The organism is Vibrio sp. B1ASS3, assembly GCF_905175355.1.
Classification (GTDB): domain Bacteria; phylum Pseudomonadota; class Gammaproteobacteria; order Enterobacterales; family Vibrionaceae; genus Vibrio; species Vibrio owensii.
In genome coordinates, this window is sequence record NZ_HG992743.1 from 1,268,774 (window position 1) to 1,384,116 (window position 115,343).

General features: G+C 45.4%; 81 protein-coding genes and 1 pseudogene (2 of these 82 running past the window's edge). 31 read left to right on the forward strand and 51 right to left on the reverse strand.

The window, feature by feature from the left end:
• A protein-coding gene (locus tag KJB05_RS24100) for a tandem large repeat (protein WP_213053115.1) crosses the window boundary here: on the reverse strand, nucleotides 1–7,248 show its 5' portion. 2,619 nt of this gene lie to the left of the window's left edge; the window shows 7,248 of its 9,867 coding nt (coding positions 1–7,248); its start codon is at nucleotides 7,246–7,248; its stop codon lies beyond the left edge, outside the window.
• A gap of 291 nt (nucleotides 7,249–7,539) precedes the next feature.
• On the opposite strand from KJB05_RS24100, the gene KJB05_RS24105 reads away from it, so the two are divergent.
• From KJB05_RS24105 to cqsA, 3 genes are all read left to right on the forward strand, one after another.
• On the forward strand, nucleotides 7,540–8,526 hold the full coding sequence (locus KJB05_RS24105) for a peptidoglycan DD-metalloendopeptidase family protein (RefSeq protein ID WP_208446295.1): 987 nt from the start codon (nucleotides 7,540–7,542) through the stop codon (nucleotides 8,524–8,526).
• Nucleotides 8,527–8,847: 321 nt separating this feature from the next.
• Complete coding sequence (ylqF, locus tag KJB05_RS24110) at nucleotides 8,848–9,792, forward strand: ribosome biogenesis GTPase YlqF (protein WP_009704187.1); 945 nt, start codon at nucleotides 8,848–8,850, stop codon at nucleotides 9,790–9,792.
• Nucleotides 9,793–10,083: 291 nt separating this feature from the next.
• The gene (gene cqsA / locus KJB05_RS24115; protein WP_078609696.1) at nucleotides 10,084–11,385 is read left to right on the forward strand and encodes an alpha-hydroxyketone-type quorum-sensing autoinducer synthase; all 1,302 of its coding nucleotides are present in this window, start codon (nucleotides 10,084–10,086) and stop codon (nucleotides 11,383–11,385) included.
• Nucleotides 11,386–11,541: 156 nt separating this feature from the next.
• Here cqsA and KJB05_RS24120 read toward each other — a convergent pair whose 3' ends face one another.
• Nucleotides 11,542–13,587 carry a hybrid sensor histidine kinase/response regulator gene (locus KJB05_RS24120; RefSeq protein ID WP_032801937.1) on the reverse strand — a complete coding sequence of 682 codons (2,046 nt, stop codon included), beginning with the start codon at nucleotides 13,585–13,587 and terminating at the stop codon, nucleotides 11,542–11,544.
• A gap of 322 nt (nucleotides 13,588–13,909) precedes the next feature.
• Between KJB05_RS24120 and KJB05_RS24125 the strand changes: the two genes are divergently transcribed.
• A complete protein-coding gene (locus KJB05_RS24125) occupies nucleotides 13,910–14,497 on the forward strand; it encodes an HAD family phosphatase (protein WP_208446296.1) in 588 nt (195 codons plus the stop codon).
• Between the two features lie 46 nt (nucleotides 14,498–14,543).
• A protein-coding gene (locus KJB05_RS24130; protein ID WP_208446524.1) for an IS3 family transposase occupies nucleotides 14,544–16,078 on the forward strand; the annotation gives its coding sequence in 2 pieces (ribosomal slippage) (nucleotides 14,544–15,006 and nucleotides 15,006–16,078; 1,536 coding nt in all).
• Between the two features lie 149 nt (nucleotides 16,079–16,227).
• Here KJB05_RS24130 and KJB05_RS24135 read toward each other — a convergent pair.
• Nucleotides 16,228–16,776 carry a GNAT family N-acetyltransferase gene (locus tag KJB05_RS24135; protein ID WP_208446303.1) on the reverse strand — a complete coding sequence of 183 codons (549 nt, stop codon included), beginning with the start codon at nucleotides 16,774–16,776 and terminating at the stop codon, nucleotides 16,228–16,230.
• Between the two features lie 293 nt (nucleotides 16,777–17,069).
• On the opposite strand from KJB05_RS24135, the gene KJB05_RS24140 reads away from it, so the two are divergent.
• From KJB05_RS24140 to KJB05_RS24155, 4 genes and pseudogenes are all read left to right on the forward strand, one after another.
• Nucleotides 17,070–18,194, forward strand: coding sequence for a fatty acid desaturase (locus KJB05_RS24140; protein ID WP_208446302.1), 1,125 nt, complete (start codon nucleotides 17,070–17,072; stop codon nucleotides 18,192–18,194).
• 375 nt (nucleotides 18,195–18,569) lie between these two features.
• Complete coding sequence (gene dcuC, locus KJB05_RS24145; protein WP_122070662.1) at nucleotides 18,570–19,937, forward strand: anaerobic C4-dicarboxylate transporter DcuC; 1,368 nt, start codon at nucleotides 18,570–18,572, stop codon at nucleotides 19,935–19,937.
• A 227-nt stretch (nucleotides 19,938–20,164) separates the two neighbouring features.
• Entirely contained in the window at nucleotides 20,165–20,755 is a 591-nt protein-coding gene (locus tag KJB05_RS24150; RefSeq protein WP_208446301.1) for a LemA family protein, read from the forward strand.
• Nucleotides 20,755–22,637: pseudogene (locus KJB05_RS24155) on the forward strand (M48 family metallopeptidase). The gene KJB05_RS24150 and the pseudogene KJB05_RS24155 overlap by 1 nt, the downstream one beginning before the upstream one ends.
• Nucleotides 22,638–22,696: 59 nt before the next feature.
• Here the strand turns inward: KJB05_RS24155 and KJB05_RS24160 are convergent.
• On the reverse strand, nucleotides 22,697–23,053 hold the full coding sequence (locus KJB05_RS24160) for a hypothetical protein (RefSeq protein ID WP_009704179.1): 357 nt from the start codon (nucleotides 23,051–23,053) through the stop codon (nucleotides 22,697–22,699).
• A gap of 576 nt (nucleotides 23,054–23,629) precedes the next feature.
• Here KJB05_RS24160 and KJB05_RS24165 point away from each other — a divergent pair.
• Nucleotides 23,630–24,862: an OFA family MFS transporter gene (locus tag KJB05_RS24165; protein ID WP_009704178.1), complete on the forward strand. Its 1,233-nt coding sequence runs from the start codon at nucleotides 23,630–23,632 to the stop codon at nucleotides 24,860–24,862.
• A gap of 95 nt (nucleotides 24,863–24,957) precedes the next feature.
• Nucleotides 24,958–26,574 carry a VRR-NUC domain-containing protein gene (locus tag KJB05_RS24170; protein WP_208446300.1) on the forward strand — a complete coding sequence of 539 codons (1,617 nt, stop codon included), beginning with the start codon at nucleotides 24,958–24,960 and terminating at the stop codon, nucleotides 26,572–26,574.
• 7 nt (nucleotides 26,575–26,581) lie between these two features.
• On the opposite strand, the gene KJB05_RS24175 is transcribed toward KJB05_RS24170, so the two are convergent.
• Nucleotides 26,582–27,655 (reverse strand): HEAT repeat domain-containing protein, encoded by a 1,074-nt coding sequence (locus KJB05_RS24175; RefSeq protein ID WP_038897160.1) that lies wholly within the window; start codon nucleotides 27,653–27,655, stop codon nucleotides 26,582–26,584.
• A 10-nt stretch (nucleotides 27,656–27,665) separates the two neighbouring features.
• A complete protein-coding gene (locus KJB05_RS24180; RefSeq protein ID WP_208446299.1) occupies nucleotides 27,666–28,988 on the reverse strand; it encodes an anaerobic sulfatase maturase in 1,323 nt (440 codons plus the stop codon).
• A gap of 176 nt (nucleotides 28,989–29,164) precedes the next feature.
• Here KJB05_RS24180 and KJB05_RS24185 point away from each other — a divergent pair, with 176 nt between their 5' ends.
• From KJB05_RS24185 to KJB05_RS24205, 5 genes are all read left to right on the forward strand, one after another.
• Entirely contained in the window at nucleotides 29,165–29,953 is a 789-nt protein-coding gene (locus KJB05_RS24185) for an SUMF1/EgtB/PvdO family nonheme iron enzyme (protein ID WP_208446298.1), read from the forward strand.
• A gap of 172 nt (nucleotides 29,954–30,125) precedes the next feature.
• Nucleotides 30,126–31,106, forward strand: a complete 981-nt coding sequence (locus tag KJB05_RS24190) for an HAD family hydrolase (RefSeq protein WP_208446297.1) — start codon at nucleotides 30,126–30,128, stop codon at nucleotides 31,104–31,106.
• 119 nt (nucleotides 31,107–31,225) lie between these two features.
• Nucleotides 31,226–32,563, forward strand: a complete 1,338-nt coding sequence (locus KJB05_RS24195) for an IS4 family transposase (protein WP_213053116.1) — start codon at nucleotides 31,226–31,228, stop codon at nucleotides 32,561–32,563.
• Between the two features lie 122 nt (nucleotides 32,564–32,685).
• Entirely contained in the window at nucleotides 32,686–33,333 is a 648-nt protein-coding gene (locus tag KJB05_RS24200) for an AcfA family outer membrane beta-barrel protein (RefSeq protein WP_005437726.1), read from the forward strand.
• Nucleotides 33,334–33,350: 17 nt separating this feature from the next.
• Nucleotides 33,351–33,686: a NirD/YgiW/YdeI family stress tolerance protein gene (locus tag KJB05_RS24205; protein ID WP_005437727.1), complete on the forward strand. Its 336-nt coding sequence runs from the start codon at nucleotides 33,351–33,353 to the stop codon at nucleotides 33,684–33,686.
• A gap of 65 nt (nucleotides 33,687–33,751) precedes the next feature.
• Here the strand turns inward: KJB05_RS24205 and yegS are convergent, their stop codons facing one another.
• From yegS to KJB05_RS24305, 20 genes are all read right to left on the reverse strand, one after another.
• On the reverse strand, nucleotides 33,752–34,654 hold the full coding sequence (gene yegS / locus KJB05_RS24210; RefSeq protein WP_208446118.1) for a lipid kinase YegS: 903 nt from the start codon (nucleotides 34,652–34,654) through the stop codon (nucleotides 33,752–33,754).
• Between the two features lie 12 nt (nucleotides 34,655–34,666).
• Nucleotides 34,667–35,569, reverse strand: a complete 903-nt coding sequence (locus KJB05_RS24215; RefSeq protein WP_005437729.1) for a LysR family transcriptional regulator — start codon at nucleotides 35,567–35,569, stop codon at nucleotides 34,667–34,669.
• A 139-nt stretch (nucleotides 35,570–35,708) separates the two neighbouring features.
• The gene (locus KJB05_RS24220; RefSeq protein WP_208446119.1) at nucleotides 35,709–36,134 is read right to left on the reverse strand and encodes a bifunctional diaminohydroxyphosphoribosylaminopyrimidine deaminase/5-amino-6-(5-phosphoribosylamino)uracil reductase RibD; all 426 of its coding nucleotides are present in this window, start codon (nucleotides 36,132–36,134) and stop codon (nucleotides 35,709–35,711) included.
• 207 nt (nucleotides 36,135–36,341) lie between these two features.
• Entirely contained in the window at nucleotides 36,342–36,779 is a 438-nt protein-coding gene (locus KJB05_RS24225; protein WP_005431788.1) for a F0F1 ATP synthase subunit epsilon, read from the reverse strand.
• Nucleotides 36,780–36,794: 15 nt separating this feature from the next.
• Nucleotides 36,795–38,180, reverse strand: coding sequence for a F0F1 ATP synthase subunit beta (atpD, locus tag KJB05_RS24230; RefSeq protein ID WP_208446117.1), 1,386 nt, complete (start codon nucleotides 38,178–38,180; stop codon nucleotides 36,795–36,797).
• 23 nt (nucleotides 38,181–38,203) lie between these two features.
• On the reverse strand, nucleotides 38,204–39,064 hold the full coding sequence (gene atpG, locus KJB05_RS24235) for a F0F1 ATP synthase subunit gamma (protein ID WP_005431811.1): 861 nt from the start codon (nucleotides 39,062–39,064) through the stop codon (nucleotides 38,204–38,206).
• A gap of 21 nt (nucleotides 39,065–39,085) precedes the next feature.
• Complete coding sequence (gene atpA, locus KJB05_RS24240) at nucleotides 39,086–40,624, reverse strand: F0F1 ATP synthase subunit alpha (RefSeq protein WP_005437731.1); 1,539 nt, start codon at nucleotides 40,622–40,624, stop codon at nucleotides 39,086–39,088.
• A gap of 12 nt (nucleotides 40,625–40,636) precedes the next feature.
• Nucleotides 40,637–41,179, reverse strand: a complete 543-nt coding sequence (locus KJB05_RS24245) for a F0F1 ATP synthase subunit delta (RefSeq protein WP_081232655.1) — start codon at nucleotides 41,177–41,179, stop codon at nucleotides 40,637–40,639.
• Nucleotides 41,180–41,187: 8 nt separating this feature from the next.
• Nucleotides 41,188–41,658, reverse strand: a complete 471-nt coding sequence (locus tag KJB05_RS24250) for a F0F1 ATP synthase subunit B (RefSeq protein ID WP_005431830.1) — start codon at nucleotides 41,656–41,658, stop codon at nucleotides 41,188–41,190.
• 43 nt (nucleotides 41,659–41,701) lie between these two features.
• Nucleotides 41,702–41,938: a F0F1 ATP synthase subunit C gene (gene atpE / locus KJB05_RS24255; protein WP_004727739.1), complete on the reverse strand. Its 237-nt coding sequence runs from the start codon at nucleotides 41,936–41,938 to the stop codon at nucleotides 41,702–41,704.
• A 49-nt stretch (nucleotides 41,939–41,987) separates the two neighbouring features.
• Complete coding sequence (gene atpB, locus KJB05_RS24260; RefSeq protein WP_005533315.1) at nucleotides 41,988–42,755, reverse strand: F0F1 ATP synthase subunit A; 768 nt, start codon at nucleotides 42,753–42,755, stop codon at nucleotides 41,988–41,990.
• Nucleotides 42,756–43,154 carry an ATP synthase subunit I gene (locus tag KJB05_RS24265; RefSeq protein WP_208446116.1) on the reverse strand — a complete coding sequence of 133 codons (399 nt, stop codon included), beginning with the start codon at nucleotides 43,152–43,154 and terminating at the stop codon, nucleotides 42,756–42,758.
• A 607-nt stretch (nucleotides 43,155–43,761) separates the two neighbouring features.
• Nucleotides 43,762–45,069 (reverse strand): BatD family protein, encoded by a 1,308-nt coding sequence (locus KJB05_RS24270; RefSeq protein WP_208446115.1) that lies wholly within the window; start codon nucleotides 45,067–45,069, stop codon nucleotides 43,762–43,764.
• Entirely contained in the window at nucleotides 45,066–46,817 is a 1,752-nt protein-coding gene (locus tag KJB05_RS24275; RefSeq protein ID WP_208446114.1) for a VWA domain-containing protein, read from the reverse strand. Before KJB05_RS24275 ends, KJB05_RS24270 begins: the two co-directional genes overlap by 4 nt.
• A complete protein-coding gene (locus KJB05_RS24280; protein WP_208446113.1) occupies nucleotides 46,810–47,898 on the reverse strand; it encodes a VWA domain-containing protein in 1,089 nt (362 codons plus the stop codon). Before KJB05_RS24280 ends, KJB05_RS24275 begins: the two co-directional genes overlap by 8 nt.
• Nucleotides 47,891–48,442 carry a DUF4381 domain-containing protein gene (locus KJB05_RS24285; protein WP_208446112.1) on the reverse strand — a complete coding sequence of 184 codons (552 nt, stop codon included), beginning with the start codon at nucleotides 48,440–48,442 and terminating at the stop codon, nucleotides 47,891–47,893. The genes KJB05_RS24280 and KJB05_RS24285 overlap by 8 nt, the downstream gene beginning before the upstream one ends.
• On the reverse strand, nucleotides 48,443–49,405 hold the full coding sequence (locus KJB05_RS24290) for a DUF58 domain-containing protein (protein WP_038896274.1): 963 nt from the start codon (nucleotides 49,403–49,405) through the stop codon (nucleotides 48,443–48,445).
• 12 nt (nucleotides 49,406–49,417) lie between these two features.
• On the reverse strand, nucleotides 49,418–50,401 hold the full coding sequence (locus tag KJB05_RS24295) for a MoxR family ATPase (protein ID WP_038896273.1): 984 nt from the start codon (nucleotides 50,399–50,401) through the stop codon (nucleotides 49,418–49,420).
• A 65-nt stretch (nucleotides 50,402–50,466) separates the two neighbouring features.
• Nucleotides 50,467–51,783 carry an anaerobic sulfatase maturase gene (locus tag KJB05_RS24300; RefSeq protein ID WP_208446111.1) on the reverse strand — a complete coding sequence of 439 codons (1,317 nt, stop codon included), beginning with the start codon at nucleotides 51,781–51,783 and terminating at the stop codon, nucleotides 50,467–50,469.
• Nucleotides 51,784–51,878: 95 nt separating this feature from the next.
• Nucleotides 51,879–53,396: an arylsulfatase gene (locus tag KJB05_RS24305; RefSeq protein ID WP_045414723.1), complete on the reverse strand. Its 1,518-nt coding sequence runs from the start codon at nucleotides 53,394–53,396 to the stop codon at nucleotides 51,879–51,881.
• 127 nt (nucleotides 53,397–53,523) lie between these two features.
• On the opposite strand from KJB05_RS24305, the gene KJB05_RS24310 reads away from it, so the two are divergent.
• Nucleotides 53,524–54,393: a LysR family transcriptional regulator gene (locus KJB05_RS24310; protein ID WP_199458359.1), complete on the forward strand. Its 870-nt coding sequence runs from the start codon at nucleotides 53,524–53,526 to the stop codon at nucleotides 54,391–54,393.
• Here KJB05_RS24310 and KJB05_RS24315 read toward each other — a convergent pair.
• Together KJB05_RS24315 and KJB05_RS24320 are read right to left on the reverse strand one after the other, a co-directional pair.
• Nucleotides 54,380–56,734, reverse strand: coding sequence for a multiheme c-type cytochrome (locus tag KJB05_RS24315; protein WP_208446110.1), 2,355 nt, complete (start codon nucleotides 56,732–56,734; stop codon nucleotides 54,380–54,382). The two genes, KJB05_RS24310 and KJB05_RS24315, sit on opposite strands and share 14 nt — an antisense overlap.
• Before the next feature lie 142 nt (nucleotides 56,735–56,876).
• Nucleotides 56,877–58,424, reverse strand: coding sequence for an arylsulfatase (locus KJB05_RS24320; RefSeq protein WP_208446109.1), 1,548 nt, complete (start codon nucleotides 58,422–58,424; stop codon nucleotides 56,877–56,879).
• Nucleotides 58,425–58,757: 333 nt separating this feature from the next.
• On the opposite strand from KJB05_RS24320, the gene KJB05_RS24325 reads away from it, so the two are divergent.
• On the forward strand, nucleotides 58,758–59,951 hold the full coding sequence (locus tag KJB05_RS24325; protein ID WP_213053102.1) for an ISL3 family transposase: 1,194 nt from the start codon (nucleotides 58,758–58,760) through the stop codon (nucleotides 59,949–59,951).
• A gap of 48 nt (nucleotides 59,952–59,999) precedes the next feature.
• On the opposite strand, the gene KJB05_RS24330 is transcribed toward KJB05_RS24325, so the two are convergent.
• On the reverse strand, nucleotides 60,000–61,547 hold the full coding sequence (locus tag KJB05_RS24330; RefSeq protein WP_020196647.1) for an arylsulfatase: 1,548 nt from the start codon (nucleotides 61,545–61,547) through the stop codon (nucleotides 60,000–60,002).
• A gap of 345 nt (nucleotides 61,548–61,892) precedes the next feature.
• On the opposite strand from KJB05_RS24330, the gene KJB05_RS24335 reads away from it, so the two are divergent.
• The 3 genes from KJB05_RS24335 to KJB05_RS24345 all read left to right on the forward strand — a co-directional run bounded on the left by KJB05_RS24335 (nucleotide 61,893) and on the right by KJB05_RS24345 (nucleotide 66,167).
• Complete coding sequence (locus KJB05_RS24335; protein WP_005437756.1) at nucleotides 61,893–63,458, forward strand: arylsulfatase; 1,566 nt, start codon at nucleotides 61,893–61,895, stop codon at nucleotides 63,456–63,458.
• A gap of 141 nt (nucleotides 63,459–63,599) precedes the next feature.
• On the forward strand, nucleotides 63,600–65,957 hold the full coding sequence (locus KJB05_RS24340) for a fatty acid cis/trans isomerase (protein ID WP_208445163.1): 2,358 nt from the start codon (nucleotides 63,600–63,602) through the stop codon (nucleotides 65,955–65,957).
• A gap of 18 nt (nucleotides 65,958–65,975) precedes the next feature.
• Nucleotides 65,976–66,167: a hypothetical protein gene (locus KJB05_RS24345; RefSeq protein ID WP_005447215.1), complete on the forward strand. Its 192-nt coding sequence runs from the start codon at nucleotides 65,976–65,978 to the stop codon at nucleotides 66,165–66,167.
• Nucleotides 66,168–66,233: 66 nt separating this feature from the next.
• On the opposite strand, the gene torS is transcribed toward KJB05_RS24345, so the two are convergent.
• Complete coding sequence (torS, locus tag KJB05_RS24350; RefSeq protein WP_208445162.1) at nucleotides 66,234–69,197, reverse strand: TMAO reductase system sensor histidine kinase/response regulator TorS; 2,964 nt, start codon at nucleotides 69,195–69,197, stop codon at nucleotides 66,234–66,236.
• A gap of 43 nt (nucleotides 69,198–69,240) precedes the next feature.
• Between torS and torT the strand changes: the two genes are divergently transcribed.
• Both torT and KJB05_RS24360 read left to right on the forward strand, forming a co-directional pair.
• Nucleotides 69,241–70,290: a TMAO reductase system periplasmic protein TorT gene (gene torT / locus KJB05_RS24355; RefSeq protein WP_279612145.1), complete on the forward strand. Its 1,050-nt coding sequence runs from the start codon at nucleotides 69,241–69,243 to the stop codon at nucleotides 70,288–70,290.
• Nucleotides 70,291–70,353: 63 nt separating this feature from the next.
• Nucleotides 70,354–70,809, forward strand: coding sequence for a methylglyoxal synthase (locus KJB05_RS24360; protein ID WP_005437764.1), 456 nt, complete (start codon nucleotides 70,354–70,356; stop codon nucleotides 70,807–70,809).
• 79 nt (nucleotides 70,810–70,888) lie between these two features.
• On the opposite strand, the gene helD is transcribed toward KJB05_RS24360, so the two are convergent.
• Entirely contained in the window at nucleotides 70,889–72,958 is a 2,070-nt protein-coding gene (gene helD / locus KJB05_RS24365; protein ID WP_208445160.1) for a DNA helicase IV, read from the reverse strand.
• Between the two features lie 292 nt (nucleotides 72,959–73,250).
• Between helD and yccS the strand changes: the two genes are divergently transcribed.
• The 3 genes from yccS to KJB05_RS24380 all read left to right on the forward strand — a co-directional run bounded on the left by yccS (nucleotide 73,251) and on the right by KJB05_RS24380 (nucleotide 76,190).
• A complete protein-coding gene (gene yccS, locus KJB05_RS24370) occupies nucleotides 73,251–75,404 on the forward strand; it encodes a YccS family putative transporter (RefSeq protein ID WP_208445159.1) in 2,154 nt (717 codons plus the stop codon).
• A gap of 243 nt (nucleotides 75,405–75,647) precedes the next feature.
• Nucleotides 75,648–75,809: a hypothetical protein gene (locus KJB05_RS24375; protein ID WP_162998341.1), complete on the forward strand. Its 162-nt coding sequence runs from the start codon at nucleotides 75,648–75,650 to the stop codon at nucleotides 75,807–75,809.
• Between the two features lie 114 nt (nucleotides 75,810–75,923).
• Nucleotides 75,924–76,190, forward strand: a complete 267-nt coding sequence (locus KJB05_RS24380; protein WP_208445158.1) for a hypothetical protein — start codon at nucleotides 75,924–75,926, stop codon at nucleotides 76,188–76,190.
• Between the two features lie 98 nt (nucleotides 76,191–76,288).
• On the opposite strand, the gene KJB05_RS24385 is transcribed toward KJB05_RS24380, so the two are convergent.
• A complete protein-coding gene (locus KJB05_RS24385) occupies nucleotides 76,289–92,344 on the reverse strand; it encodes a retention module-containing protein (protein ID WP_208445157.1) in 16,056 nt (5,351 codons plus the stop codon).
• 281 nt (nucleotides 92,345–92,625) lie between these two features.
• Nucleotides 92,626–92,889, reverse strand: coding sequence for a hypothetical protein (locus KJB05_RS24390; protein ID WP_009704152.1), 264 nt, complete (start codon nucleotides 92,887–92,889; stop codon nucleotides 92,626–92,628).
• A gap of 322 nt (nucleotides 92,890–93,211) precedes the next feature.
• Between KJB05_RS24390 and KJB05_RS24395 the strand changes: the two genes are divergently transcribed.
• Nucleotides 93,212–93,460 carry a YgjV family protein gene (locus KJB05_RS24395; protein WP_005431786.1) on the forward strand — a complete coding sequence of 83 codons (249 nt, stop codon included), beginning with the start codon at nucleotides 93,212–93,214 and terminating at the stop codon, nucleotides 93,458–93,460.
• 80 nt (nucleotides 93,461–93,540) lie between these two features.
• Here KJB05_RS24395 and KJB05_RS24400 read toward each other — a convergent pair whose 3' ends face one another.
• A complete protein-coding gene (locus tag KJB05_RS24400) occupies nucleotides 93,541–93,822 on the reverse strand; it encodes a DUF2218 domain-containing protein (protein ID WP_208445156.1) in 282 nt (93 codons plus the stop codon).
• A gap of 81 nt (nucleotides 93,823–93,903) precedes the next feature.
• A complete protein-coding gene (locus tag KJB05_RS24405) occupies nucleotides 93,904–95,910 on the reverse strand; it encodes a TonB-dependent siderophore receptor (protein WP_208445155.1) in 2,007 nt (668 codons plus the stop codon).
• A 116-nt stretch (nucleotides 95,911–96,026) separates the two neighbouring features.
• Here KJB05_RS24405 and KJB05_RS24410 point away from each other — a divergent pair, with 116 nt between their 5' ends.
• Together KJB05_RS24410 and cueR are read left to right on the forward strand one after the other, a co-directional pair.
• Nucleotides 96,027–96,998, forward strand: a complete 972-nt coding sequence (locus tag KJB05_RS24410) for an AraC family transcriptional regulator (RefSeq protein ID WP_208445154.1) — start codon at nucleotides 96,027–96,029, stop codon at nucleotides 96,996–96,998.
• Nucleotides 96,999–97,107: 109 nt separating this feature from the next.
• Nucleotides 97,108–97,494 carry a Cu(I)-responsive transcriptional regulator gene (cueR, locus tag KJB05_RS24415; RefSeq protein ID WP_005437780.1) on the forward strand — a complete coding sequence of 129 codons (387 nt, stop codon included), beginning with the start codon at nucleotides 97,108–97,110 and terminating at the stop codon, nucleotides 97,492–97,494.
• A 45-nt stretch (nucleotides 97,495–97,539) separates the two neighbouring features.
• Here cueR and vctC read toward each other — a convergent pair whose 3' ends face one another.
• From vctC to KJB05_RS24435, 4 genes are read right to left on the reverse strand one after another with little or no spacing between them, the layout of a single operon-like run.
• A complete protein-coding gene (gene vctC / locus KJB05_RS24420; RefSeq protein ID WP_039989758.1) occupies nucleotides 97,540–98,295 on the reverse strand; it encodes an iron chelate ABC transporter ATP-binding protein VctC in 756 nt (251 codons plus the stop codon).
• A gap of 2 nt (nucleotides 98,296–98,297) precedes the next feature.
• A complete protein-coding gene (gene vctG / locus KJB05_RS24425; RefSeq protein ID WP_208445153.1) occupies nucleotides 98,298–99,248 on the reverse strand; it encodes an iron chelate uptake ABC transporter family permease subunit in 951 nt (316 codons plus the stop codon).
• The gene (gene vctD, locus KJB05_RS24430; RefSeq protein ID WP_038867975.1) at nucleotides 99,241–100,176 is read right to left on the reverse strand and encodes an iron chelate uptake ABC transporter permease subunit VctD; all 936 of its coding nucleotides are present in this window, start codon (nucleotides 100,174–100,176) and stop codon (nucleotides 99,241–99,243) included. Before vctD ends, vctG begins: the two co-directional genes overlap by 8 nt.
• 20 nt (nucleotides 100,177–100,196) lie before the next feature.
• The gene (locus tag KJB05_RS24435; protein ID WP_009704145.1) at nucleotides 100,197–101,105 is read right to left on the reverse strand and encodes a siderophore ABC transporter substrate-binding protein; all 909 of its coding nucleotides are present in this window, start codon (nucleotides 101,103–101,105) and stop codon (nucleotides 100,197–100,199) included.
• 246 nt (nucleotides 101,106–101,351) lie between these two features.
• Here KJB05_RS24435 and KJB05_RS24440 point away from each other — a divergent pair, with 246 nt between their 5' ends.
• Nucleotides 101,352–101,516, forward strand: a complete 165-nt coding sequence (locus KJB05_RS24440) for a DUF3012 domain-containing protein (protein ID WP_078609721.1) — start codon at nucleotides 101,352–101,354, stop codon at nucleotides 101,514–101,516.
• Nucleotides 101,517–101,592: 76 nt separating this feature from the next.
• Here KJB05_RS24440 and KJB05_RS24445 read toward each other — a convergent pair whose 3' ends face one another.
• The 9 genes from KJB05_RS24445 to rbsD all read right to left on the reverse strand — a co-directional run bounded on the left by KJB05_RS24445 (nucleotide 101,593) and on the right by rbsD (nucleotide 110,329).
• On the reverse strand, nucleotides 101,593–102,273 hold the full coding sequence (locus KJB05_RS24445; RefSeq protein ID WP_208445152.1) for a Crp/Fnr family transcriptional regulator: 681 nt from the start codon (nucleotides 102,271–102,273) through the stop codon (nucleotides 101,593–101,595).
• 122 nt (nucleotides 102,274–102,395) lie between these two features.
• Complete coding sequence (locus KJB05_RS24450; RefSeq protein ID WP_208445151.1) at nucleotides 102,396–103,127, reverse strand: nucleoside phosphorylase; 732 nt, start codon at nucleotides 103,125–103,127, stop codon at nucleotides 102,396–102,398.
• A 4-nt stretch (nucleotides 103,128–103,131) separates the two neighbouring features.
• Nucleotides 103,132–103,869: a nicotinamide riboside transporter PnuC gene (gene pnuC / locus KJB05_RS24455; RefSeq protein WP_208445150.1), complete on the reverse strand. Its 738-nt coding sequence runs from the start codon at nucleotides 103,867–103,869 to the stop codon at nucleotides 103,132–103,134.
• Between the two features lie 501 nt (nucleotides 103,870–104,370).
• Nucleotides 104,371–105,384 (reverse strand): substrate-binding domain-containing protein, encoded by a 1,014-nt coding sequence (locus KJB05_RS24460; protein ID WP_208445149.1) that lies wholly within the window; start codon nucleotides 105,382–105,384, stop codon nucleotides 104,371–104,373.
• A gap of 15 nt (nucleotides 105,385–105,399) precedes the next feature.
• Nucleotides 105,400–106,317, reverse strand: coding sequence for a ribokinase (gene rbsK, locus KJB05_RS24465; RefSeq protein ID WP_208445148.1), 918 nt, complete (start codon nucleotides 106,315–106,317; stop codon nucleotides 105,400–105,402).
• A 204-nt stretch (nucleotides 106,318–106,521) separates the two neighbouring features.
• On the reverse strand, nucleotides 106,522–107,400 hold the full coding sequence (gene rbsB / locus KJB05_RS24470; RefSeq protein ID WP_009704137.1) for a ribose ABC transporter substrate-binding protein RbsB: 879 nt from the start codon (nucleotides 107,398–107,400) through the stop codon (nucleotides 106,522–106,524).
• Nucleotides 107,401–107,492: 92 nt separating this feature from the next.
• Nucleotides 107,493–108,383: a ribose ABC transporter permease gene (locus KJB05_RS24475; RefSeq protein WP_208445147.1), complete on the reverse strand. Its 891-nt coding sequence runs from the start codon at nucleotides 108,381–108,383 to the stop codon at nucleotides 107,493–107,495.
• On the reverse strand, nucleotides 108,380–109,885 hold the full coding sequence (gene rbsA / locus KJB05_RS24480; protein WP_208445146.1) for a ribose ABC transporter ATP-binding protein RbsA: 1,506 nt from the start codon (nucleotides 109,883–109,885) through the stop codon (nucleotides 108,380–108,382). Before rbsA ends, KJB05_RS24475 begins: the two co-directional genes overlap by 4 nt.
• Before the next feature lie 24 nt (nucleotides 109,886–109,909).
• Entirely contained in the window at nucleotides 109,910–110,329 is a 420-nt protein-coding gene (rbsD, locus tag KJB05_RS24485; protein ID WP_208445145.1) for a D-ribose pyranase, read from the reverse strand.
• A 505-nt stretch (nucleotides 110,330–110,834) separates the two neighbouring features.
• Between rbsD and KJB05_RS24490 the strand changes: the two genes are divergently transcribed.
• Nucleotides 110,835–113,171 (forward strand): GGDEF and EAL domain-containing protein, encoded by a 2,337-nt coding sequence (locus tag KJB05_RS24490; protein WP_208445144.1) that lies wholly within the window; start codon nucleotides 110,835–110,837, stop codon nucleotides 113,169–113,171.
• A 114-nt stretch (nucleotides 113,172–113,285) separates the two neighbouring features.
• On the opposite strand, the gene KJB05_RS24495 is transcribed toward KJB05_RS24490, so the two are convergent.
• From KJB05_RS24495 to KJB05_RS24505, 3 genes are all read right to left on the reverse strand, one after another.
• The gene (locus KJB05_RS24495; protein WP_009704133.1) at nucleotides 113,286–114,041 is read right to left on the reverse strand and encodes a 5'-methylthioadenosine/adenosylhomocysteine nucleosidase; all 756 of its coding nucleotides are present in this window, start codon (nucleotides 114,039–114,041) and stop codon (nucleotides 113,286–113,288) included.
• A 357-nt stretch (nucleotides 114,042–114,398) separates the two neighbouring features.
• Nucleotides 114,399–115,097, reverse strand: coding sequence for an aspartate/glutamate racemase family protein (locus KJB05_RS24500; RefSeq protein WP_208445143.1), 699 nt, complete (start codon nucleotides 115,095–115,097; stop codon nucleotides 114,399–114,401).
• An 8-nt stretch (nucleotides 115,098–115,105) separates the two neighbouring features.
• On the reverse strand, nucleotides 115,106–115,343 hold the final stretch of the coding sequence (locus KJB05_RS24505; protein ID WP_009704131.1) for an NUDIX hydrolase. The gene runs 380 nt beyond the window's last position; 238 of the gene's 618 nt are visible here — the last part of the coding sequence; its start codon lies off the right edge, out of view — the gene reads right to left on this strand; it ends in the stop codon at nucleotides 115,106–115,108.

Genomic DNA, 115,343 nt, shown 5'->3' on the forward strand with positions numbered 1-115,343 from the left:
CGTAAGTGGGACTTCGACGCCACCAGCCAAAGGTGTGCTTGCTGTAGTCGATATTGTTAGCTCAGGGACTGTTGCTGCTTCTACTTTGTATGTTGTCGTTTTTTCCGTTTGATTGCTGACTGCATCAGACGCGATTACTTTTATCGTGTAATCTCCTGGCGATAATAAGTAGTGGAACACATAAGGGTCGCCATCGTTAGTAGGTTCAGTGATTGACTGTGGCCCTACTGGTAGACCCGAACCATTATCAGCCGTTGATGTTACCGAACTTAAGTTTTTATCAGTCACATCAGCAGTTACATCCAACTTATATTTATCATCCGTCGGCGTCATAGAAACTTGATCCGCAGTGATACCAGTGATAACCGGTAACTCATGATCAACAACAGATTCGATACCTTTGGCATCATAAGTCTTATTAAAAAGCTTAAAGTCTGTAACAGCACGTCCCATTGAGTCAGTGACTGTCACTTTGTATATGTATTCAGCTTGGTCATCAATTGCAAAATCCATGGTACCAGTCGCGCTTGACGACGCGACTCTTCCCTCAAAATTAAGCTTATCTCCGGATGTTGGAACCATATCAATGGAATAATGAGTTGCCTTGACATGCTCCCCCTCTGTAGACGTAATCGTGAACGATTGACTTTCTTTAGTGAATGCTAGCTTGCCTCCCAGCAAGCTAGTCATGTCATTAAATGAGAGGGTAATAGTCGGCACTGTCAGATCAATATCGAGTGTCTGGTTTTCACTCCAACCCACTTTATCCGTAGCTTGAATGCTAACTCGAAGCTGACTTAACCCTTCTAATTCAGTTTTCGGAAGTTCAAAATAGAGATGCGAGTTATCCACACCTGCGTCTTTGTTGAAAACATGACTCGGGTTCGTTGTTGTATATTTGACAGTAGCGATACCGCTGCCTTCATCTCTGATAGAAAACAGAAATCTAACCAAACTAGGGTCTGTAGGTGATTCACTGACAGTAACATCGCTATCAATTATTGGTTTGCTGTTATCAACCATCACGTCAACTTTGGCTGAACTTGAATCCTCCCATACATCAAGCGCTTGAATGGACGGACTGATCACCTGACCATCTAAAGTGTCACTAAGAGGCGCTTTAAACGTAGAGCACGAGTAATCATCTCCGCAGTCATTAAATCGTGAGAAATTATTAGGGTTATCTTTTAAGCTATATGACTGACCATCCACTGTGGCAATGAGATTTTCTAGGATTGAGTTATTCCCAACCTTCACTTTGAAGTCCATTGAAAGTTCTGAACCTCGGATAATACTATCGTTCTCAGGGTTCGTTATTTCGATCTGAACTGAACCAGGTGGCGGCAACAACAACTCTAACGCATGATCAGGAGCTGCATTACCTGCTCTATCGGAAAGGTTCTTGATAGTATAAAGATGCTTTGATACCCCTGAAGCGATAATGTCTGAATAAAGCTCAGTATAAGTGCACGTAGTGAGATCTGCACTAGTACTACAACTTTTCGGCTCAAACATTAGGTTGAACTTGCTTCTTACCAGTACAGGACGCTTAGTTAGCTCAGTGTTCACTCCGGATAAATTATCTTTAAAGTTCATAGTGATACTTAAGATTTTGTTTCCATCAGCATCGAAACCAACGTTGTTGCTATCAAGCTGGTAGGTATCTTCCTGAGCGGTTGGCGCCTCAATATCCATCATGCTGAAGCTGAATTTACTGACGGTCTCTGTATCATTCTGACCAACAGTTCTGGTGATTAGAACAACAGGGTTTACGGACATATTCACATCTGTCGTTACATCGCACTTGTAGCTTTCTTGCGGATTGCTGATCACACCAGAATACGCATTACTTGAGCCATCATCAGGGACTTCCGTCGACGTATAGTTTTCTCTGACCCAGCATTCAAGAGTTTTCGCCTTAACGTCACCAACTGGATTAAAGACTACACTCAGAGTCTTGCCAGAAATATGAGCTTGGAAGTTCTCAGGTTGAGCAACTGATAGCACCACACCTTCACGTTGAACGTTTATGGTTTCGGATCTTTCAGTTACAGGGCGATCTCCGGTGTTGTATAAAACATTGTTGTATACTTTAAATTTCAACTCGTAGCTACCGTCATTAGAAAGCTCGGCAGAAGTTAGCCTGCCTTTCCATTTTCCAGACTCCTCTTCGCTGAATTGTATACTGTTTGTTGTATCACCGTATTTATAAGTAGCTTCTACTTGAGGAATGCCACTTGCGTCCTCAGCATCGATGGTAATGATCACCGAATCATTACGTGTAATTAATCCATTTGTAATCTCTGTCCCATCTTCATAAGAAAACGACACACTCTTTATGGTAGGCAGCTTATTTTGAACCCTAATTTCATAGTCTATTTCCGTGGTATTTCCACGAACATCAGCACCCTTCAGTCTTATAATTCTAGTGGAGCTATCACCGTCATTTTGTCCGCCTAAGTTGACCTTCATATCCTCTTCGACTTGAGTATCGGGATTAGAAGGTGTGTCGATAAAACTATTGAATTTCAGGGTATCTTTGTTTACCCCTTCAGTAGATGGCGCACCTGTTTCATTCAAGTCTTGAGCATAAAGAGTAAAGACATAATCACCACGATAGTAACTTTCAGGCTTAAACCCATTCAGTTGTAAGTCAGGTCCTTCCCGATCCAAGATTATGCTTCTTGCCTCTGTATCGGAATAAAAGCCATATTCATCTATCGCTTTAACAAATAGATCAGCTCTATTGTTCTCATCGATCGTAATATTGCCACTTTGAGTACTATTGATCTCAATATCGAAAGGCTGAGAAGGGTCTTTAGGTTCAATTGAGCGTATCGCTTCACTGCTTCCAACCTGCCAAACTTCTACTTTGCTCACTTTTGAATCATCTTTCACAGAAGTTAAGCTAACTTTAAAGTTCGGACCTAACACTCCACTCTTGCCAGAGTTGCTGTCAACCACCCAAGGAGTAGCAAGCTCAATCTCAGGGCCTTTATTATCTACTTGAAAAATGAACTCACCAGTTGCTTCAGCTTTAGGATACGCGCTGTCAATCGCCTTGACATAGAACGTATTTGTATCTTCATATCTAAATGCGTCGGCGACTAGACGTACCTCTACATTAGGTTGGGTACCAAATAGATAGGGCTCTTCACTCTCAACTGGTTCAGTTTCATAATGCTGCAACGTAAAACGCTTACCAAACTGAGTTTTCATATCCACTTGTACTTCACTCAGTGGACTTAAGTCACCGGCGTCAATATCAGGAACCCACGCTGAGTTCCCTCCCAACCGTTGGTCAATTACCCCACCGTTTACTGCAGGTGCTTCCGAGTCAATTAGTATGTCGAATTTAGGCACATTCACAGTTTGCTGGTTAACTAGGTTTCCTAGGTTATCTTCAGCATTAACATTGACTTTCCAGTTACCATCGCCAGGATAGATAACTTTGCCTTGGCTCTCACAAAGTACTCCTGTACAAAGTTTTACAACAAATGCATCTTGTTGATTGCTAGCGAATTGCTCGCTCGAATATTCAACGGTCGCGTTGTTCGAATAGTTCACAAATGACAAGCTTCTTTTGTCTAATTGGTCACCAACTACATCTTCGACTTTGAAGGTTAATTCATGCACAGAATTCGCGTTCAAGTAAACATCTTCCCCGATAGGGTTTTTATCTGGACCTATAGGAGGAATGTAACTCGCTTTCGGATAGTCGTTATCGACGAACAAGCGTTCAACAAGAGGCTCGGCCTCAGTATATCCATTGCCTTTGGTATCGAATGCCGCTGTCTCTAGCGCAAACTCGATGATATCGGTGAGATCTGTTGATTCTGTATTCAGGGTAAAGAAGTACTCTTTTCTAAATTTATTACTATCGCCAGATTCTTGTGGTTTAAGTTCCAATGGAATTTCAGTATTAGGGTCTCCCATTGCATACCACATACTTTGGAATTTCGGGGCTTGGTCACCTTCCTCTACAACCCCAGATGGATCTTCTAACACTACTCTAGATACCACTTCACCCGCAATATAGCGCTTGTTGCCAACCATTGTTTCACGGCCAGTCTCTATTGTTAGTGTTTGTTTCGGAGGATAAATATCAATACTACCGCCACCACTATCAAAGATATTGTCTTCGCCAAGTTTAGGATTAGCCGTAGAAATATCATCGGCATAAAGCTGAGCAATATTATCTGGGATGCCGTATTTTTCAGTCATGATATCGTAGTAAGACTGAGCAAGGTCTTTGCGGTAGGTATCAGAGTCGAACTCGTAATCATCCAATTTGATTTGATTCCCACCAGCGCCAATTCCGTTTGCTTTACCATCGTAGCTAAGATCGTCATAAATAGCGGAGGCGAAATCAGAAGAGTTATTACGAGGTGTGTCCTGAGCTAAGTCGTCAATGGCTTCAACAAGAAAACGATGCAGGTAGTCGTTAGAGAGATCGCTAGGAATTGGCTCCTTAAGCATCTCGTTTGTAGCGTAAGCCGTTACGGTTGGATCGAATCCGAAGAATGAGTCATTACCGCCAGCTAGCGCGTATTTCACATCCGTAAGAATTTGCGAGGCGCGTTCTGACGTTTTGTCACCAGCTTCTACTTGATTCCAACGATAATCAAACAAACCTGTCTGGTAAGTGGCAAGCTCGGTCACGTAATACGTATTCGAACCGTCAAGTTCAAAATATGCGCCGATATTGGCATTGTTTAGATTAACGCTCGCTTTTGCGCCTGCATCGTCCTTCCATTGATAGTAGTGAGGGTCTGTCCCTTCTACACCAATTAAACGTACTCGCATGAATTCATAATTGACAACGTCAGTCGTGGTCTCACACGAAGCAACATCAAGCGCGCTAGTTTGATCACTTTCTGGCTGCTGAATAGTGGTACAACTTGCTAGAGAGGTGAATTCACCATTTGGGTTCAAACCTTCTAATTGCACACGCGCCCCAATGAAAGGAGTCACAACCGTCATCGTAGGTAGGTCAAAACTGCTTCGGAAATAAACTTCTTGAGTCGCACTTTCGTTGTCGGATTCGTCGATGGTTTGAATCACCAGTTTCTGGCTGGCGTTTTCTGAAACGTTTTTAAAACCATCACCAAGCACCTCTTTTACGAAAGGAACGTAGTAAATAACCTCATCGACTCTGCCTTCGCTATCCAAAATAGTCTCGTGAGGGATACTCGCGGTGATAGTGTCCGTCGAGGCCAAGGTTTGTGTTGTGTTTTGAAATGCGTAGTTGTTGTCATTGTTTTGGCTTACGTAGTACTTCACGACTAGTTTAAGCTTGTCGGCACTTGAGCCTAAAACAGTATCAGAGTTCACATCGGAAACTCGAACTCGTACGTAAGGGATCTTATTCTGTTTTAACAGGTTAACGTTAAAGTTCGCGAAATCAACGCCATCAATTGATTTCAAGCCAGAAGCAGCATAGACATAATCGATCTTCAAGTAGTCCCTACTCGACTGAACATTGTCTGATGTATAAGTATCTTGCGTGTAAACCCCTTCGTACGTAGACCTTTCTCCATCGACGGTTACATTGACATAGTTCATCGATGTCCCTTCTGGGTACGTAATGATCTGAGCAGGCGCTTGATCGTCACGGCTTACTGCATGCTGGTATTCACCGACGTTGTCTTTGGTATCAGTAGCCTTAACATCGAACGTAGTCGTAGATAAGAATTCGTCCGTCGAATAGGCTTTACTAAATTCACAAGCACTGCCCGACTCTGCCGTTACAGGAGTACAAGCCACATCTTCTGGGAGGCCGCTTTTAAATGAAACGCTGACAGACTTAATGTCTTGAGACGCTTCTTTTACTATGCCTTTTAATACGTACTCTTGAAGTTCGTTGTTGATAGCGCTTGCAGAAGTAACAGAGATGACCGGTGCATCATTATCCCACTCGAAATTTACGTAATGGCCAGAATTGCTACCAGGAACAAGTTCATTGCCTAAAACGTCTGCCGTGTAAAACACCAAACGAGCAGCAGTCACATTAGAAAGGCCAGTGTCTGAGTCAACCTCAACGGCATCAATAGCTTTTGTATCGACACTTACTTTGATGTTTGTTTCACGAACACCAACTTCAAATCCGCTTGCGTCTACCGAACAAAACTCACTGCCAGAAGTCTGTTGGTCGTTACATTTGAATTCACCCGACCAAGCACCATGTAATTGATATTGCACATAAGCAGAAACAGATTGAACACCGATTTCGTCATTAAGTCTGATATCTACGCTATCTGTTCTTGCTAATACATCACTATCGGTGCGCGTTACGGTTGGTGGTGTTGTATCGATTTCGGTTTCATCGCGTGGTGGAATAACACCATCGGTCGTACCATGGCTTCCCAAGTCATTAATTTTTTGACTAAAAGCAACGTAATCATCAGCATCCGTACCTGAGATATTAAGCTCTGGGTCGTTCACTACAATCAAAACGTGTTGAGAAAGATCTTGAGTGTATATGTCGCTGGTAATTCTCTGCTGACCAAACGTAAGCGGCGTCACTGCACCTGTCGAGTCACTGATTTCTAAGCCGTCTAGAAGACCATCAGCGATGACATCACGAAATTGAATGTCAGCAAAATGCATTGAGGTATAGACGTTATCTTCTGACTGACCGTATTTTTTAATAAGGTCATAAGAAAATGAAGAGTATGCTGTTAACAAAGCCCCGTATTGGTGACCAGGAGTGGCAAAGCTACTTTGACCACCTTTCGTTATGTCAATCGGAGTGGTTTCATTGACATTGAACCCGTACATGCCATTGATACTATCTAAGGCTTCAGAGACCGCATCTGAGCCAGATTCCCCACCAGAAATCTTATACTTAGCTAAACCAGAAACGATATTAGTCAGTGGTGTGAGCATTAATTTCTGATCACTACCTTCACTAAAATTCACTACCCCTTCTAGGCGCAAAGTCTTGCCCGCACTCGATGACACAATTTCTTTTGTGAGAGGATCGGTGTAGCTACCTTGCTGCGCGACGACATACAAAGGCATCGAAGAGGATTCGAATTCAAGCTTGTAATCACCAAAGGCATCAGAAGTCGTGCTTGCAAGCAATCTGCCGACTTTTCCATCCTTGTATTCAAACACCTCGATCTTGGCGCCATTGACCGGAGCGTCAAAAACGTTACCTGAGATGCTTCCTGTATTCCTAGCTGGCGGTGTATTGTCACCACCATCCCCACCGCCACATGCACTCAATAAAAGTGAAGCAGCCATGAGACCTAACGTTGGTTTTAGCGTATTTTTAGTGAACATAGTAATTTGGCAGAGTATATTTTGCCGCGATTATATTATTGTCTAGGATTTTCTCAACGTGACAAAATAACCATAAAATCAAACATAAACGCTAAGAAAATAGGTAGTTTTAAACCTCTTTAGCAGCGCTACTTCACATCTATCGTTATTTAGTTAGTAAAAACACAGGAATTGGCTATAACGGCGTGTAAGATTTTATTTTAAATATTATACTCCCCTCAATTTTTCGCCTTTAAGCATAATTTCGATTTAATGACAAGTTTAATATTAAGACAACATACACAAAACATTGCTCTACCCCTTGTGCTCATTGCATTCGTCATCATTGCCGGCGTATCTTTTACTCATCACCTACTTACTCCTGAAGAGCAACCAAGCGCAGCCCCAAAAAAAACTCAAGCTATTGTTTCTAATAAAGTAATCCACAGTAACATCGAACACATCTACGAGACGTACTTTCAGCGAACCAAGATCACCACAGGCGTGATCGATTACTCTTTCGTGACTTCTTTGATTAATGCAGGATTATCTCAGCGAGAGATAAAATCTTTGATAAAATTAATCGAAAATGAATTCGACATTATTGGTTCGGTAAGAAAAGGGGACAAGTTCTCAATAAAAACCCGAACCAATAGTTATAATGAAAAATACATCAGTTCTTTTTACTATTCCGGTAGTAAAAGAGACTTCTTTGTTATTAACGATGGCGACAACAACGCTTACGATGAATATGGCAATAAGTTAATTCGAAAGCCATATTATTCATTTCCACTAGCGAAAAAGTACAAAGTTAGCTCTGGTTTTAATTTGAAGCGAAAACATCCAGTAACAGGTTTAATTGCACCACACTTAGGTACTGATTACGCCGTCCCAATTGGAACACCAATACAGAGCATTGCAGATGGTGTCGTCGTAAAGTCACGCTACAATCGTTTTGCCGGTAATTACATTAATATCCGCCACACCAACGGTTCCATGTCTCGTTACTTACACCTGTCTCGTAGCGATGTTCGTGTGGGTGACCACGTAACGAAAGGACAAACCATTGGCCGAACTGGTAATACGGGAAGAACAACAGGCCCTCACCTGCACTTAGAATTAATTGTGGATGGTGTGCCTGTTGATTACGCTCGTTACATCCGCACTAACCCTGCTCCACCGGTGAACATGCAAATGATCTTAGCTGCAAGAACTGAGCGCGCAGAACTGATCAACGAACTACTCGACTCCGCCTCTTAACGCCCTCTTGTCTCTTCTAATTCAGCTCATTGCGGCATAGTTTTCTACGTCACAATGAGCTGGTTACGCTTGAAAGAAAACACCCTTCGACTTGAAAGTAATCGAATTGCCGCAAAAACAGGACTTAAGCCCCTAAATATCTGTCTGTCAGTCTGCTCTAACATTTCCGCTCTCTCAATAAAGTGTTAAGATCCTCACATGACTCGCTGTAGTGGTAACGAGTGGTGATGATTATCCCACTCCCTAAACATCCCCATAAATGATGTAACTAAGCTAAGTAACCCACCAGCATAACCATGAAACAATAAGGCGATTTTTCAAATGGTTAACAACTCTATCCAGTGGTTCCCGGGCCACATGCATAAAGCACAAAAAGAGATTGCAGAAGCGATCCCTCAAATAGATGTCATTATTGAAGTGCTTGATGCTCGTATCCCTTTTAGTAGTGAAAACCCTATGATCGCGGAGCTCAAGGGCGATAAGCCAGTAGTAAAAGTGCTTAACAAACGTGATCTTGCGGACCCGGAGTTAACTCAAGTTTGGATTGACCACTTCGAGAAAGAGCACAACGTAAAAGCGATTGCTATTACCACCTCTCAACAGGCTGAAGTCCTAAAAATTATGGAGTTGGTACGTAAACTTGCCCCGCATCGTGAAGAAATTGGCAAGAACATTCGTACCATGATCATGGGTATTCCAAACGTTGGTAAATCCACCATTATCAATGCGTTGGCGGGTCGAACTATCGCAGTGACAGGCAACCAACCAGCGGTTACACGTCGTCAGCAACGCATTAACCTTCAAAATGGTATCGTTCTTTCTGACACTCCGGGGATCCTGTGGCCAAAAGTAGAAAACCCACACAGTGGCTTCCGTCTTGCTGCAACCGGCGCGGTAAAGGACACTGCAATGGAATACGATGAAGTCGCGTTCTACACGGTGGAATACCTAGCGGCTCACTACCCTGAAAAGCTAAAAGAGCGTTACCAAATCGACGAACTGCCACAATCGGATATCGAGATGATGGAAGAGATCGGTCGTCGCCGCGGTGCATTACGTGCTGGCGGACGAGTAGACCTTCACAAAGTATCCGAGATCCTTCTTCATGAACTTCGTCAGGGCACATTGGGACAAATCACTCTTGAACTGCCTGAGATGATCACTCAAGAATTGATTGAAGTAGAGATTGAAACCGCTCGTAAAGAAGAAGAAAAAGCAAAACGCAAAGAAGAACGTCGTAAGCGTTACCTTCGTAATAAGCGATAATCCCCCTCTTAACTTCCTTCCTAAGGCACGTGATACACGTGCCTTTTTTTATGCTTAAATTTTTTTCATTGCAGTGCAAAAGAGCGACGCTTTTCTCATTATTTATGGAATGAAAACCACTAAACGTAGCGCTACCCTCATCCCCTAACAATTTGCCCTCCAGTTAAATTTTGTAGGAAAAGTCGAACAAAATCATAAATATTAATTATGTGTTTTAACGGTTATTTTTTAAGCGCGATCTTAGTTAGACCCCCGAATGGTAAGGAGTTACAAAGCTCACCCAATCCTTAAATGCCGAGTTTGCAGGCGCACGCAAACTTATGCAACTTGGCTAATGACACCTCACTCATATTAGTCAAACTATATAACTGTCAGCGCTGGCGTTTTTCTGTATTACGAAGAGAACTTATTATGAGTGATAAACTGAAAACGAAACGACTTCCTTCTTTTGTTGAGGAACGCCTGGACTTTTATATTCAAGATCTGATTGAACAGAACGAGAACCAAAAGCACTTGGTATTAGGGAAACGACCGCAACCCGAAGCTGTGGTCATGCAGAGTAACGATTACTTATCGCTATCTCATAACCAACAGATTCAAAAAGCTCACCGAGATGCGATATCTGAGCATGATGATAACGTCGTTATGTCTGCGATTTTCTTGCAAGATGATGATTCGAAGCCTGCATTTGAAACGCAGCTTGCGGATTACGTCGGCATGGGGAGTTGCTTGCTTTCCCAATCGGGATGGGCGGCGAATATAGGATTGTTGCAGACCATTTGTCCACCTGAAACGCCGGTCTATATCGACTTCTTTGCGCATATGTCATTGTGGGAAGGTATTAGGGCCGCAGGAGCACAAGCGCATCCGTTCATGCACAACAACATGAGCCACTTGCGCAAGCAGATCCAGCGTCATGGCTCAGGTGTTATCGTGGTAGATTCGGTCTATAGCACGATAGGCACGATCGCCCCACTCCACGACATCTACGAAATGGCGCGTGAGTTTGATTGTGCTTTAGTGGTGGATGAATCCCACTCGTTAGGAACACACGGGCCTAACGGCTCTGGCTTGGTAAAAGCGCTGGAACTCACTGATCAAGTAGATTTCATTACTGTCAGTCTGGCAAAAACCTTTGCTTATCGAGCAGGAGCGATTCTCGGCCCAGAAAAACTGGCACGAACGTTGCCATTCGTTGCGTTCCCGGCCATTTTTAGTTCAACGGTTCTGCCACAAGAAGTAATTCGACTAGAAAAAACGCTCGAAGTGATTAAAGACGCCGATGATAAACGAACTATGTTGTTCAATCGCGCTAAAGAGCTCAGAACGGGCCTTAAGCAAATTGGTTTCAATATCCGCAGCGAATCACAGATTATCGCGTTAGAGTGCGGTAGCGAGCGTAATACCGAGCGTGTACGTGACTTCTTGGAAGAACGTAATGTCTTTGGCGCTGTATTTTGTCGCCCGGCAACGGGAAAGAATAAAAACATTATTCGATTCTCAATCAACGCCGACATGACGTCTCGTGACATTGACCATGTGCTGACAGCATGTCAGGAAGCATATAACCATCCAGAACTAGAGTTTGTTTAACAGATCATAAACGGCACGTTTGAATGGAAGCTTGTGACTGCCGAAAACAAAGAGCTCAGCGTTATGCTGAGCTCTATTATGACTTTTTTTGTTCCCTCGTGGTGATACTGGGCTAACAACACGAGGAGTTAAGACGACTAGGTTAAGAACGCTGGGTTATATCCAATTAGCAATTTTGTCGAACAGCCTGTTCTTATCGGCTGGTTTCACGATGAAATCCGACATCCCCGATGAGCCAATCTTATCTAGTGTAATCGGTGAACTGTCGCCAGTATGCGCAATGATAGGCACCGTTGAATACGCCTTATTTGAACCTCGAATTCGACGAGACGCCTCCACACCATCCATCACTGGCATTTCAATGTCCATTAAAATCAAATCGACATCGTTCGCATCTAACGCATTGATTGCTTGCTGACCATCTTCTTTCTGAATCACGTCAAAGCCCTGCTTCTCAAGCAACATAGCCGTAAACTTGCGTAAAGACTCGTTGTCGTCCACCACCATAATGGTGCGCTTGTTTGTCGAATCCAGAGGTTTCACCGGCATCACTGGCACTACGTAGTTTGCATCATAGAGAAGACGGTCGATGGTTGCTCTGGTATTCAGCAGCCATGCTTGAGTTTCTACCCAAATCGGTTCGAAAGACACGTTTCTTGCGCGTTGAATTGGATGGTGCTCAAAGAGATACACGATTCGTGCTTCAGTAAAAGAGAGCAAAGATTCAACTTTATCAAGGTGACTCCCTCGCACGTCTAAGCTTTCCATGTCGATCAGTATTAAATCAAACTCGAATTCATACTCTTTCTTCTTCATCATCGCCGGCACATCAAGTACCGTGAGTTCGAATCCCATAAAGCGCGCAATATCAGTTACTTTAGATACTAAAATGTTTTGCTCACTCACAAACAAAATCGTTTTTAGCTTCGTTAATTCACTCTTAATCTCTTTGACTGCGTTTGAGCCAATGGTTGGGAACGTCATGGTAAATTGTGACCACTCGCCGACTTCCGATTGACAACGGATATCGCCACCAAACGAGCGCATCACTTTCTTACAGAAAGGCAAACCAAGGCCGTAGTTTCCGGATTTACCCGTGGTATAAAAGTCTTGGAAAATACTCTGAAGTACATCCGGAGAAATGCCTGAACCATTATCTGTCACCACGATTTGGTTAGTGAACTCATCGCTATACATGGTGACGTGAATATGGAAATCTTCGGAACTACGATGATGGAACGCATTCTTGAATAGGTTGTACATAACATACTTAAGCAACGTATCGCTGCCCAAGAAATCGAACTCGCTTCTTACGTCTAAAGAGATCGCAAAACGGTCGGTGGAACGTTTGTAACTGAAACTTTCGATCGCACTCTCGACAACGGTTTGTGCTGAATGCTTTTTGAATGTTGAGCGAGATACACGGTTCTCATCAATTGAAGTAAGCAGCAAATCAATGGTTTCATTCCCTGAGTGGATGATCTTCATCGCGTCACTGCTAACTTCTCGTAACAGTGTCACGTCTTCATCGCTTAATGTGTATTGCGCCTTCTTGCCCTCTTTTGGATTTGGCAGAACCGATTGAATAACATCAATAGAAGTCAGCAAACCGCTCAGTGGGTTTCGCATCTCATGTGCAATGCCGGCACCAAAAGATTTCGCCAATGATACTTTTGCTTCGTGCTCAACCTGATTTCTAAAGTAGAACAAGTTACCGAACAGATAGATAAACAAGAAGATTGGCACATGCGTCCAATCCATTGTGAGTTCGAGGTGGAACCCTTGCGCTATCCAAGCGAAGAATGTCGCAAGCCCAATACCGGCAAAGGTCTGAGCAAACATGACCCAAGTGATATGGACGAGCAGAATATGAAGAAATATCGCCGACATAAACGACATCACCCATACATTCGACCAGTTGTTCATCAGCAACATGTAAAAGAAGAAACAAGGTAAGCAGAGCGTTATGGCGACCTGATAATAAGCGGGTAAAAACCGACGCCATTCAAATGGCACACGGTTACGATAAATGATACCGAAGAATAAAATTGAGCAAAGGACACGAAGTGGCAGGTTTTCGTATGGTTGTGGGAACATAAATGCCCAGACCACGTAGTAAATTGGAAAGCCGACAAAACCCATCCATCCTACAAGGGTAAGATTGGGTTCTGCGTACTGATATACTTTGCGAATCGCGTCCATATTTACTTTATCTACTGAGCCTAGCGTTTACTGATTTTGTGTTTTGCATTGTTTTGTTTATATTTGCTTTCCAATTATATATTAGTTAACGCACATAAGCAGTGAGACATTAATCAAATATTTCGCGACGCTCTACTTTAAATTCAGCACGTTATATTCACAAAACTAATAGTTAGGCAAATTTGATTGTTAATTCAACAGAAAATGGGATGTAACGCAAAGCCTTGTACATGAATGCCGTGCAACATACACACAGCGAAGCAACCCACTCTCTCCTATTCAACTTATCAAACAAGGACACCTATGCAATCAATAGCAATCAATAGCAATCAAAAATGTCGTATTCGATGTAGGTAATGTGTTAGTGAGATGGTCGCCATTAGAAATTGTAAGGCTGACATTTGGCAATGATGTCGACGCCGAGGCGTTAGCCAAAGACTTGTTTATGAGCACTATCTGGTTAGATTTGAACAAAGGGCTTATTACTGAAGCACAAGCTAAACAGCGATATCAATCGGAAAAAGCACTTTCAGATAGCGAAGTCGAACGTTTCTTTTACTACGTGAAACACACTCAATTACTGATGTATGGCAGTGTCGAGCTTCTTAAACGCATCAAAGCCGCAGGATATAACGTGTTTGCACTGACCGACAACGTGGTAGAGATCGTTGAATTCCTCAAAGCCACTTATGATTTTTGGCCACTATTTGAAGGCGCGGCGGTATCTGCAGAACTGGGGTTATTAAAGCCTCAGCCAGAGATTTATCAAAGCTTGTTGGAAACCCATCAACTCCTCGCGCAAGAAACCGTGTTCCTTGATGATATGCCTTATAACGTTGAAGGGGCACGAGCGGTAGGATTGGCGGCAATTCAATTTAAACATGCAGAACAGCCCCCTCTGGCAGGATAGTTGTCACTGTTAAAATTTAACCAGTTTGGGCGGTAAAGAATGAATTTTGTCTCGTATTCCAGCAGAAAGAAAAGAAGCTATATTGAAGAAACTACTGCCTCCATACTCCATGTCGGTAAGCCAGGTTTCAAAAGAAGAAGGTATTAGTACAGCAACCCTGTATCATTGGCGACAGCAACTCAGACGTTCAGGAGCCGCTGTGCCAAATAGCAATACTTCATCAGAGCAGTGGTCTGCTCAAACTAAACTTGCCATCGTCGCTGAAACTTACTCGATGACCGAGAATGAACTCAGCCAATATTGTCGTGAAAAAGGCCTGTTCCCCGAGCAAGTGGAAAACTGGCGAAGCGAATGTATGCAAGGCTTCATGTCGAGTAAAGAGCGTGAAGCCGAAGCTAAGAAACAAGCGAAAGCCGACAAGCTTGAAATTAAAGAGCTGAAAAAAGAACTACGACACAAAGAAAAGGCGCTCGCTGAAACCGCAGCTCTGTTAGTCCTGCGAAAAAAGCTGAGAGCCTTTTACGGGGAAGAGCCAGAGGACGACTAACCTCAACCGATGAAAGGCAGTGCTTGGTTGGTCTTATACACGAGGCTAGACAAAGTGGTTGCCGTTTAGAGCCAGCTTGCCATGAAGCCCAAATCGACCTGAGAACTTATCGGCGTTGGTATCAGCAAGGTGAAGTTCAAGCTGACAAAAGGCCAATATGTACTAGGCCAGAGCCAGCGAATAAGCTATCACAACAAGAGCGGGATGCGATTATAGAGGTCTGTAATCGCTCGGAATACGCTAGTCTACCACCGACTCAAATCGTTCCGACGCTTCTTGATAAAGGCGAGTATATCGCCTCTGAAGCGAGCTACTATCGGGTTCTGAGAGCGCAAGGTCAACTTCATAATCGAGGGCGTCAGAGAAGTCGGCAAAAACCACCTAAGCCAACAAGTTATACAGCAACAGGACCGAACCAAGTCTATACATGGGATATTACTTACTTGCCTTCAAGAGTTCGTGGACAGCACTACTATCTGTACGTAATAGAAGATATCTACAGCCGCAAAATCGTTGGTTATGATGTCTATGAATGTGAGTGTGGTGAGCTAGCGTCACAGTTATTGCAACGAACGTTGATGCGTGAACAATGCTTTAATCAACCGCTGGTGCTGCACTCGGATAATGGAGCACCAATGAAATCACTGACGTTCAAAGCAAAAATGGATGAGCTAGGCATTACCTCATCTTATAGTCGCCCAAGAGTAAGCGATGATAACCCGTATGTGGAGTCACTGTTCCGAACGGTAAAGTATATGCCGAGTTGGCCAACAAAAGGCTTTGAACAGTTGGATGCGAGTCGCTGTTGGGTTGAGGCTTTTGTACGTTGGTACAATACGGAACACAAGCATAGCAAGATAAATTATGTGACACCTTCACAGCGACACAATGGTAAAGACCGAGAGATTTTAGAGCGTCGCGCAAAGGTGTTACTTGCAGCAAAGCGCAAGAATCCAGAGCGATGGTCAGATGATATTAGGAACTGTGAGCCAGCTGGAGTGGTTCACTTAAATCCAGATAAAGAAGCCGCTTAATAAGTAAGCGAATGATGACAACTACCTTGAAAAACGCCGACAGTGTGAACATGAATTAAAAGCGATGGGATTACGCTTTTAGAGTGGCAAGAACTAAAAAGAGCAGCACGTCGCTGCTCTTTTCTGAATTAGGCTTCTTGTTACAACCGTTACGAGTAAACGACGTTTTCTTCTATACCATTAACCAGTGATTGTGCATTTGACCAACGGAACACTTTCTCAAGGACTTCACCTCCACCAGGCGCTTTCCAGTTGCGTTCTTGGCATTCTTGTCCACCAATATGCTGGTAGAACTGGATTGCTGGTTCATTTTGAGAAATCACTTCAAGGTACAAACCACTGTCTTTAAAATATTGTTGTTGCCATTCTGCAACCGCTAATAGTAGTTGCTTCCCGATCCCGCGACCGCGATAACTGTCATCCACATGAAGCGCTTCAATAAAACTGCCGCGTTCAAAATCATGATTCCCAAACACACAAACAAAACCAAGAAGAAGCCCGCCCTCTTCGGCTAACACCACATGCTGGTTGAATGGTGGGTTGGTTAAGCGAGTTTGCCAAATCAACAATTTGTCGTCGATGGCTTCGCTATCAAGGTAACCATCACTTAGCATACCACGGTAGTGACGCTTCCAACTGTCCACGTGCAACTGCGCGATGCGTTCATAATCCTTATATTTCGCTAATCGTAATTCCATTACGTATTCCTATGTTCTTTTATTGCTTCTCTAACGAGCTTTGGCATTTTCCACCTCTTTAACTACATATTTTTGGCAGATTTTACAAATCTATAGCCACAGCTCATTGATTAATACTACTCATTATTCGTTTAAAAGCAAAAAATCCCACTGACTACACCAGATTATTGCGAGTTTGGCCTTAGCGATAGAACTGTCACAACTCGAAACAAAGTCGCCTAACTTTAGTTTGACTTACACGTGTACGCTGATATTCTAGCGAACAGTTGTTAGCTCAAAGTTAGGGACACATCGTGACGCATAATAAACCGCCCATTATCTGGTTGAATATATTGATATTTTCTGCCAGTTTTATTCTGACTTTTGTTGTATTGCCTTGGTATGCATACCACTACGGATTAGGTTGGGAACATCTGATCTGGGGTATCATCGCCTTTAGTTTTACCAATCTCTCCATTACCGCGGGTTATCACCGTTTGTGGAGCCACAAAACCTATGAAGCCCACCCAGTTTTACGATTCATCTTTGCCATCGGTGGTGCTTTTTCTCTTCAAAACAGTGCAATGCATTGGTCTTCTGATCATCGTGTTCACCACAAACATGTGGATGACAATGACAAAGACCCGTATTCAGCGAAACGCGGATTTTGGTACTCGCATATTGGTTGGATGCTTCGCGATTACAACAAGTCAAAAGAGAACGAGTACACGAACTGCCGTGATTTGAAACGAGACAAGATCGTTGCATGGCAGCACAAGTATTACGTTCCTTTGGCCATTGCGACTAATATTGGCTCCCCTCTTGCACTAGGCCTTATCTATGGTGATATCTGGGGAATGTTCCTGATCGTTGGTGCCGCTCGCCTGTTCTTGAGCCATCACACCACTTTCTTCATCAACTCGTTGGCGCATGTTTGGGGTAAACAGACTTTTACCGACAAAAACACCGCTCGTGATAATGGCATCTTAGCCTTCTTCACTTTTGGTGAGGGTTATCATAACTTCCACCACATCTTTGAGAACGATTACCGAAATGGTGTGTACTGGTGGCATTACGACCCGACTAAATGGCTGATCAAATCATGCTCTTGGCTTGGGTTAACAACCAAACTTCGTACGACATCGACTTTCCGTATCGAAAAAGCGCGCGCAACTCAGTTGCTGAAAAAGGCAAAAGAAAAGTTAGAAACGAAACCGAATAGCCAATCGATTCGTGACCAACTTCAGCAGGAATTCGATGCACTCGTACACCACATGCAAGAATATTATGAAGCGCGAAAAGAAGTGCTTGGTGAGAAAACAGCAACCGTAGTGAAAAAGTACGAACGTTCCGTATCAAAGCTGAAATACGAACAAATTAAGGAAGAATTTGAACGTCAACAACGCAGTTGGAACCTCTTGGTGCGACGCTACGCATAACGTGTAACTCGCGCTTCAATATAAAGACGTCAAAACAAAAGCTCCGTTAATTCGGAGCTTTTTTGTTCAATCAAGTCCCTTTAACGTGATCTAGCTCGAACTATCGCTTTTCCCACTTTTTAATCATTTCGTACGATTTTTATTCGACAAATTGTTCATATTTTCGTTTCTTTAAAAACAACAAAACCAGTACATAACACCTGAAAAACGTAATTTAAACAATATAATCCAACGCAATTATTTATTAATCTATTATTTGTTTTAGATCATGCTAGCTCTAATTTAGTCTCGTGCCACAGGAAAGAATTCTGTAAATTCTCTGACATAAACTGAAACAGTTTCTTTCTTTTTTTCATAATATCTGGAGACAACCCTATGTTAGAGCTCTTAATTGGCTTGGTAGTGACCATTGCTGTGGGTTATTTCATTGTCAAAGGCTACAAGGCCGCTGGCGTGTTATTAACCGCAGGTATTAGTTTGCTTCTTATGACTGGCATTCTTGGCCATGACGTTCTGCCATCAAAAGTAACCTCAACGGGTAATATGGTGACGGACGCACTAGAGTACGTAAAATACATGCTTCAATACCGTGGCGGCGGCCTTGGTATGCAAATCATGCTACTTTGTGGCTTCGCGTCTTACATGACCCACATCGGCGCAAACAATGTAGTAGTAAAACAGTTCTCTAAACCGCTTTCTGTTATCAAGTCTCCATACGTCCTTTTGGTAGCGGCTTACATCGTTGCATGTTTGATGTCTCTTGCAGTGAGTTCAGCAACAGGTCTAGGCGTGCTATTAATGGCTACCCTATTCCCAATGATGACAGCAATGGGTATCTCTCGCCCTGCTGCGGTAGCAGTGTGTGCTTCACCAGCGGCAATCATCCTTTCACCAACTTCTGGTGACGTGGTTATCGCGGCAGAAAAATCTGGCCTAGCGCTTGACGTGTTCGCGGTTCAAACCGTACTGCCTGTGTCTATTTGTGCAATCATCGTAATGGCTGCAGCAGCTTTCTTCTGGAATAAATACCTAGATAAGAAAGACAACACGCCAATGGAAAAGATTGACGTATCTGAGATCAAAGCAGATGCGCCAGCGTTCTATGCGGTTCTTCCTTTCCTACCAATCATCGGCGTATTCCTATTCAATGGTCGTACGATTCCTGGCCTGACTCTAGACATCTACACTATCGTGGTAGGTTCTATCTTCTTGGGCGCTGTGATTCACTATGTGGTGAACAAATTTGACGGTAAGAAGTCGCTTGAGGATCTTGATTCTTGTTATGCGGGCATGGCAGATGCGTTTAAAGGCGTGGTAATGCTGTTGGTTGCAGCGGGTGTATTCGCGCAAGGTCTTATGTCAATTGGTGCTATCGATAACCTACTACACCTTGCAGACAACGCAGGTGCTGGCGGTATCGCGTTAATGCTTATCCTAACCGGTCTAACTGTTGCTGCTGCGATTGCGACGGGTTCTGGTAACGCTCCATTCTACGCGTTCGTAGAGCTTGCTCCTTCTCTGGCTGCGAAGATGGGTCTTAACCCTGCGTTCCTAATCATCCCAATGCTACAAGCATCTAACCTAGGCCGTACTATCTCACCAGTATCTGGTGTAATCGTTGCGACTTCTGGTATGGCAAACATCAGTCCGTTCGAAGTAGTGAAACGTACATCAGTGCCAGTTCTTGCAGGTCTGATTACGGTGATCATCGGTACTATGGTGCTTGTACCAATGACGGCATAAACTGCGGTTACATCGCGCTAATCAACAAAGGCTCGGCTTCTACGTCGAGCCTTTTTTTATTCTACGATTCTTCCTTTACGCCCTTCTCTTCTTCATCCATCAGCCATCGTTTTATTAAGCAATGCGTTCCATATTTTCAAAGTGCTCCACATTCTCAGCAGTCTGATTTGCTTACTATCTCAACAGCTTATATAAAAATCTCATACATTCACAAAATGGAACTTACTATGACTTCACTTATTGTTTTTATCGTCATCATTTTGCTTATCGCGGTGTTTGCGGTCAGTATTTACAACAAGCTAGTGACGCTACGTAATCGCTTCAAAAACAGCTTTGCTCAGATTGAAGTACAGTTGAAACGACGTTACGACTTGATCCCAAACCTTGTTAGCACCGCAAAAGGCTACATGGAGCATGAGAAAGAAACGTTTGAGCGAGTGATTCAAGCTCGAAACCAAGCGATATCTCGTTTAAAAGCAGCCAGTAACGCACCAGACAGCGACGCAGCCATCAGTCAATTAGCACAAGCAGAAGGCATGCTACAAAACGCGCTAGGTAAGCTAAATGTGGTTGTAGAGGCGTATCCAGAACTGAAAGCCAACGAAACCATGAGCCAACTGCAAGAAGAGTTAACTAGCACAGAGAATAAAGTCGCTTTTGCTCGCCAAGCCTTTAATGATGCAGTCACCAGTTACAACACCTACAAGCAAACTTTCCCTCCTGTCTTGTTTGCCAATATGTTTGGTTTCCAAGACGGCAAGTTGTTGGAATTTGCAGATACTGAAGCCATCCAAGAAGCGCCTAAGGTTGAGTTCTAATGAATTTCTTTGACCATCAAGATACCGCGCGACAACGCACCGGGCTTTTGGTGTTTCTGTTTTCCTTAGCGGTATTTGTCATTACGGGTTTGGTCAGCGTCCTATCGATTGGTATTTACTATGGGGTGACGGGTGAGCCATTTGATCAAAACACGGCCATTAGCTATGTCTTACTGTGCTTTGCGGGTGTCGTGTTGATCGTAGCAATAAGTTCGATGATTCGCCTATCTGACTTATCTTCGAACGGTGGCCGAGGCGTTGCAGAAAGCATCGGTGGTAAGCTGATCTCTTCCAACACGATAGATGCCAAACACAGGCGACTTCTTAACGTGGTAGAAGAAATGGCGATCGCGTCAGGAATTCCCGTTCCTCCTGTTTATGTGATGCAGGAAGAGCGCGGTATCAACGCGTTTGCCGCAGGCATGAGTATTGATGATGCTGTAATCGGTGTCACGCAAGGCGCACTAGACACCTTCACACGTGATGAATTACAAGGCGTGATTGCTCATGAGTTCAGCCACATCTTAAACGGTGACATGCGCATGAACACACGTTTAATCGGGGTACTCTTCGGCATCACTTGCATTGCCCATTTCGGTCATCTGGTGTTAGACAACACACACCACACCAGTCGCGTATCACGAAGCTCTTCCGATTCAGATAAAGGCTTTGCCGTCATTATGTTGATAGCGATTGTATGCTTGATTCTAGGCTGGGTTGGCACTTTGTTTGGTTCAATGATCAAAGCGGCAATCTCAAGACAAAGGGAGTTCTTAGCCGATGCGAGTGCGGTTCAGTTTACCCGTAACGATCAAGGCATCGCTGGCGCTTTAAAAAGATAGGTGGTTGCAACGCTGGGTCTTATCTTAACGCCAAAGCAAGCAGCCAAATGAGCCATATGATGTTTGGTCAAAGCAACTTATCTGGCTTTACTGGCCTATTTGCTACTCACCCACCACTTGAAGAAAGGATTCGCCGAATTGAGCCTAATTGGGATGACAGCTTTTTGAGTAAAAGTCGTAGCCAAGGAGCAACTTTTGGTAATGAACAAGTCAGTGGATTTGCGTCGGATGCCGACTTTAGTCCCCAAGACTTAGGTAGCCAGGACGTTGAGCCACAAAGTGTCGCGCCAACTTCCTCAGAGTTAAGTGAGACAGGGAAACAACTCATTAGCCAATTGCCACAAGACTTGGTCGACATAGCACGTGAGCCTTATAGCGCTCGTTTTATTGCGTTGCAGCTGATTTTTGATGGAAGCGAAGTGCAGCGTGAGATGATCAAAGGTCATATTCCAATGGTGTCGCACGCGAAGTTATTACCTTGGTTAGATTACAAATTACCAACCCATTTGCGCCTTCCTCTTTTGGAGCTAGCGATCCCTGCCCTAAAAGCACTCAGTGAAGGCCAAAAGAACCGGCTGTGTGAAGTGCTGCGTGAATTATCACAAACTGACAATCATTACTCTCTCGGTGAGTGGTGCATCATTAATTTACTTGAGAAGCAACTCATCGCACCTCTTGGGTTTACTCGTCAGAACAAAACCCTTAAGCAACTGGAAGAAAGTGTACATTGGTTGCTGAGGGAGCTCGCTTGGGTCAGCCACTCAGAGCCACAAGCGGCGCAACGCGCATTTAATTCAGCCCTAACGTCTTTAGGTTTCGCAGAAGTAACGTTAGAGCCTGCAAACAAGAATTGGCGCTTGAGCCGCGCTGCATTAGAACTGTTGCTGCAACTGAAGCCCGTTCAACGACGCCAGTTCGTTAAAGCATGCCGCTTGGCCATTGAATCGGATGGGAAGATCACCGTTGCAGAAGGCGAATTGTATCGAGTGATAGCATGCTTTTTGGAAGTACCAGAGCCTCCGCTGACTGTGACGCTTTAAACACAAAAACGCCAGCGATAATCGCTGGCGTTTTTGTGTTCATCAATTGATTACTTTGATTAAGCCGCTTTGAAGCGCTCAGGAATCTTGGTGATGCTTTGACGGTAGCTGAACCATAGGTAGGTTACTGCTAGTGAGAAGAACAAGTAAGACAAAGCAAATACGATTGGAGACGTAATCAGCTCAGCTGACATACCCCACATCACACCAACCACAGTAATCGTCAATTTAGACAACATGCCACAGATCAGTAAGAACAAAGCAAGCTGTGGGAAACGCGAACTACGGAATGCGAAGAAGTAGCAGCTACCTACTGCAAGCGATGCAATAGAAAGACCTAGCATGAATGAATGGATGTGATCTGCTGATGCGACACCTGCAGAAACAGAAGCCATAAGTAATAGGAACAATTTCATAAGTCACCTCACTACAAGTAGAGAAAAGCATCCTTTCATTAATGAAAACTCATTTTGCGCCCTATTTTGCTTATCTATTTAGCAATTACAAGCACATTTTTTGCTCACTTTGTGTTCAACCCTCCCTTTCGAATCTAGTTATTACAAGCGGTTAACATTCTCGAATTTATAAACCCTTTAGATCCTGCACTTACAAAAAGCAGTCTCTATTTTGGCCACTTTTATTACATAACATTAACACTTAAACACTTTGAAACTTTTTGCTTAAACTGTGAGCCAAACACCCATGCTCGAGCTATCAACCTTGTTTCACTTAGGATCTCACTACCAAACCAAAGCTTCTTTACGTTAGATCAACATTTTCTTCATATGTAAAACGCTCTCATTACAATCATTTTTAATGTTTCAAATTATTTTTAGCCATAGGGGTAAAAAGAGATTCCAATCACACATTTATTGGTTATAATCCGCGCTCATTACGTTATGTGTTGAAAAACGCAAACTTATTTTGAGTAAACCCTATCTTTAAACCGACCCCTCTTTGCTATCTGCCAAGAGGTATTACTGAGAACAAAAATGAGCAAGATTGATAAAGCTATGCGCATCCTGTTAGCAGGATTCTGTATCAACCTTTGTCTTGGCATCCTGTATGCTTGGAGTGTATTCAACAAAGCACTAGTGACTGAGTCAGGCTGGAGCGCAGCAGAAGCATCTGCACCTTACGCGACTGCAACTATTACTTTCTCTATCTGTCTTCTTGTTGCAGGTATTCTTCAAGACCGTATGGGTCCACGTTTGATCCTAATCCTAGGTACTGTTCTAACAGGTCTAGGCATGATCGCGTCTGGTTTTGTTAACTCACCACTAATGCTGAACATCACTTTCGGTGTAATCACTGGTGCAGGTATCGGTTTTGGTTACGCGTGTCTTTCTCCTTCAGCAATGAAGTGGTTCCACGCATCTAAGAAAGGTATGGTTAACGGCATCATCGCAGCAGGTTTCGGTCTAGCAGCTATCTACCTAGCTCCTGTGACTTCTGCGCTGATCGACAGCATGGGCATCCAAACAAGCTTCCTAGTTCTTGGCGTTGGTATCCTTGCTATCGCTGTTCCTCTAGCAGCAACAATCAACAACCCACCAGCGGATTACACGCCAGCAGAACCTAAAGTAAAAGAAGGTCAAGCACCTAAGGTTGTTAAGAAGTCTGACGACCTAACTTGGAAAGCAATGCTTAAAACGCCACAGTTCTACTCTCTATGGATCATGTACGCGTTCGCAGCTTCTGTTGGTCTTATGATCATCGGTAACATCACGACTATCGCAAGCGTTCAAGCGAACCTACCAAACGCGGTTTACCTAGCGTCTATCCTTGCGGTATTTAACTCAGGCGGTCGTGTAGCGGCAGGTATGCTTGCAGACAAGATCGGTGGCGTACGTACTCTTCTTCTAGCGTTCGTTCTACAGGGCATCAACATGGTTCTGTTCGCAACGTTCAAAACTGAGTTCACGCTAATCATCGGTACAGCAATCGCAGCTGTAGGTTACGGTACGCTTCTAGCAGTATTCCCTACTCTAACGGCTGAATTCTACGGTCTGAAGAACTACGGTACTAACTACGGCGTGCTTTACACAGCATGGGGTATCGGTGGTGCAATCGGTGCAGCTGTTGTTGGTTTCTCGATGACTAACGGTGACGGCTACGGTCTTGCTTACACTATTTCAGCAGTAATGATGGCAGTGTGTATCGTACTAGCATTCATCACTAAGCCACTGACTGAAGCGAAAGTAGCACAACTGAAAAACGCTTAATCGCCAGTCCAGTTCTATTTATCTAATAGATCTGCAGAAATTGATTCGAAAAAGGCTTAACCTATGGGTTAAGCCTTTTTTATTGTTAGTTGGTTATGGAAAACACAGTCGAACTCGCGCCAGATTACTATCTCGATAACTTCTTTAAGCTCACACAGCACGCTACCGAGTGGTACAGCGATTTACTTAGCCAAGATGAACACCAATGGCTATCGGCGTTTGAGAGCTTAAACAAACCCGCACAGTGCCTTCTTGTTCGTCTTTACAGCCGTAAAGGGTGCTGGTTTCGTAGCGACAAACTCAACTATCAAGAAATCGAGAACATCCAGTCGGCTTTGGGCGAATTGGCAGCTCATGATTTTGTCTCGCTCTCCCCTGACCTAACGATACAGGAATTAGCAGCGAATCTATTGACCAAGCCAGAGATCGTCACTCTCTATCCTGAGCATCCTAAATCCCTCAAGAAAGAGGCATTAGTGGCATGCCTAAGTGAAGAGCGTTTCGAGCTATTTGAGGCTCTGGATTTCACGGTGATTAAGCTTAACTCCGCACACATGATTGATGTTTTGCTGACACTGTTTTTTGCGAATACTCATCAAGACCTCAGCCAGTTCGTGCTTGATGACTTAGGCTTACACCAATTCGAACAATACCAGTTAAGTAAAGCGCGTCGATTCTTCGAGAGTAGAGAGCAAATCGACCGGCTTATTGAACTCAGCCAACTCTCCAACCTTTATTGGCAATGCGACAGAAAACAAAAAGCGAACCTCGATATTCTTATCGAAGCAATACCAGAACAGGTTGAACATCGCTACGTCGACCGTAAACGCGAGCACATGATTAACGACATTGCCCGTGATTACGAACGCATAAACGAACTTGAGATGGCAATTGCGCTGTTTGAGACGACCACACTCGCGCCAAGCCGAGAACGTCGTGCTCGCATCTACGACAAGTTAGAACAAAACGATTTATTTAGTGACATTGTCACGGAAATGCTCACCCACCCTATTGATGTCTCTGAGTTTGAGGTGGCACAGAAGCTCGAACAACGCATTAAACGTAAACAAGGCTTGAAAGTCCCGAGAGCCACCAAGCCAAAATGCAGCGAATACCACATCGAATTGGATCTATCCCAGCAACGTGTGGAGTTGGCAACCAAAGCGCATTTCGAAAGTTTAGGTTGGACCGTCTTCTATTCCGAGAATACCCTACTCAACAGCTTATTAGGATTAACTTTGTGGGATGCGATTTTTGCACCGATAGAAGGCGCATTCATTAACGCTTATCAACATCGACCATTGGATTTGTATCACGCCGTTTTTGCCGATAAAAGAAAGCAGCTTATCGAGAATGCGCTTGAGCAAATTCAACAAGGGAATACACAAGCGTTGTTTGGGAAATACAGAGATAAAGTTGGAATTAGCAATCCCTTCGTCAGTTGGGCATACGTGAACGAAGAGCTGATATCCCTCGCACTTGAACACATCCCTAATGCCCTGTTGGTCGAACTGTTTAACGTGCAGTTAAGTGACCTAAAACTCTATCGAAACGGTATGCCGGACTTGATTGCTTTTAAAGATGGGAAGTTTGAATGGATAGAAGTGAAAGGTCCGGGCGATAAACTCCAAGATAACCAATGGCGTTGGATCAAGGAGTTCAATCGCCTCAATGTGCCGTTCTCAGTCTGTTATGTAACGGCACAAGCTTAGAAAGGTCTTAGCTGCTTACTTTGGCGTTCTTCTGACCTTTCTTCTCTTTCAATTGATCAATCACGTAGCTTGGTGCGACTTTCTCTAGTTCGCCCAAGCACTCGTCCGTTTTCGGGTTGTCATAACGAACATAAATGTCGCAAACCGCATAAAGTTGCTCTGGCGCACCAGAGATCAAATACGCTTGCTCAAAAGACTTCACCGATTTGTCTAGGTTGTAGTCTTCTTGCAATACGCCATTGAGATACCAGTAGTAGCTGTTATCTTTTGCCATGTTGGCCGCTTTTTCGATTTCTGTCGCTGCATTCTTCTTCTCATCCAAACGTACTAGTGTCAGCGCTTTCGAATAGTGCAAAGACGCATTATCAGGATGAAGTTTGATCGCAGAATCCAGCGTCTTCACTGCATCGGCATCGCGTTGCTGCGCTCGGTAGTTATCGGCCAAGCTTAACCAGATTTGTGGATTCTCCGGCTGATTGGTCACCAAAGCTTGATAGATTTTATCCGCTTTATCCCACTCATGGTGCCAACGATAAACATCCGCTAACAGCAGTTTGGAGCCGTCATCTTTCTTGTGCTCTAAGTAGCTGATCAGTTCAGCAACCGGCGCTTCCAGCGTTTGCTGTTGCTCGCTGCTCACGTTGGAAAAGTCACGCACTAAGTTGGTCGCAGCAGTAATACGGACCATGGCCTCTGGATCGCTCAACAGTGGCTCAATCATGCGCCAGCGATGTTCAATCGTGTAAGGTTCTGCTCCCACAATCGCGGCTTCACGAACCGCAGGATCTTGGTCTTGAAGGCTGCGTGCAACTGCCACCAGCGCGTTTTGACTTGGGTATTTTGCCAACTCATGCAACGCTTCAATGCGCTTTTCTACTGGTTGTTTCACGTCTTGAGCTTGATAAGACCACTTCGCAACCACTTGCTGTGGCGACATCTGTGCTGAATGGGTTTCCTCAGCGCTTGTCACGCTGGCAGAAGAAACTTGGTCTGGAGCCAACAAGGTTTCATCCTGCGCGGCAACAGATTGGCTTACGGTGACGCCTAGAGCGATGGCTAATAACGTTTTTGAGAATGTCATATCAATCCCCTTAAAATTTGGTTTCGAATACAGGACGCTTCGCCGCTTGTTGGCGTAACACTGCATCACTGTATTTGCCATGTGCCACAGGGTTACCCGTTGCACGAAGAATGTATGCCATTGCCTTATCAGCATGAGAGAAGAACTTTTTCCAACCTGCACACAGGTAGTTCAACCCAGGTTCACCGTCTTTAGTGCGAATGAAACGGTTTTTCGGACACTCGCCGTAGCAAGCGAATTGGTAATCACACTGTTGGCATTGCTTGGTTAGCGAGCGAGTCTTGGCAAAGCCAAACTTTTGTTGCTCAGGACCATACGCCAACGTGTCTAATTTTTCGTGGTGGATGTTGCCAATCTTGTATTCTGGATAAACGTAGTGGTCACAAGCGAAAACATCACCGTTTGGTTCCATTGCCAAGCCTTTGCCACAAATCTCGCCGAGCGTACAAAGTGGGTTTTTACGCCCCATCCAAGTCTCTACACTCGCTTCGAAGTACTGAACAAACACCGTGCCAATGTCGTGCTGAATCCACTCATCAAAAATCGCGATAAGAAAGTTACCCCACGCCTCGTCTGCCACACACCATGGTTCAACCACAGAATCTTTGTGACCAGGAATAAGACGCTTGTCGCCTTGTTTCAGCTGCTCTTGCGGCTCCCATGTTTGAGGTGCGGTAGTACGGAACGTTTTCTGTTCTACGATGGGAATAAACTGCATTTGCGGAGAACGCACTTCATCACGTAGGAATCGGTACACCTCAAGAGGATTGCGGCTGGTTAGATTGTTTACACAAGTCAGCGTTGCGAACTTCACTTCATGTTTGTGCAGCAGTTCAACAGCCTTCATTACTTGATTAAACGTGCCACGGCCTGCGCGGTTGGTTCGGTAAGCGTTGTGCATCATTTCTGGCCCGTCGATACTCAAACCAACCAAGAAGTTATTTGCTTTTAGAAATGCACACCAATCGTCGTTGAGCAACGTGCCATTGGTTTGTAAGTCGTTTGAAATGACCACGCCTTCAGGCTTGTACTTAGATTGAAACTCAACAATCTTTTTAAAGTAATCCAAGCCCAACATCGTTGGTTCACCACCCTGCCAAGAGAAGATGATTTCCGGCGTGTTCTGCCCTTCAATGTACTGACGAATATAGGTTTCTAACGTCTCTTCATCCATCACAGGCGTGCAGCCTTTTTTGTACTCAAGTAAGTCCTGTTTGCTGAGGTAATAGCAGTAAGTGCAATCAATGTTACAAGCCGCCCCAATAGGCTTTGCCATGACATGTAAGCGCTTAGAGGCTTTACCGTTGAACTGAGGACCTTGAGTAATGTGCATACGTCACCTTTTTCGTTATGAAATGCAGCTGAGAACGCTCATAAGCGTGCCATTCTCACCTTGATGACCTAATCATAAATCCCATTAATACAAGAGGCTTGTTATACCGTTTATAACCTTTTTTCATAGCGTTTATTGCTAATATTTGTCGTGACTTTTTTGGCGAGAAACTATTGATGAAATCATTTAAAAGCAAATCGTTAACCGCACTTTCTATTCTATCATTCAGCGTATTAATGAGTGGTTGTGCGACTCAATCACCACACCCTATCGCGCTCAACATTGATCAAGACATGGTGTTGGTTGAAGGCGGTTCATTTGTCATGGGATCGAACAGCGACTCCGCCAAGAAGGCAGAAACCCCAGCACGTGAAGTAAAGGTAGACGGCTTCTACATTTCCAAATTCGAGGTCACTCAAGAGTTGTTTGAATCTGTCATGGGTTCTTCAATGAGTTACTTCCAAGGCGCAGACATCCCAGTTAACAACTTGAGTTGGCAACAGGCGAATTACTTCATCGAGAAGTTGAACGAACTGACCGGTGAAAACTACCGCTTACCGACAGAAGCGGAATGGGAGTTTGCCGCAAAAGGCGGTAACAAGAGCCAAGGTTTCACTTACGCAGGCTCAAACAACATTGTTGATGTGGCGTGGTATGCCGACAACTCCAAAAACCAAGCTCACCCCGTTGGTCAAAAGCAGCCTAATGAACTTGGTCTGTATGACATGACAGGTAACGTTGGTGAGTTCGTGATCGACGCGTATGACGGCACCTTCTACCGTTATGGTCCAACCGAGAATCCAAACAACGCTAAAGACGAAAAAGCCGGCCTAGCACACAAGTCCGTACGAGGTGGCAGCTTTGCCTATGATTCTGATGAATCAGAGAATTTCCGTCGAGATTTCGCAAGCCAGTCTATAATTATGTCGGACATGGGACTTCGCCTTGCTAAAGATGCTGATTAAGCACGATTACGCATGAGAAGCGACGTTACTGCCCCTTTGCGCATTCTTACCAATTAACACGTCTCTTGGTTAGGGAAATGGTTAGGGAAAGAGGCTAAATCCACGTTGTTCTCATTTACGTTTCACCTCAAATGTATACAAACAATACATTCAAACTTAGGTAAATAATAATATGAAGAAACACATCTGTGCCCTTGCAGTCTTATCTGGTTTATCGTTCTCAGCGATGGCTTTAGATTGCTACCCAAGCTTGCTACCTTCTTGGAAAGATGGAGCAAGTAAGACCGCCATCGTAAACTACGTTGACCAATCTTTGGATACCACAAAATCGACATTCATCCCTGAGCAAGATCGTATTGCCGTGTTCGATAACGACGGTACGCTGTGGTCTGAAAAACCTTTCTACTTCCAGCTGGCCTATGCGCTAGACGAAGTGAAAATCATGGCAAAAGACCACCCAGAATGGAAGACGCAAGAGCCGTTCAAATCAGTATTGAACGATGACATCGAAGGCGTCTTTAAGGGCGGTGAAAAAGCACTGCTTGAGATTGTTAAAGTCACTCACAGCGGCATGACGGTTGAAGAATACCAAGAGAAAGTCGCACAGTGGCTGAAAGCTGCAAAAGATCCACGTTTTGGTAAGGCGTATACCGAACTGACTTACAAACCAATGCGTGAAATGGTGACCTATCTTCAAGAACACGGCTTTAAGACCTACATCGTCTCTGGTGGCGGCGTGGACTTTATGCGTGTTTGGGCACCAGAAGTGTACGGCATCCCTGAAGAACAAATCATTGGTAGCGCACTAAAATACAAGTACGACTACAACGACGGTAAGCCAACTGTGACTAAGTTAGGTGAAATCCTAACGATTGATGACAAAGCCGGGAAAGTGGAAAACATTCAACACATCATCGGTAAGAAACCGGTTCTCGCAATTGGTAACTCAGACGGTGACCACGCGATGATGCAGTGGGCAACCAGTCAGCCAAACTCGATGGCGATGATCGTTCACCACACCGATGAAGATCGTGAGTGGAAATACGACCGTAAATCCAGCGTCGGCCACTTAGATAAAGCGATGGATGAAGCCAACCAACGCGATAACTGGCATCTTATCGACATGAAAAACGAATGGTGCACCGTCTACTAACACCATGACGACTTCTTTAAAGCTCCCCTTCTTGGGCAATGTAGATCAGATAAGGATCGGTTGACCGATCCTTCTGCTGAGAGATAATCGGAAGTCTGTTTCTAGGCTTCCGATTTTTTATGTCTATCCAAAACTGTTTTGCCGATTTCCTCGAAGAAAATCCTGTTGATGTAGCTCAACTCACTACTTTCTCTGAACATATTCCAGATGAATGGGTTGTTAAGGCGGCCAGTCTTTCTGATAAAGCGACTATTCGCCGACGTCGATTACCAAGTGACATGGTCTTGTGGTTAATTGTCGGCATGGCCTTCTTTCGTAATGAACCTATTGCCGAAGTTGCACGAAGAATGAATGTCTGTGCGGATGGCTTAGCTGATGAAGAGTTATTAGCAAAAAGTGCTTTAACTCAGGCAAGACAACGTTTAGGTAGAGCTGCACCAGAGTGGTTGTTTAAACAATGTGGGCGGACGTGGGGTCTTGAACGATACCGTGATGATACGTGGCAAGGATTACAAGTTTTTGCTGTAGACGGTGCTCTTTTTCGAACCGCGGATACCCCCGAACTTAGAGAGCACTTTGGCTCAGGTAATACCTCTAGCAACAGACAGACACCGCATCCAGTGCTAAGAGTTGTGACCATAATGAATGTCCGCTCTCATGTCATCGCTGATGCCGCCATAAGCCCCTATCGGCGTGGTGAAATCCCACTTGCTATGCCCTTCATCGACTCTTTGCCAGATAACTCTGTGACGCTACTAGATAAAGGGTTTTACGGTGCGGACTTACTTCTCTCTCTTCAAAATAGCGGTATTAATAGACATTGGTTGATACCAGCAAGGAAGGGGTTGAAATACACTCTTTTAGATGAAGAAGAAAGTAATGACATGGTCATCGAAATGAACGTCTCACCGCAAGCTCGCAAAAAGAATCCTAGCTTACCTGAAAAATGGCAAGTCAGAGCGGTGACCTATGAAGTACAAGGTAAGCAGAAAACTGTTTTTACCTCCCTTCCTAGGACAAACTACGACGCGAAAGCGGTAGCTGAACTTTATCACGAACGTTGGGAAATCGAATTAGGTTATCGTGATATCAAAAGCTCAATGCAACACAATGCCTTAGTATTACGTAGTAGAACAGTAGACCTTGTTTATCAAGAACTCTGGGGGCTGTTGCTTGGTTATAACTTAGTAAGACGTGAAGCGAGTCAGGCAGCAGTTGAGCATGGAAGAATGCCGAATGAAATTAGCTTTAAATACGCTTGTCAGTTTATAGCGAGTCAACTGAAAGTGATGAGTAAAGCGTTATCGCTAGGCAATACACCGAAGCGTTTAAAGAGTCTCAGGGGAGACTTATCCATCCTCTTTATAGACAAACGCCCTAAGCCTAATCGGCCTAGGGCGGTAAAAATGTCAAAGACTCGCTACCCAGTTAATCGCAAAGCAGCTCCGCTTAAGTGAACTACATTGCCCCTTCTTGGGGAGTTTTTTTATTCATTTTCAATCGTTAGCCTTTTCTTCACGATCACTTCACGACTCTTCACACACAATGCCTCCCATCAAAACGAAGAGGTAAAAACAGAATGAAAAGAACAGTCCTGACGATTCTAGCAGCAAGCTCATTTTCGGTAGCAGCAGCGCCTTATGTGGGTTTGGAGTATGGATTCGGCACCACCGACCACGATTTTGAAACATCTTTTGACGCTGACGGTGTGAATCTAAACCCTGAATTGGAAGACGGTATTTTTGGTGGCTTTGTTGGCTACTCTATCAACGACTCTTGGGCGGTAGAACTGGGTTACAACCAATTTGAGCTAGAAGATAGCCGTTCAAAGAACCTAGGCATCCAAAATATTGATGGAAAAGACTACCACCGCGAAATGGAATGGGATTCATCCATCAAAGCAAAACAAATCACTCTTGCTCCTGTGTTTAGCTACGCATTAAACGACAAATGGACCACCAAAGTAAAAGCGGGCCTGAGCTACACACAATACGAATCGAAAGCCGGTAAGTACGAAGAGCACGAACTGGTTTCAAATGACGATGTGGAAATGAGCAAAACACTTTTCCACAGCACAGAAAAGAATAACGAGTTGGGTGCCGTGTTCTCTGTTGGTGCGGAATACAAAATCTTCCCTCAATTGACCATCGGCGCAAATGCGAAGTACCAACTTGATAGCTACGCAAACACAGCATCAATCAACGTAGGTTCTACTTACTATTTCTAAATTAGGAAGCCATTAGCATGAAAAAACTGATTCTTGCGTCAATGCTCGCCCTACTTTCAGGCTCAGCATTGGCTGCCTTTACCGGTCCTGAAACCGCTGCAATCAATACCGTCAAAGAAGCACAAAAAGCGGCTGATGACAGCTATGTGTTGCTAACGGGTAACATTGTGCAAGCGTTAGGCAATGAGACTTACCTATTTAAAGACAACACGGGTGAAATCCAAGTGGAGATCGACAACGAAGACTGGATGGGGCAAGACGTGTCACCAAAAGATCAAGTTGCTATCCGTGGTGAAGTGGATTCGGAATGGACTAAAACTCAAATTGAAGTTGATACCATTCAGAAGCTTTAAGCACTAGCGATTATCCCTTGTTCCAATTAAGCAAAAGCCACCTTTATCGGTGGCTTTTCGTTTTTCTAGTGAACACTCAAGCAAGGGCAATGTGGCGGAAGCACCAAGCGAATGCTTCGTGGTTTGACATCAAATCGAATCTTATTAGAACGGTAAGGCTCGCCGTCTAAGTTCAATGGTAGCGTTTTAGGAAAATCAATCTCCAACCAACTCGCCTGAGTATGCTTAACAAACTGCCCAGTCTCGGTTGGGTTTTGAATTTCATCAATCACTTGAGGTAGCTCATGGGGCAAGAATGGATGCACCAAAGTAATGTCCATTAAACCATCATCAATAAGCGCGTTTGGCGCGAGCTCTTGTCCACCGCCAGCTAAACGACTATTACAAAACGCGCCAACGAGAATTTCTCCCTGATAACTGCCCTGCTCTATCGTCAACGAGCCATCATAAGGTTTAAACCCCAGCGCTTTTACTAGTCCTGTTAATGTGTAAGCGCCACCACCTAAAAAGTTCTTCAGCTCTACGGGCGTCTCTGCGGTAATCTCTGCGCCAAAACCTGCCGCTGCAATATTCATAAAATAACGGTCGTTGGCTTGAACGCTATCTACCGCAACGGCGTCACCATTGACCGCGAGCTCAATGGACTCTCGAATCGTAGTTGGGATTTTTGTTGCCGTCGCGAAATCATTCGCCGTCCCCATAGGGATAATGGCCAACTCAGGTCTAGCATTTGAGTTTACCTGGTTGAGCGCTGTAACTGCTTCGTTGACAGTCCCATCACCACCCGCGACAACAATACGTCTAATGCCTTCATTGACCGCTTCTTTAACTAAGCGCCCCATGTCTGCAGACTCCCAAGTCACACGAACTTGCAAATCTACACCCTGCTCTCGCATTCGCATGATCTCGTTACGAAGTTCAGGGGTTCCGGCTTTCTTACCGTTTAGAATGGCACGTATTGTCTTCATGCTCGCTCCTCGTTATCGAATCGTTTTACCCGCTTGTTTTAGCTGAGCTCTTAACCATTGATGCGCGCTTTCATTACTGCGGCTAGAGTGCCAAATCGCACAAAGGTCATGCACACTGTCATTAAAAGGCAACGGCACGGCTTTGATGTCATAGGTTTTTGAGAAGTGTTCGATGGTCGACAGTGGCAACATACCGATGTATTCACTGCCGTTGATCACTGGCAACATTTCCATTGCACCCGCCGCGCGATACACAATGTTGCGACTCGCCAAATCTTCAATGTCTTCACCCGTTAACAAACTATTTCGAGCGTGCCAACGAGACACAACAACGTGTTCTTCCGCCAAGAATTGCTCAACTGAACAGGAATCTTGAATGCGCGGGTGCTCAGAGCTGCATACCACCATCAAACGCTCAGAAAAGATTGGGTCCATTTTTAATACCGTTCGCCCACGTGGCGGCAAATCGATGATCAAATCGTATCTTTGTAAACGTAAGTCGCTTTCGTAATCTTCGGTAAACAGCGGATGCACTTCTAACCCGATATTAGGGGCTTGCTCGCGGATCTGACGCATCAGTTGTGGCATCAACTCATAGCTCGCTACAGATACACAGGCGATCGAAAAAATGCGGTTAGAAACTTTAGGATCGAAACTGCTAGAAGCGGAAAGCGTAGAAGTGAAGTTTTTTAACGCAGCAACCATTGCGGGATAGATATCCATCGCAAAGCTGGTTGGCTCGACGCCAGAAGTACTTCTGTGGAAAAGTGGTTCATCGTAGATATCACGCAGACGAGCCAGTGCTTTGCTCACCGCAGGTTGGCTGATATCAAGACGAGCAGCGGCCTTAGACAGGTTCTGCTCTTCGTAAATCGCCACAAAAATTGGGATAAGGTTTAAATCGGTGCTCTTCATTTTGCAAACATAAAACAGGACATGGTCTTATTTTAGCTAACAGTATGATAGTTAACGACTCAGAACACCGGATTTGAGCGTCTATGCATGTTTTCGCGAGTTTTAACCTCGCATTGACGAAGAATATTCTGAAAATCGCTCAGGATTTTCCTAGGTAAGGGGTTAAAAAGGCACTCACCTCTTCGCCACACAAACCAATTTCCACTTCTACGCCACCTTCTTTTAGGATGTCGATACCACGACCAGCGTTACGTGGGTCAGGATCTAACATAGCAACCACCACTTTTTTGATGCCGCAAGTCACTAAGGTTTTTGCGCAAGCAGGTGTACGTCCAACAAACGAACACGGCTCTAGTGTTACGTACGCGGTCACGTCACTTAAATTGCCGGTGTAAGCCTTGAGAGCTTCAACTTCTGCATGATTGCCACCAATCGCCTGTGTATGCCCCTCTGATACGATTTCACCGTCTTTGACCAGCACGCAACCAACAGGTGGGTTTGGTTGACAAGCAGGCAGCGCTTTACGTGACACTTCCAACGCACGAAGCATAAATTGTTGGCTCATTTGGATCTGATACTCGTTATTCAAAATTTGGGTGATGGATTCTAACGCCAGCATGCTTTCCTCGCTATATAAAAGTGTTTGCAAAGCTCTTACGTTTGGCCTCTCCAAACAAATCAATCCCTTTATGATTTTCACAAAAAATAAAACGGGGCGAACCGAAGTTGCCCCGTTGATTACCACTCTTCAGACCGCATTCCGAAAAAGTGACTAACGAATTCTCATCGTTAGTTCTACTGCACGAAGTTGCGCCAATGCTTTGTTCAACTCCATGTGTGCCTGTGCAAAGCTGATGTCGTCCACATGCGCGCGAATGTTTTCTTCCGCCGCTCTGCGAGCTTCTTCCGCCCTTGCTTTGTCGATGTCTTTACCGTGAAGCGCAGTATCCGCTAGCACAGTAACCACATCGGGTTGGACTTCGACCAAACCACCAGAGACATACAGAATCTCTTCAGGCTTAGACAAGTCACCAGTAATACGAGCAACACCCGGCTTGATTTTACTGATCAGTGGCGAGTGACCTGGACGAATACCTAACTCACCATCCGCACCCGCTACCGCAATCGCGTGTGCCGGACCTGAGTAAAGTGTGCCCTCTGCACTTACCACATTCAGCTGAAACGTATTTTGTGAAACCGCTATGGCCATATTGCCTCCCGCGCTTTACAGTTTTTTCGCTTTTTCAAGCACTTCGTCGATGTTGCCGCAGTACATAAATGCCTGCTCTGGGATGTCATCGTACTGACCATCAAGCAGCGCTTTAAAGCCTGCAATGGTGTCTTTCAGTGGAACGAATACACCCGGTTGACCCGTAAACACTTCAGCTACGTGGTAAGGCTGAGTTAGGAAACGTTCAACTTTACGAGCACGAGATACCAAGCGCTTATCTTCTTCAGACAGTTCATCCATACCTAGGATGGCAATGATGTCTTTTAGCTCTTTGTAACGTTGCAGCGTTTGCTGAACTTTACGCGCCACATCGTAGTGCTCTTGACCAACCACTTGAGGATCAAGCTGACGTGACGTCGAATCCAATGGGTCAATCGCTGGGTACAGACCCAAAGCAGCGATGTTACGAGACAGAACAACGGTCGCATCCAAGTGCGCAAACGTGGTTGCTGGCGATGGGTCGGTCAAGTCATCCGCTGGTACGTAAACCGCTTGGATAGACGTGATAGAACCATTCTTAGTCGACGTGATACGCTCTTGAAGCACACCCATCTCTTCTGCCAGTGTTGGTTGGTAACCTACCGCAGATGGCATACGACCAAGCAATGCCGATACCTCAGTACCTGCCAAGGTGTAACGGTAAATGTTATCCACGAACAACAGTACATCACGACCTTCATCACGGAAACGTTCTGCGATGGTCAAGCCTGTTAGCGCAACACGTAGACGGTTACCCGGTGGCTCGTTCATCTGACCATAAACCATGGCTACTTTGTCGAGAACGCCCGCTTCCTTCATTTCGTAGTAGAAGTCGTTACCCTCACGAGTACGTTCACCTACACCGGTAAATACCGACAAACCTGAGTGAGCTTTAGCAATGTTATTGATAAGCTCCATCATGTTTACCGTCTTACCTACACCCGCACCACCGAACAGACCGATCTTACCGCCCTTCGCGAACGGACAAATCAAGTCGATAACTTTAACGCCCGTTTCTAGTAGCGCAGTGCTGTTAGATTGCTCTTCGTAGCTTGGTGCATCACGGTGAATTTCGTAAGACACTTGCTCACCGATTGGACCGCATTCATCGATTGGATGACCCAACACGTTCATGATACGACCTAGAGTTTCTTCACCCACAGGTACCGTGATTGGGTTTCCCGTAGATTCCACTTTTAAGCCACGTTTCAGGCCATCTGAAGAACCCATTGCGATACAGCGAACCACACCGCCGCCCAACTGTTGCTGAACTTCCAGCATCAGTGAGCCATCGCTGCCATCGTTGATTTTCAGTGCATCGTATACTTTTGGGCCTTTGCCTTGTTCGAACTCGACGTCGACCACCGCACCGATGACTTTGACGATTTTGCCAATACTCATAATTTAAACCTCAAATTCTCTCTCTAAACCGCTTGTGCGCCGGATACAATTTCACTCAACTCTTGAGTAATCGCCGCTTGACGCGCTTTGTTGTAAACCAGCTGTAGGTCTTCAATCAGTTGCGCTGCGTTATCCGTCGCGGCAGACATTGCCATCATCCGCGCGGCTTGTTCACAAGCGATACTCTCAACCACACCCTGATAAACCAGTGATTCCACATAGCGTTGAATCAGGTGGTTGAGAATGTCTTGAGGAGACTGCTCGTAGAGGTAATCCCAACGAGCCTCTTTATCACGTGAAATGTCTTCTTTCGGGAACGGCAGCATTTGCAATACCGTTGGTTTTTGCACCATAGTGTTTACAAACTGGTTGTAAACAAGGAACAAGCGGTCGATTTTGCCTTCGGAGTAGTGCTCCATCATGGCATTAACCGCACCCAACATATCTTCCAGTTTTGGTGCATCACCAAGCCCAGAAGTCTGTGCCATTACTTTCCCGAGGGACTGGAAAAAGCTGATTGCTTTCGAACCAATGAGCGTCGTATCTACTTCAACGCCCTTCTCTTGCCAGTCCTGCATTTCTGCCAATACTTTTTTGAACAAGTTACTGTTCAGGCCACCACACAAACCTCGATCGGATGAGATGATGATGTAAGCCACTCGCTTCACTTCACGTTCTTGAAGGAAAGGATGGCTGTACTCCAGCGTACCGGACGAGACGTGACCGATAACCTTACGCATGTTCTCTGCGTAAGGACGGGACGCCTGCATGTTCTCCTGCACTTTGCGCATCTTGCTGGCGGCGACCATTTGCATCGCACTCGTAATCTTTTGCGTGCTACTCACGCTAGCAATTTTGGTGCGAATCTCTTTGGTATTTGCCATAACGGACTCCAGTTAGTGGTCCTACGATTGCAGCGCAGTGAACTCTTTCAGCAAGCTGTGTAGCTCACTCTCGATCTCGTCGTTGTAATCACCGGATTGGTTGATCTTGTCCAGTAGCGGCTGCGCGTTTGTTCGACCAAATGCCATCAACTCTTCTTCAAAACGAGAGATTTGGTTTAGTGCCACATCAGTGAGGTAGCCCTTCTCTGCTGCAAAGATCGCCAGTGCTTGCTCAGCAACCGTCATTGGTGCGTACTGTTTCTGCTTCATGAGTTCCGTTACTTTCTCACCGTGGTCAAGCTGACGACGTGTCGCTTCATCTAGGTCAGAAGAGAACTGAGCAAATGCGGCCAATTCACGGTATTGCGCCAACGCGGTACGAATACCACCCGACAGTTTCTTGATCACTTTGGTTTGCGCTGCACCACCTACACGAGATACCGAGATACCTGGGTCAACCGCTGGACGTAAGCCTGAGTTGAATAGCTGAGTTTGTAGGAAGATTTGACCATCGGTAATCGAGATTACGTTGGTTGGTACGAACGCCGATACGTCACCCGCTTGGGTTTCGATGATTGGCAGTGCGGTTAGAGAACCTGTTTTGCCTTTTACTTCACCGTTAGTGAATCGCTCAACGTATTCTTCGTTAACACGTGCTGCACGCTCTAGAAGACGTGAGTGGAGATAGAAAACATCACCCGGGAAGGCTTCACGACCTGGTGGACGTTTTAGCAGTAGTGAGATTTGACGGTAAGCCACCGCCTGTTTTGATAGGTCATCGTAGACAATCAGCGCATCTTCACCACGGTCACGGAAGTATTCGCCCATGGTACAACCTGCGTATGGCGCTAGGTATTGCAACGCTGCTGCTTCTGATGCTGACGCTACCACCACAATGGTGTTTTCTAGTGCGCCGTGTTCTTCTAGCTTGCGAACCACGTTGGCAATGGTCGATGCTTTTTGACCAATTGCAACGTAAATACATTTAACGCCCAGTTCTTTTTGGTTGATGATGGCATCAATCGCCATCGCGGTTTTACCTGTCTGACGGTCACCGATGATCAACTCACGTTGACCACGACCGATTGGCACCATGGAGTCTACCGCTTTGTAACCGGTTTGGATTGGCTGGTCGACAGACTTACGGTCGATAACACCAGGGGCAATCACCTCAACCGGGTCCATACGGTCGAATGACACTGCACCTTTACCATCGATTGGTTGACCTAGCGTGTTCACTACACGACCTAGCAAACCGTTACCGACTGGCACTTCAAGAATACGACCAGTGCCTTTTACTTTCATCCCTTCTGACAAGTCCGCATATGGGCCCATCACAACGGCGCCGACGGAATGACGCTCTAAGTTCAGTGCCAACGCAAAGCGGTTATCTGGAAGTTCTAGCATCTCGCCTTGCATAACATCTGCAAGACCGTGAATTGTGATGATGCCGTCACTCACAGAGACGATAGTACCTTCATTTCTCGCTTCACTTTCGAGGTTGAAGTTAACAATTCGCTCTCTGATTAATTCACTGATTTCATTTGAATTTAATTGCATTTCTATACCCCGTTACACATGTAGGTTGGTCGCCAATCGGCTTAGGTTGGTGAGGACACTGCCGTCATACACGGTCTGCCCTGCTGTGATCACCACACCACCTACAAGGGATGGATCCAGTTGTGTTTCTAGTGTGATGGCTTTACCGTACTTTTCGGTTAACGCTTGTTTAAGCCTTACCATCTGTTCCTCATCCAGAGGTTCTGAAACACGCACTGTTACTGTCATGGTTCGTTCGTAATCCGCTTTCATCTCTTGGAACTGAACATTTACTTCACTGAGCGCTTTTAGGCGCTTGTTCTCTTCCATAATGCGAAGAAAATTCTCGAAGTTTTGATTCAACCATTCACCACCAGCATGAAGAATCAGATCCAACAATGGTTGTTCAGAACCGTCTTCATCAAGGTCATTCAAGACCAGAAGCGTGTTAGGTTGTTCCAAGACCACTTGGGTAATCGCAAACATTTGTTGCCAATCGTCCAAGCATTCTGCGTCGCGTGCGTAATCAAACGCCGCTTTTGCGTAGGGTTGAGCTACCACTGTCAATTCGGACATGTGCCCTCCTACATTTCGTTGATGAAGCGGTTCACCAAGTCGCGGTTAGCCGAGCTATCCAGATTGCGATTAATCAGCTTGCTGGCACTTTCAATCACCAGATCCGCCATTTCATCTTTCAGCTCTTGGCGAACTTTGCTGCGTTCGCTTTCCACTTCTGCTTTGCCTTCTGCGACAATGCGCGCTTTCTCTTGATTTGCCAGATCAACCGCTTCCGCAACCATCTGTTCTTGTCGTTGCTTACCCTGGTTGATGATGGCTTGAGCTTTAGAGCGAGCTTCTGTCAGCAGCGCTTCACCATTCGCTTTTGCAAGTTCTAACTCTTGTGCTGCTTTTTCTGTTTGCTCAAGACCTTGGGCAATTTCAGCACGACGCTCATCAAGCAGTTTTACAAGTGGTGGCCAGACATATTTCATGCACAGCCAAACGAAAATCACGAAGGAGATCGCCTGACCAAACATTGAGGCATTTAAGTTCATAGCACCCTCTCTTCTATAACGTTATGAAAATTATTAATTCGAATTACGCTACAGCGAAGATGATGTACAAGCCGATACCTACACCGATCATTGGCACCGCGTCCACAAGACCCATCATGATGAAGAATTGAGTACGAAGCATTGGGGTCAAATCAGGTTGACGAGCCACACCTTCAAGGTATTTACCTGCAAGGTTACCGATACCTGCTGCGGCACCCGCTGCACCAAGACCGATCAGTAGTGCACCCGCCACGTAAAGAACTGCGCTAACGATATCCATAACAACTCCTAGAATTGAATTTTTTAATTAAGAAACAAGATTTTTGAAATTAATGCTCTTCAACAGCCATGCCGAGATAAACCACGGTCAGTACCATAAAAATAAATGCTTGAAGAACAACAATAAGAATGTGGAACAGTGCCCAAGGAACACTTAGTGCCCATTGCATCCACCACGGCATTAATGCAATTAGAATGAAGATCATTTCACCTGCATACATATTGCCAAACAATCGAAGACCTAAAGATATTGGTTTAGAAATTAACGTTACCAATTCAAGAACTAAGTTCACTGGATATAACAATGGATGTGAAAATGGTTGAGTAGTTAACTCTTTAATAAAACCTTTCACGCCTTTGTTTTTAAACGTATAACCCAACACCAAAATAAATACGCCTAATGCCATCGACATCGTAATATTGACGTCGGCAGATGGTAAGTCACGGAAGTGTTCAACGCCTACAGCACGAGTAAGTGCAGGAATTAAATCAATCGGTAACAAATCCACGGCATTCATTAATAACACCCAAACAAATATTGTCAGTGCTAAAGGACCAATTAACTTGTCCTTGGCTTGAAATATTTCTTTTACGATATCATCGACGAACTCAAATATTATCTCGATCAAACACTGGAATCGTCCTGGTACTCCTTTCGTTCCTTTCGTCACCGCATAACGGAATGAAAGGATGAAAACGAGCCCCGTCAGCCAGACCATGATCATGGAATCAAGGTTAATTCCAAACCAACCGTCGCCGGCGGTGAGAAAGGTCAGGTGGTGCTCAATATATTCATGAGCGGACTGGACAGTCTCCATTTATGCCTTCCTTTCGAAGCGGTCTCTGAACAGCGGCGTTAAGAAGTGACCAAACATCGTCACACAAAAGCCTATCAGGACCACGATGTTGCGAAGAGCCATAAATCGAAACGTCAAAACAAACATCACAATGGTGTAAATGACTTTGATATTTCGACTCAGATGCATGAGGTCACGCAAACTCTCTTCTGGTTTCACCCTAGATTTAATGGACGCGAATACCATGCCGAACAGAGATGGAAGAATCGCGATAAGCCCCCCAGTAATCGCTGACTCAGCACTGAGAGAGCCGCTTCGCATGTACTCATACGCGATGAATACCAGACCCAAAGTTGCTTGAGCAATCAGAATCCTCTTGCCTGCCACCAATATTGGATCGTCGTGAATATTAGCTTCCATAAATCACCCTTTAAAATAATTTCGAATTAAACTTCTGATAATTAAACTTCACAAAATAAAGCTGCCTAGTGACGACGAATTATATTAAGATAAATTTAATACACAGAATTAAATTTAATCTGATAATTATTATTCACATATTTAAAAATCAAAACGGAATCACTCCGTATTTCCGTTTCCCCAGAAATATACACCGATAATTTTAATAATCTAAATCGAAAAACTTGCAAATTATCATTCCATTTTTGAAGTGTTATTTTATTTGAACAAACCAAAAATGAAATATACATTGATTAAGCCGTCTTTATCAGGGTTAAGACGAAAAGCTTGTCACATGGAAGTGACACTCCATAAGAAAGGAATTAAAGTGATTTTAGGTTATATATTTTCAAATATAACAGTTGTAAATATATAGCCGATTAATAAACCTGTTTAATATCGCAATGAAATACCTTTTAAATAGAAGTTTAAAAGATAAGAATTAAATATATTTGAAATATATTATTTCTTTACGTCAGTTGTAGCACGTTAAAATAGACATCCCATTTACTTATTGCGATTGAAAAGAACAAAAAAAAGGACGCTGAATCAGCGTCCTTTTTCGTTTTTACTTCTTATTACTTGCCTGCTTATCGAGTTGCGGCAAGGCCTTTGGTATCGCCCACTTAAGGCGTTTTGGCTTCAGCGCTTGTATCCCTTTCCAAAGCGCATTCATCAAGCTTGCGTCCTCCTGCCCCTCTTGTAGGCGCTGTGAACGCTTCTGCCAAACGTCAGTGTTACTGGCCTTACTCATTTCAAGACCACCTGTGTTGCTTCTCAGCTGCTTATACAAGCTTGCTCGAGCAGCGCCCCATCGATTCGCTTTCACCATTCGTCTGAATGCCAACCAAGGCGGCGTAGGACGAGAACGATAATAACGGTGAATGCTCAAGGCGGCGATAACGAGAACAAATAGCGTCACTGCGCTGCCAATCAACCAGCCCGAATAAGCTCTAACAAACGATTTGAATGTATGCTTGGCTTTGAAGGTCTTGCCCTCAATCACCACCGTTTCCAACTCTTTACTCTTGCTGTTCCACCATTGGAACTTGTGTTCCGGCAAGGTGAACTCACCGCCCTGTTGGATCACATACACACTTTCTTCTATTCGACTCGATTGGTAATCGCCACGTGTTTGCTTATCGTCTAAGCGGTTTGGTTGAGGATATGCTTGATAACTGGCAGTAGAATCATTGGATAACAAGTCTGGAAGCAAGACTGACAAACTGTCTTGTGCGTTGATCGTTATGGTGCGAGTGATTGCATCACCGACTTTCAGCTCATCGTTAGACGTTGTCCATTTCTGATCCACACTCACCTTAGTCGAGGTAAACCACGCAGAGTCATCACTGAGTAACCCAGAAGGCATAGACGCTTCGAACTTAATTGGCTGCGTATAAAGCGTACCAGCCACTTTTGAACCATCAGGCGCAGAGACTTGCACACCCACGGCGACAGGTGGAATCACAAACTGCCCTGAGGCTTGTGGATACAAAGTTATTTCCCAACGCTGACGAGACCACGTTTGCCCCCCTTTACGCTCGGTATAGTTGGTTGCTAATTGGTTGCGCTGCTTTGCAATCACGTTGGGGATTTCTACGCTGCCAATGCGTGTACCACCAGTGAACCAACGAGGCGTTGCAACTTCGATGTACAAGATCACCTGCTCATTCACACTGAACTTATGGGCTTCCTTCGTATCGGCCCCTGCTCCCTGCTTGCCAACCCACGCTAATAACTCTACGTCATTGCTGCGCTGCAAGTCTTGAATATCTTGTGCGTTCGCCAAACCAGTAAAAAGCAAAGTAAACATCATCAAGATGGTGCTTAGACGCCCAACCATGGAGTCAACGCCAAGTTTGAATGCATTCATCATTGTGCTTGCTCCTCTTCTTGTTGTCGTTGCGGTTGTGGCTGCGGTTCCGTTTTCACGGGCTCACGCAGTTGAATTTGGAATTTAGCGCGCAAAAAGTACTTGGGATCGGCCTCCACGCGTTTTAACCACTTATCCGCCAGTTCTTGGCTGCCAAGGATTTCGTTCGCATTGAGTTTCTCTTTCAGCATTAATTCAGCAGCGGTTTTTTCGTCTGCCCCATCTGCCGTTTGCGGGTTGTCACCCAGTTCAAACGACTCTTCGGGTCCGTCTGTTGTCCCCGCTTGGCTTTCACTGGTGCGGTTTATCTCTTCGACAATGCCACCAATGACTTTTAGGTTGTGCTCGACGTCTGGTCGCAATTGCTCACTCAAGGTGTCTTTGTCTGCCAGTGTTTGCAACAAATTACGTGCGGCCAAATACTCACGTTGACGTGCCAACGCACTCGCAGCGTTGTACAAGCCATAGTCTTTTACCGCATCTGATGGATCGTTTTGCATCTCCAAGAAAGCGGTATGAGCCAGTTTGTATTCGCCTGCGTAGTAATAAGCTGTCCCTTTACGCAACGGATCCGTAAAGTGCTTTGCTGCCTCAAGGTATTCGTTTTTGTTGAACAAACGTTGCCCTTGTTGATTTGGCGTGAGCCATAAATCCCACCACCATTGAGATGCTTTATCCCAGACGGTTACCTCTTGCACCACTTCAGGCTTATCCGCTTTGAGCGAGACGGTTTCCGCCATTGCTTTTGGCGTCATAAACAAAGACGTTGATACCATAGCCACCACACACCATTGCACTAGCCAGCCTTTACGGAACCAAAGCATCATAATGAGAGCAATTGGGAACAACAGTTGATAGCCCATGTCTTTCCAAGGCATTGATGATTCGCCATTGAGTTGCATGTTTCGCTCAACAAAACGGTTCAGCTTGTCTATGTCGCTGTTGTCTATCGTCACTTCAACAAGGCGTCCACCTGTCGCGCTGGCAAGATTATTTAACGAGTCCAAATCGACCGGGTTGTTAGAAACAATGTCCGAGTTACCCGCAGCCAAGATAAGCAATTGATAAGGCTTGTCTGCAAAGTAGTTTTTGTAAGCGGTAATGGTTGCCGGATTGACGCCATCCGTAACCAACAGAACCGTAGAACCCGGTTGGCCTTGTAATTGTTGGTCAATCAAAGGCAACGCCGTTTCAGCAAGTTTACCTTCAACTGGCATGATTTCTGGTGTTATCGCCGCTAGAAACGGTTCGAATACTTTGCTGTCTTGCGTCACAGGCATTGCGACATGAGCAGAACCCGCATACACAACCAACCCAGTGCTACCACCTTTTCGTGCTGCCAATAGGTCACGGATCTTTTGCTTTGAGCGTTCCAAACGGCTTGGCGGAAGATCTTTTTGCAACATCGAATCGTTGTTATCTAACACCACCAGCATGGAGGCTTTGTCTTCGCCAAACGGTGAAGCTTGGCGCTCCCAAGAAGGCCCAGCACAGATGATGATGGCAATCGCTACTATCACCATAAGCAGCTTGAGCGGCAGTTGCTTTCGCCAACCATAGTCGCCAATCGTCAGGGCTTTGCGTAAGTGTTCTGGAAGAATGTCTTTCCAGCTTGGTTTGGATTCTTCTCGCCACCTCAACCAAAGCAAAAGAAACATCGGGATGAACGCCAATAGCCACATTGGACGAATGAAATGGAACTGTGTGACAAACTGTTCTAGCCCCATACTAGAGAAAGGAGAATTAAACATGGCGCCCTCCTTCTACTTTTGCTTCTGTAGAACCTTCACTGTTCACTGATAGGCGGCGACGCTTGAATGTCGCCAACGAGAACGCGGTTAGGTACATCGCAACCACCAAAACCATTAAGTAATGATGCAAACTTTGCTTAGGACGGTAAGTGGTACTCTCATAAAGCTGTGGCTCTAACTTACCAATCTCATCATAGGCTTTAGCAAGTTCGTCACGGTTGAGCGCTTCAAACGCCTCACCACCGGATTCTTTGGCAATACGTTTGATCGTATTCATATCTAGTGCAGTTTCACCCACGGTTTGTGGATCACCCATTGCAATCACGTGGATACGTACATCTTTGGCTTTCGCGACTTTCGCCGCATCAATCGGCTCAACGAAGCTTCCGGTATCATTACCATCCGTTAGAACAATGGCGACTTTTTCTTTGCTCTCTTCTACGTCGGTACGCGACTTTTCGCTTTGCTCAAACACCTTAATCGCCAAACCAATTGCATCACCTAAGTGAGTGCTTTGCCCAGCCATCGCCACATCCGTTTGGTTAAGCAACTCTAGCCATACTTTTTGATCGGGCGTGAATGGCGTTTGCACAAATGCCGCATCGCCGAACAAGATCAAACCTAAGCGGTCGCCTTTGCGCGTTTTGGCAAAGTCACTCAAAACTTCTTTGGCTGCATCGAGACGAGAGATCTTCTCACCGGTTTTGGATGTGAAGTCTTGCTCTGCCATTGAGCCAGACAAATCTACAACGACCATAACATCACGCCCCAAGCTTTCACGCACCTGTGGCTCACCAAGCACTGTCGGCTTTGCCATTGCGGTCACGACCAAAAGCCAAGAGATGATGAGCGTTGCGCGCTGCCACCAACTAGGAGTGAGTTGGCTTGCGCCTTCTGACGGCGTTTCACCAATGGCGTCCACAAGCTGACTAAAGAACGGCACTTTGATGGCCATTTGTTTGGTGCGGTAAGCTGGAACGAGGAAATACACCACCAAAGGCAGCGGTAAGATGATGAACCAAAGCGGATGCTCAAATTCAATGCTGCTCATGCCAAGCCATGAGGCAAGAAGATCACCCATGGCGACCTCCTTTTAATGCACGCGCTTTGTAGGCAAGCGTGCGCTTTTCAATGTTGTGAGCGTTCTCATCGTGCTCTTTCACCCACTCAGTTGCGCGTTCAAGAAGTTGTAAACGCTCTGTTTTTTCCAGTTCAATACTTGGGTCAACGATACTTTGCAGCCATCGCTTCGAGACTTCGTCATCAAACATTTTATGCTTAGGGTTAAGCTCATCTAACTTGCGCAGGAACGCAGTGTCAAACAAGCGAGCATGAGAGCTATCAAGATGAATCAAGACGATTTTCAGAATCGAGAACAGCGCTTTCGGCATGCTGGCGTCATCTGGAGTCAAACGAGAAATCGCTTCAATAGCTTCTTTACGGTAACGGTTATCCCACCAGTGGTGTGCCAGTCGGTAGCCGACATGCATGAGTACAATCGCACCGACAATTGCAAGGATCTTCCAACCAATGGTTTGCGGCACCCAGCTTACGCTTTCTGGCACCGCGACATCATGCAGCTCACGCAGAATATACGTGCTTGGAGGCGTGTGTAAGTCTGTCATTTATCGACCTCCAACGAGTTTTTGGAATTGAGTAATGTGGTCACCGGTTGTATCGATTTCGATATGAGGCAGCTTTTTGATCGCCATGAGTTGTGCCAATGATTGACGTTGTAACTGAGCTTTCTCAACCAAGCTGGCGCTGGCTGCATCGACTTTGGCTTTACTGTCTAGGTTTAGCTGGTAACGACCATCACCAATAACCCATTTCACTTTCGCCAAATCTTGAGGAAGCGACTGCTCTAAAGGATCGCTTACCATCACCGCGAGAACATCGTTGTGCTGTTGAAGCTGCTTAAGATGATCAAGATGGTGCTCTTCGCAATCGCGCCAATCACTGATGAAAATCAGCGTGGATTGTTTTAGCTTCATCCGTTTAATGAGCTCAATCCATTTACTAAACGTCACTTTGTCTGAATCTAACGAGTCCACATTTAAGCGCTGGTTGGCTTGAGAGAGTCGTTTCAGTTGAGCGAGCAAATCGTTTTGGGAACGCTGAGCTTTGCTGTGATATAAAGCAGAGTCAGAGGCGATAACAAACCCGACTCGGTCACCGTCTTTCAATACTCGCCAACCACACATAGCCGCCACTTCAGCAGCAACCACAGATTTCATGACCTCGGTAGAGGCGAAAAACATCGCACTGCGCTGATCTACACAAACAATCACATTACGATCTTTTTCTTCGGTGTAACTGCGCACATGAGGCTTGCCTGTGCGCATGGTGACTTTCCAGTCGAGGTTTCGGATGTCGTCCCCTAGTTGGTAGTGACGCAGTTCTTCAAAGTTCAAACCACGTCCGCGGAACAATGAGTTATGACGACCAGAAAGCACACTGCCCGCTTTTAAGTGAGGCAGTAAGCTGAAGGATTCGGCTTGCGCTTGTAAACGCACCAAGCGTGAGTAATCGCAATACAAGCGAGGGTCGAGCCCTTGGGATTGAGGAGCAAGCGTTGGCTTTGCCATAGTCCCTCCCGCTTATCCGATTTCTACACAATCAAGCAACTCTTGCACTACACGTTGATGATCAACACCATCGGCAAGCGCATCGTAAGAAAGTGAGAAGCGATGTCCCAGCACCGAAGGCACCATTGCACGCACATCATCAGGCGTTACATGGTCACGCCCTTGTAGCCACGCATAAGCGCGCGCACATTTGTCTAAGGCAATAGAGGCACGAGGGCTTGAGCCAATTTCAATCCATTTTTGTAGCTGAGAATCGGCGTAACGCTCCGGTTTACGTGTCGCCATGACTAGCGCCACAATGTAGTTCTCGACTAAATCGGAAACAGTAATGTTTGGTAATTGGCGTCGCGCTTCAATAACGAGCTCTGGTTCAATGTGTTGTGGCGTCACTAATTCGCTACTGGTTTCTGAACCCAACTCTTCGCTGCGCACCAAGCGAATAATGTCACGCTCTGCTTCATCTTCTGGGTAGTCGACAGTCACTTTCATAATAAAGCGGTCCATCTGCGCTTCTGGCAATGGGTAAGTACCCTCTTGTTCAACTGGGTTTTGTGTTGCAAGTACCATGAACAACTCAGGCAAAACGTGGGTCTTATCACCCACCGTAATCGTACCTTCTGCCATCGCTTCTAGCAGTGCAGCTTGTACTTTTGCTGGCGCACGGTTCACTTCATCCGCCAACACAATGCTGTTGAAGATTGGTCCCGGTTGGAAGTGCAACTGAGGCTTACCATCCAACTCTTGGTACACTTCGGTACCTGTTACGTCTGAAGGTAATAAGTCGGGAGTAAACTGAATACGACCAAAGCTGGTGTTAAGTAGGTTTGCAAGTGACTTTACCGAGCGCGTTTTTGCCGTTCCCGGTAAGCCCTCTAAAAGTACGTGACCATTGGTCAGTAACCCTATCACTAAAGCCTGAACCACATGGCTTTGTCCAATGACGCTTTTTTCAGTTTGTTCGATTAATTCATTAATGGCTTGTTGTGCGTGGTTCATAGTCTACCTATTGAGTTTACGGGAGCCTGAGCGTTAAAAGTTGAGTATAAGACTGAAAGTAATAACTAAAGGTTATATTCGCTATATTCACCTGAGTTGTAAGACTTTATTAACCTTGATATGCCAACCAGAATTGGCAGCGAATGGTCAAAGAACATTTTTATTCCCGGACACAAGTAGTTTAGACCAGCCTCACCATTCGGCGCGGTAAGTAGCCGATTTTTTGGGCATTCTCCCCAGCAATACTTCAAATATGGGCAATCAAGGCAGTATTGCGGCAAAGAAGACTTTTTCGCCATGCCAAAGCTGTATTGACGAGTCGAGATTGCAATTTCATTCAGAGATCGGTCATGAATGTTAGCCAGCTGGTATTCCGGATAAACGTAGTGATCACAGCTAAACACGTCTCCATTGTGTTCAATCGCTAGTCCTTTGCCGCAGAACTCTGCACTAACACACAACTGCGAAGGCATCCCCATCACTTGCGCGACGGCGGTTTCGAACAGGTTGACCAAGACTCTACCAAGATCGTTGTTCACCCACTCTTCAAATACAGCAATAAGAAACTCGCCCCACTCTTCTGCATCGACCGACCAATCCGTAACGACCGACATCAAATGCCCCGGCTTTGCTAATTCGCTGCCAAGTTTTGGCGACATGTTTTCTTTCCAAAAATGGGGAGCGGTTTGAGTGAAAGAGCGAGGTTCAACACAAGGTGTGAATTGGATATAAGTGACGCCGAGTTCTTGAGTAAGAAAGCGATACACTTCGAGCGGATATTTGGCGTTAAAGCGGTTTACTGTCACCAACGCATTGAATGACACATTATGACGCTTCATCAGATCAACGGCTTGCATGACGCGTTGAAAGGTCGGTTTACCACTTCGGGTTTTGCGGTATTTATCGTGGATAAATTCAGGGCCATCTATCGATAGACCAACCAGAAAACCATGGTCATGCAGAAACTGACACCAAGTCTCGTTCAATAAAAGACCATTAGTTTGAAGGTCGTTTTCGATGCGAACGCCCGGCTTAGCGTATTTGTTCTGCAGTTCGACGATCTTCTTGAAGTAATCCAATCCCAACAGTGTTGGCTCACCACCCTGCCAAGAAAACACAATCTCGTCACCGTCTTGGCTTTCGATATAGCTCTTTATGAATGCCTCAAGTGTTGCATCATCCATTTTTGGCTGAGTACCTTGATTGAGTAATTCATCTTTATGCAGATAAAAACAGTACTGACAATCGATATTGCATTTCGCCCCGCCCGGTTTCGCCATCACGTGAAAACGTCGTTCAACTTTTTCACTGTTAGATGCAAACGCCGTTTTGAGGGGAGTTAATGCCATTTGAGTGGTATGAATGTGAGTTTGTTTTTTCATAAAGAACGATCTCGAAAGCAGAAGAAAGTCAGCGCCCAAGTTGGGCGCTGTATTTAAGGACAATAACTAGGGTCTATCGACCTATGGACAAAACGTTATTTCGGAACAAACGAGCCCGGAGCCATACGCGGCGGGTACTCTTTGAAGGTTTCCATGACCTCTTTTACTTTTTCGACCGCAGGCATCATCAAGAATGAACGTTCGTACATCCAACGGTCGTAACCCATACCAGTATCACCACGCTCAAATGGGTCGATACTCAAATCATAGATTTGTGGTACACGGAGTTTGGTAAATGGTTTCTTCCAGATATCCAAACCTGTTTCGTTTTCTTGGATCATGAAGTGGTATTTGTATTTACCGTAGCGTAGAGCCAGTAAATCGCCGTCATCACTCCAGTAAACAAACTCGTTGCGAGCAGACTTGTCCGTTTTACCTGTTAGGTATGGCAGTTGGTTGTAACCGTCTAAGTGAACGTTGTAGTTCATATCGCCCACTTTCTTGCCTTTCAACAGCTCTTCTTTGACGTTGCTGTTGCCCGCGGCAGCGACCAATGTTGGTAAGAAGTCTTCCAGAGACACAATGCCGTTAAACGTCGTGCCCGCTTGGATATGACCCGGCCACTTAATTACTGCAGGAACGCGGAAGCCACCTTCCCAGCCAGTGTTTTTCTCACTACGGAATGGCGTCATACCCGCGTCTGGCCACAAGTTGATCATTGGACCATTATCTGTGGTGTAAACAATGATGGTGTTGTCATCGACGCCAAGCTCTTTAATCTTATTGAGCAAGTGGCCAATTTGATCATCGTGTTGCTTCACACCATCGGCGTAGAAACCTGCGCCTGTTTTACCTTTGTAGTCGTCTGGAACGTGCGTGAAGTTGTGCATGCGCGTGGTGTTAAACCACGTAAAGAATGGCTTGTCGGCTTTGACTTGTTTCTCGATAAACTTCTCAGCTTCATCTAGGAACTCGTCATCAACCGTTTCCATGCGTTTGCGCGTCAATGGACCCGTGTCTTCAATCTTGCCATCCGCATAAGAGTGGATCACACCACGAGGACCGAACTTCTTCTTGAATTCAGGATCTTGTGGGTAGTCTACGTTCTCCGGCTCTTCTTCCGCATTTAAGTGGTAAAGGTTGCCAAAGAACTCGTCGAAACCGTGGTTGGTCGGCAAGTGTTCATCGCGGTCGCCAAGGTGGTTTTTACCAAATTGACCCGTTGCGTAACCAAGGTCACGTAGCAATGTCGCAATAGTTGGATCTTTCTCAGAAATCCCTTCTTTCGCTCCTGGCAAACCTACCTTAGACAAGCCGGTACGTTTTGGCATTTGTCCCGTGATGAACGCAGAGCGACCTGCGGTTGAGCTTTGCTGAGCGTAGAAGTTCGTAAACTTAGCACCGTCTCTTGCAATGCTATCAATGTTTGGTGTGCTGTAAGCCAGCATGCCACCGTTGTATGCACTCAAGTTCCAGTAACCGACATCGTCACCAAAGATAACAAGAATGTTAGGCTGTTCTGCCGAATAAGCGGTCGCTGATGCCGCTCCAATCGCAAGCGTGCAAGCGTTTAATACCAGCTTCTTGCCGCGTTTTTTATCGTGGTTTGCCATAAAAGGGCTCCATAAATCCGTTGCTGCTAATCTTGGTAGAAAATCAGATACCAAGATTTGATTAAGATAAAACTTGTTATTTGACGGATAAATAGAGTTCAGATACGTTGATATATAAATTTAGTTTATGGGTAACAAGATGGACTTAAACTTGATTCAAACATTTTTGGTGGTGGCAGAGTATCAGTCCTACACCAAAGCGGCCGACCATTTAGGCCTTACGCAACCTGCGGTGAGCGCTTCGATTAAACGGCTCGAACAAGTGGTCGGAAAACAGCTTTTCGTCAAACAAGGACGAGGGATCGCCCCTACTTCGACCGCGTATCAACTCATGCCGCAGTTTCGTCAGGCAGTGAGCATCGTAGACAACGCCATTTCAGAAAGAACCACTTTTCAAGTCTGCTGCTCCGAAACCTTACTCCACAGTTTAAATCCGATTGAAAACGTGGTTTTCCACGAGTCTCCACCGGAAAAGTACTTGTTGTTTGAACAAATTCGTCAGCAAAAAATGGACTTGGTGATTGATACCATCATCACCAAAGACTCCGCTTTCGTGATTGAAAACGCCTACAATGAACCCGCAATGATCATCTGCCGTCAAAGTCACCCAAGAATCCAAGGGACGTTGAGTCGGGAGGATTTTTATCGCGAAAATCACTGTATGTTTTCAGGTAAATGGAATAACACTTCTGGCTTCGAACAGCTGGCAAAAGAGCCTATTCAGGAGCGAAATGTAGAGATCGTAACGTCATCTTTGGCAGGCATGGCAATGTACGTTGCACAGCGAGATTGCTTAGGTGTTGTTTCTCGTTCGTTTGCGATGAAATGGAGTAAGGCACTCAAGTTACAGGTCCTTGAGTGCCCAATTGAAATCGACCATATTCCTTATAAGTTCGTGTATCACAAGCGTGATGAGCACAATCCTGCTCATCAACGCTTAAGGGAACAGGTCAAGCAACAACTTGAGTTTGCCCATGCCGCTCCTATTGATTTATAGACGCTCTTAAACGCTGAATCACATCAGCTGGCGCAAACTCTCCTAGTTGCTTCAAACACTGCTCAAAAGCAAATGCAACTGAGCCATCTTTGTAGTTTCTAGCCAGCACCCCACATTCCGCAAACAAGTGCTGTGGGTTGCCTCCCACTTTGTAAGCGGTGTTCAACGCTTTGCTGGCCGCAAGCACGTCTGATTTCTCCAGAGCGAGCCCATAAACATACCAATACTGTGGGTTTCGCTCTGCGGTTTCCGCTGCTTGTTTTAGGTATTGGTTGGCTTTCACACTGTCACCCACTCGCAACCAAGCTAATCCTGCACTGTATGGCAAAGCACTCGATTTCGGCTGAGCTTCAATCCCTTCCATCAAGGTTTCTAATGCTTTTTTGTCGTTGCCCTGCGCACGATACAAGTCGGCTAAGTTTGCATAGCTGTTCTCGAAATAAGGTTCTATTTCAATCGCCTTTTGGTAAGACGCAATGGCTTTGTCTGTGTCACCAAGGTCTCGATAGACATTCGCTAGGTTCGTTCGCCCAAAGCCTCGGTCAGCATTAAAGCGTTGGATTGCCATGTAGTCTTCCAATGGCTGTTTGATCTTGTCACGCTGCAGAAGATTCATTTCCGGATAATGGCGAACCAATGCACCTGCGGCTTCTGCACGCACAGATAAGACAGGATCGCTCAGTAATGGTTCGAGGATTTGCCAGCGGTCACTGAACTCATAACCAGAAGACCCAGCAACAGCGCCTAGACGAATCATGTCACTTTCATGCTTCACCGCACGAGCCAGAGATACCAAGGTATTTTGACCAGTATTGCCGCCCATGCGCTCTAACGCAGAGGCACGAATAATGTCACTCAACGATGAGTCTTGAGCGGAATACGCTAACGCATCAGGCGCGCCGCGATGACCAATAGAATCGGCGTAGAATGCCACTGCAAAGTGTTGTTGGTTACGGTATTTCGAATTCGGGAACCACTCGCCTATTTTCTGATCCGCCCACTGGTTGGTTTCGTCTTCATGGCATGATGTACAGACGTTTGGCGTATTGATGTGTTGGCTTAGATCCGGACGTGGCACATGCCAACTGTGGTCACGACGCGGGTCAACTTGCATGTAGGTCGTTTCCGGCATGTGACAAGTGGTGCATTGAGATGCCTCGGTATTTGCCTCATGGAACGTGTGATTCTCCGGCATGTAGTCAGATGCAATATGGCACTGAGCACAAACCGCTTCTTCAGGGATTTTTAACTCTGCGGTATGAGGGTCGTGACAGTTGGTACAGGTTACCCCTTTCTCTGCCATGGCTGACTGTAAAAATGAGCCATAAACGTAATCTTCATCGTAGATTTGACCATCGTGATAATAGAGCTCTGGTGTAATTAAGCTGAGGCGATATTTATCTAGGAACGAGCCTTTAACGTGGTCTGCACTTTCATTTAACTGTGTACGACGACTATGGCACTGCGCACAGGTTTGAACTTGATGAGTCATCGCGATTTCTTTTGGCTGGAGCGTACTGTGCCCTTCTTCGTAGACCCACTCTTTTACTGCCATACCTAAATCTCGGTCAAAACCATAGTGGTTCGCTGAGGCGATTGTATTCCCCGATTTTTCCGCTTGTTTGGCAAGCTCTACGTGTTCACTGGCTGGGCCATGACATGCTTCGCAACCGACATTGATTTCTGACCAGGTCGTCGAATACGTATTGGCTGTTGCATCGTAGTTTTTTTCTAGATTGGTTGAATGGCAATCGGCGCACATGAAGTTCCAATTCTGACCCGTGTTCGTCCAGTAGAACTCATCTTTTGGGGTGGTATCGGGATAAAGATGGAACCAGCGCTGTCCGCCTTCTTGCTTGGTTCTCGAATCCCAAGCGAAAGGAATTAACTGCACACGTCCGTCTTCGAATTCCACCATGTATTGTTGAAGCGGCTCCCACGCAAAGGTGTAGCTGATTTTGTAGTCATGCCACTCACCATCAGGCCCTTGGATATTGACCCAATACTCTTCCCCTTTTCGATAGAAGCGATTTGGCTTCCCTTCAAAGGTGAATGTGTGGTCATCAAAGTCACCGAGAACAGATTCCGCATCGGCGTGACGCATCGCCATATCGTGATGAGAACCTTGCCACGCTTCGGTTTCTTTCTTGTGGCAATCAATACACGCTTCACTACCAACGTAGGTAAGCGTTGAGGAATCGATTGATTTAGGTGTGTCCGTCCCTACTCGCTGCTCAACAAGAGGTTCTTGTGAAGAAAGCGTTTCTTGTGCAAACAGAGAAAAACTGACGAGCGCTGCTAGGCCGATCAGAGCCTGCTTCCAACATGCCCACTGAGTCATAACTGTCCTTGTGTGTGATTCTTTTTATTCTAAAAACAAATATAGTTGAGATTTTGAGCAAAATGACTGAAATGTAAGAAAAACTTCCAGCCGACATCACAAAGAGGCTCATTGAGCCCCTTCGTTTTATTAACTAATAAATCTATTGATGGTGATTCTCTTGAAGCTTTTCCATTACTTGATCAAGAGAGAAGCTAGCTGCCTTCTGTCTTGGAGGGAATTCTTCAAACGTCGCCAAGAATTTACCCACATAGGCTTGCGCAGGAACCAGCATATAGGCATGGTCAAGAACCCAATCGTAGTATGTATTAGAAGTCACATCCGCCACTTCGTATGGGTCCATACGTAGGTTAAAGATTTTAGGTACTCGCAGTGGCGTAAACGGTTCTGCCCAAAGACGAAGTGTGCCTTGTGCACGTTGCTCTAAGAACACGATTTTCCAATTATGGTAACGAAGTGAACTCAAATCGCCGTCATCAGTGAAGTAGAAGATCTCTTCACGAGGGCCTTGTTCTGCTTTACCGGTTAAGTACGGCAAGAAGTTGTAACCATCAAGGTGGACTTTGAATTCTTTATCACCAGCAGTATGACCTTTCAACAGTTTTTGTTTGATTTGGTCATCACCTGCCGCAGCAAGTAGTGTTGGCATCCAGTCCATGTGGTGCATGATTTCGTTAGAAACAGTGCCTGGTTCAATCTTACCCGGCCAACGAACCATCGCAGGAACACGGTATGCCCCTTCCCAGTTGGTGTTCTTCTCTCCACGGTATGGCGTTGTACCTGCATCAGGCCACGAGTTCATATGTGGGCCATTGTCAGTCGAGTAGAATACGATGGTGTTGTCTGTAATGCCTAGATCATCCACTTTCTTCAACAGCTGACCTACGTGGTTATCATGTTCAACCATCCCGTCTGCATAAAAGCTGATGCCAGTGCGGCCAAGGTTGTCCTCTTTGACGTGAGTACGAAAGTGCATGCGCGTTGCATTCCACCAAACGAAAAACGGTTTCTCAGCCTTTACTGCACGATCCATAAAATCAAGCGCCGCGTCTAATGTTTCTTCGTCAACGGTTTCCATGCGCTTACGCGTTAATGGCCCCGTATCTTCAATCTTACCGTCAGCGAAAGACTTAATGACACCACGAGGGCCAAACTTCTTACGAAACTCCGGATCTTTCGGGTAATCCACATTCTCAGGTTCTTCCTCGGCATTCAGGTGGTAAAGGTTGCCAAAGAACTCATCAAACCCGTGATTCGTAGGAAGGTGCTCGTCCTTATCACCTAAGTGGTTTTTACCAAACTGACCTGTCATATATCCCATAGGCTTGAGCATTTCTGCAATCGTTGCGTCTTCAGCCTGTAGCCCTAAATCAGCCCCCGGAAGACCAACTTTACTCAAACCTGTTCTCAGAACCGATTGTCCAGTAATGAAGGTCGAGCGACCAGCAGTACAAGATTGTTCACCGTAGTAATCGGTAAACATCATGCCTTCGTTGGCAATGCGGTCGATGTTAGGCGTTTTGTATCCCATTAATCCAAATGTATAGGCACTGATATTCGATTGACCAATATCATCGCCCCAAATGACCAATATATTCGGTTTCTCTGCGGCAAAACTACTACTCGTCGCCCCAATAAACGCTGTGGTAAGAATGGCTAATCGGCGTTTCAAACCGTATTTCGTTCTCATATAAACCTCTGTTTAGTAATGTAATGTGCCTCCTGCACAACAAATTTATATTTCACGAATCAATGAGACCAATAGGCATAAAATAAATCTCACCCAAACTTAATGCCTAGCGAATTAGGCATTTCGTCCAGTGATATAAGCAAAATAACAAGACGCCATTTTCTACTCTAAAACCGTATGGCACTTGGTTTAACGTGGGGTTAACGATGATGACAAAAGCTGAATCCAAGGCAAAAAAAAGGTTCATCGCGGATAAGCGGGAACTGAAAACAAAAACGGCAGTAAGTGATAGAGTTTTATCGCCAAACAAAACCTACACAAACTACCGTTTTCATGTCGAATCATACTTTCCTATCTTCATTCTGGGAAGGCTTTCATATAGTAAAGTCTCATCAGACTCCATCATTAATAAAGCTCACTCTCAAACCTAACTCTATCGCTAGGTGTCCGTGCGGGCTTAAAGCTCAAGCCATACATGAGTATCAGTGGCGTAACGTGAAGGAAGCCACACTGCTAGGAGCTCCCGTTGAACTGTCCGTTCAAACCCGACGCATCAAGTGCAGCCACTGCGGCATTAAAACAGAACAACTATCTTGGTTAGAGCCTTATGCTCGTATCACTAACCGCCTACGAAGCTATATAGAACAGTTGTTACCTCTGCTACCTATTAAGCATATAGCCCAAGTGACAGGCGTTCATTGGCACACAATCAAAGAGATAGATAAGCGTCGGCTTCAACAAGTAGTACCGCAAGTTGAATGGGGTGAATTAAGGCAACTCGTCATGGACGAGTTCGCCATTTTTAAAGGACACCGCTATGCGACGGTCATTGCAGATGCGAAAAGTCATCAGGTTATCTGGATAGGACTAGGTCGTAGCCGCAAGGACATTCGCCCGTTCTTTGAACAGCTAGGTGAGCATGGCAAAAATATCGAAGCAGTAGCAATGGATATGAATACGGCTTTTGACCTTGAAGTCCAAGCGCATTGCCCAAATGCCCGTATCGTTTACGACTTGTTCCACGTTGTTGCTAAGTTCGGTCGTGAAGTGATGGATAGAGTCAGGGTGGACCAAGCCAATAAGCTAAAACAAGATAAAAAAGCAAGGCAATGGGTCAAGCGCTCGCGCTGGGTGTTATTGAAAAATAAGGATAATTTAAATACACAACAGGAAAGCTACCTCACTGAAATACTGAATATGAATCAGGACTTGATGACGACCTACTTACTGGGTGCGCAATTAAAAGAGCTATGGCGTTGCGAGTCTGAACTTCAGGCTAAAAACTTATGGCAGGTATGGTTGGGGCAAGTGAATGAGAGTGGAATTAAGCCGCTAAAAGAGTTTGCTCGAAAGCTCCGCCCATATCTTCATGGGATTACTGCTTCGGCAAGCTACCCGCTGAATACCTGTACGCTTGAAGGGATAAATAACAAGATAAAGTTAATCAAGCGGATGGGATATGGTTATCGAGATACTGATTACTTCTTCTTAAAGATAAAAGCGGCTTTCCCCGGAAAGCCGCGATGAACCAAAAAAAAGAGGCTCCGAAGAGCCCCGCATTTGGTTGCAATCAATTTATTTATTGTGACTTTCCTGCAACTTCTCCATCACCTGATCAAGTGAGAAACTTGCTGCTTTTTGTCGCGGTGGGAATTCTTCGAACGTTGCCAAGAATTTACCCACATAAGCTTGTGCTGGAACCAACATGTATGCGTGGTCAATCAACCAGTCGTAGTATGTATTCGACGTGATGTCCGCTACTTCGTATGGGTCCATGCGTAGGTTGAAGATCTTAGGCACACGTAATGGTGTAAACGGTTCAGCCCAGATACGTAGTGTTCCTTTTGCACGCTGCTCTAGGAATACAATCTTCCAGTTGCGGAAGCGAAGTGAACTCAAATCACCATCATCAGTGAAGTAGAAGATCTCTTCACGTGGGCCTTTCTCTTCTTTACCAGTTAGGTAAGGCAAGAAGTTGTACCCATCAAGATGGTTCTTAAATGTCTTATCACCTGCCGTGTAGCCTTTTAGCAGCTTCTCTTTGATTTGATCATCACCAGCAGCGGCTAGGAGCGTTGGCATCCAGTCCATGTGGTGCATAATTTCGTTGGAAACGCTGCCCGCTTCAATCTTACCAGGCCAACGAACCATTGCAGGAACACGGAACGCACCTTCCCAGTTGGTATTCTTCTCACCACGGAATGGCGTTGTACCCGCATCTGGCCAAGAGTTCATGTGCGGGCCGTTATCGGTTGAGTAGAATACGATGGTGTTGTCTTTGATGCCCAAGTCATCCACTTTTTTCAGCAGCTCGCCTACTTGGTTATCGTGTTCTACCATACCGTCGGCATAAAAACTGATGCCTGTTTTACCCAAGTTTTCTTCTTTCACGTGCGTACGGAAGTGCATACGTGTTGCGTTCCACCAGACAAAGAAAGGCTTGTCTGCTTTCACCGCTCGATCCATAAAATCAAGTGCCGCATCTAACGTTTCTCCATCCACCGTTTCCATACGCTTACGCGTTAGAGGACCGGTATCTTCGATTTTGCCGTCCGCAAAGGATTTAATCACACCGCGAGGACCGAATTTTTTACGGAATTCTGGATCTTTCGGGTAGTCCACATTCTCAGGTTCTTCCTCGGCGTTCAAATGGTAAAGGTTGCCAAAAAATTCGTCGAAGCCGTGATTGGTTGGAAGGTGTTCGTCTTTGTCGCCAAGGTGGTTTTTACCAAACTGACCTGTCATATAGCCCAGTGGTTTAAGCATTTCTGCAATCGTTGCATCTTCCGCCTGAAGACCTAAATCGGCACCAGGAAGGCCAACCTTACTTAAGCCAGTTCTCAATACCGTTTGTCCGGTAATGAAGGTAGAACGGCCTGCAGTACAAGATTGCTCGCCGTAATAGTCGGTGAACATCATGCCTTCTTTCGCAATGCTATCGATGTTCGGTGTTTTGTATCCCATTAAGCCAAATGTGTACGCACTGATATTAGATTGACCGATATCATCACCCCAAATGACCAGAATATTCGGTTTCTCTGCTGCGATACTGCTACTTGTCGCGCCGATAAAAGCAGCGGCAAGAATCGCTAATCGGCGTTTCACGCCATAATTCGCTGTCATATAAACCTCTGTATGTAATAGAAAAGTGCATCCTGCACACAAACGTATAGCTCACAAAATAGACTAATGCGAATCAAATAGCATAATTACACTTTAGTTAAAACTAAGGTCTTATATCCCTATTTAGAAAGCGGATTAACGTGACCTGAGTCTCGCTTCAGTTTTCCCCACAAATCCTAAGGTCGAAACAATCAACTGATAAAACAACAAGTTATTTCTCTACATAACTTATGGTTATAAACACTATAAAGCGACATTCTTCAATTGCATCATTAACTTAATAGCCAACGAAGCATGGGCGGTACCTAAGCTTCTTTTCCAACTTACAACCAATTTGGAGTTTTTATGGCTAACCAAATGAGCAAGCTGGCTGTCGGTCTCGGCGTACTGGCAACCTCAAGCGCAGCAGTGGCAGCAGACAAACCAAACATCCTAGCGATCTTTGGTGATGATGTTGGTTACTGGAACATCAGTGCATACAACCAAGGTATGATGGGTTACGAAACCCCGAATATCGACCGTATTGCAAACGAGGGTGCACTATTTACTGATCACTACGGTCAGCAATCTTGTACTGCAGGCCGTGCAGCATTTATCACAGGCCAAGAACCGTTCCGTACTGGCTTGCTTACAATCGGTATGCCAGGCTCTACTCACGGTATCCCTGATTGGGCACCGACCATTGCAGACCTGCTTAAAGGTCAAGGCTACATGACGGCTCAGTTTGGTAAGAACCACTTAGGTGACCAAGACCAACACTTGCCAACTAACCACGGTTTCGACGAGTTCTTCGGTAACCTTTATCACCTCAATGCTGAAGAAGAACCAGAAACTTACTACTACCCGAAAGATCCTGAGTTCCGTAAAAACTACGGCCCTCGTGGTGTAATCAAGTCTTTTGCTGACGGTAAGATTGAAGATACAGGCCCAATGACGCGTAAGCGTATGGAGCACGCGGATGAAGAATTCCTAGAAACGTCACTGGCGTTCATGGAAAAAGCCGTGAAAGCAGACAAGCCATTCTTCATCTGGCACAACACCACTCGTATGCACGTTTGGACTCGTCTACAAGAGAAATACCAAGGTAAATCAGGTGTAAGTATCTACGCTGACGGTATGCTTGAGCACGATGACCAAGTAGGTGTTCTACTGGACAAACTTGATGAGCTAGGTGTTGCTGATAACACCATCGTTATCTACTCAACCGATAACGGTGCGGAGACAGTAACATGGCCTGACGGTGGTGCAACACCATTCCACGGTGAGAAAGGTACCACTTGGGAAGGCGGTATGCGTGTACCTCAACTTGTTCGTTGGCCTGGCGTAATTGAACCAGGTACTAAGATAAACGAAATGATGGCGCACCAAGACTGGCTACCAACACTAATGGCTGCAGCTGGCGTTCCTGACGTGAAAGAGAAGCTAGCGAAAGGCTACAAAGCGAACGGTAAAGACTGGCGCGTACACATCGACGGTTACAACTTCATGCCTTACTTCCAAGGTAAGGAAGAGAAAGGCCCTCGTGAGTCACTACTTTACTTTACAGCGAACGGCGAGCTAAACGCAGTACGTTGGAATGACTGGAAACTGAACTTCGCGGTTCTTGAAGGTGATATCTCTAACGCGATTCGCTTCTCTCCAAACTGGCCACAAATCATCCACCTACGTGCTGACCCATTCGAGAAAGCACCACACGAATCAGGTATGTACCTGCGCTGGATGGCTGACAACATGTGGTTGTTCGTACCTATCCAAGACGTTCTTGGTGAATTCTTCAAGACGCTGCCAGATTACCCAATGCAGCAAGGTCAGATGATGAACCCAGCGTCGATTAGCTACCAATCTCTTGGCCTGCAAGGCAAGATGAAGCAGCTAGAGCAACTTCAGCAAGAAGTTAAAAAAATGAACTAGTTTCTTTTGCAACTACCGAAAAAGCCCACCAATTTAGGTGGGCTTTCTTTTTGTTTTTCGCGACTAATCCCGCTTCTTTTTGGTATTTGGCGACTTATTTTGCTTTAATTAACGCAAATTCAATTTACTCAAAATAACTCAATGAATTTACGTTTAATTTTCACACTGTGTATCGCCACTCTGTTTGCAGGTTGTGCGACCTATGCGGGCCTAAACTACGACAAACTGTTTGGCCCTGAAGAAGTGCGTGAGCGTACTGTTGCTCTTAAGACACCGCAAGCGGACTTCTTTCAACATGAAGTAAAACCTATCGTCGATAATCGATGTGTGGTTTGCCATGCCTGCTACGATGCCCCTTGTCAGTTAAAACTCTCTTCCGTAGAAGGCATCGACCGTGGTGCAAGCAAAGCTTTGGTTTACGAAGGCACACGCTTGACCGCAGCAGCCCCAACTCGCTTATTTGAAGACGCGCAAACTACGCAAGAATGGCGTGATGCTGGCTTCCATCCTGTGCTCAACGAGCGTGAGCAGAGCATGGCGGCTAATATGGATGCAGGTTTGATTGCTCGTATGTTGCAACAAAAGGAACGTCATCCACTCCCTGATCAAGTTCAATTAGAAGGCTTCGATTTTTCTATCGACCGTGAACAAACGTGTCCGACGATAGAAGAGTACGCAAAATACGAACAAGACAACCCGACATGGGGAATGCCTTTCGGAATGCCGAACCTAACGGCGATAGAATATCAAACGCTCATGCTTTGGCTGGAAAATGGCGGCATCATGAATGCGCATATCCCGCTTACCGAGCAACAAAAAGCTGAGGTTCAGAAATACGAGACGCTGCTGAACAAGAGTTCTCGCAAAAACCAACTCGCCGCTCGTTATATTTACGAACACCTTTTCTTATCGCACCTGTTCTTTTCTGAACTGGATGGTGAACAACCACGATTCTTCACTCTCGTGCGCTCTTCGACGCCACCGGGAGAGCCAGTAAAACGCATCACAACGCGTCGTCCTTATGATGATCCGGGTGTTGAGCGCGTGTACTACCGCATCATTCCTGAGCAAGGCACTATTGTCGACAAGACGCACATGCCGTTTGCGCTGAACAAACAACGTATCGAGAACTGGAAAAAATGGTTCATCGATGCCGATTACGAAGTGGCGAAATTACCAAGCTACGAGCCTGAAATCGCCGCTAACCCAATGACCGCATTCATCGATTTGCCTGTGAAGTCTCGCTTCAAATTCATGTTGGACAACGCTCAGAACACCATCATGGCTTACATCAAAGGCCCAGTATGTCGTGGTCAGCTGGCGTTAAACGTAATCAATGATCGCTTCTGGGTATTCTTCCTAGACCCAGACAAAGCGGACATTCCTGAAGTGAACGAGTTCTATCGCTCACAGGCAGCGAACCTAAAACTTCCCGGCGAACTTGAAAGCAATACTGTTCCCGTTACCAACTGGGTGAAATACTCGCGTCAGCAAGCACGCTACCTAGAAGCCAAATCTGATTTCATCAACAAATGGTTTAAGAACGGTGAGCACCTATCGACCGACGTAATTTGGGACGGCAACGGTACAAATCCAAATGCTGCTCTTACAGTCTTCCGTCACTTTGACAGCGCGTCTGTGGTGCAAGGCTTGGTAGGTGAACAACCGAAAACGGCTTGGGTTTTGGACTATGCTCTGCTTGAACGTATCCACTACCTACTTGTTGCCGGTTTCGATGTGTACGGTAACTTTGGCCACCAGCTGATTACCCGAATGTTCATGGACTTCTTACGCCTTGAAGGGGAAAGTAACTTTATTGCCCTACTTCCTGCTGATATGCGCCACCAAGAACATTCAAGTTGGTATCAGGACCAACCGCGTCAACTGAGTGACTTCTTACAACGCAACGTTGCACCATTTAGCCAACCGACCAGTGTGGTGTATCACACCGACGATCCTAAATCGGAGCTATTGGATATTCTGCGCAAGCAAGTATCACCAGTCTTGTTGCCACGATACGACATCATTGATACCGCGCTTACCGTGGAGAATGAGCAGCAATTGGCGAGCATCAACCAAGTTCGTGGTGAAGGGCTAAAAACGGTACCGCAAATCACAATGTTGATGGTACGCAGCAAATCTGGTGAAGATGAGCTTTTCACTCTTATTCATAACAACGCTCACATCAACATTTCTAGCTTGTTTGATGAGGAGAGCAATCGAGACTTCGCAAACGATGACATGACCATTGTTAGAGGCGTGGTTGGCAGCTATCCAGCGGCGTTTTTCTCAATCGAAGAAGATCAAGTAAAAGAATTTGTCGATCAATTTAGCACTCTTAAATCCGAGGATGATTACGTTAAGTTACTGGATAATTTTGCTATTCGCCGAAGCTCTGAAAAGTTCTGGCCATTTAGCGATCGTATCCACGATTGGTATCGTACAAAACAACCGATCGAATTTGGTTTACTTGACTATAATCGTTTTGAGAATCGATGATGATTTAAGGGGGTTCTCATGAGTATCCGAGACAACATCGCCGCTCTCGAGCAACAGATATACGTTGCCTGCTCAGAGGGGGATTACGACACGGTCAACATGCTTGAGCACCAACTCGAATACTTGCGTGGCAGAATGGAACATCCGTTCGAAGATGATCCTTATGCTCTAGACACTCGGTTCGAGTGGGAAGATGATCTGACCGAATAGAAAAAAACCTCCGGCGCAAACCGGAGGTTTTTGTATATAAGTGGCGCTGAAATCAAACGAGTGACGTTATTCAGCCATTAGCTCATCCAGCGCAATCACTGAATCACTCACCTGCCCTTTCAAGTCCGCTCTAAGCATTGTGTAAGCCTCTAATGACTCTGATGCAACCTCGATGCTCTGACACGTATTCATTAGAGCCGTCAAACCTAAACTGCCTGCGCTGCCTTTTAGTTTGTGAGCGAGATCTTTTACTGCGCGGCTTTCACCATTTTGTGCAGAACTTTCCATTTGGCTCAAAACATCAGCGCTGGTTTGTCGGAACAGGTCGATGATGTGAAGCATTTTCTCTTTGCCCAAAATCTTCATGTCTGACTGAATCACATTAGGGTTGATGATAACCATCGCTGGCTCCTCTGCTGTTAGGTCTGTTGTGACGGACACAGTGTCGTTGTCACTTGTTGTAATTATCTCATCCTGAGCAAGGCACTCCCCACTTTGGGGAAGCAGTAATTGTTTGCCATCCAACATATCTTGGATGAGTGCAGAAAGCGCTTCTTTTTCCATCGGCTTAGGCAGATATCCGTCAAAGCCCGCCGCCAAATAACTTTCCACTTCTTCAGCGAATACATGGGCAGAAACTGCCACCATTGGCGTTGGATTGAGTGCTTTATCCGAAGGCTTATTGCGCTCGATACGTTTGAGGCGGTGGATTAAATCAGCACCATTGCAATCTGGCAAGTTGATATCGACCAATGCAATGTCGAAATCATGCTTGTCAATGATCTGCTCCGCCTCTAATCCATTTTCTGCCAAAATAACTTCGTGTCCCATGCTCTCCAAGAAGCCTTCCGCTACCACACGGTTCACTGGGTTATCTTCCACAACAAGGACCTTCGCTCGAATTTTACAACGCGCACTAGCAAACGATACGGTTTCTACCGGTTCGCTTTCCTCTAAAGGAATAGAAAACCAGAAACGACTACCGTGCCCCTCGTCTGAGTCTACTTCCAAGCAGCCACCCATCGCTTGGATAATGCGTCGACTGATCGCTAAACCTAATCCGGTTCCGCCGGTTTGATTCATGCCGCCTTCAGCCTGAGTGAAGGCATCAAACAACGTCTTTTGATCTTTCTTGGCAATACCGATACCCGTATCAGAAACTTCAAATAGCACCTGAGTTTCATCTTCTGGATTCAAGCTAACGTAGATATCGATTTCCCCCTGCTCGGTAAACTTAATTGCGTTACCAACAAGATTGTTCAACACCTGATTGATACGAATGACATCACCTTTCCAGTAGCGGCCTACATCGCTTTCAATGTGGTAAGAGAACAGCAGTTTTTTCTCTTGTGCTTTGCCGTTCATCAATTGGAACGTATCTTCTACCATCTGGTGTAAATCAAAGCCTAAGCTACGTATTTCCAAATGTCCCGCTTCGATTTTCGAGTAATCCAACACATCGTTCAAAATCGCCAGTAGCGTTTTACCACTGCGGTTGATGATTTCAGCGTAACGTTTCTGAATCGGGTTCAAACCAGAATCAATCAATAAACGCGCGGTACCAAGAACACCATTCATTGGGGTACGAATTTCATGGCTCATGGTGGCCAAGAAGGCCGATTTCGCACGGCTTGCTTGTTCCGCTTGTTTGCGTGCTTTTGCATGGTTCAGCACTTCTTCGTTCAAGCGTCGGTTCGCTTGTTTCAACTGAGAAGTGCGCTGTTCGATCAATTCTTCTAAGTGCTCTTTGTGCTCTTCCAACTCACGTTTCGCTTGCGCTTCACCTTCTGCCACAACTTTTAATGCTTGTGCGGTGTTTCTCGCCGTGATGATCGCCTGGCCCATGTGTGCTAACTCATCTTTGCCCTTCACTTCCAGCTCTACGGCGAGGTTACCCTGCGCAACCGAAAGCAATGCAGATGAGTATTCACCTAGGCGTTTGATAACCGAAACGTAAACCACACGCCAAAGGATGAGTACAACAATAATCAAACCGATGATTGAAATTACCGTCAGTGACCACTGTGCGAACTTGAGCGTACTTGTCAGCTTTTCAACGGCAATTCTGGTTGTTTTATTAGAATCATCCACCAGCTTGTTTACTGTCCCGTTTAGCTCAGAAAAGAGTTCGAGGGTTTTCTGCATTAGTTGCTGAGATTGCTCGTTGTTCTCATACTGCTGAAGTAAAATAGTGAACACCACCTGACGCTTGCCAAGTTCGGTAAGCAATTGACCCATTTGCTCTGAACGCGTCGGATCTTCTACCGCAAGCACGCGGCGCTTCATGATTTTCAGGTTGTCTTCAAAGGCGGTTTGAATTTGTTGGATACGGTCAACGTTGGTGAGCGTGCGCGCTTCTTCAATTTGGTTAAGCATTTTGAACGCCAGCAAGTGCAGTTCATGAAGTCGTTCTGTCAGGTCTAGATCGACTTCAACAAGAGCATCCAAAGCTTGGAATGCCTGCGCTTTCTTATTAGCGTCAAGAAGATCATAAATGTGCGTTACGTTCGCGACAGCAATCGTGCTGGTGTTTTGAACTTGGGTACGAGTCAACTGCTCTAGCTCTTCACTCAGCAAGCGCATTTCTTCTACGCGCGTGTCGATCTCTTTCGTCAACCAAAGCTTGCGTTCTACTGTAACGCCTAGCTCTGCCAAGTTATCAATGACGTTCTGGACATTGTTTTCCAATGCTTCAAGTAGCTTGGAGTCAAACGACTCACTGCCAAGCTCTTTAATATGCGTAAGTAACGATTCAAGCTGTTCAAAAAGAACGCGCCCAGCTTCTTTACGTTCTTGCTCATTCTGAGCATTAGAGAGCATTTGTACCGACGAGATAATTCGTGTACTGAGCTCAGAAACTTGTCGAGCTTCTAGCATTGCCGGAATGGCACTGTCCACGACGTTCCTTTCTGTTTTTGCTACCAGAGAAAACCCTGATACACCGATTAATGCTGATATCATCACCAGCATTGCCATCGCAATGAAAGACAACAGCAGTTTTCGACCGATGCTTGCAGTAGCTAGCAACATATTTTCCTGACCTTAATGTTCGTGTTCGGCGACATATTACGTTATATTTTGCAGTGTTTACTTAATCTATGCCAACGAACTTCATTTCATGGTTATAAATCAGCGTTCATTTCGCACAATTTTCAAGCATTCTACACTCGCATTGTCACTTTTCGCTTCAGTGCCTACTTTTGCGGCTGAGAAAATCTGTGCCATATACCCTCATTTAAAGGATTCATACTGGTTGTCAGTAAACTATGGAATGGTTTCCGAAGCGGAAAAACTCGGTGTTGACCTTCGTGTTCTCGAAGCGGGCGGCTACCCGAACAAAACTCGTCAGGAACAACAACTCGCTTTGTGTACCCAATGGGGCGCAGATGCCATAATTCTTGGCACCGTTGATCCGCAAGCCTACGAACACAATCTACAAAGTTGGGTTGGTAAGACACCTGTTTTTGCCACCGTCAATCAACTTGATCTCGACGAAGAGCAATCAAAGTTACTCAAAGGCGTTGTCGGTGTTGACTGGTACTGGATGGGCTATGAAGCGGGTAAATACCTTGCAGAGAAGCACCCGAAAGGATCAGGCAAAACCAATATCGCTCTTTTATTGGGCCCTAGAACCCGTGGTGGAACAAAGCCTGTCACAACTGGTTTTTACGAAGCCATTAAAGACAGCGACATTCGTATCGTCGATTCGTATTGGGCAGATAACGACAAAGAGCTTCAACGTAACCTTGTGCAGCGTGTCATTGATATGGGCAACATTGATTACATTGTTGGCAGCGCAGTAGCGATTGAGGCTGCCATCAGCGAGTTGCGCAGTGCAGAAAAGACCGAGGAAATTGGTTTGGTTTCTGTGTACCTAAGTCATGGTGTTTATCGTGGCTTGTTGCGCCACAAAGTTTTATTCGCACCAACAGACAAAATGGTGGAACAAGGTCGCCTTTCTGTCATGCAGGCAGTGCACTACTTACGTCATCAACCGTATGAAAAACACGCTTCTCCAACCATTAAAGCGCTGACGCCAAAGACGCTTCATGACGACACAATTAAAGATTCGTTATCTCCGTCAGAATATAGGCCTACATTCAGCGTTAAGGCTGTTGATTGATTGGCAAAAAACGTGTTTTATTGGATGCAGCGAATTTAAAATCATAAAAACGGAAATAACTTGATGCAAAAAACAACTCGTACCATGCCAGCGCACAAACATGTGGCATTGGTTGCCCACGACAACTGCAAACCTGAATTGCTTCGTTGGGTAAAAGAGAACAAAGAGAAGCTGCAAAGCCACTTCTTGTACGCGACCGGCACAACAGGTCACATGCTGAGTAAAGAAACTGGCCTTGCTATCAAGAGCATGATCAGCGGCCCAATGGGGGGCGATCAACAACTTGGCGCTTTGATTTCTGAAGGCAACATTGACGTGCTTGTGTTCTTCTGGGATCCACTGAATGCGGTTCCTCATGACCCTGATGTAAAAGCCCTACTGCGTATTGCAAGCGTATGGAATATTCCTGTAGCAACGAACCGTGCGACTGCTAAATTCCTATTCAACTCTCCGCTGATCGATCAAGAAGTGGATATTGAAGTACCAGACTACGAAGCATACCTTGCTGAACGCACGTAATTCCTATTAACGACGCTTCCAAATACAACAAAGGCGATACTCAGTATCGCCTTTGTTTTACCCAAGAAATGGGAAGGTATTATCTTGAAGTAACAATCGGATAGTCGCCATTCACCAGTTCTTGTACAAAAGCAGAACCTGCACCTGTGTGGGTGATCCAAACCTTCTCTTTCGCACGAGTTAACGCAACATAGAACAAACGTCGTTCTTCTGCATAAGGGAATTTATCTTTCGACTCACTCAATGCCCCATCGATATGTGCTTGCTTCTTCTTCGCTGGGAATTGACCTTCATCCACCGACAGAATAATCACAAAGTCAGCTTCTCTGCCCTTACTCGCATGACACGTCATAAAGCGAATCTCAAGGTTCGGGAAACGCTTCAACCAATCGTCATATAGATCGGGTTTGTGATAATGGTTTCGCCCTAACAGAAGCACCGACTTAGTTTTCTTCGCTTGTTGGTTCAGTTGGTCAAGGATCTTCTCAACTTGGTTGCTTGGTGCAGTATGAACACTCTTCTGTTTACGCTGCTTGTGGCTGTTAAGCGTCTTCGGCAATTGAGATGGGTTCTCTTGAACAAAGGTATTCGCTACATCACCAATTTGGTTATTGAAGCGATAGGTCGTGTCTAGGTGATGCACAGTTGAATGTGTAAAACGCTCTTGGAAACCAGTAGTCAAATCCACATCTGCACCTGCGAACTGATAAATCGCCTGCCAGTCATCACCCACTGCAAACAAAGTCGCTCCAGTTTGCTTCTCGGTTGATGCACATAACGCTTCAATCAACGCTAAGCGGTCTGGTGAGATGTCTTGGTATTCGTCCACCATTATAAAGCGCCAAGGTGAAATGAATTTACCTTTCGTCACGTAATCTGTCGCGCGGCTGATCATGGTTGGAAAATCAACCTGATTGGTTTCTTTAAGCATCTTTTGCCACGCACTAAAACATGGCCAACAGAGTGCTAGCTCACTGTTCAAACGCGTGTAATCTTGATGATTCACAAGCTTTTCTTGAACTTGTTTCTTAGTTAAACCAACGGCAGCCAACTGCGAAAGTTGGTTATCGAGCCAAGCAATCAGTTTCGGGTTTTCTGAGTGGCTACCAAGCTCATCATCGCCTTTCAAGTAGGCAATTGGCCATTTATCTAAATGCTTTTGCCAACGCTTAAAGTTGGTTGGCGTCATCCAATGCTTCTTAAGCCAATCAATGCACCATGCAGAACGTTGGTTGTCGTCCAAAGCAAGCGGGCTAATTTCAACCGGTTGAGTCTCAACTTGATTAAGGATACGTAAGCCAAGTTGGTGGAAAGTATTCACTCGCACGTTTTCAGCCGCGAGCCCCACTTTATCGACCAATCGCTCTTTCATCTCTTTCGCGGCATCACGACCAAATGCCAACATCAATAACTCTTCTGCCTGCGCTTGGTGGCTCTGAAGTAAATACGCCACGCGAGCGGTCAGCACGCTGGTTTTACCGGAGCCCGCCCCTGCAAGCACAAGGTTATGATCATCATTGAGCAACACAGCATGCTGCTGGGAAAGGTTGAGCGGTGAAGACTCAATACGGCTAAACAGAACTTCCCAGTTCGGACGTTCATTCTCCAGCCACTCATGGTTGCGTTCACTCAAGGTCTGAGAGGTCTCAGACAGCCATGGTTCAATCTCTGCCATACGCTTAGGCATACGCATTTTTGCTTCGATCAAGCTGGTTTTGATTTCAACAAGTTCGCCGTTAAGTTGGTCGACCCAATTTTGCACTCGCGAGTGCGAGAGATAAGCAGGAAGATGCTTGAGTTGATACAATTCGTCTTCCCACTTAGGGAGGTATTCAGCAAGTTTTCGACACTGAGTATTGTGCCAGTCTTGATATTGACGAACCGCTTCGACCGCAAATTTACGACATTGTGGCCAAGGCAAACCTTGCACTAACCAGCTTTGCTGCTTGCCATCTTGTTCATGAGCGAAAAACTGCAGAGAGCTCCAGAGCAAACCGCGTTTAACGCCAACTTTGCCATTCCAAATCGTAAATGGGATGTGCTCTTCACTGCCGACTGAACTTAATAAAACACTGTTTTCTTTTATTTCGACTTGGTAATACTCATTTTGAATAAAAAACTGTGCTTTATTGGTGGCAGTAAGCTGCATGAAAGGTGCGCCTTTTGATAGAGAAGTTCTCGTTTTATATCATTTTAGTCAGTTAAATTGTAGCGATGGATGAAGCACAAATCGCCTTCTGTCGGTATTCTTAATTAAAATTCACATTACTGTTGAATTTGTGAACAGCGGTTCGTTCATGATTCTCTCTCAACAAGTTAAGTCAATGACAATTCTGTTGATTTCCTGAGCAAGTGACGTTTTTTATTAAATTAGGTCATAAACACGCTATAGTGAGTTTGTTAAAATTCTCCTGTTTTCCACCGGCAACGAAAGGCGCATCGTGCAAGCTGCTTTAAAACTTCGCCTCTATTGGGCAAACAAAACCATTAACTACAGCATTCTGATTCTTATCACTCTTTTGGGCGTGGTGATTCCTGCTTGGTATTTTAAGCAACATACCTTGATTACTCCTCTTATCTTAGGCGTGATTGCTGCCGCTTTGGCTGAGAGCGACGACAGTTTCACGGGCAGGATAAAAGCGCTCATTCTTACCTTTATCTGTTTCGCCGTCGCTGCTTTCTCAATTGAGATCTTATTTGATACGCCGTGGGCTTTTGCCATCGGCCTGTTTGTCTCGACGTTCGGCTTTATTATGCTTGGCGCTATTGGGCCTAAATACGCTAGCATCGCGTTCGGCTCTTTATTGATTGCCATCTACACCATGCTTGGGGCTCATGAAAGCACCAATATTTGGTTCCAACCATTGCTGCTATTGACTGGTGCTGCGTGGTACTACTTTATGTCGATGATTTGGCAGATGTTCTGGCCACTTCAACCTGTTCAACAAAGCTTGGCAACGGTGTTCTTACAAATTGCCAACTACCTTGATGCCAAAGCGAAACTGTTCCACCCGGTCACAAACCTAACTCCACAGCCTATGCGCATCGAGGCAGCGAAGCTAAATGCTGCGACCGTTAATGCACTGAATGCTTGTAAAGCAACGCTATTAAGCCGTTCTAAGCGCGGTCATATCGATGGTCCAAGCGACCGATTCCTTAATATTTACTTTATTGCACAAGACATTCACGAGCGCGTGAGTTCAAGCCACTATCGATACCAAGATTTGGCTACTGAGTTTGAGCGCTCAGACGTTTTGTTCCGCTTTAAGTACTTACTGGAGTCTCAAGCGCAAGCTTGTCGCGATATTGCTCATGCGATTCGACTAGGTAACGAATACACCCATACTGATCAATCGATTCTTGCATTGGCAGAGCTACAAAACTCCTTGGGCTACTTGGAAGAACAAGAACAAAGCCATTGGAAGCGTTTATTGGCTCAGCTTACTTACCTGTTCAATAACCTAGCGACGGTAGAAAAACAGCTCAGCAACATTAATAACCCAGACGCGGAGCGGCTCGAAGAAGATGTGCTGGATGATACGAACCCACATACGCTGAAAGCCATGTGGCAACGCATCTCAGCGAATTTACATAAAGACTCGATGCTGTTCCGCCACGCACTGCGCATGTCGATTGCCCTAACTGCCGGTTACGGAATTATCCAAGCGTTCGACATTGACCGAGGTTACTGGATTCTGCTTACCACGCTATTTGTTTGCCAACCTAACTACAGCGCAACACGACAAAAGCTTACCGCCCGCGTTATCGGGACACTCGCAGGTTTGTTGATTGGTGTGCCCCTGCTGACCTTCTTCCCTTCTCAAGAAAGCCAGTTGGTCTTTATTGTCATCTCTGGGGTGATGTTCTTTGCGTTTCGCATCAACAACTATGGTTATGCGACCGGCTTTATTACCCTACTCGTGTTGTTCCTGTTTAACCAATTAGGCGAAGGCTACGCCGTGGTACTGCCTCGACTTGCTGATACCTTGATTGGCTGTGTGTTGGCGGTTGGCGCTGTTTTAGTCATTCTGCCGGACTGGCAATCGAAGCGCCTGCATAAAGTGATGTCCGACGCGATAGATGCCAATAAGCAATACCTTGGTCAGATCATCGGCCAGTATCGGATTGGTAAGAAAGATAACTTAAGCTACCGAATCGCTCGTCGTCAGGCACACAACACTGATGCCAACCTCTCTTCCGCGATCAGCACCATGTTGGCGGAACCGGGGAAATATCGAACGGCAGTGGATGAAAGTTTCCGTTTCTTGACGTTGAATCATGCAATGTTGAGTTATATCTCAGCATTAGGTGCGCATCGGACTCGGATTGACGATGAATCCATCCACCAGCTTGTTCTTGATGCTCATCGGTGTATTCAACAACATTTGGACGTGTTACATCAACAATTGCATCACAACAGCGAAGAGTGTGATTTGTCGTCGATCGACGATACCAATTTGGAACAACGCCTGAATGAATGGCGTGATGAAGATGATCATTCTGCTCGAATGGTGCTTCAGCAATTGCACCTCATCTACCGCATGCTGCCTGAGCTACACTCTCTTGCTTCTAAGTTTGCCGTTCGTGTGAACTAAACAAGCCTCTTGAACCAATGAGGCATATTAAAGGGGTAGACTATGATTCTACCCCTTTATGATTACCGCCTTTATTCATAGGAAAAGTCTTACAAGTTACTTGAGGCTTACTGACATTACTCGGACAAAAAAACACCATTCAAAAACTAACCTAAGAATATTAGAACATTCTTTAATTGTGACCATGGAGGTCGCTGAGGTGGGTGGATGAAGGAGAAGCCCGAGAAATGTGAGGAGATCGAAATGACTACTCAACAGTTTAATGAACTGAGACAAAAGATTAATGAGCTGACAGCGAGCCAATTAAAGTCGCTTCAGGGTGACATTAGCCAATCGCTTAACAAAAAGGAAAGCCCGCTTCTTTCTAACGAAGAACGCGATATGCTTTCAAAACTGTTTGCATAATCAAACCGTTCGAATAAAGAACTTGCACGAAATTGCAACACTTCCTATGCTAACAAAAGCATAACAAGTGAGAGAGTTAACATGCCAGTATCAGGAATTCAGTCCGGATATAATATGATTCAGCTGTCGCAGAAGATGGCTGAAGGTGCTGCGCATGAAATTCAACAAGACTTTGTGAAAGAAAACGATTTAGCGTTTAACAAAGTTGACCTCGTCAAAGACAACGAGCTCAATTTCAATAAAGTTTCCTCTGAATTGCCTTCAAATCCAATCGAAACGCTCGTTAACTTAACTCAAGCTGCAAGCTATAACCGAATCGGTGCATCAGTTGTTGATAAGAACAATGAAGTGATCGGCAGCCTACTCGACATTCACGTTTAAACAACGCTTCAAATATCAATCAGCACACTGCTTTTTATACCAGACACAAAAAAGCGCGATAACTCTATGAGCTATCGCGCTTTTGCTTTTAGGCTGCGTTAACCATTGGCAAGCACATTATTGTTTAGTAATGACTCAACGATCTCGTTTGAACTCAGACCGTTAAAGTCCAGCGCATCACCTAAGTGTTCAACCACGATGGTTTGATGCACATTGGTGTCGGTCGTGATGTTCAACGATACCGCTTCTGTAGATGCGTCATAATCCGCTGAGATATGTCCTAACAGATCATCCATATCGATCATTGGGCTGTTCAGGTCAGAGATCACTTCACGTAAATCAATCATGTCTTCGTTCACCGTAAAGTCAGTGATGGTATCCACTGCCCCTTCATCAACCGAATCCACTGTCCACTTGAAGGTATCGCTGCCGTCACCACCAGTTAGGATGTCTGAGCCTAGACCACCGATAAGCACATCATCACCATCGCCACCTACGATAAGGTCGTCGCCTTCCCCACCGATTAAGTTAATGCCTGTGTCTCCACCAACTAGATAACTGTCGTCCGTTGCGCTTGACTGATCAATATCGTCGTTATCACCGCTCACATCCAAACTAATTTGGACAGGCGAAGACTGCGCTTCATCACCATTCGATTCTGTTGATATCGCAGTAACCGAAATGTCGTAAGAACCGATATCAATACCACTGTTGGTATCCGTCGCTACAATTTCTAGTGTATCAATTTCATCACTTGGTACTGTCCAAGTGGTGCCATCGAAGCTAATGCCTGATGGAGAAACACCGCTTGTCACCTCTGCACTAGCAGGTACACCCGTTAGTTCCAGTGAAAGCACCTCGTCAATGTCGGTCAACGCCGCCATGATGCCCACAATTGCAAGGCCTTGACTGCTCGCGGTTTGGCTAGCAGCAATTTGACGAATGTAGTTAAACTGAGGATCGATACCCAGTGTTGGGGCATCAGCCACAGGGGTCACATTGATGGTGAAGTCTTGATTCGCTTCCAATGCTGTACCCGATGCATTTTCAAAGTACACGCCGTTGTCTTCGACTTTCACCGATAAGGTGATAGAAGCGGCATCAACGTCTCCTGCATCCACAAAAACGCCCTCAGAAGCATCTGTCGCACCAAGAACGGAGTTAATGTTATCTGGTGTACCCATTAGGATAATTTCACCAAACATTCCCGCACCTACAGTGACACCGCTGCCTGCCGGCGGCTCAACACGAACGTCACCTTCAGTCACCGCTAGAGTCACCGTCATGATTTCGTTCGCCTGTGCACCAGTGAAGTCGATGTCACTTACACTAATTCCCGTAATTTTCTGGCCATCGGCTTCGTTGATCGTATCCGTTACCGACGTAGCTGTGATTTCAGGTGCATCATTGGTTGCTTCAACATTCAACACCGCTGTGCCAGCAATTGTGATTGGGTCTGGCGCACCGTTAGTGGTTCCGTCATCTGTGATTTCATAAGTGAAATTAACGTCACCAAAGAAATCTGCAGCAGGTTCAAACGTCCATTCTGTCGCATTAATTTGCGTTAACGTACCCGCCGAAGGATCCGCCAGAGCAACACTACTAATGGTCAAGTTGTCCGATTCAGGGTCGCTCGCATTACTCAGAAGTTCTGTCGCAGTAATCGTCACTGCGCCACCATCTTCTTCCGTGCTGCTTAGCGTTACTTCAGATGTCACCGGAGAATCGTTCACCTCGGTGACTTCAAAGGTTGCCGTTCCTGACACTGTCTGAGGATCCGAAGTACCATTCGTCGTACCGTCATCGGTAATGGTATAAGTCAGATTCACCGTGCCGTTGTAGCCCGGAGCTGGTGTAAATGACCATGTACCTGAGACGTTATCGAAATCCAATGTACCGCTACTTGGGTCGACCAATTGAACGCTACTCACTGTCAACGTGTCGTTCTCAATATCAGAGGCATTCGCCAACAAATCAGCTTGGGTAATCTCAACCGCCGCACTGTCTTCCGCAACATCAGAAAGTGTCACTTCAGACGTTGTTGGTGCATCGTTTACTTCCGTTACATTGAAAGACGCGCTGCCATTAACCGATTTAGGATCGGATGCACCATCTGTCGTGCCATCATCTGTAATGGTGTACGTGATTTCAACTGGACCGTTGTAATCTGGCGCTGGAGTAAACTCCCACTCACCAGTACCGCTGTTGAAAGTAATGCTACCCGAACTTGGATCGGTTAACTGAACATTACTAACAGTGAGGTTGTCGTTTTCTACGTCTGTCGCATTCGCAATAAGATCCGCTTCAGAGATAGAGAACACACCACTGTCTTCTTCAATATCCGGTAGCGTCACTGGCGTAGTTTCTGGGGTATCGTTCACCGCTGTCACTTCAATATTGAAGCTGCTGCTGTTGGTATTTAGGGTGTCATCTACCCCACCAATCACGATACCTTCATTGCCTTGGTCATCGACAGTCACGTCCACCTGAACGTCACCAAAGAAGTTCAGGTCTGGATTGAACTCAATCAGGCCGTCTGCAATGGCATTGTTTAGATCGGCCACAGTGCCTTTCAGTTCAACGGAGTCCGTACCATCACCGCTCACGGTTAGGTTGTAAGTGGTGATGAGCGTTGGGTTGAGCTCCAAGATACCGCTGTCTACGTTAACATTGAGCACATACTCAGCGTTCGGATCATCTAACACCGCATCAACGTCTGTGATGCTGAAGCCATCAAGCAGTAACGGAGTATCCTCTTGCGTTTCAACATCCACTGTATTCACGAACTCTGGGCGGTCGTTAACAGCTTCTACCTCGACATTAACGTCGAACTCTTTCGGTGTGCCTAGGCTTTGACTTCCATCTAAGCCAGTATCAACGGCCTGCACTTTAAACTCTAATGTGCCATTCCAAGAGTTATCGTTGCGATCGCCAGAGTTAAAGACCACTTTATCCAGATCTTGAGCATCAATCTCTAGAACGAACACACCGCCACCTAGGTCGGCAAATGTAGTGCCGTCGGTAAGTTCAATGCTTGCACCATCTGGCACATTCGCGATTTCTACACGAAGTGTTTCTGGATCGTTTTCTTCATAATTCGCACCATCACCAATCGACTCTTGGTTATCAACCACAAGAGCATTGATATTGATTTCAATGTCTTCACCCTCATTACCTGAAACTAAGGTATCTGGGTTAACATCAACATCATCACCAATTGGCTCAATGGTGACTTTGAAGCTGCCAGTGTGCTCTGTCGGTACTTTGAGCAGTTCTTCTTGAGTAAATACCGTAATACCAATATCAACTTCACCACTGAAGTTCTTTGGAGGTTGAATCTGAATCCCACTTAAATCAATCGACGTTTGGCTCGGATCACTCAGCTGAATACTCCATTCACCACCACCGTTGTTTTTCACTGTAAAGTCAGATGAGTTTGAAATCACAATAAAGTCAGTTGGCAACCCTGTTAGTTTCAAGGAAACAAACTCTTCCGAGCCATCGTTGTCATTTAAGCTAACCGTAAGCCCAGAGCCAGACTGACTGAGTGATATCAACGTGTCTTCATCACCCGTAATTTCAACTGGTTGTGTCGGATCCGCACCACTGATCGTTATCTCATCGACAACAGGTGTAATCTCAAACGACACATTATCAGTGAAGGTCCGAACATCCGTATCATCACCAGGATTAATCAAGGTTGTATCATCAATGATCGCTGTATCAGTGATCTCCCCTTCGATATTAATCTGAACGGTATTTTGACCACCGCCTACTGGGTAGTTTTCTTTCGGCTTAAACAGCACTTCATCTAGAGCACCTGCAGCAATTTCAGCAGCACTGAATTCGATGCTGGTACCCAATGAGTTGCCACTCGCGTCAACAAACTCACCTAACGTCGTATCGTCAAGCGTGAGTTTAATGCTGGTAAGTGTTTCTCTACCTGATTGTAAGTTGTTGCGATTGTCTGCAAAGTCGACGTTCAAGTTAAGTTGAATCAAACCATCTTCGTAGCCAATACCATCGTTAGTCGGAACATCATTGTTAAGGTCGTTCACTGGTTGCTTGTCAGCATCTAGACCGAGCGTGCCCGTAATATCGACCGTAACATCTGGTGTCACATTGTTATCTAATGGTTGGTCACCAGATGAACTTGGCACGTCAGCGATTGGCAATACTTGAACCGGAATGAGCTCGGTGATCATCTTCTCATCACCAGAATCGGTATCCGTGGTGACAAAAGTAACTGGCAGCGTAAAGTCTCCCGCCCAGTCACGTGCGACCGTCAATGTGAGTCCATCTAGACCAGTTATGTTTCCGCTCGCATCAACTGTCGCTTGGAATACAAACTTACCATCGACAAAATCAACGTCTGAACCACTTATTGTTAGGCCCGGTGCAACATTTGGCGATGATGGGTCAATAACAAGAGTAAGGACATCCTCAACACCATCGGCATTGACTGTTGTGACTTTTGCGGCCAACTGAGTACCGAAATCGACAACATTATCTTCGTTGCCATCAATCTGAACGGTATCATCCACTTCAATTTCTGCAGCAACGCTCGTTTGCGGCGTAATTGTGGTCGGGAATTCTAACGTAATATCAGTCTGACGCTGTACCGTCGCATCTTCTTCTACAGTGTCTTCGCCAAGGTCATTAACCAAAGCAAAAATCGTCAAACCAATAGAAGAGATGCCACCATTATCCGCATCATCACTGTCGTCGTTAGGAGTCAGGTCTAAGCCTGCTGGCGCGATAATCGTAAAGTTTTCTTCGTCAGTGATCGTCCAACGGCCATTACCTTCATTCGACGCACCAACAATAATCAACTGGTCGAGTACTTCTGGGTCAATGTTGTTGAATTGCACAACAAGTTGGGTGACCACCTCATCAGACGAACTATCAAACTCTTGATACTTGATGATGTTGGCACCGGTTTGTCCGCCTGCACTGGTATTAATGGTGAAATCGATGTGACCTTGAGCATCAGCCCGAACTACATCGGTCGTTGTACCACCCGATTCTTCAACCAGTAGACGAGTTTGATCAGCGACATCACCTGTTAAGTCCTCTGGTTCAACAACCGGATTCACTTGAACATTGACTGTACCGTTAATCACGGTAGATGCGATGCCCTCACCCGGATTGCCTGAGTCGACATACTCTGCATCAATTTCTTTCACCGTCACCTGTGTACTCAAGCTAAAGTCAGTACTTGAGTCCTGTTCAAGCTGGACTTGAATATAGCCATCTTGAGTGATTCTGGCAGAGAAGTCTTGCTCTGATTCGTTAGTTCCCGGAGTGAGCGTGATGCTGCCACCTGTCACGGTTTGCGCGACACCGTCAACATAAACAGTACTGCCATTTGGGAAACCACTAATTGTTAGAGCAGCAAAGAATTCGTCCGCATCCGGGCTTTGCGTTGCTGTCGGCTCCCAATCAATATTAATGCGCGTGTCTTCGTTGCCTTCAGAGCTAACAACATAGTTGTCTTGAGCATCAATCACAGGGGCAACTTTAACGCGGATTTCACCAGTTACCTCACGCGTATGACCATCGTTCTCAGTCACGATAGTAGTTGCTGTGATGGTAATATTTTCTGTCGATGACGCTTCAGGTCGAATAACGATGCCCGAGTTTACGTTAACATTGGTAATGTTTGCTTCGTAAATCGGTTGGCCTGCTCCATCGTATCCAACAAACGTCAGGTCGATAGAGGCACCATCGTTATCAAACAGTTCTACACCATCAGGGATATTAGACAGCAGTACCGTGATGGATTCTGAACTATCAGCGGGATTGTCTTTCAGCTCTCCTGAAACCACGCTAAACGCGAGATCAACTTGACCGTTCTCATCGATTTCGGCTTCGATTCCTCGAACGGTACCATCATCGAACACATTCCAAATGCCAGTTTTATCGTTCAGTTCGATGTCTGGGATATCCGCAACACCTTTCACCGATACAATCACCGATTGCGTGCCCAAAGAACGAATGTCCTGAGCGGCGCCCCCCGATAGAGAGGCGTTATCTTTCACAATACCTTCTACATCAAACGTGAAGTCTTCGTTACTGTGTAATGGAGGAAGCACTTCAACATTAGCAAGGCTTGATTCTGGAATTTCGTAGTAAAGAACATTACCGCCACTGTCTGTAACTGCATTGATTTGGCTTGGATTTGCTGTATCAAGCCAAACCAACGTCACACCATCAATGGAGAAATTGTCAATGCGTACAAACAGTTCTTCAGAGCCATCAATATCATCTGATGGGCTCATCGTAATGACCTCGCTCAACTGAAGCGGATCGTGGTCTGTCACAGGGTCGACGGTATCTTGAGTTCGAGCGTTATCCTCAAAAATGTTGATGCGATTTACCACAAAGTCTGCTTGGTCAGCGACAGGGTTAACGTCAATCACAATTTCTTCGGTTTCAGAACGCGCTGTTTCTTTGCCCGTCAGAGGGTTATTACTCTCAGTCGTAATCGCGGTTACATCTAGCTTAATTTGGCCAGAGAAGTGCTCCGAAGGATCCACTTCAACCTCGTCAATACGACTCGCATCCACTAGGTATTTGCCACCCGCTTCAGGAATAGGTGTACCATCTGAATAAACCAACGTCGCATTGTCTCCACCCTCGGTAAAGACAAGTTCATATACGATGGACTCTGGGTTGCTGATATCTTGCGTGTTCGCTTCAATGTCTAACTCAACATTGTTGCCATCTTCATCAACGGTGTAATCGAAGGTGCTGCTAGCGTTCCATGTTGCAATATCTGCAACCGCATCAACTTCAATATCCAAGCGACCATTAATCGTATGGTCTGGCGTACCATTGTTAAGAATTTCCACACGGATACGAGGATCGATACCAGAAGCATCGGTTGACGAATGGCGATCTGGTACAAAGTACAAGTTATCTAGCGAGACAAGCTCACCATTGAATGACTGCTCGACATTTGATGCATCAAGAACAACCGTATTACCGACAGGTGTTAGTTCAATGTAGTTGCCGCTACCGTCTCGATAATAGAACGTACCGTTGTGGGTACTGGCATCTCGAATAGTGATGTCACCTAGGCTCTCGTTACGATCGATATCATGCAAATCGATAACCAAATCGACTTTCGCCGGCGTTACATCCAAGGTTGATAGGTTATCTTGGGTATTTGCAGAATCCACGCCTGCGACAACACCACCACGACCTTGGTCCTCAAATGCAGTGACGGTTGACGTATTAATCTGCGCATTTCGGTCCGTGATTGAGATATCAACATCTGCATCACTAGTATCACCGTCACCATCGGTTGCAACGACGTTGATGGTGAAATCAATCGAATCGGTTTCTGTATGGTCAAGATCGTCATTCGGACGGAAAGACACGCGGCCGTCAGTTCGAACAATCAAACGACCGATTTCTGTATCCACTCCGTCAAGAACCTTGTGAACGAACACAATTTGGTTGCTGCCGTTCAAATCAACAGAATCCGAGTCAACACCGTTTTGCTTGAAGTAAATGCCTGAATCATCAGCCGAGAATGAAGTCACCTGTGCGCCGTCAGCACCAAGATCATCATCACCTTCTACAGGGTCTCGGAATAAGCGAACCGTGCGGTTTCCTTGTCCCTCAACACGTGAAATAGACGCATCGTACAAGGTTGGAACATCATCGGTAATCGTCACTGGTAAGTTAATACCGGCTGTATCGCCATCGACATCGGTCGCGAAGACTGGAAGATCGAGTATGAGTGCATCTTCGCCTTGGGTTGAGTGGTCTAGCGCACCCTCAAGCGTAAACTTGTAAGAGCCGTCAGCGTTCAAAACTAGCGTGAACACTGAGTTACCATCCGGTGTTTGACCTTGATAAGTAAAGTTGTTGTTGCTTACCGCGGTTTGAACTAACGTCACCGCGAGACCACCTGAAGTGACTCCCGGGATCGGGTTAGAAGTAAGATCCAACTGGTAAGAGACAACCGTATCTGCCCCTTCAACCGTATCGAAATTACCTGTTGCTTCTAGGCTGTCTTTGTTGGTTGCCTGAGAGCCATTAGCGAGATCATCCTCGTCAACAGCCAAAGCATCTGCTGATGTAATTTCAGGAATGTCATCAACAATGGTGATTGGAAGGTTCAGTGATGATGACGTATCACCATCAAAATCTGTCACTGTAATTGGGATATCAATGACAAGGTTGTTTTCACCTTGAACAGCATCATGGTCGATTGGTCCCAATAGTTCAAATTGGTAACTGTCGTTATTCGCATCAAGAGACAACGTGAAGATCTTAGTTGATGTACCAGTGATGACCGCTTCGTAACTGGTTACACCACCAACCGAGCTCACCACATTCAACTCGATGCTGTTGCCGTTCGAAGTTAAGCCAGACACAACGGCATTGAGGTCAGAAACTTGGTAACTGACAATCTCATCCGCACCATCAACGACTTCAAATCCACCGGTTAATACCGTTGAATCGCTACTTGTCGTGTCTGAGCCACCAGCAAGATCATCTTCATCGACTGTTTGTTGGCTAGAGTCTGTCACTTTCACAATCGCTGGAACATCGTCCACCACGGTGATCGGCAAGGTGATGTTATTGGACACATCGCCGTCAAAATCGGTCGCGTTGACTGGGAAGTTGATGACTAACGAGTTCTCATCGTTACCCGTAGGATGATCAAGTGCGCCCAACAGTTCAAATTCATAACTGTCTGCTGAACCATTTAGCGTCAGTTTAAAGACGGTGTCCGTCGTACCTTGTACATAAGCTCGGTACTCAATCACACCGTTTGAGTTTGAAAACTCAACCAACTCAAGCGGTTGACCACCTGACGTAAGTCCAGAAACAGGCGACGTTAAGCTATCCAACTGGAAGCTAACGATAGAGTCGGCACCATCCGTAACGTCAAAGTTGCCACCAATGATATTGGATTCTGGCGTGTCGTCCGAACCTTGGCTTGGAATATCATCCTCATCCACAGACAAGGTACTACCAGAGCTAATAGCATCAATGGTTGGTTTGTCATCTACGATGGTCACTGGCAAGGTCGCAGTGATGGTATCGTTGTCGCCATCTGTAATCTTCACAGGTAGATTCAACAAAATCTCATCAGAGTTAACCGCGTGATCTAACTGACCAGATAACTCAAAGTCGTATTTACCATCTTGATGAAGTGTCAACGTGAAGATCGTCACTCCACCCGGAGTTTGTCCCACGTAAACAAGCGCGTCAGCAGTTGAGGCACTAGCGTCTTGAGAAAGTGTTACCTCTTCTCCACCCGATTTCAGATTCGGGATAGGATTTGAGCTCAGATCCAATTCGAAAGCATCAATACCATCTGCGCTAGTGACTTCGAACTCACCTGATACCGTTAATGGCTCTTTCGTTCCATCAGAACCAAGAGGTAAGTCATCTTCGTCGACACGTAGACTTTCAATATTGGTAACCACTGGAACATCGTCCACTACGGTAATTGGCAATGTGAAGGCTGGTGAAGTATCACCATCATTGTCTGTCGCCGTCACAGGGAGGTTAATAACAATCTCGTTTTGCTGATTACCATCTGGATGATCAAGCGGCTTCTGTAAATCGAACTCATAGGTGTTATTCGTTGCATCCAACGTCAGTTCGAACACCACTTCAGCAGGATTGCCAGCGACACCTTGGTATACGTTCACGCCGTTTGCGCTAGAAGACCGAACTAAGGTGATAGCTTCACCATCTGAAGTCAGTGACGCAACAGGCGTGGTCAGGTCACTCAGTTGAATAGAAGCAACTTGGTCAGCACCTTCGGTGATATCAAAAGTACCTGAAATAACAGTATCTTCTGCACTTGCAGCATCCGTACCTGCTGGTAGGTCATCTTCATCAACAGTCTGTTCACTGCCTGCTAGTAAACCATCAATGGTCGGAACATCATCCACAACCGTAATTGGTAAGGTGATGTTGTTCGACACGTCTCCATCAAAGTCAGTCGCGTTTATCGGTAAATTGATGACCAGTTCATTTTGGCCATCAGCATTTGGATGATCGAGAGGAGCAAGCAAATCGAACGTGTAGCTATCATCAGAAGCATCGAGAGTCACACGGAATACTGGTGTCGTCGTGCCATCGATACGAGCTTCGTAAACTGAAACGCCACCTGCGTTTGATACTTCAACCATAACCAGAGATTGACCACCAGAGGTCAGGCCTTGTACTGGCATCGTCAGGTCAGAAACGCTGTACTCCACAATGCCATCAGAGCCATCAGTCGCGATGAAGTTACCTGCAATGCTGTTCGACTGCGTACCATCAGATCCGACTGTTGGGATATCGTCCTCGTCAACCGTTTGCACACTTGTTGCTTCGATGCCACCAAGTGTCGGTTTGTCATCAACGATCTTGACAGGAATTGTCTCAGCAGACGTGTCGCCATCAAAGTCGGTTGCGATGATTGGGAAGTTCAGTGTCAGCTCGTCACTATCTACCGCGTGGTCGATTGGACCTTCTAGCGTGAAGTTATAAGAGCCATCGGTATTCACTGTCAGCGTAAAGACCGCTTCAGTCCCCGCTGCCGCTTCGTAAGTAAAGCTACCATCGCCGTTTGCGGTTTCCGTCAGTGTGACTGCCACGCCTTGTGATGTGAGTCCAGCTACTGGTGTTGCAGAAGCATCGAGCTGATAGCTCACCACTCGGTCCGAGCCTTGTGTGGTGGTGAAGTTGCCATCGATTGAAATCGGGTCAGTCTGATCTGAGCCAATCGTGCTTAAGTCATCTTCATCAACGGTAATCGCATCGACATCGGTAATAGCCGGTTTATCATCCACGATGGTGACTGGGATCGTTTCTGTGGTGGTATCACCATCAAAATCCGTCGCGATGATTGGGAAGTTCAGTGTCAGCTCATCACTGTTGGTCGCATGGTCGATTGGACCTTGAAGCGTGAAGTTGTATGAACCATCCGTATTCACGGTCAGCGTGAAGACAGCATCGGTTCCCGCAGTTGCTTCATAAGTGAAGCTACCGTCGCCGTTTGCAGTTTCCGTCAGCGTCACTGCCACACCTTGCGATGTTAGGCCATCAACTGGCGTTGCAGCCGCATCCAATTGGTAGCTTACTACCCCGTCAGAGCCTTGCGTTGTAGTGAAGTTGCCATCGATTGAAATTGGATCTGAGCCATCAGAGCCAATCGTCGCTAGGTCATCTTCATCCACACGGATTGCGTCTACGTCAGTGATGGTTGGTTTATCATCAACGATGGTGACAGGTAGTGTTTCCGTCGACGTGTCGCCATCAAAATCTGTTGCGATAATCGGGAAGTCGATTTGTAGACTGTCACTATTCACCGCATGGTCTAGTGGGCCCTGCAGAGTAAAGGTGTAGCTGCCGTCTGGCTTCACCACCAATTCAAATACGTCATTGCCATTTGCTGTGGCAGTGTAAGTAAAGCTGCCGTCGCCGTTAGCAGTTTCAGCAAGCACGACAGGCTCACCATGAGAGGTCAACCCTGCTACTGGATCTGCCGTTGCATCAAGCTGGTATTTAACAACGCTGTCTGAGCCTTCAGTTGTGCTGAAAGAGCCCGACATAAACGCATCATCGTTTTGGTCTGAGCCAATTGTAGCGAGATCATCTTCGTCTACTTTCAGTGGAACAACGTTATTAATGGTTGGAACGTCATCAGTAATCGTGACTGGAATGGTCGCGGTCGTCGTATCGCCATCAAAGTCTGTTGCAATGATTGGGAAGTTCAGTACTAACTCGTCGCTGTTTAACGCGTGATCGATTGGCCCTTCCAGACGGAAGTCATATGTACCGTCAGCATTCACATTCATGGTGAAGACAGGATTGCCATCCGCAGTTGCCACGTAAGTGAAGCTGCCATCGGCATTCGCAGTCTCTACCAAAATAACAGGCTCACCTTGAGAAGTTAAACCTGAAACAGGATCAGAAGTTGAATCAAGTTGGTAGCTCACCACTCGGTCTGAACCTTGAGTAGTCGTAAACGCGCCTTCAACAAACACAGCGTCAGTTTGGTCTGAGCCAATACCTGATAAATCATCTTCGTCTACAGCCAGAGGCACGACATTATCAATGATTGGTGCATCATCCGTAATCGTGACTGGAATGGTTGCCGAAGTCGTATCACCATCAAAATCGGTGGCAATAATTGGGAAATCAATCGTCAGGCTGTCGCTGTTAGCTGCATGGTCAATCGGACCTTGCAGCGTAAAGTCGTACGTACCATCTGTTGCGACATTCAACGTGAAGACAGGATTGCCGTCAGCGGTCGCAACATAAGTAAAGCTGCCGTCGCCATTCGCGGTTTCCACCAAGATAATCGCCTCACCTTGAGAGGTCAGCCCCGCAACAGGATCAGCGGTTGAATCCAGTTGATAGCTCACCACTCGGTCAGAGCCTTGAGTGGTGGTAAACGCGCCTTCAACGAACAGATCGCCGCCAGGGTCGGAACCCACACCGCTAAGGTCATCTTCATCGACACTCAACGCATCCACCGCTGTGATGGTCGGTACATCATCAACAATCGTGACTGGAATGGTTTCTGTGACAGTGTCGCCATCAAAGTCGGTTGCGATAATTGGGAAGTTCAGTGTCAGCTCATCACTATCAACAGCGTGATCAATTGGCCCTTCAAGCGTGAAGTTATAAGAGCCATCAGTATTCACTGTCAGCGTAAAGACCGCATCAGAGCCCGCTGTTGCTTCGTAGGTAAAGCTACCATCACCATTTGCGGTTTCTGTCAGTGTGACAGCCACGCCTTGCGACGTTAAACCGTCAACCGGTGTTGCAGAAGCATCAAGCTGGTAACTCACCACTCGGTCTGAACCTTGTGTGGTGGTGAAGTTACCATCAATAGAAATCGGATTGCTTTGGTCTGAGCCAATTGACGCTAGATCATCTTCATCAACCGTGATTGCGTCGACGTCAGTAATAACTGGCTTATCGTCCACGATCGTCACAGGGATAGTGGCGTTTGTGGTATCGCCATCAAAGTCGGTCGCGATGATTGGGAAGTTGAGCGTCAACTCGTCACTATCTACCGCGTGGTCGATTGGACCTTCTAGCGTGAAGTTGTAAGAGCCATCAGTATTCACTGTCAGCGTAAAGACCGCTTCAGTACCCGCTGTCGCCTCGTAAGTGAAGCTTCCATCACCGTTTGCGGTTTCAGTCAGCGTGACGGCCGCGCCTTGTGATGTGAGTCCAGCCACTGGTGTTGCAGACGCGTCAAGCTGATAGCTCACCACTCGGTCAGAGCCTTGTGTGGTAGTGAAGTTGCCATCGATTGAAATCGGGTCAGTCTGATCTGAACCAATCGTGCCTAAATCATCTTCATCAACGGTAATTGCATCGACATCGGTAATGGTTGGCTTATCATCCACGATGGTAACAGGCAGTACGATTTGGCTTGTGTCACCATCGAAATCGGTAGCAATAACACTAAAATCAAGGGTTAAGCTATCGCTATTTGCCGCATGGTCGATTGGACCTTGCAGCTCAAAACTGTACGAGCCATCAGTATTCAAAATTAATGTGAAAACTGCACTGCCATTTGCCGTTGCGCTGTAGGTGTAACTGCCGTCTGCATTTTGCGTTTCGGCAATGGAGACGGTTTGACCTTGAGATTGCAGGCCATTTAAAGGATCAGCGTTTACATCCAACTGATACTGTACGACGCCATCAGAACCCTGAGTCGTCGTGAACTGACCTTCAACCAGCGTTGGCTGTGATTGGTCAGAGCCCACCGAACTTAAGTCATCTTCATCGACGGTAAGAGCAACAACGTCGTTAATGGTTGGCACATCATCAGCAATGGTTACCGGTAAAACGAGTGAACTGGTGTCACCGTCAAAGTCCGTTGCGACAATATTGAAGTCTAAAGTTAAGCTATCACTACCCACAGCATGATCAATTGGACCTTCAAGGGTAAATGAATAAGAACCGTCAGGGTTCACTTGTAAGGTGAAGATAGCGTCCCCTTCTGCTGTTGCAGAATAGGTAAAGCTGCCATCTGAATTGGTTGTTTCCGTCAGAGAGATAGATCGACCCTGTGATTCCAACCCATTGAGTGGATCAGTGCTGCTCTCTAATTGATAACTTACGACACGGTCTGAGCCCTGAGTCGTCGTGAAGTTGCCTTGCGCGAGCACAGAGTCGCTTTGATCGGAGCCTATGCTTGATAAATCATCTTCATCGACGGCTAGCGCATCAACGCCATCAATCGTAGGAACGTCATCTTGAACTTGAATGACAACTTGCGCCGCTTCTGGTGTGTTCGAACCGTCGGTAATCGAGGAGCGGTCGCCATCTGCATCTACCGCATAAACTGGCAGTGAGAAAGTAAGCGAGTCATCATTAGCACCCGTATGGTCGAGTTGTTCATACAAGTTGAATTGGTATTCGCCCAATGCAGGCGCATCAATCGCCACATCAAATACGGTAATACGCACACCATCCAGCTCGATGAAGCCTTCGTAAGTACGTACGCCGTTACTCTCGGACGCTAGTTCTAGTTGAACAACCTGCCCTTGAGATTGAAGTTCTCCACCAACATTAAACTCTGTAGGTTCCAACTCATAGTGATCAATGATGTCACTTCCGACCGCTGTCGTGATCGACCCAGTCCCACTTGTTACTGTCGCGCCTTCCTGTGAACCTTGGTCAACACCCGCCTCGTCTAAAGACAATCCCGTCACGTTCTCAATCACTGGATTATCGCCATCGAGGATGGTCATCGTAAAGATGTTGCTTGCCGTATCTTGGTCAAAGTCGACGATTGTGGTTGGCAAAGAGAGCTCAATCGTATCTTCACCGTTTGTTTGTTCTAACGGCTTAAATTGCTCAAATTGGTAGGTACCATCAGTATTCAGACTGATGGTTAAGACGGTTTCATTCGAGCCAGCAATGGACAAGGTGATAGTACTGCCGTCTTCAGAGAGTACCGCTTCTGTCGCCTGATTATCACTCAGTAGGCCATCAAATTGACTAAGTCCTTCTTGATTAAACGTGACCGTTGCCAATTGATCACTACCAATATCAACAAAGGTGCCAGTGATTGGTGTAGAAGAAGACTCAACGTTTTCAAAAGTAACGTTTTGCGGCGCAGGATCATCGCCATCAATAACGGTTGTCGTAAAGTCAATAGGCGCTTGAATGCTGTTACCACCAATATCTGCGCCTGTAATATCAAAAGCAATATTGATTTGATCACCGACGATCGATACTTGGCCATCAGCAACAGACGCAACATGGTCAATACCTTGGCTAATCGTGGTAACGACCTCTAACTCTAAATCACGGCCTAAAGATGTCGCTTCGATCTCGATACGAAGCACTTCGTTACCTTCTTGAGTACCGATAATGGCATTTTGCGCTTCGTCATAAACGAACGCCACTGGCTGACCACCAGAGGTAATATCACTGTTAAGCTCAGTTAACAAAGACTCTAAAGAAGACGTTTCAGGTACAAATGAAGCAGTATCAAGTGCGAGATCCCCTGCTTCAACCAGCACATTAGATGAAATGGTTTGCGGGTAGCTTGATAGAGAAATTGAGCCTTCTGTTACTTGAGAAGAGAGAGACTGACCGCCGTCAGCAAAAATGGTGATGTCGAGGCCATCAATGTCATCATCGGTTTCGGTATCACCGCTTGGAGCCGATGTCTCGAAGAAGGTTGATGCGAGTACTTCAGGATTGTTGTACTCAATGGTAACAAAGCCCGCATTCGCAGAACCGGAACCACCACCTCCGCCAGGACCTGCAGCGGTTGCTTCTAAAATGGCGGTAGGGTCGGCACCTTCCAAAATGGCTTGTTGAATCGCAGCCACGTCTTCTGCACCAAACTCAGCGTCTGCCGCTGCCGTTGGGTCAACATTGACTTGTCCGTCAACAGGCGCTTGAACGACCGCTTCCGTCGGTGCTGCTTCAGGTGTCGGCGCTGGTATGCACGCCACACAATTCTCGTCTACTAGATAGAGAGAACCTTCCGCTATCACTTCAATTGAAGCGCCATTTTCCGTGATGATTATATCACCCGGAACCAATACATCTCCGACGTTAATCGCTCTAACCTTCCCCTCAAGGTTTAAAGCGTAAACATCCCCTTTGACAGCATCTACTAATACTTCCTGCGGCACAGCTTGTGTACTCATCTGACCCCCGCTAAATGGCTAACGTCTTAACGTTAGACCTTTATAAATTATTTTAGTTTATCGGAATGTGATTCACATTTTCTCATAGGTCGATTTAACTAACTATTGAGTCAATAAACAATCATATTTTGCACTTTCGTTAATCAGTAGAAACGAAATCAGTATATAGTCACAATTATGTGACACCTTAACCAGAGTGATACCACAACCAAGCATATGAAAATAATAGACTATTAATAAAAGCTTAGTATTTATAAATAAAAAGACGAAGTGACGTGAAATTATGAAGTTAAAACTAATCCGCCCGTACCGATAAGAAGCGGCAAAAATGCGAACAGAATATCGTAGCTTGAAGATCGTTTCGCAAGTCGGATAAGGAAAGGTGAAGAGAAAAACATTACCATCAAATACTGAACGACATAGTCAGAAGGAATAAGAATCAGCATCAAGACATGTGTTAATACGTGGATAGCCACTCCCCACGAATGAGGTTTGGTACGCATCATCAAGGCAAATGAAAACAGAAAGCTAATGGCAACAGGCATAAATTACACTTAATTAATAATAATTCTCATTTTCAATATTATGTTATTGTCCTTATTCCTTCAACTCAGTTTTGTCTATTGTTTGTATCGCTATTATCAATCAACATAATAAGTAAAATTATCAATGAATTTTTTCCTAAACGTTTGCGTAATCGCTAACCTTCTCTTAACCTTGATTTGAGGCTTTCATCACGGTTTTTCCATTGCTATAGTTCACCCATCAAAACGAACAAGACCATTCGAGGCATGGAGCTTCCTCGTTAATCTCAAGATGAGAAGAAGTGGTACCGACAAAATTCGGCAGATTTAAGAGGGTCAAATAATGGAAATGAACATGGTTGAGATTCTAGGCTACGCGGCTTCTATCATGGTTGCTATCTCACTAACTATGAAAGATATCGTTAAGCTTCGTATCCTTAACTTTATCGGCTGTGCACTTTTCACAGCGTACGGTTTGATGATCGATTCATGGCCAGTAGTTCTAACTAACGGTTTTATTGCATGTGTTAACGTGTACTTCCTTGCTAAAATGCAGCAGGAAAAAAAAAGCCTAGCGCCTGAAGAAGCCTAGGAAAAACGATTTTGGAAAGCCCGTAAGTATCATGCTTACGGGCTTTTTTGTTTTTGGTCGCGAGTCTCGATTCGCTTTCGCTAGCGTATCCAGTTCAACTTCAGAGTTTCGCGGCGGGAGAACATTTCTACATGAACCGACACAACGCCCTTCACTTTTTCTAATGACTCTTCAGAGTCCGCCTCACAAGTTATCAGTAAACGGTCCCCTTCTAACTTAAACTCCGTATTTCCAACAGGAAATGTCACCAAACCTTTTTCATCATTCCAAGTCGCCGGCACTTTACGTGCGAAGTGGCGACACAAAGTCACGAGATATTTCGCCGCATGCTCACTTTCAATTACAGTGGTTTCTTTGATCAATTTCAGTCCCTCGTCCCTTTCATAAAAAAGAGCTCTCGTACGAGAGCCAAACATCTAAGGTTGTTGTTATTGCCCTTAGAGTTAGAATTGATAAGCGGCAGACAACTTGTAGTTACGCCCTGGTTCGTAATCGTCTAACGTAATCCCCCTTGCTGTGCCTGAGCGAGAGGCGTGGGATGTGTGGAGCTCATCAAATACGTTATCAATACCAAAGGTGACCGATAGCCCGTCAACGTTAGAAGGTACCCATTGTGCATACAAGTTATGAACATCGTAACAGTCTTTCTTAGGTTGACCGTCAAACACGTTATCTTCCTCAAGCACAAACATTGAACTCCAGCCGAAAATGGTTTCTAGCGAATCAGATTGGTAATCCAGCGTTAAAGCGATGCTGTCACCCATGTCAATACTACGGCCATTACCACCCGCTACTGGGCCGCCCGTATCTTTGTTCTTTGTATCCGACTTAGAGTAAGACAGCTTGCTGCCAAAGCTTTCGTAACCATAGAAAGCACTCGCTTCAAAACCTTTGATCTCGACATCACCTTCATTGTAAATAAGGTATGTTTGAGTCGCTCCTTGATACGCTTCTGCAATGTAGTCATCAATATCGGTTTGGAACACGGTTAGGTTTGCGCCAAATGTGTGTTCATTTACCGTCTTATTGAAACGAACACCACCTTGGGTGTTGAGTCCCGTTTCTGGCTTCAAACCATCTTGTAGATAAGCCACATCTTGGTAAGCAATAAAGGTTTCCATTAACTCTGGACCTTTAAACAGCGAGCGAGAACTTGCAAACAACGTCCAGTCTTGTGTTACTGCCCACTCTGCCGCTAGTGCCCAGGTCACCTCGTCGTAATCGTTGTTACCTGTTTCTGCTTTGCGTTGGTAGTCGTCAAATCGTAGGCCAGCTGTGATCGAAAGCGCGTCCGAAATAAAGAATTGGTCTTCGACGAACAAAGCTGTAGAAACTGCAGATTCATCCATGAACTTGCTGCTGCCATAGTAACTTTCAGAAGTCTTATCCATGTAATCAAGGCCGTAAGTCGCGCGATGATCAAAGTTCCCCAGAGTGAGCAATGATTGGAATTTTGCGCTTAAGCCAATGTTCTGATTTTTCGCGGTATTTTTCGATAAGCGGTTTGCTGGCCAACGCGGCGCCATGACAGATTCATCACGGACGATTTCGGTTGCAGTGTTATATAACGTGACGTCCCCTTGGTGTTGCTCACCACGAAGCTCATAACTTAATGTGACCGTGTCACGATCATAATCGGTTGGAATCAGAAGCTCACTCGACAAACCGTTATTGGCATCACCAGACATATCAGGGCGTGGGTTGTAATCACCACTGTCACGATACATATCGTATGAGATTTCTAGTCGGTGAATATCGCCAAACTCATAACCGAGCTTACCTAAGATGTTGTAAACATCCCCTTCCGCACCAAAGGTTTTGTTACCATCACCATCTTTAAAGTCATCACGTGTTACGTAGTGACCATAGACCATCGCGTCCACGTTTTCAGACAGCAATCCATATAGCGTTAGAGAACCTTGTTGGTTGTCGTTAGACGCATAACCGCCATAAACGCGAGCACCAAAGTTTTCATCGTAACGCAGCAGATCACGAGCATCTTTAGTCTCAAAGTACACCGAACCGCCAAGACCGCTTTGGGTAACTGAGTTATTACCCACTTGGATATCTGCTGACTTTAGAATGTCTGGGTTGAGTGTAAGGTTACCAATATGGTGGAACATATTGGCGTGCTGAGAGGCACCGTCTAAACGGATATCAAGATCGGTTTCACCCAGACCACGAATCGTAATACGTTGATTGACAGAGTGTGTACCACCTACGTCAACGCCAGGAATATCACGAAGCAAATCAGACATGTGGTCAGCTTGTTTAAGCGACATGTCGTCGGCAAACATTGATTCGGTGTTACTGGATACCTTCGTGCCCCACACCACTACCTCTTCGAAATGAGAATCTTGATCTTGGGCTAAAGCAGGATGAGCAAGTGCCACCCCGACTGCTAGGCATAGGCTTGAAAGCTTAATTGGTGAGCTAACTGGGCTTTCCATAAACGTCTCCCTAAATATAAATGATAATAATTCTCATGCATGATAGGATCGCTATTGATAAATACAAAGACGAATCACTTATGCGAAATCGCATAGGTGTTATGAGGAAACGTCAAATGGCGGAAGAGACCAAAAAAAGAACTAAAATTGCCAAAGTGGCTCTAACCAAAAAGCTTGAGCAGACGGAAAAACAGATCATTGTAACCCAAGGTCAAAGCAACCAAACCCAACTCGCGGAAGGTCAATTCCTCTCCTACCAATACAACGACCAAATCTTTGTTCATGGCGGACGTTGCATTGAATTAGTCGATTCGAATATCGTTTCAACCGCACATTCTGCACTACTGATTACCATTCTGTTGGAAGGGAAACTTTCTTTTGGTTACGATGACCTCCAATTTGATTTTGATGCAAGCAAAGCCCCACAAGGCGTAGTTGTTAACCTAGCTAAGCCTGCAAACTTCCGCCGCTCGCTGATTCAAAACAACCGAATGAATAAGATTAATATTCTTATTAAGCCACATTGGTTGGAATCGAGAATGGCGGGACGTTGCGGTCACAAGCGCTTTATTGAAACTCACCAAGCCTTTTACACACTGAAGCTTAACGAGACGTTAATTGATTTGACACGAGCTCTCACTCAACATGAGTCTCCGACAAACATGAAAGATCGTATAGCGGTAGAGAGTTTAATTTACCAAGTGCTCTCCCACTCTATCGGGCAAATGCCAGACGACTACTGCGCAGAGTGTGAAGAGAAAAAGCGTTCTGGCGATGCTCGAATCGAGGATGTCGTCAGTTATATTGAGACGCACCTCGAAGAGGATTTAACCTTAGAGCGCTTAGCAGAACAGTTCTCGATGAGCGTCTCTAACCTCCAGCGTCGCTTTAAACAATCTTTTAATATGACCATCAACGGTTACATCCGTCACCGCCGGTTGGAGATTGCTCGTCAGCATTTGGAGCGTGGATTAGTCACCATCACAGAAGCTGCATATGAGGCGGGTTACCACCACCCATCGAACTTTACCAACGCCTTCAAGAAAGTGTTTGGTGTTCCGCCGCACGAGGTCGTAAACAGCCATTGATGGTATTCGTGTCAACGCCACAAAATAGGTTTGCTCTCAAAGCCATTTGGGAAGATAAACACTTGGCGTTATACTCGCGAGAAAGGTTTTCTGAAATACAGAGGTCATCATGAATATTGGTGCAGTTGCGAAATTAACAGGGTTGTCTTCTAAGTCGATTCGTATGTACGAAGACAAAGGCATCATCTCGTCACCAGCTCGCAGCGATTCAGGCTATCGCGAATATTCTGACAAACACATCCAAGAGCTCAACCTTGTTTCCCGAGCGAAAAACGCAGGATTCTCACTACAAGAATGCAAAGAATTTGTGCAACTAGCGCACAATCCAAATCGCAAGAGCAGCGAAGTGAAAGCGCGTACGATGGATAAGCTTCATGAGGTTGAGCAAAAGATCGCTCACTTGTTGGAGATTAAAAAGCAATTAGAAGGTTGGGTTTCATCTTGCCCAGGCGATGCCGAGAGCCGATGTCCAATCATTGACGAGCTCACCAAGTAAGCTCGCCAACATTTCTCATTTCGTTTTAATTTAATGAATGTAGCTTTAATGGTAAGTGCACATACGCTTGCCATTAAGCTCAATGATATTAAAAGGTGTCTCGTAGATATCTTCTAGCGTGGATGCCTGAATCACCTCCTCTACTTTGCCAGTCGCAACCACTTTGCCCTTCTTCAACGCAAGGATCTCGTCGGAGTAACAAGCCGCAAAGTTAATATCATGAATCACTACGACCATGGCTTTATTCATATCGTGAGCAAGGCGCTGAACGACTTTCATGATCTGCAATGAGTGTTTTATATCAAGATTATTCAATGGCTCATCAAGGAAAACATAGTCCGTATCTTGGGCAATCACCATCGCAATAAACGCCAGCTGTCGTTGACCACCACTCAATTCATCTAAGAATTTATCTTGAATTTCTTTCAGGTCTAAGTAGTCAATTGCTTGCTCGATGATCGCATGGTCATCTTTGGACAAGTTGCCTTTTGAATAAGGGAATCGCCCAAACGAGACCAATTCTTTTACGGTAAAACGCATCGTGATCGTGTTTGCTTGGCGCAACACCGCCAGTTTTTTTGCGAGCTCTTTGGTGTCCCATTCTGCAATCTCTTTGCAGTCGATCATGACACTACCACCATCTCGCTCGGTCAATCGTGACGCCATGGACAGCAAGGTACTCTTTCCTGCTCCGTTTGGACCAATAATCGATGTCACCTTCCCTTTCTCAAATTGGGTATCCGCACCATCAACCACTTTGTTGGAACCAAATGCTTTGGTTAATTTATCTATAACTATCATGTTTATACGACTTTGTTTTTCAGCAGTAGATACAAGAAGTAGATACCACCAATAAAGTTAATCACCACGCTCAGCGTCGTTTCAAATGAAAATAGGTTTTCTATAATCCACTGCCCCGACAACAAGGCACAAATTGCCATCAATGAACAACCGACTAACAAGGTACGATGCTGGTAAGAGTGGAACATTTCACGGCTCAAGTTCGTCACCAATAAACCAAAGAACATGATTGGCCCGACCAAAGCCGTCGAAATGGCAATGAGAACCGCAGAGAGAATAAATACATTGCGCGTCACTTTAGGGACATCAACCCCTAGACTCTTAGCATTGTCTTGGTCTAGCCAAAAAACATCTAAAGTGCGATGCATGCGATACAACAACCAGCAAGCGATGAACAATATTGGCGAACTGAGATACACCAAGTTCACCTTCACATTGTTGAAGCTGGCGTACAGTTTAGATTGCACAAACGCAAAGGTATTTGGGTCGATCAGAAGGGAGAAGAACACCGCAATATTGCTAAACAACTGCCCAAAGATCAGCCCAACTAACAGCAAAGTGATAAGACTGCGGCCGCCTTTTGAAAAATAAAACCCAAACAGCAACAGCGAAAATCCCACCATAACCAGTACAGCAATCGAGAAGTTGATGTAGACATTCAGAACGAGCGCGCTTAAACCACCAAACAACAAAACGATCAACACTTGCGTCAACACATACAACGCATCAAACCCCATGATGCTTGGAGTAAGAATCCGGTTGTGGGTAATGGTTTGGAACACCAATGAAGATTGAGCAATCGCAATACCCGCCAACACCATGGCTAGCACTTTAGGCACACGTCGCGACAAAAAGTACTGGTAGTTATCTGCCGTTAAGCCAATGCCAATAAACAAAAACGCAAAAAGCAGCGCGACGGCTGCCAATAAGAACAGTTTCTTGAAATCACGCACTTTGCTTACCTCGCAGCAACATCGCGATAAACACCACTCCGCCCAAGATGCTGATCACGATTGAAATCGGCATTTCATGAGGGAAGATGATCAATCGGCTAACCAAGTCACACGCCAAAACCAGTATTGCCCCATACATGGCAGTAAGCGGGATATTGCGTTTAAGATTGTCGCCATAGAAGTAACTGACTAAGTTTGGAACAATAAGTCCAAGAAACGGCAGTTGACCAACGATCATCACAACACTGGCAGACATTACCGATACCAAAAGTACACCTAACGTCACCACTTGCTGATAATTAAGACCAAGGTTTACTGCAAAGTCTTTACCAATGCCAACAGCAGAGATACGCGCAGCAAATAGGTAACTTAAAAGGGCGACGGGAACAGCAATGTAAAGCAGCTCAAAGTCACCACGTAAAATGTTGGCAAAATTCGCCACACTCCATGCAGACAGGCTTTGCAGCGCATCGTATTTGTAGGCAATGAAGGTAGTAACGGCGTCAACAACGTTACCAAAGATGATGCCGACAAGCGGTACAAACACGACACTTTTGAATTGGATGCGTTGAATGAACTGGACGAACATCAAGGTACCCAGAATAGAGACAGCAAAGACAAGCCAAAGCTGTTCGCCATTACCAAAAAACACCACACTCATTACGTAACCGAGCATGGCACACTCAATCGTGCCCGTTGTTGAAGGCGCGGCGAATCGGTTTTGGCTAATTTGCTGCATCACTAATCCAGCGATGCTCAGCCCTGCTCCAGCAAGAAGAATGGCAAATAAACGCGGAATTCGGCTAGTAAAGAAGAGTTCTATTGCTTTTGCATCGCCCGAAAACAACTGTTGGGGTGTCATATTTGCCACCCCAACAAACAACGATGCGACGCTTAGAACAATAAGAACAAGCAATAACTTTTTCAAAGTTAACCTCAGCTAGCTTTTTACAGATCGATCGTGTGTTTGATTTCACTCACCATCTTTTCCGTTGCGGTTACGCCAGACATTGCTAAGTACCAAGCATCAACATCTAGGAAGGTAATTTTCTTGTTCTTGTAAGCCGAAGTTGCTTTAACCAAATCGTTATCCAACGCTTTAGCGAGGTCATTGTCAGACTTTGCATGAAGTGAGTTTCTATCAATGACTAGAATATTTTTCGGGTTAGCTTCGCGGATAAACTCGTAAGAAATGACGTCACCGTGCGTGCCTGTTTTGAGGTTCTTCACTGTTTCAGTAAAGCCAAAATCTGTGTAAATCGCGCCAAAACGAGACTTCGCACCGAATGCACTGATGTTGTCTCCGATACTCAAAATCGTGAGCGCATCATTATTATTGGTTTGGTTGTATTCGCGAATCGCCTTGAACTGTGCATCCAAGTTTTCGATCTTTTGCTCAACCTTATCCTCTATGTTGAAGATCTTACCAAGATTACGCCATTGTGCTTTTGTGCCCTGCCAGTAATCTTCTTTCTCTCCTGATGCAAAAACGACTGTTGGTGCAATTTCACTTAACTCATCGTATTTCGATGAACCACGAGGACCAACCAAAATCAAATCTGGTTTTTGCATATAGATGGTTTCGAAATCTGGTTCAAACAAACTACCAGCAGAGGTGTAATTGTCTTTATTGTATTTCGATAAGTATTTAGGAAGATGCGAGGCATTCGAGACTGCAACAGGGTCGATATTAAAGCTATCGAGCATATCAAGAGGGCCAAAGCCAATCACAACAACACGCTTTGGTGATTGTTCGACTTCTGTCGTTCCCATGTAGTGATCGATTTTGACGGTTGCAGCAAAAGCAGGTGAGATTGTGAGCAGCGAAACAAGAGCCGCACTGACGAGTTTTTCCATTATTTTAAACCTTAAATGAGATCCGTTATCATGCGCATTCGCAATATATCGTTACTCACATAGGCATTCAACCGATTATTTAATAACTTTACATTCGTTACACTTCTAAATTGGCTTAATAAATCAACAAATTACACTGTACCTATATCGGATTTGAGACGGTAAGCGCAAAATAATAATTTTCATGTTTATCTCGTGATCGAGTGCTTATACTTCAAAACAAGTCTTATCAAAAAGGATTAGAAAATGAAGAAGTTAGCATTAATGGTTTTTGTCGCAGCGCAACTGATGGCTTGTACAGAGGTGGGCAGTGAAGCGTGGTGTAACGACATGAAAGAAAAACCAAAAGGCGAATGGACCGCTAACGAAGCGTCTGATTTTGCTAAAAATTGTGTTTTTAAATCAGAATAAACACACAGTATTCTGATTGATTAACAGATAAACCAGATAGCCCGCAGCTTTTATTTTTAAAATGGAATCGTGCGGGCTATTCATAGGCATCAAGAAACGCTTTCAGTGCAAGTTCATCAACAATCTCTAGCCCTTGCTCACCCTTTCTAATCAAACCCTTGTCCATTAAATCTTTCACCGCTCGGCGATAAACACGCCCGGAAGTGCCAAATCTTTCGGCTTCTTGGTTTACTTTGCCAAATCCCCCCAACAAGGTATTGGTCTGTTTTTGCACCAACAAATCATAAGCAATGTTGTAAGTAATTGGGTGTAACAAGCGATTGGTGTAGATGTCCATTGAATCCTGATAATCCTCCGCCAAAGCAGAGGCAAAGAAGAACATCATGTCAGGTTGTTGATGCAACGCCTCAGCCAGTTTTTGAATACAGATGATATCCACTTGCATGTGTTCATCAGCTACCACATTCCATTGGCAAGGCGTTTGGGTGAAGTACTCCATTTCACCATAGATGTGATAATCGCAATTGGCTTCGCCCAGCTGGAAACGTCGTCCATTAGCTGCAATGATGCTCATCGAAACTCGACCAACTGGCACAACATAAAGATATTGAAGTTGTTCACCTTGGCGAAGGATCTCTTCACCAGAGTCAAAGTATCGACTGCCGATTTGGCATTGATAGATTAAGTCACGAAACTCAGCACTTTTCTGTTCTAGAAAGCTTTTGAAACGTCCAGTCGGATAAGGGCTTATTTTCACGTGAGTTTCTCTTTAATGACAACAATCTCAAATAGATTGTACTCGCTAGAATCGTTTGATGACAGCCAATAAAAAAGCGACCCCAAGGTGCCGCTTATAAAATTGACTAAGCTGTGATCTGGTTAACTCTGTGTAATTAAGGCTTCAAGAGCAGCGTAAGACGCTAAACGCTCCCCTTCCATCATCACTTGCGCTTCGTCGACGTACTGCCCTACGCCTTCTTTCACATCCTGCTGATACAAAACCACATTGTTCAAGATGGAAGCGACATTCAGACCACGCAGTCGACCGACAGTAAACAGAGCTGAGGTTTCCATATCCGCACCGAGAATACCTTTCTTGCTCCAGTACTCGCAGATCGCTTCTTCGTCGTCGGTATAGAAGCTGTCATGGGAGCGAACCACACCTAAATGATAGCGCACCTCTTTTTCGGCTAGATAGCTGTCCAGCGCTTTCAGTAACGAAAAGCTTGCGTAAGCCGGATACGAAGAGCGAACGTACGCTTTCGAGCCACCTTCGTCTCTTACTGCGCCTTCAGCCACAATCAACTCACCAAGTTGGATGTTGGATTGCATTGCGCCAGCAGAACCCACTCGAATCACGTCTGTCACACCACACTGTTTTAGTTCTTCAACGGCAATGATCATCGAAGGTGCTCCGATACCTGTACTGCAAACAGATACTCGTTGACCTCGGTATGTTCCCGTAAACACTCGATACTCACGGTTTTCAGAGACCAATTCTGCGTTATCAAACAACGTGGCAATACGGTTTGCTCGGTCTGGCTCACCACAGACGATCACTCGAGGTGCTATTTGGGTGCTATCTACGCCAATATGAGGTTGTTTCATCATTGGCTTAACCTTGAGTTGTCGCTTGAGTTAGGGTCTTCTCACAGTTGCGTTTTGCGCTACGTGCCCACTCTCTTGTGCCGTTTGCTGCGATGAACATGAGAATCGCGTATTGAACCGACATTGCGTACACACCTTGTGTCGCGTAAATACCAACGCTGATGATGTTGATTACGACCCAAAGAATCCAGTTCTCAACGTACTTACGTGTCATCAAGATTTGCGCCACGATAGAAAGCACGGTCATGGTTGCATCCCAGAATGGGAAAGCATCTGGCTCTAAGACTGGCTCAGACAAACCTGCACCGAACACATTTAGCGTATCAACGGCAATGTTAGCCAACGTAAAGAAGAATGGGTCGATGTAAATCGTTAACATCGCAATCGCAACAATGCTTACTGAACCTGTCGCGATCAGCTTCTGCTTGCTTAACCAACGAACCTCAAGTGTCTCACCTTGTGCATTTGGTCTTGTCCATGCATACCAACCATAGATGTTGGCGCAGAAGAAGAAAAGTTGAAGCAGAAGCAATCCGTAAAGCTGAATCTGGAAAAAGATAACGGCAAAAAGTGTTACGTTCAGCAGACCGAACAAGTAGTTAATGGTTTTTTCTTGGCTCGCAAACCAAATACAAAGCAGACCGAAAACCGTACCAAACGCTTCGATCCAGCTCATTGCATAGCCATCACCAATAGGAATATTAACAAGGGTGTTGTTGATGTCTAACAGGGCAAATAGGTCCATGAAGATGTCCTTTATTATTGTGCTTGGGATGCGCTCATCTTATTGCCTCGCAGCAAACAAAAAGGAGGACATTTGTCCTCCCTTTGATGTATCCGATCATAAATCAGATCAATAATTGTTTTATATTGTAGTGTTCCCACTACGCAGTAATGGTTTAAGACTCTAAACCCGAATAACGTTTTTTAAACGCCGATGCCGAAGCAAAGAGTAATGTTGCTAAAAGAGTAATAACAAAGCCGATTGAGAATTCAAAAGCTTCGTTGACTAATAGTTGATAGCAACTTAATAAAAAAATGAACGCAACCGCTGTAACATTCAAACGATGAAACCAAGGGTGTTTCACCGAGAACTTCGCGTATCCCTTTGACAACATATTGCTAATCCACCGAATATATAATTAACACTTCTATTTATAATGAAAGTTAATACTAAGCCTTTCTCATACAAAGAGAAATAATTTATTACTAATTTCTAGCAAAATGTCACAACGGAAAGCGAGGGCTATTGACTAGACACAACCTTCACACTGTTACGCTCAACCAATGTAGGTTCAAGCTGTACAACCTGAGCTTCATCAGATTTATCATCCAGTTTTCGCAATAAGGTTTCGACTGCGGCTTGTCCTAGACGGTATTTCGGTTGGTGAATTGTTGTCAGAGATGGAGACATGAATTTGGCGATATGGATGTCATCGTAGCCAATAATGGATAACTGCTCTGGAATTTTAATTCCTAGCTCGTTAGCCGCGTTAATTACGCCCATTGCCATCATGTCGTTGGAGACAAAAATCGAGCTTGGTAACGGACCACGTTCTGCCATTTTCTTGAAGGCTTGATAACCACCCTCACATTCAAAGTCAGATTCAACAATCCAGTTTGCATTGAATTCAAGCTCAGCTTCGATCATCGCTCGCTTGTAGCCTTCGTAACGCATTTGCGCTTGATGCTTGATTAGTGGACCTGTAATACAACCAATCTCTTGGTGGCCGCAGTCGATAAGGTATTTAGCTGCAAGATAACCACCACGAAGTGAGTTGTCTTGGATCTTATCGCTGGTGAACAGCATTGGGCCCCAGTCCATGACTACAACCGGAATATCAGGATAGCGCTCGAATACATCAATACGCTCCCCCTCTAACGATGAACACATCAAAATCAGGCCATCAACGCGCTTTTGCAATAGCGTATTGATAGATTCACGCATTCGCTCGTTATCGCCTTCTGTGTTACACAGGATCAGGCTGTAGCCTTTGTGGTAGCAACTGCGCTCAACACCTTTTACCACTTCACCGAAAAATGGGTTGGTTGAGGTAGTCACCAGCATACCAATGGTTTTGGTACGATTGACTTTAAGACTACGCGCCAAAGCAGATGGCGCGTAGTAATTGAGTTCTTTGGCAGCGTTGTTGACTCGTTCCGAGATCTCTTCGCTGACAAAGCGAGTTTTGTTAATAACATGGCTCACAGTTGAAGTGGAAACCCCTGCCAGTTTTGCGATGTCTTTCATCGTTGCCATGTTATTACTCCTTAATTAGTTTTTAACCAGAAACTCCTCAACCTCTTTGCGGGTTGGAATGGAGGTTTGCGCGCCAAAGCGAGTTACTGAGATCGCTGCTGCTGCGTGGGCAAACTTAATCGCCGATTCTAAAGGTAAGTCTTCCAATAAACCAGTGACTAATGCCCCATTAAACGTATCGCCCGCCGCAGTGGTATCTGTTGCTTCTACGCGGAAGCCAGGAATGATTTCACCACGACCGTTTTGACTCAGCCAAACTCCTTTCGCACCGAGCGTGATCATGACGATTTCAATGCCTTTCGAATGCAGGATGTTCGCCGCTTCTTGTGCACTGTCATCGTCTGTTACCGTCACACCTGTTAGCACTTCCGCTTCCGTTTCATTTGGTGTAATCACATCGATGCAAGACAGTAATTCGTCTGACAACTCGCGAGCTGGTGCAGGATTAAGAATCACGTTGGTTTTAGCACCTTTCGCGATTCGCGCAGCTTTCTCGATACCGCACATTGGCGTTTCTAGTTGCATCAACAAGTAATCAGCCTGACGAATGCGCTCTAGATCAGGCTCAATCGCCTCTGCTGTCAGCTTTGCGTTGGCCTCTGCTGAGATACAAATACTGTTCTCGCCGCTATCCGCCACTTGAATCATGGCAATGCCCGTTGGGCAGTTTGGCTGCATCTTCACACCAGTGATGTCGATGCCATCCATTTTGAAGTTCTCACGAATGTTGATGCCGAATGAATCATCACCCACACACGCAATAAAACCGATGTCTGCGTTTAATCGAGCTGCCGCTACAGCTTGGTTGGCACCCTTGCCACCTGGGATAACTTGATAGTTGCGACCATGCAGCGTCTCGCCTGGGCGAGGGAAAGAAGGCACTTGAAGAACATGGTCAGCGTTTACACTACCTAACACCACTAACTTATTCATACGGTTATCCTCGGTTCTGATTGAACCCTTTATATTTGAACAGGAGTAATAGGTTTACGCTCTTTGAAAAAACGTAAGCGTATTACGATTCAGTAAGTTTTAATTTTCTAACGTACCACTTTCGTTGTTTGGAATGACCCAACACACTCATTGGGTCATTCCGTTATCTTCAACAAAGAAGAATCACTGAGTCAGGCTCTAAACTTACTTAGTCACGACTTTAAGCGGAACAGGAATGTACTCCTCAACCTTCTCGCCTTTCAATACTTTCGCTGCAGTTTCTACCCCCAAAGCACCTATAAGGTCTGGTTGCTGTGCGATAGTCGCAGCTAGCTTGCCACGGTTTACAGCAGCGATACCATCATCAGTACCGTCGAAGCCTACGATCATTACGTCTTTACCTGATGCCTGAACTGCGCGAAGCGCACCAAGTGCCATCTCATCATTCTGAGCAAATACCGCTTGAACGTCTGGGTTCGCTGCAAGCAAGTTTTCCATAACGTTCAGACCTTTAGTACGGTCAAAATCAGCAGGTTGGCTTGCTAGTAGCTCCATGTTGCTGCCCTTAACTGCTGTCATGAAACCTTCACCACGTTCACGCGCCGCAGACGTACCGGCAATACCTTCTAGTTGGATAACTTTCGCTTTCTCACCTACTTTTTCCATGATGTAGTGACCAGCCATTTCGCCACCAACTACGTTGTCAGATGCGATGTGGCTCACTACGTCACCGCGGCTTGCACCACGGTCTAGTGTCAACACAGGGATCTTAGAACGGTTCGCCATACGAATCGCGTTTGACACAGCGTCTGAATCTGTTGGGTTAATCAGAATCGCTTTTACGCCACGAATCGTTAGGTCTTCGATGTTCGATAGTTCTTTACTCGGGTCATTTTGCGAGTCCAGTACAATCAAGTCATATCCCAGTTCTTTCGCTTTCGCTTCTGCACCGTCTTTCATCGTTACGAAGAACGGGTTATTCAGTGTAGAAACTACTATCGCCATTGTATCTTGAGCGTGCGCCGCTACCGATACAGTTGAAGAAAGAAGTGCAGCAGAGATAAGAGTTGCGAGTTTTTTCATCGTTCTAGTCCTTTGTGTAGGGTGAGCCAGCACACGTCCTCTGGCTCGATTTGTATTCAGGATTTAGTGGAGCTCTTTATTTTAAATATCAATTACTTGTTTTTGTTGTCTACCAGTACTGCTAGCAAAATAACCACTGCTTTCGCAATCATTTGGTAGTAAGAAGAAACATCGAGTAGGTTCAGCGCGTTGTTTAGGAAGCCGATGATCAGAGCACCAATCAAGGTTCCCATGATGCGACCTTTACCGCCCATCAAACTGGTGCCGCCAAGAACCACTGCTGCGATAGCATCTAGCTCGTAACCCATACCTGCTGTTGGCTGCGCGGAAGAAAGGCGTGTTGCTGATTCGTTGCCACCAAGTGCGTACACGTAGCGACCAAAGCGAGTGTGGTTCAGTAGGTACCAAGCCGCAGCAAAGACAATCACCATCAACCAAACAGGAACTGGGATACCAAGTGCGTAACCTGTACCGAACCATGCAAATGCGTCTGCTGTATCGGTAAAGCCCGTTGAGATAGGACGACCGTCTGTGTAAACCATGGTTACACCGCGTAGTAACGTCATAGTAACCAGTGTTGCGATAAAGGCTTGAACCTTACCTTTGGCAATGATGATACCGCTGATCGCACCCAGTGCCGCACCAGCAAACAGCGCTGTCGGAACCGCGATAAGAACAGGCACTTCTAACGCAATCATGCTCGCCGCGAAAGCACCACATAACGCAAGTACAGAACCAACACTTAGGTCGATGCCTGCAGTCAAGATAACCAGCGTCATACCTACCGCGATGATTGCGTTGACTGAGGTTTGACGAAGAATATTAAGAATGTTGTCTACCGTAAAAAAGTTCGGGTTCAAGAATGACACAACAACAATCAAGAAAATCAGTGCAATCAGTGACTTTTGCTCAATCAGCCACTCTTTGGTGAACAACTTTTTGCTGTTCGCTTCGGTTGGTTTGCTCATGGTCTTAGTACTCATGCTGCTTCCTCATTGATCTTTCTGCCTACGGCACAAGCGAGTAATGTTTCTTGGTCGGCGTCTTTCGCATCGAATTCGCCAGTAATACGACCTTCGTGCATCACCATGATGCGGTCACTCATGCCTAGCACTTCAGGCATCTCAGAAGAAACCAAGATGATGCTCATGCCATCGGCTTTAAATTTGTTGATTAGCTGGTAGATTTCTTTCTTCGCGCCTACATCGACGCCGCGGGTTGGCTCATCCAGAATCAGAACTTTAGGTTTGGTCATCAACCCTTTTGCGATTGCTACTTTCTGCTGGTTACCACCAGAAAGGTTGCCAATGATTTGGTCTCGAGTCGGCGTTTTGATGTTGAACAGTTTGATGAAGTCTTCCACCGCCACGACTTCTTCGCCATGTTGGATTTGGAAGCCTTTGGTGAGTTTATCCAGTGCGCACAGAGACATATTCTCCTTCACGGATAACCCCAGCACCAAGCCATTGCCTTTACGATCTTCAGAGATGTAAGCAATGCCATTCGCCAAACCATCTTGTGGGCTAACCGGGTTAATGGTCTTGTTGTCTAAGTTGATGACGCCACGCTCACTTGGTAGCGCGCCGTAAATCACCTTCATCAATTCAGTACGCCCTGCGCCCATCAAGCCCGATACGCCAAGGATCTCACCGCGTTGAAGAGTGAAGCTAATGTCGTGAACACCGGAACCCGTCAAACCAATCACTTCAAGACAAACGTCACCATGCGTCACATCGATACGTGGATATTGTTCTTCCAACTTACGACCAACCATCATTTCGATGAGTCCATCTTCGTTGGTGTCTTTAACTTGGCATTCGCCGATGAACTTACCGTCACGTAACACAGTAATGTCATCACAGATTTCGAAGATTTCTTTCAGGCGGTGTGAGATGTAAACGATGCCGCAGCCTTGGTCTCGAAGTTCGTTAATCACTTTAAACAGCGATTCCGTCTCTTTGTCGGTTAACGCATCCGTTGGTTCATCCATGATGATGACTTTGGACTCGAAAGACAGTGCTTTCGCAATCTCAACCATTTGTTGCTCACCAAGGCTCAAATCACCAAGCAGCGTTTTCGATGAGTGCTTTACGTTAAGGCGTTGAAGCAACTTGTCTGCTTCTTCATACATCTTGCCCCACTGAATACGCCCCATCGTGCCGGTAAACTCACGACCTAGATAGATGTTTTCGGCAATCGTTAGCTCCGGGATCAAGTTCAATTCTTGGTGAATGATACTGATGCCGGCTTCTTGCGAGTCTCGTGGACCTTTAAACGCTGCTGGCTGACCTTGATATTCGATGCTTCCTGCATCCATGTGGTAGATGCCCGTTAACACTTTCATCAAGGTCGACTTACCTGCCCCGTTCTCGCCCATCAACGCCATCACACGACCTGGGTATACGTTAAGGCTGGCTTTATCCAACGCCTTAACACCCGGGAACGCTTTCTCGATGTCGCTCAGTTGTAGAATGGCTTGAGTCATAATTTGTCCTCAATTAGTTGTGGCTCAAAACACCACGCCGGCTTGGAAAATCACGTTCGCGTAAGGTGTGCACTCGCCTGTTCTCACAACAGCGCGGCTTTGTTCTGTGCGAGCTTTAAAATCTTCATGCGATACATAGCTGATCGCGATTTGTTTGCCTGTTTGCTCACTTTCTTTGGTTAGCTCAGTGATTAAAGCATCATGGTGAACTGGGCTAACTTTGGCGAATTCTTCAGCAATGATGACCCCTTCAATTTGGGACTCAGACAGAATCACGCGAACGGTATCTAGAAAGCCAGGGACTCCGTGCGTCAACGCTAAATCAATGCGTTGTACATGATCAGGAATTGGCAAACCCGCGTCACAAATGGTGATTTCGTCGGTATGACCCAGCGTCGCCACCAAGTAAGAAATTTCTGAGTTAATTAGGGTACTTTTTTTCATCTCATCGACCTTTCGGTTACACGTTCATACAACTTTGAGTTTCATTTCTTAGTATTGACAGAAAACTCATCGAAACGTTTCGATGCAATAATAGGACGGCAATGAAAATTGGCTAGTGACAGATCGATAAGGTGTGAGAATGATCCGTAATTGAACCTTATGTGATGAAGAAAAAGATATTGGGGTCACATTTCACCATCGAAACGTTTCGATGAGACAAAAAACCATAAGAGGGAGACTGTCATAGCTGTATTACTCATTTGCACATTCATCCTGCAAATGTGTTTTGAGCTTTTGAAACGGTACAAATATGTCTAAAGTTTGAGACTTCTTCTGGTCAATCTCGTAAAAAACCGCACACAGCATCACAAATTAAGTAAGGGTGTCTGACTTTCGAAAATCACCCACTTACAATTTGAAAAACACAGAAATACTATCGTCATCCGTTCGGAACCTTTAAGTAGGGAACGTTTGTAGGGACACAAACGGAAATTGAAGAACCATAATGAAACTAAGCAATAGAGTTGTTTTGCTTGTCGCGCCAGTCATTCTTATTAGCGCGTTGGTGTCGAGTTACATCATTTATAGCATTCAAAAAGTCACATTGATCAAGCGAGAAGACAGCTACATTCAGCTGCAAATGGAGAAGCTCGCAGGACAATTTCGTCAAGCCAATATCTTCCTTAACAGTTACGCCTATACCCTAGGGAAAAGTGAAGTTTTACAGGATTACTTCGTTAACCACGAAGACCCGAACCGAGAACGACAGCTATTCAACCGATTGGATGAAACAGTGGAAGTGCTAAGCCATGGTTATAATGGCGATGCAAACATGGCAATACTGGATGGCGACCAACACCTACTCTACTACACCGAGAATCAGTTTTATGAGTCCAACGGCAGCGTCGATCCTAAGATCCTCGAATACGTAGAAAAGAGCTATGCCCAGCACGGTAAAACCAGCCATACCGGCTTTATTTACAACTCAAGTGGGCAAAGCATACTCCTGCAGTACGAACTGTTTGATAAGCGAACGGGCGAGCACCCACCCAGCTTTGATCCTCACAACGCATTCTTTGTTGTCGTCTCCGTCTCACTCGAAGCTTTTAATGACATTAAACACGAAATCGAATTTGATACCCACAGTGTCATCACATTTTCTGACAAACCGATTCACCTAGATATCCCCCTAGCCCAAACTATTGAACTCTTACCCCATTTCCACGCAATTTTGTCACCGGCAGAGTATTTAATGTGGAATAAGGTCGATAAGGTCTGGTTGGAGCTGGCTCTTTCGTTTGGTATAGCATCGTTTTGTACCATCACTTTGATTGTCTTAGTCTTGTATCGTTACGTGCTCAGCCCGGTATCGAAACTGGACAAACAACTGCGCGAAATAGAAGCAAACAAGCGCACTAATATTGAAAAGCTAAACAGTGATGATGAAATTGGTCGCCTCTCTTCGCGCTTCTTCGACATGTACGAAGAACTCAATAACATCTATCATAAAACCAAGCACTTGGCTGAAACAGATCACCTAACTCAACTCGCGAACCGTCACCGTTTTCATGAATTGGCAACTCGCGAGTTAGCCGATCCCTCTGAGCAACTTTGGGTTGTTTACATCGACCTAGACAACTTCAAGTACGTGAACGACAAATACGGCCACGAATTGGGTGACAAGTTATTACAAGTCTTCTCTCGCCACATAAAAAACGTCTGTCAGAAGTTTACCCAGCAACACAACAGCCCTTGTTTTGGCGCTCGCTTGTCTGGCGATGAGTTCGCCATCCTACTGAGTACAAACCAAAAGAAAGCCGACATACCAGATATGTTCGCTTCAGAGTTACTCAAACCCATCCATAATCTGAGCCAATCTTCGACAAATTCGTTTCCGGTGACGGCAAGTGTTGGTATTGCTCAATATCCAAGAGATGGCGCTGATATTGCCAAGTTGCTTTCAAGTGCAGATGCGGCGATGTACCAAGCAAAACGCGGCGGAAAAAACCGATACGCCTACTATTCCGCGGCGCTCAATATTGAAGCTCAGCGCCGTAGCCAGATCGAACGCGCTTTGCGTAAAGCCAATGTGGAAGACGAATTCCATTTGGTTTTCCAGCCATACATGAACAGTCACGCCAATGAAATCGAGGGGCTGGAGGTTCTCTTACGTTGGGAAGCGGAAGGAATTGGTTCAATTCCACCGAAGGAATTCATCCCTATTGCGGAACAAACCGGGTTGTTCGAGAAAATCGACCGCTGGGTATTTGCGAACGCAATGGAAGAATACCACCAGCTTAAGAGTATTTTTGGCAAGGACATCATTTTATCCATTAACCTATCATCAGCAGAGCTGAACTCCCTATCGATGGCCGAGTTCATCCACGACAAAGCGAAGCAAAACGGTGTGCCCCCTTACTGTATTGAGTTGGAAATAACAGAAACCTTCGCCGCAGACCAACAAGGTACTGCTCTGCTCGATGAACTAGCCCAACTTGGCTATAAACTGGCGATTGACGACTTTGGCTCAGGTTATACCTCATTAACGCAATTGGTTCAGTACCCCGTTCAGAAAATCAAATTCGACCGAGAATTTCTGCTCACCTTGATGAACACTGACAACGGCCACGTTATCAAACCAATCATTGAACTGTGCCATGCGCAAAATAAGAAGGTAACGGCAGAAGGTATTGAGCATAACGTGATGCACGAATGGCTATCTTCATATCGCTGTGACTTCATGCAAGGCTACTTGTTTGGTAAGCCCATGAACAAAGAGCAGCTTGATCAGTGGTGGAAATCAGCTAACGACCAACCTTTCACTCGTTCTGATATTGCGTAGCTTAACGGCTTATATCGTTCATTACAGAGCAATTGAAACCCAACAAAAAAAGCAGCACCGCGTGTGCTGCTTTTTTGTGTTCTCAAAAGACTATTTAGCCTAGTGAACGTTTTCTCACATGCGCTTTAGCATATTAAGGGTAATGTTTGCTGAGTTGTCGGCCGTTGCTTTTTTAAGATCTGAATAGACAACATCTGCCGAGCCATCTGCTTTGTCTGAAATCGTACGGATAACCACATAAGGTACTTTGAACGCATCTGCTACTTGGCCTAACGCAGCACCTTCCATTTCCACAGCCATTGCGTTGTATTCTTGGTAGATACCTGTCACCTTCACTTTGCTTGCAATGAATTGGTCACCAGATGCGATAACGCCACGGTAAACACTCTCTTTACCAAGCGTATCAACGGCTGCATCAAATGCGTATTTTTGCAGTGTTTTATCTGCGTAGAAGTAACGCTCTTCGTAATCAGGCAGTAGACCTTTCGGCATATTGAATGCGGTTAGGTCAACATCATGTTGAACCAAACGTGTAGAGACCACTACATCGAGTGGATCCAATTTAGGGTCGCTAGCACCAGCAATACCCGTAAAGATCAGTTGGTCAACACCGAAAGATTCGATCAGAAGAGTGGTCGTCATTGCCGCATTGACCTTACCTACACCAGATTTCGTCACGACAACGGTTTTGCCCTCAAGCTCACCCGTGTAAAAGCGATGGCTACCAATTTTCTTTACTTGTTGGTTTTGGATTTTTGGTAATAGCGCTTCAACTTCGACATCCATCGCACCGACAATACCGATGGTCGAACCTGCAACGGAAGGAAGTGAGTACGCAGCAAGCATTAGAGCAAGAGATTTCTTCAACATGGGAATCCTGAAATGAAATATGCGCCACCAAAGTGTGACGCGACGCAAATTATACAATACATCCCCAAGAGAGCAATCGTTTGTATCAATCGACTAATACTGATTGATTAAGAAATTCTCAATTAATGAGAACGACTTAGCCATTTTTACTTTTTAAAGGAGAAACCACACGATCTTTAACCCGGATCGTCGGCATAAAATAATCGCAAGCTGCACGGTTCGCGTCCGTTGGATGACCCCAAGCCCCGCAAATATCAGCGCTGCTCTTCTGTCTCGTAAACTGGCGACATTGTCCGCATCGATAATTCATAACTCTTCCTTGAGTGGTTTAATCCTGTCGTTCAATTCTGTAGAGAATTACGCTTCATTCAGCGCAACTTCCACAGCGGCCTTAGCGTGAATCTCTGTTGTATCGTAAAGCTTCACGTCTGTGTGTTGAGGTTCAACTAACATCGCAATCTCAGTACAACCAAGAATGACCGCTTCAGCGCCCTCTTCAACTAACTTATCGATAATAGTGAGGTACTGTTGACGAGAATCCTCACGCACTTCTCCTTTGCACAGCTCGTTATAGATAACCTCATGAACAATCGTTTGGTCATCTGAACTCGGTACGACGACATCAATACCAAATTTATCGATGAGTCGCTGCTTATAGAAGTCTTGCTCCATGGTAAAACGCGTACCGAGCAAACCAACCTTCTTAATGCCATCCGCCACCAGCTTCTCAGCGGTCGCATCAGCAATATGAACAAGCGGTACATTGACAGCTTGCTGAATTTGGTCCGCGACTTTATGCATGGTATTAGTACAAATCAGAATGAAGTCCGCACCGCCTGCTTCCACCGATTTTGCTGCTTGGGAGAGAATCGTAGCCGTGTCGTCCCATCGACCTTGATGTTGAAGTGTTTCAATTTCAGCGAAATCGACACTGTACAAACAGACTTTTCCTGAATGTAAACCGCCTAAACGCGCTTTCACCTCACGGTTAATGATTTGGTAATAGTTCGAAGTGGATTCCCATGACATACCACCAATTAGACCTATCGTTTTCATTTTCTTCCTTAATCGACGTGTACTTGAAAATCTTCACTGTAAAAAGCATCGAAGACCATTTCAATATCTCTTGGTAAAACTCGGCTCTGTGAAAGTGGTGGAATCTTATGCTGCGCGAAGAAATCGATTTCCGACACTTCAATGTTCTCTTTAGGTTCACCAGAAACGTATTCACACAAAAAGAACATCTTGTAGATGTGGAATGGATAAGGCGGCTGATAGTCATGCATGGCTCTGTCGCGAATC

Excerpts from the sequence above, each read along its gene's own strand:
- atpE (WP_004727739.1), bottom strand. The coding sequence starts at position 41,938 with ATGGATATCGTTAGCGCAGTTCTTTACGTGGCGGGTGCACTACTGATC.
- KJB05_RS24185 (WP_208446298.1), top strand. The coding sequence starts at position 29,165 with ATGAAATCATTTAAAAGCAAATCGTTAACCGCACTTTCTATTCTATCA.
- KJB05_RS24315 (WP_208446110.1), bottom strand. The coding sequence starts at position 56,734 with ATGACTCAGTGGGCATGTTGGAAGCAGGCTCTGATCGGCCTAGCAGCG.
- KJB05_RS24195 (WP_213053116.1), top strand. The coding sequence starts at position 31,226 with ATGTCTATCCAAAACTGTTTTGCCGATTTCCTCGAAGAAAATCCTGTT.
- KJB05_RS24345 (WP_005447215.1), top strand. The coding sequence starts at position 65,976 with ATGAGTATCCGAGACAACATCGCCGCTCTCGAGCAACAGATATACGTT.
- KJB05_RS24180 (WP_208446299.1), bottom strand. The coding sequence starts at position 28,988 with ATGCACATTACTCAAGGTCCTCAGTTCAACGGTAAAGCCTCTAAGCGC.
- KJB05_RS24495 (WP_009704133.1), bottom strand. The coding sequence starts at position 114,041 with ATGTTGAAGAAATCTCTTGCTCTAATGCTTGCTGCGTACTCACTTCCT.
- rbsD (WP_208445145.1), bottom strand. The coding sequence starts at position 110,329 with ATGAAAAAAAGTACCCTAATTAACTCAGAAATTTCTTACTTGGTGGCG.
- dcuC (WP_122070662.1), top strand. The coding sequence starts at position 18,570 with ATGTTAGAGCTCTTAATTGGCTTGGTAGTGACCATTGCTGTGGGTTAT.
- KJB05_RS24245 (WP_081232655.1), bottom strand. The coding sequence starts at position 41,179 with ATGTCCGAATTGACAGTGGTAGCTCAACCCTACGCAAAAGCGGCGTTT.
- KJB05_RS24170 (WP_208446300.1), top strand. The coding sequence starts at position 24,958 with ATGGAAAACACAGTCGAACTCGCGCCAGATTACTATCTCGATAACTTC.
- KJB05_RS24105 (WP_208446295.1), top strand. The coding sequence starts at position 7,540 with ATGACAAGTTTAATATTAAGACAACATACACAAAACATTGCTCTACCC.
- KJB05_RS24150 (WP_208446301.1), top strand. The coding sequence starts at position 20,165 with ATGACTTCACTTATTGTTTTTATCGTCATCATTTTGCTTATCGCGGTG.
- atpG (WP_005431811.1), bottom strand. The coding sequence starts at position 39,064 with ATGGCAAATACCAAAGAGATTCGCACCAAAATTGCTAGCGTGAGTAGC.
- KJB05_RS24305 (WP_045414723.1), bottom strand. The coding sequence starts at position 53,396 with ATGGCAAACCACGATAAAAAACGCGGCAAGAAGCTGGTATTAAACGCT.
- rbsB (WP_009704137.1), bottom strand. The coding sequence starts at position 107,400 with ATGAAAAAACTCGCAACTCTTATCTCTGCTGCACTTCTTTCTTCAACT.
- KJB05_RS24360 (WP_005437764.1), top strand. The coding sequence starts at position 70,354 with ATGCAAAAAACAACTCGTACCATGCCAGCGCACAAACATGTGGCATTG.
- helD (WP_208445160.1), bottom strand. The coding sequence starts at position 72,958 with ATGCAGCTTACTGCCACCAATAAAGCACAGTTTTTTATTCAAAATGAG.
- KJB05_RS24200 (WP_005437726.1), top strand. The coding sequence starts at position 32,686 with ATGAAAAGAACAGTCCTGACGATTCTAGCAGCAAGCTCATTTTCGGTA.
- KJB05_RS24325 (WP_213053102.1), top strand. The coding sequence starts at position 58,758 with ATGTCGAATCATACTTTCCTATCTTCATTCTGGGAAGGCTTTCATATA.
- KJB05_RS24435 (WP_009704145.1), bottom strand. The coding sequence starts at position 101,105 with ATGGAAAAACTCGTCAGTGCGGCTCTTGTTTCGCTGCTCACAATCTCA.
- KJB05_RS24450 (WP_208445151.1), bottom strand. The coding sequence starts at position 103,127 with ATGATGAAACAACCTCATATTGGCGTAGATAGCACCCAAATAGCACCT.
- KJB05_RS24135 (WP_208446303.1), bottom strand. The coding sequence starts at position 16,776 with ATGGAATTACGATTAGCGAAATATAAGGATTATGAACGCATCGCGCAG.
- atpD (WP_208446117.1), bottom strand. The coding sequence starts at position 38,180 with ATGAGTATTGGCAAAATCGTCAAAGTCATCGGTGCGGTGGTCGACGTC.
- KJB05_RS24215 (WP_005437729.1), bottom strand. The coding sequence starts at position 35,569 with ATGAAGAGCACCGATTTAAACCTTATCCCAATTTTTGTGGCGATTTAC.
- KJB05_RS24290 (WP_038896274.1), bottom strand. The coding sequence starts at position 49,405 with ATGGCAAAGCCAACGCTTGCTCCTCAATCCCAAGGGCTCGACCCTCGC.
- KJB05_RS24310 (WP_199458359.1), top strand. The coding sequence starts at position 53,524 with ATGGGTAACAAGATGGACTTAAACTTGATTCAAACATTTTTGGTGGTG.
- KJB05_RS24390 (WP_009704152.1), bottom strand. The coding sequence starts at position 92,889 with ATGCCTGTTGCCATTAGCTTTCTGTTTTCATTTGCCTTGATGATGCGT.
- cqsA (WP_078609696.1), top strand. The coding sequence starts at position 10,084 with ATGCCGAGTTTGCAGGCGCACGCAAACTTATGCAACTTGGCTAATGAC.
- KJB05_RS24205 (WP_005437727.1), top strand. The coding sequence starts at position 33,351 with ATGAAAAAACTGATTCTTGCGTCAATGCTCGCCCTACTTTCAGGCTCA.
- KJB05_RS24250 (WP_005431830.1), bottom strand. The coding sequence starts at position 41,658 with ATGAACTTAAATGCCTCAATGTTTGGTCAGGCGATCTCCTTCGTGATT.
- KJB05_RS24280 (WP_208446113.1), bottom strand. The coding sequence starts at position 47,898 with ATGGGTGATCTTCTTGCCTCATGGCTTGGCATGAGCAGCATTGAATTT.
- KJB05_RS24265 (WP_208446116.1), bottom strand. The coding sequence starts at position 43,154 with ATGGAAGCTAATATTCACGACGATCCAATATTGGTGGCAGGCAAGAGG.
- rbsA (WP_208445146.1), bottom strand. The coding sequence starts at position 109,885 with ATGACTCAAGCCATTCTACAACTGAGCGACATCGAGAAAGCGTTCCCG.
- KJB05_RS24385 (WP_208445157.1), bottom strand. The coding sequence starts at position 92,344 with ATGAGTACACAAGCTGTGCCGCAGGAAGTATTAGTAGATGCTGTCAAA.
- KJB05_RS24330 (WP_020196647.1), bottom strand. The coding sequence starts at position 61,547 with ATGACAGCGAATTATGGCGTGAAACGCCGATTAGCGATTCTTGCCGCT.
- KJB05_RS24120 (WP_032801937.1), bottom strand. The coding sequence starts at position 13,587 with ATGGACGCGATTCGCAAAGTATATCAGTACGCAGAACCCAATCTTACC.
- atpA (WP_005437731.1), bottom strand. The coding sequence starts at position 40,624 with ATGCAATTAAATTCAAATGAAATCAGTGAATTAATCAGAGAGCGAATT.
- KJB05_RS24500 (WP_208445143.1), bottom strand. The coding sequence starts at position 115,097 with ATGAAAACGATAGGTCTAATTGGTGGTATGTCATGGGAATCCACTTCG.
- KJB05_RS24460 (WP_208445149.1), bottom strand. The coding sequence starts at position 105,384 with ATGGCAACGATGAAAGACATCGCAAAACTGGCAGGGGTTTCCACTTCA.
- KJB05_RS24395 (WP_005431786.1), top strand. The coding sequence starts at position 93,212 with ATGGAAATGAACATGGTTGAGATTCTAGGCTACGCGGCTTCTATCATG.
- KJB05_RS24380 (WP_208445158.1), top strand. The coding sequence starts at position 75,924 with ATGATTCAGCTGTCGCAGAAGATGGCTGAAGGTGCTGCGCATGAAATT.
- KJB05_RS24285 (WP_208446112.1), bottom strand. The coding sequence starts at position 48,442 with ATGACAGACTTACACACGCCTCCAAGCACGTATATTCTGCGTGAGCTG.
- KJB05_RS24320 (WP_208446109.1), bottom strand. The coding sequence starts at position 58,424 with ATGAGAACGAAATACGGTTTGAAACGCCGATTAGCCATTCTTACCACA.
- KJB05_RS24165 (WP_009704178.1), top strand. The coding sequence starts at position 23,630 with ATGAGCAAGATTGATAAAGCTATGCGCATCCTGTTAGCAGGATTCTGT.
- pnuC (WP_208445150.1), bottom strand. The coding sequence starts at position 103,869 with ATGGACCTATTTGCCCTGTTAGACATCAACAACACCCTTGTTAATATT.
- vctC (WP_039989758.1), bottom strand. The coding sequence starts at position 98,295 with ATGATAGTTATAGATAAATTAACCAAAGCATTTGGTTCCAACAAAGTG.
- atpB (WP_005533315.1), bottom strand. The coding sequence starts at position 42,755 with ATGGAGACTGTCCAGTCCGCTCATGAATATATTGAGCACCACCTGACC.
- yegS (WP_208446118.1), bottom strand. The coding sequence starts at position 34,654 with ATGAAGACAATACGTGCCATTCTAAACGGTAAGAAAGCCGGAACCCCT.
- KJB05_RS24375 (WP_162998341.1), top strand. The coding sequence starts at position 75,648 with ATGACTACTCAACAGTTTAATGAACTGAGACAAAAGATTAATGAGCTG.
- KJB05_RS24220 (WP_208446119.1), bottom strand. The coding sequence starts at position 36,134 with ATGAGCCAACAATTTATGCTTCGTGCGTTGGAAGTGTCACGTAAAGCG.
- KJB05_RS24335 (WP_005437756.1), top strand. The coding sequence starts at position 61,893 with ATGGCTAACCAAATGAGCAAGCTGGCTGTCGGTCTCGGCGTACTGGCA.
- KJB05_RS24405 (WP_208445155.1), bottom strand. The coding sequence starts at position 95,910 with ATGGAAAGCCCAGTTAGCTCACCAATTAAGCTTTCAAGCCTATGCCTA.
- KJB05_RS24300 (WP_208446111.1), bottom strand. The coding sequence starts at position 51,783 with ATGAAAAAACAAACTCACATTCATACCACTCAAATGGCATTAACTCCC.
- KJB05_RS24175 (WP_038897160.1), bottom strand. The coding sequence starts at position 27,655 with ATGACATTCTCAAAAACGTTATTAGCCATCGCTCTAGGCGTCACCGTA.
- KJB05_RS24295 (WP_038896273.1), bottom strand. The coding sequence starts at position 50,401 with ATGAACCACGCACAACAAGCCATTAATGAATTAATCGAACAAACTGAA.
- KJB05_RS24410 (WP_208445154.1), top strand. The coding sequence starts at position 96,027 with ATGGCGGAAGAGACCAAAAAAAGAACTAAAATTGCCAAAGTGGCTCTA.
- rbsK (WP_208445148.1), bottom strand. The coding sequence starts at position 106,317 with ATGAATAAGTTAGTGGTGTTAGGTAGTGTAAACGCTGACCATGTTCTT.
- torS (WP_208445162.1), bottom strand. The coding sequence starts at position 69,197 with ATGTTGCTAGCTACTGCAAGCATCGGTCGAAAACTGCTGTTGTCTTTC.
- KJB05_RS24190 (WP_208446297.1), top strand. The coding sequence starts at position 30,126 with ATGAAGAAACACATCTGTGCCCTTGCAGTCTTATCTGGTTTATCGTTC.
- KJB05_RS24475 (WP_208445147.1), bottom strand. The coding sequence starts at position 108,383 with ATGAGTACTAAGACCATGAGCAAACCAACCGAAGCGAACAGCAAAAAG.
- cueR (WP_005437780.1), top strand. The coding sequence starts at position 97,108 with ATGAATATTGGTGCAGTTGCGAAATTAACAGGGTTGTCTTCTAAGTCG.
- KJB05_RS24160 (WP_009704179.1), bottom strand. The coding sequence starts at position 23,053 with ATGAAATTGTTCCTATTACTTATGGCTTCTGTTTCTGCAGGTGTCGCA.
- KJB05_RS24270 (WP_208446115.1), bottom strand. The coding sequence starts at position 45,069 with ATGATGAATGCATTCAAACTTGGCGTTGACTCCATGGTTGGGCGTCTA.
- KJB05_RS24490 (WP_208445144.1), top strand. The coding sequence starts at position 110,835 with ATGAAACTAAGCAATAGAGTTGTTTTGCTTGTCGCGCCAGTCATTCTT.
- KJB05_RS24275 (WP_208446114.1), bottom strand. The coding sequence starts at position 46,817 with ATGTTTAATTCTCCTTTCTCTAGTATGGGGCTAGAACAGTTTGTCACA.
- KJB05_RS24440 (WP_078609721.1), top strand. The coding sequence starts at position 101,352 with ATGAAGAAGTTAGCATTAATGGTTTTTGTCGCAGCGCAACTGATGGCT.
- KJB05_RS24340 (WP_208445163.1), top strand. The coding sequence starts at position 63,600 with ATGAATTTACGTTTAATTTTCACACTGTGTATCGCCACTCTGTTTGCA.
- ylqF (WP_009704187.1), top strand. The coding sequence starts at position 8,848 with ATGGTTAACAACTCTATCCAGTGGTTCCCGGGCCACATGCATAAAGCA.
- KJB05_RS24225 (WP_005431788.1), bottom strand. The coding sequence starts at position 36,779 with ATGGCCATAGCGGTTTCACAAAATACGTTTCAGCTGAATGTGGTAAGT.